A 115,343-nucleotide genomic window follows, 5' to 3' on the forward strand; every position below is an offset into this window, starting at 1 on the left:
GCTCGACAAATTGCTGTCCGATAGCGGCACCGGCCTCAATGGCGCGTTGACCAAGTTTTTCGCCTCGGTGCAGAACGTCAACGCCAAGCCGGGTGATGATGCTTCGCGCCAACTGCTGCTCAGTGATGCCCAAGCCTTGAGCGCACGCTTCAACTCGGTTTCCAGCCAGTTGAATGCGCAGAACTCGGACATCAACGGCAACCTGACGAGCATGGCTGATCAGGTCAACAAACTGGCGAACACTGTCGCTCAGTTGAACCAGAAAATCTCCGAAATTTCCAACTCCGGTGGCCAGCCCAACGAGCTGCTCGATGCGCGTAACGAGACCATTCGCCAACTGTCGACCTTCACCGGTGCGCAGGTCGTCGAGCGTGGCGGCAACATGGATATATATCTGGGCAACGGTCAGCCGCTGGTGATGGGCAGCACGGTCAGCAAGCTGGAAGTCACGCCAAGCAAGACCGACCCATCGCGTATGGCCCTGCAGCTCAATAACGGCTCCAGCACTGTCGACATCACCTCGGGCATCACAGGTGGCGAGATCGGTGGCCTGCTGCGTTATCGCAGCACCGTGCTCGACCCAGCGATGAACGAGCTGGGCCGCGTGGCACTGGTCGTTGCCGATCAGATGAACACGATTCAGGCGCAAGGCATCGACAAGAACGGTGACTTTGGCGGCAGCCTGTTCACCAGCATCAATACTGCGGCGAACATGTCTGCGCGCAGCACCGCCACTATCGGCAACAGTGCAGGTTCCGGCAAATTCGATGTGAGCATCGAGGACACCGGCAAGCTGACCATCAACGATTACAAAGTGACTTTCACCAGCGCCACGGACTACACCGTGCAGCGTCTGCCGGAAGGCACCGCCATGGGCGCGTTCAGCACCACCACCAACCCGCCTCCGGTCATCGACGGCTTCTCGTTGAAACTCACTGGCGGCACGGCAGCGGCGGGTGACACGTTCAAGATCACCCCGACGCGCAGCGCGGCGGCCAGCATCAAGACCGAGATGACCGACTCCAAGCGCCTGGCCATCGCAGCTCCGTTGGGCGCCGCCATTGCCCCGGGCGGCAGCGGCACGCTGACCATTCCGGCCAGCGGTCAGCCGACCCTGACCACGAAGTTCGATATCTACGACGCCACCACCACCACGGCGATGCAGAACGGCATGAAGTACTCGACGCCGGTCAAAGTGGTGTTTGGCGATCCTTCGGCGGACGGCACCAGTCAGGGTTACCAGCTACTCGATGCCCAGGGCGGTGTGTTGAGCAGCGGCACCATCAAGCCGGGCCAGAACAACACCCTGAACCTGAGTATTCCGCTCAAGGACTCGACCGGCGCTGCGATCCCGCCAGCTCCGGCCACCCAGTACACCGTCAGTTTCGATATGACCGTCGCCGGCTCGCCAGGCAAAGGCTCGGCGATCAATGTCAGCCTCAGCCAGCCGGGCACACTGGACAACCGCAACGGCGGTGTACTGGCTGACCTGCAGACCAAGCAGACAGTGGACACCGGTTCGGCCAGCAAAGGTATTTCCCTGACCGACTCCTACGGCAAATTGGTCGAAGGTGTCGGCGCCAAAGCTGCCCAGGGCAAGCTCGACAGCGCGGCCACCGACGCCATTCTGGCCAACGCCAAGGGCGCGCGTGATTCGTTGTCCGGCGTCGACCTCGACGAAGAGACCGGCAACCTGGTCAAGTTTCAGCAGTACTACACCGCGTCCTCGCAGATCATCAAGGCTGCGCAGGAAATTTTCAGCACACTGATCAACAGTCTTTAAGGGAGTCGTAATCCATGCGCATTTCTACCGGCCAGTTTTACGAATCTTCGGCAGCCAACTATCAGAAAAACTTTGCCAACGTGGTCAAGAGCAGCGAAGAGGCTAGCAGCCTGATTCGCGTCAACACGGCGGCAGATGATCCGGTTGGCGCTTCGCGTCTGCTGCAATTGGGCCAACAGGCTTCGATGCTTGATCAGTACGAAGCCAACGCCACTACCATCAAAGGCACACTGGGTACCGCTGAAGCGGTGATGACCAGCATCAACAACGTGCTGCAGCGTGCCAAGGAATTGGCCGTGAGTGCCGGCAACGCCGGGTACACGGACGCCGACCGTCAGGCCACGGCGTCCGAGCTGGGTCAGATCGAAGAGCAACTGCTCAGCCTGATGAACAGCAAGGACGAGAACGGTAAATACATCTTCGCCGGCTCCAAGGGCGACACCGTACCGTTCACTCGCAATGACGATGGCACTTACGCCTACAACGGCGACCAGGTGACCCTCGATCTGGCGATCGGTGACAACATGAAGATGGCCACCAACACCACCGGTTGGGAAGCTTTCCAGCAAGCGGTCAACACCAGCCGCAGCCAGGTCACCATGACGGCGCCCGCGGTGAATGACAATCGCGTGGTTCTGTCCAACGGTCAGGTGTCGTCGAACGTCAGCTACAACAGCAAGTTCCGTAGCGGCGAGCCGTACACTGTTGATTTTGTCAGCGGCACCCAGCTCAAAATCACTGACTCGGCCGGTAATGATGTGACGGCCGAAGCCAGTCAGGGTGGCGCGTTCGATCCGAAAAGCACGGCCGGTCAGACGGTCAGCTTCCGGGGCGTGGACCTGACGCTGAACATCAACCTGCAATCGGGTGATGTACCGGGCACCGTGCTGCCGGGTCACACGTTCACACTGGCGGCCAAGCCTGACACCTTCACCGGCACCCGCAGCCCGGGCAACCCGTCGTCGGCCCAGATCACCGGCAGCAGCGTCACCAACTCGACAGACTACAAAGCCAGTTTCCCGACCGGTTCAGCGGTGATGAAATTCACCAGCGCGACCGCGTTCGATCTGTACGCTGCACCGTTGACCGCTGACAGCAAACCGGTGTCCAGCGGCACTGTGGTCGCAGGCGTGGCCACTGCTTCGGGTGTGAGTTTCAACATCAGCGGTACACCGGCTGCCAACGATCAGTTCAGCGTGGCCGTCAATACTCACGAAACCCAGAACATTCTGGACAGCGTGAGTCAGTTGAAAAACGTGCTGAACACGCCAACCAACGGCAATGCGCTGGCTATCCAGCAATTGCAGGCTGGTCTGGCCTCCGGTCTGGGCAACCTCGCCAGTGGCACCGATCAGTTATCCAGTGCGATCAGTTCGGTCGGTGGTCGTGGCTCGTCGCTGGTGACCCAGAGCGATACCAATCAGTCGCTGGTACTGGCCAACGCGCAGACACAATCGTCGATCCGCGACTCCGATCCGGCCGAGGTCATGACCCGTCTGACCCTGCAGCAAACCATGTTGCAAGCCTCGCAACTGGCCTTCAGCAAGATTGCGCAACTGGGCTTGTTCAACAAGATCTGAGTCTGTGCCTGTCGAGCTGCCAACCGTCTTTTCCTAAGCGGTTACGGGGTTCCTGCCTGAAGAGGGCAGGGACCCGCCGCTCGAGAGTTTCCCGCCGTGAATCAACACCCCCTCGTCAGTATCGTCATCCCCGCCTTCAACCCGCGCTTCTTCGATCAGGCGCTGATGAGTGCGCTCGCGCAGACGTATGAGCACCTCGAAATCGTCATTTGCGACGACTCGGACGATGAGCAGATTCGCCAGATTGTCGAGTCGTTCGCCGAGCCGGCTCATCCGATCCGCTATCTGCGTAACCCGCAGCGTCTGGGGTTTCAGAACAACGTGCTGCGTTGCGTCGAAGAGGCTCGTGGCGAGTTCGTCAAAGTGTTGTGCGATGACGATCGACTGTTCGCGCCGAGCATTGCCCTGCAGGCGCAGGTGCTGATTGATCACGCTGATGCCAATCTGGTGTTTGCCTTGCGCATGCTCAGCGACGCCGGCAATTTCCTCTTGCCGCCGCGCGTTGACAATTGCCGGTTCAGCCCGAACGACGCCTTGTTCAAGGGCGACGACATGCTGGCGATCTTCGAATCCACGCCGTTGAATTTTGTCGGCAACTTCAGTGCCGCGTTGATGCGTCGCGCCGACGTGCTGGAGTTACTGCCTGCGCTTGTTCAAGAGGGTGCAGGTTTTGTCGCCACGCTCGATTTCGCCTTGTTCGTGTGTCTGATGCGCCGCGGCAATATGGTCTCGCTCAACACCGTGCTGAGCACCGAGCGGTTGTACCCGGAGCGGCTGAGCCGTACGCCGGAAATGCTCAAGCGAGCGCGAGTGGAGTGGGAATGGCTGGCGCAAATGCTTGTTGCCCGTAGTGGCGAAGCCGCGCCGGCGGCTGGCTGGGTGCGCTATATCGATCTGGCCAACATCAATGATCAGCCCCACGCCTGGCAAGAGCTGTGCGTGACGCGCATTCTCGGTAACCGCAATACCGTGGTCAGCGGCCGGGTCGGCGCCGAAAGCGAAAGCTATGACGATTTCTATCGGGAGTGGCTATCGATCCGCTGCTTCTCGCCGGTCGAGCAACAGCAGATGCCGCAGCGCATCGCCAGTTGGTCGGCGCGGGCGCAGATTGTGCCGATTGTCATCGACCCTGACGGCGATATAGAAGCCTTGCAGGCCACGTTGCGCGCCATCGAGGCTCAGCTTTATGCACCGGCGGCGGTTGTGCTGCTTTCGGATGCGCAGTGCGATGTCGGCGAGCGAGTGCTGCAGTTGCCGTTTCAGGCCGACTGGGCTCAGCAACTCAACGCGGTGATCCCGCAACTGGAAGGTGCCGACTGGTTTTACCTGCTGCGTGCCGGCGACACCTTGCGCGAATCAGCGCTGTTGATTCTGGCCGAGCGCATCGCCGCAACGCCGGGCCTGTTGTGTGCCTACAGCGATGAGGGGGCGCTGATCGAAGGTGAATCAATCGAACCGGTATTCAAGCCGGACTTCAATCTCGATCTGATGCGCGCCTACCCTTATGTTGGACGCGCTCTGGCTTTCGAGCGTCAGCGCTATCTGGCTGTGGGTGGCTTCGATCCGGCCCATGGCGAACTCGCTCCGCATGACTTGTTGTGGCGCCTGGTGGAAGAAGCCGGCCCGCAGACCATCGAGCACATCGCCGAGATTCAGGTGGAGTCCAGCCTGACGTATGCCCAGTGGCTGTCGCTGCCGGAAGTGATCGATCACAACGCCGCGATGGTCGGCGCGCATTTGCAGCGCATCGGTGTGGATTACAGCATTCGTCATGAAGAGATGCCGCTGATCAACCGCGTCGACTATCACCACGCAGAAAATCCGCTGGTGTCGATCATCATTCAGGCCGGCGATTCGTTGCACGCCTTGCAGCGTTGCACCGAGAGCCTGATTGAGCATACCGCCTACAGTTGCTACGAAATTCTGCTGGTTGACACCGGCAGCACTGAGTCGGCGATGATCGAATGGCTGGCTGCCATGGCTCAGTTGGGCGCCTCGATGCTGCGGGTCGTGCAGTACGCCGGAGCCGACAATGTCGCCGCCCTCCGTAACTTCGCCGCCGATCAGGCGCGGGGCGAGTATTTACTGCTGCTCGACGCCGAGGCGGTGATCTATGAAAGCGACTGGCTCGACGAACTGCTTAACCAGGCCCGGCGTCCGGAGGTTGCCGTGGTCGGTGCCCGCCTGCTCAGCCCTGAAGGGGCGATTGTCAGTGCCGGTTTGATTCTGGGGCTGGCGGGGCCGGTCGGTTCGCCATTTGCCGGTGAGTCGGCAAGCTCTCGCGGCTACATGCAGCGTCTGCACGTGGTGCAGAACTGGAGCGCGGTCAGCAGTCAATGCCTGATGGTCCGCAAGCAAGTTTTCGACGCGCTCGGGCAGTTCGATGGCGAGACGTTCGCGCGCGGATTGAGCGACGTCGATCTGTGTCTGCGGGCAGGCAGCGATGGCTACCTAGTGGTCTGGACGCCTTATGCCAGTGTCGTGATTGCGCCGTTGACCGAGAATGCGCCGCTTGCCCTCTCTGAAAAAGAGGAAGAAGCGTTCCATCGCCAGTGGATGCCGAAAATCATCAAGGATCCGGCGTACAGTCCGTCGCTCAGTCTCGGCGTGTCGAGCTTCAGTCTGGAGCCGTCGTTGCGCAATAACTGGAATCCGTTCTGTTCCCGTCACTTGCCGTTGATTCTCGGGTTGCCGGTCAACAGTTCGGCTGTCGGTCATTACCGCGTGACCGGGCCGCTGGCCGAGCTTGAAGCCTCTGGCCGGGCGCTTGGCCGCTGGGCTTACGAGTCGCCTTCGACCGTCGAAATCGAGCGTCTGGCCCCGGATTCGATCATTCTGCAATGCCGCTACAGCGACGGTGCGGTCAGCGATATTCAGCGAATCAAGAAGTACTCCAGCGCGCTGCGAATCTTCGAACTCGACGACTACGTGATCAGTGCGCCAAAGAAAAACACCCACGCGCGCAATAAACCGGTCAACACCGAACAGATGCTGCGCGAAGGTATTGCGCTGTGTGATCGTGTGGTGGTTACCACCCAGGCACTTTCCGATGCGTTGTCGAGCATGCACAGCGATATTCGCATTGTGCCGAATATGCTTTCGCCGGAGCCGTGGGCGACCCTGACCAGTCACCGTCGTACCTCGAGCAAGCCGCGCGTGGGTTGGGGTGGCGGCACCAGCCACTCGGGGGATCTTGAGATCATTGCCGAGGTCGTTCGGGAACTGGCGAACGAAGTCGAGTGGGTATTCTTCGGCATGTGCCCGGACGAGTTGCGTCCCTACATTCATGAATTTCATTCGGCCATCAGCCTGCAGAGCTACCCGTTCAAACTGGCCAGTCTGAACCTCGACCTGGCACTGGCGCCGTTGGAATTCCATATTTTCAATGACTGTAAGAGCAACCTGCGTCTGCTGGAGTACGGTGCCTGCGGCTACCCGGTGATCTGCACCGACACCGAGGCCTATCGCGGGCACCTGCCATGCACAAAGGTCTACAGCAACAGCACCGCAGAATGGCTGCAGGCGATTCGCATGCACCTCGCCGACCCGGACGCCAGCTACCGCATGGGCGACGAACTGAAGGAAGCGGTGCACCGTGATTTCATGTTACGCGGTGACAACCTCAATCATTGGTTGTGGGGCTGGTTGCCGGATTGATCTGAATTCGGCGGGCACAAAAAACGCAGGTGACCTCACGGTTGCCTGCGTTTTTTTTTGTCTTGCTCTCAGCCTTTAATGGCACTGGTCGATAAATTTCAAATGTGTGCCCACTCAAGCGAGGAGTGCCTCGCCCCAGGGACAGGGTTCAACAACAACGCAAGGAAGAAACACATGGCAGTGATAAATGGAACGGGTGAAGCAGACTACCTCATCGGTACTCCTGACAATGACGAACTCTACGGGCTGGAGTCCGGGGATTTGCTCTATGGGGGGGAAGGGGCTGATCTGCTGAATGGCGGTGAGGGCTTTGACTGGGTCGATTACCGTGGTTCTGCCGCAGCGATCAGTATCGAGTTTCAGGATGGTTCGGTGATCGCCCATGGCGGTGAAGCTGAAGGCGATACGTTGATCGAAATTGAAGGCGTCATGGGCACTCAATTCGACGATACCTTCATTGGCAATATCGCTGGACTGACTCTGGATGGTCAGGACGGCGATGACATCTACATCATTGGCAGCGATGACGTGAAAATCGTTGAGGGAGTAGGTGGTGGATACGACGAGCTCCGCACGACGCTCAACAACATGCAGATGGACGCGTCCGTTGAAAAAATGACCTTCACCGGCACCGGCGATTTCACCGGTTATGGAAATGCCGGTGACAACCTGATCATTGGTGGTGCCGGCAATGACCTGCTGTTCGGGGGAAACGGCGCGGATCACTTTGTTGGTGGTGAGGGTTTTGACACGGTCAGCTACGCCGACAGTAGTGAAGGCGTGTTCATTGATATGGCGCAAGGCTGGATGTCTACCGGTTTCGCCAACGGTGATACGTTCACCGGAATCGAAGCCATTCAGGGTTCATGCTTTGACGATGTACTGTTTGGCAAGGAAGCCGGGCAAGCGTTCGATGGTGGCGATGGCTACGACGTTCTGAACTATTCCGTTTCATTGGAGGCTGTCAGTGTTGAGCTGCGCATCGGTGGTCTGGTCAGCAATGTGGAAAAAATCGTCGGCTCCCTGCTGGACGACCATTTCACGATCGACACCGGTGGCGTAACGGTTGACGGTAGTCAGGGCAATGATGTCTACATCATCAACAGTACCGGTGTGACCATTTCCGAAATAGAGAGTGGCGGTGTGGACGAGCTGTATACCAGTCTGTCAGTGATGACCATGGATCCGTTCATCGAGCGCATGACTTATACCGGCACGGGTGACTTCACCGGCCATGGCAATGCCGGTGACAACATGCTGACAGGCGGCGCCGGCAATGACGTGTTGTCGGGTGGCGCGGGCAGTGATGCCTTTTACGGTGGTGCGGGGATCGACATTGTCAGTTATGACGACAGTGATGCCGGGGTAAACATCAATCTGGCGTGGAGTTCACAAACCGGTATTGCCTCGGGTGACACGTTCTACGATATCGAAGGCCTGCGCGGCAGTCAGTTTGATGATTGGCTGGATGGGGATTCGAATGGCAATTATCTGGAGGGTGGTGCCGGTAACGATTTCATTCGCGGTGGCGAAGGGGCCGATCACATTTATGGCGGGTTGGCATCCGGTCTCGACGGCACGGCACCGCAGGGCGATACGCTTTGGGGGGGCGAGGGTGATGACGTTATCGTCAGCGCTGCCAACGACCTGGCTACTTTTGCCAGTGGCGATGAGGGAAATGACACTATCACGGTCAATCGGGGCAGTGCTGACGGCGGCGACGGCAATGATGTTCTGACCGGCACCGGCAGCTATTACACGTTGTCCGCAGGCAACGGCGATGACCTGCTGATCCTGAACCTCGTGGGCAGCCAGGGCACGGGTGGTCAGGCGCGTGGCGGTGAGGGTGATGACACCTATGTCGTGAACACCACGGGGTTGGTGACCATTCAGGAATATGGCAGCAGTCTTAACGACACGCTGGTGTTGAACACCATCGCCAATGCCAGCCAGTTGAGTGTCACTCGGGTGGGCAAGGACGCCTATTTGCACAGTGCCAATGATGGCAGTAGCGGCGTTCCAGCCAGTGGCGTGAAGCTGGAAAACTGGTACGCGCAGGGCAACACCATCGAGCATATCCAGACGGCCGACGGCATGATCTGCGATCTGCCGGCCACCGGTGACGCTTTCGCCCTATTTGGTTGATCCTTTGACGCCTTCAACTTGAGGCGCGCGATGAAGGGATGAGTCCACTGTTGGATTCGTCCCTTTTTTATGCCCGTCGCACTGCCGACGCAGCGTCCATCGAGCTGGCGCGTTTCCTGCAAGTCCCCCTCAAATCGCCATAAAACGAGCGCTCGCGGTCATTGACCCGCGCCCGGATTGGCAAAGGTTTAGCCAAAAGGCCTGCAACCGCTTGGCCGAGTCAGGTGAAGAACAAGAGGGGAGACGATGAAGGCAGTTATTTTGGCGGGTGGCCTCGGCACGCGCATCAGTGAAGAGTCGCACCTCAAGCCCAAACCGATGATCGAGATCGGCGGCAAGCCAATTCTCTGGCACATCATGAAGCAGTATTCCGCCCACGGAATTCACGACTTCGTGATCTGCCTTGGCTACAAGGGCTATGCGATCAAGGACTTCTTCGCCAACTACTTCCTGCACACCTCCGACGTCACCTTCAACATGCGCGAAAACCGCATGGACGTGCACCAGAACTACAGCGAGCCATGGAGCGTCACGCTGATCGACACCGGCGAGGAAACCATGACCGGTGGCCGTCTGCTGCGTGCCGCGCGTTATCTGAAGGATGAGGAGGCGTTCTGCTTCACCTACGGCGACGGCGTCTCCGACATCAACATCGCTCAGCTTGTGGATTACCACAAAGCTCACGGCCGTCTCGCGACCGTCACGGCGGTGCAGCCGCCGGGTCGCTACGGTGCCCTTGAACGTCAAGGCGATCAGGTGCTTGGCTTCACCGAAAAACCTCGTGGCGACGGCGGCTGGATCAACGGCGGCTTCTTCGTGCTCTCCCCCAAAGTGATGCCGTACATCAGCGGTGACGAGACGACCTGGGAAGCCGAACCTTTGGCCCGTCTGGCCGAGGACGAACAATTGAAAGCCTTCGAGCACGAAGGTTTCTGGCATCCAATGGACACCCTGCGCGACAAGAACCATCTCGAAGCGCTGTGGCTGAGCGGGGAGGCCCCATGGAAGCAATGGGCCTGAGTGCTGATTTCTGGCGTGGCAAGCGTGTGCTGGTCACCGGCCACACCGGTTTCAAAGGCAGCTGGCTGACCCTGTGGCTGCAAAGCCTTGGCGCGCAAGTCAGCGGATTTTCCCTCGATCCATCGACCGAACCAAGCCTGTTCGAACTGGCGCGGGTCCACGAAGGCATCAACGACCAACGCGGCGATCTGCGTGATCTCGGCGCCTTGCTGGAGATCATCGCTGACACCGAGCCTGAAATCGTCCTGCATCTGGCGGCCCAGCCGCTGGTGCGTGAAGGTTATCGTGATCCGCTCGGCACTTACTCCAGCAACGTTATGGGCACGCTGAACCTGCTTGAGGCGATCCGTCAGGTCGGTTGCGTGCGCGCCTGCGTGCTGGTGACCACCGACAAGGTCTACGCCAACAAGGAATGGCTGTGGCCATACCGCGAGGACGAAGCCCTCGGTGGTCACGATCCTTACAGCAGCAGCAAGGCTTGCTGTGAATTGCTGGCGCAGTCTTATGCGGCGTCGTTCTTCCCGGCTGAAAAGTACGCCGAACACGGTCTGGCCCTGGCCACGGCGCGTGCCGGCAACGTTTTGGGCGGCGGTGATTTCGCCCCGGAACGACTGATTCCCGACGTACTCAAGGCCTGGACGGCAGACGAGCCGGTGACCCTGCGCTACCCGCAAGCCGTGCGCCCATGGCAGCACGCGCTGGAGCCATTGGCTGGGTATCTGCAACTCGCCGCAGGCCTCTACGAACAAGGCCCGGAATACGCCGGTGCGTGGAACTTTGGCCCGAGCGAAGCGGATATGTGCAGCGTCGGCGAAGTGGTCGAATTGCTCGCCAGTGGCTGGCCACAGGCGCGTGGCCTGCGCATCGAACCGAGCGAACTGCATGAGGCCGGTCTGCTGCGTCTGGACAGCAGCCGCGCACGTCAACTGCTTGCCTGGCAACCACGCTGGACCTTGCAGCAATGCCTGGCCCAGACCCTCGACTGGCATTTGGCGTGGCAGAACGGCGACGACATGCGCGCCGTCACTCTAGGCCAACTGAATCTATACCGAGGCGCGCTGTGAGCGAGTTCTCCTTACACGCATTGCCGCTGTCCGGACTGTTCAGTGTCCAGCACAAACGCTTCGAAGATCAGCGCGGGCACTTCGCTCGACTGTTCTGCGAAGGCAGTTTGAGTGCGTTTGGCAGCGAATTTCACATCCGCCAGATCAACCATTCCTGCACCCGCGAGAAGGGCAGTGTGCGCGGTCTGCATTATCAAAACGCGAATGCGCCGGAAGCCAAACTGATCACCTGCCTGCGCGGTGAAGTGTGGGATGTGGCGGTGGATTTGCGTCCCGATTCCGAAACCTTTCTGCACTGGCACGCCGAGCACCTGAAGGCCGGTGACGGTCGCAGCCTGTTGATCCCGGCCGGGTTCGCCCACGGTTTCCAGACGCTGACCGAAGATGCTGAGTTGCTCTACCTGCACAGCGCCGATTACGCGCCGGAGCACGAGGGCGGTCTGTCGGTGAACGATCCACGGCTGGCGATTGCCTGGCCGTTGCCTGTCAATAATTTGTCAGTGCGTGATTCCAGCCATCCCGCGCTCGATCAACACTTTGCTGGAGTGCGTCTATGAACTGCCGTGGGTGCGCCGCACCGTTGAGTCTGCCGCTGATCGACCTCGGCACCTCGCCACCGTCCAACGCCTACGTGCATGCCGATCGCCTGGAACAAGCCGAGCAATGGGTGCCGTTAAAGGTCGCCGTGTGCGAGCAATGCTGGCTGGTGCAGACCGAGGACTACACCCGCGCCGACAGCCTGTTCGACGCCGAATACGCCTACTTCAGTTCGTTTTCAAGCACCTGGCTGGCGCATGCCGAGCGCTATGTGGCCGAGATGGTCGAACGCTTTGACCTGAGCACTGAAAGCCGTGTGGTTGAAGTCGCCGCCAACGACGGTTACCTGTTGCAGTACGTCGCCGGTCGCGGCATCCCGTGCCTGGGCGTCGAACCGACTCGCAGCACCGCGCAGGCAGCGCGGGAAAAAGGTCTGGATATTCGTGAGCTGTTCTTCGGTCGCGACACGGCCGCGCAGCTGAAAAAAGAGGGCTGGGGCGCCGACCTGATGGCGGCCAACAACGTGCTCGCGCATGTGCCGGACATCAATGATTTTCTGGGCGGTTTCGCGGCACTCCTCAAGCCGACCGGCGTAGCCACTTTTGAATTCCCGCAACTGCTGACGCTGATGGCAGGCGCGCAGTTCGACACGCTTTATCACGAGCACTATTCCTACCTGTCGCTGACCGCCGTGCAGACCCTGTGCGAGCGCAATGGTCTGGAAGTGTTCGACGTCAGCCAGTTGAACACTCACGGTGGCTCGCTGCGGGTGTTCGTGCAGCGCAAGGACGGCGAGCGCCGCGCGGTACAGCCGGCCGTGCAGCAACAGTTGCAGGCTGAACTCGATGCGGGTGTGAAAACTGCCGCGTACTACACGACCCTCGCGCCGGCTGCCGAACGCATCAAGCATGAACTGCTGCGCTTCCTGTTGCAGGCCAAGGCCGATGGCAAGCGTGTGGTTGGCTACGGTGCAGCGGCCAAGGGCAACACCTTGCTCAATTACGCCGGGGTCAAACCCGACCTGCTGGCGTGGGTGGCCGATGCCAACCCGCACAAGCAGGGCAAGTTCATGCCGGGCAGTCGCATCCCGATTGTCGCGCCGGCGCAGATCGACATCGAGAAACCGGACTATGTGCTGGTGCTGCCATGGAACCTGCTGCACGAAGTCAGTCAGCAATTGGCGCAGGTGCGTCAATGGGACGGCCGCTTCGTGATCGCCGTGCCTGAGTTGAGCGTGCTGTGAAAGTGCTGGTGACGGGAGCCACGGGCTTCGTCGGCCGGCATTTGGTCGCGGCATTGCTGGCGCGCGGCTGCGCAGTGCGAGCTGTGGCGCGCAATGCAGAAACCGCGCAGGGCATGCCGTGGATCAACGACGTCGAATTCGTCGCGGCGGATATTCACGCCGCCGATCTCGACGTCGTTGCATTGACCGAGGATGTCGATGCGCTGGCGCATCTGGCCTGGCCGGGGTTGCCGAACTATCGCGCGTTGTTTCATTTCGAGCACAACCTGATGGCCGATTATCGCTTTATCAAAAGCGCGGTCGAGGCGGGCGTGAGGCAGGTTCTGGTGACCGGTACCTGCTTTGAATATGGGATGCAGAGCGGGCCGCTAAGCGAAAGTGCCGAGCCGCGCCCGAGCAATCCCTACGGGTTGGCCAAGCATACGTTGCACCTGTTTTTGCAGAATCTGCAGCAGGAACATCCGTTCACCTTGCAATGGGCGCGACTGTTCTATCTGCATGGCGAAGGGCAGAACCCCAACAGTCTGTTGGCCGCACTGGATCGAGCGATCGATGCGGGTGAACCATCGTTCAACATGTCTGCCGGCGAACAACTGCGCGACTTTCTGCCGATCAAGACCGCTGCCGATAACCTTGCCGCGATCCTGCATCAACCCGAATTTAACGGCGTGATCAATTGCGCCAGCGGTCAGCCAGTGTCGGTACGCGCGCTGGTCGAACAACGCCTGCGTGAGCGCGGCAAGTCCATCGAGCTGAACCTCGGCCACTACCCATACCCAACCCACGAACCGCTGGCGTTCTGGGCGGTGACCGAGCGTTTGCAACAGTTATTGGGAGAGCCGCAATGAGGCACGAGTTGTACCGCGTCACCAATTTGCCGGTGCTGCAGAACCGCACCTTCGCCGATCCCGAGTCGGCGCAGGCCTCGGCCAGTGCCGACATGCTGCTGGTGCAGGATGAGCGCAGCGGCTTGATCTTCAACGCCGCGTTCGACGCCGACAAACTCAGCTACGACGCCGACTATCAAAACGAGCAGGCGCATTCCGGCCAGTTCCAGAAGCACCTGAGCGACGTTGAAGGGATCATCGCCAAACACTTCAAGGGTCAGGAACTGATCGAAGTTGGCTGTGGCAAAGGCTACTTCCTTGAGTTGCTCAAGGGCCTCGGCTACTCGATCACCGGCATCGATCCGGCTTATGAAGGCGAAAATGCCGACGTGATCAAGGCACCGTTCACTCGCGGTCTTGGCCTGGCGGCGGACGCTATCGTGCTGCGTCATGTGCTTGAACACATCGAGGACCCGCTGAGCTTCCTGTCGGTGATCGCCGAAGCCAATCAGGGCGGGCAGATCTACATCGAAGTGCCGTGCTTCGACTGGATCCTCGAGCACAAAGCCTGGTTCGACCTGTTCTACGAACACGTCAATTATTTCCGCCTCGATGACCTGCGCCGGATGTTCGGCACCGTGCACGAGGCCGGTCACCTGTTCGGTGGCCAATACCTGTACATCGTCGCCGACCTTTCAACGCTGCGCCTGACCCCGGAACAACCGGTGCCACGCCTGACGCTGCCTGACGGTTTCACCGCCAGCCTCGAGCGCGCGGTGCAGATCATTCAGGCCGCCCCCGAGCAGGGATCGGCGATCTGGGGCGCCTCGTCCAAAGGCGTGATCTATTCGCTGGCCCTGCAACGTGCGGGAGTGGCGGTGGATCGTGTGGTGGATATCAACCCGGCCAAGCAGGGTCGTTATCTGCCGTTGAGCGGCGCTCGCGTGTCCTCGCCGCAAGAGGCCATGGACGCCTTGCCCGAAGGCGCCAACCTGTTTGTGATGAACTCCAATTACCTCGAAGAAATCAAGCGGATGACCGGTGGACGCTACGTCTATCACGCCGTCGATAGCGCTTCGTTCCAGTGACCATTGAGATTTTGACCATGACCGACAACAGCATTAACCAAGCCTTTGAAGCCGAATGCCGCGAGCAGATCGCCCAGCAAGGTGACGACCAGAAACTCACTGGCCTGGCCCGTGATTTCTTCAACGAATCGGCCAAACACAAGTACAGCTACCACTTCTCGTGGATGGGTCGCCCGATCATTCAGTTGCCGCAAGACATGATGGCGATGCAGGAGATCATCTGGCAGGTCAAACCGGATCTGGTTATCGAGTGCGGCATCGCCCACGGCGGTTCGATCATCTACTACGCCTCCCTGCTGGAGCTGCAAGGCCACGGCGAAGTGCTGGGCATCGACCTCGATATTCGCCCGCACAACCGTGAAGCGATCGAAAGCCATCCGATGGCCAAGCGCATCAAGATGATCGAAGGTTCGAGCATCGACGCGGCCATCGCCGCTCAGGTGCAAGCCGCAGCCGCCGGCAAGAAAGTCATTCTGGTGCTCGACTCCAACCACACCCACGATCACGTGCTCGAAGAGCTGCGTCTGTACGCTCCCCTGGTGTCGGTCGACAGCTACTGCGTGGTCATGGACACCGTGGTTGAAGACATGCCGGCCGATTTCTTCCCGGACCGTCCATGGGGCCCGGGCGATAACCCGAAAACCGCCGTATGGAAATACCTGGAAGAGAACAAGGATTTCGAGATTGACCAGCAGCTGCAAAACAAACTGCTGATCACCGTGGCGCCGGACGGTTATCTGCGTCGCGTTCGTTAATCAAAAACAGTTTCAGGCATCAGGCGTCTGGCCGGTTGTGGGGATAGGAAAAATGCAGGTTCAAAGCAGCACTCAAACCAACACGACACCGCTGAACGAGCTGTTCACGGTGGTGGTGATCACCCACAACCGCAATGCGTTTCTGCGTCGTACATTGCAGTACTACAGCAGCTACGCGGCCAAGGTGCTGGTGCTGGATTCGACGGTGCAGGGCGATGATCGCATCGCTGTCGATTTTCCGTCGGTGGACTATCGTCATTTGCCGCAGTACTCCTACAAAGGCCTGCAGGAAAAGCTCAGTTGGGGCGTGCAGCAGGTGACTACGCCGTACATGGTGTTTGCGGCCGACGATGATTTCCTGATCCATGACGCACTGACGGCCTCGGTGGATTTCCTCCAGGCCAATCCTGACTACGGCCTGTGCCACGGCTACGGGTTCATGTACCTGACCCGTGCCAGCGAAGTGACCTATTACCGTCGCGACAAGCTTATTCAGGAAGACTATGACTCGGCACAGCCGGAAACCCGTGTCATGGAATTCATGGGGCAGTTCCTGCCGCCGTTCTATGCGGTGACCCGAACCGATCTGCTCAAGCAGTGGTATAGCTTGCTGCCGGCGGGCACCAGTTTCGAATGGCAGGAAATCGGTCACACGTTTTATCTGTTGGCGTGCGCCAAGGCGCGGGTTCTGCCGATTGCTTTTGCGGTGCGCGAAGCCAACTACGGCAGCTCTGATCACAACACCAACGTGTTGACGGTCCTGAGTTGGCAAGACGCGAAAACCGTAGCCGAGCGCGAGCGCTTTGCCGAGTTTTTGGCGTCGATCCCTACCGCTTTCAGTGGTCAGGATCCGGCCGCGATCAAGCAGATTGCCCTGAACAGTTTTGCCGAAATGGCTGACTGCCTGCTCAAGGGGCGTTCGCTGTCCGGTGCAGCGATTTTCCGCTCGGCGTGGATTGAGCCGGGTCAGGAGCCGGTGCGCTCATTCGCGCCCGAGCAATTTGTCGAGATGCCGTTCTACAACAAGCCGGTTTTCGACTTGTTGACCGAGTACGAATTCCTGCTGCACGCCATGCCTGCCGGGCGCCTGCAATTGCAGGAGCTGGAAGGTGTGTTGCTGCGTCAGCACGAATTGATGCGTGTTCATCCCAATGACGATGAACGGACGATTCGCGCGCGTCTGTGGGAAGCGCTGACCCTGAACATGTTCAATCGCGAGGTAGTCGAACGCCTGGCCGAGTCCATGCTTGCCAGTGAAGAGCCTGAAGAAGGGGTGAAGCTACAAGCCTGGCTGGAGCGTTTGAATTCGGTACCGGGGCAACAGGAGCGCAAGCTTTTCGAAAACATGCCGACCGGGCGGCTGCTGCAATGGCTCGAAGCGCGCAATCCCGAGCCTGCACAACTGCCGGCAATCACCCGGCACCTGAACAGCCATGCCGGCGGTCCGCAAATGGGCATTCTCCTGCTGGATCTGGACGCCGACATGGTCAAGCTGCAGACGACCTTCGACAGCCTGGTTGGCGGCCATTGCAAAGCGTTCAAACTGGTTGTGCTCACCACCGGGGAGTTGCCGGCGACCACGACCGTGCGCGATAACGTGCATTTCGTCAAAGTGACCACGACCAACTACGTCGAGCGGATCAATCAACTGCTGCCTCAGCTCGGTAGCGACTGGATCATGCTCGCCGAGGCGGGGGTCCAGTTCACTGCCAGCGGTCTGCTGCGTGCAAGCCTTGAGCTACTGGGGGCCGAAGGAGTGCGCGCCGTGGCGATGGATGAAATCCAGCGTCAGCCGGGCGGTGCGCTGGCGGATGTGTTCCGTCCGGGGGTCAACTTCGACCTGCTACAAACCGTGCCGTCGATGATGGCGCGACACTGGTTGTTCCAGCGCGATGTGTTGGTTCAGGCCAAAGGCTTCGCCGCCGAGTACAGCGATGCGCTGGAGTTCGACCTTTTGCTGCGCTTGATCGAAGACGGCGGGCTGGCTGGCCTTGCTCATCTGGCGGAGCCGTTGCTGATCTGCGACGCACCACCTGCTAAAGAAAACGCTCATGAGCGTCAGACCCTGACACGTCATCTCGCCAAGCGCGGATACCGCGGCCAAGTGGGTTCGACGTTGCCGCAAACCTGGCAAATCGACTATCAGCACAGCGAACGGCCGCTGGTGTCGATCATTCTGCGCAGTGAGGACAACCTCGAAGCGTTGCAGTCGGCGCTGGTCAGCCTGCTGCAACGAACCCGCTATCAGCGCCACGAAATCCTCATTGTCGACAACCATAGCCAGTCTGCGGAACTGGCTGAATGGCTGGGCAATCTGGAGGGCAAGGGTGAGCGAGTTCGGGTGCTGCGCAGCAGCGAGCGGTTGAGCGAATCGGCGTTGTACAACCTCGCAGGCGCTGAAGCCAAAGGTGAATACCTGGTGCTGTTTTCCGCGCACGCCGAAGTGGTCAATGCCAACTGGCTTGATGCACTGCTCAATCAGGCGCAACGGCCCGAAGTCGGGATCGTCGGAGCGAAACTGCAGGATGCACGTGGCGTCACCACTCAGGGTGGCTTGATTCTGGGGCTCAACGATCTGCTTGGCGCGGCGTACGTCGGTGAGAAAAAAGACGCTCCGGGCTACCTGTTCGGCCATCAGGTCGAACAGAACTATTCGGCGGTGTCCGGCGCCTGTCTGATGATTCGCAAAGCACTGTTCGAAGCACTCGGTGGTCTGGATGAAGAACATTTCGACACGGCGTTCGCCGACATTGATCTGTGTCTGAAAGCAGCCGATGCCGGTTACCTGACGGTCTGGTGCCCACAAGCGCAAATCCAGCATCCGGGCGTGCTCCCCGAAGCGCCGCAACTGGCTGCCGCGCTACGTGACAAGTGGCAGGCTCGCTTCGCTCAAGACACGGCTTACAACCAGAACCTTTCCCTGACCGGCAAGGGCTTTACTCTCGGCGCAGCGTCCAGTGTTAACTGGGCGCAGTTGCTCGCCTGACGCCTCGTGCACAGGAAACAGGACTCTAGACATGTTCAACGGTAAATCGATTTTCATCTCCGGCGGCACTGGCTCGTTCGGGCGTAATTTCATTCGTCGCCTGTTGGAGCAATACCAACCCAAGCGCGTGGTGGTGTTCTCCCGCGATGAGCTCAAACAGTACGAAATGCAGCAGACGTTCAACGCGCCGTGCATGCGCTATTTCCTTGGCGATGTGCGCGACGCCGATCGTTTGCGTCAGGCCATGCGCGGCATCGATTACGTGGTTCACGCCGCCGCGCTCAAACAAGTGCCGGCAGCGGAATACAACCCGACCGAGTGCATTCGTACCAACGTCAACGGCGCTGAAAACATCATCGCCGCCGCCATCGATAACGGCGTGAAGAAAGTTGTCGCACTGTCCACCGACAAGGCTGCCAGCCCGATCAACCTGTACGGCGCGACCAAGTTGCTGTCGGACAAACTGTTTGTCGCCGCCAATAACATTGCCGGCGAGCAGCAGACCCGGTTTGCCGTGGTGCGTTATGGCAACGTGGCCGGTTCGCGCGGTTCGGTAGTGCCGTTCTTCAGCAAGCTGATCGCTGACGGGGCCACCGAACTGCCGATCACCGACGAGCGCATGACGCGTTTCTGGATCACCCTCGATCACGGTGTGCAGTTCGTGCTCGACAGCTTTGCACGCATGCACGGCGGTGAAGTGTTTGTGCCGAAGATCCCGTCGATCCGCGTTGTCGATCTGGCCCGGGGCATGGCCGAGCATCTGCCGCACAAAAACGTCGGCATCCGTCCGGGAGAAAAACTCCATGAGCTGATGGTGCCGCTGGACGATGCGCGGATGACCCTTGAATTCGAGGATCACTACACCATCCAGCCATCGATTCGCTTCACCAGCGTCGATGTCGATTTCGCGGTCGACAAGCTCGGCGAGCGCGGTCAGCCGGTGGGTGAGGACTTCGAATACCGCTCCGACACCAACCCGCAGTTCCTCTCGGTGGGACAGATCGCCGACCTGCACGCGAAGCTCTCGGCATGATTCCCTACGGCCGCCAGAGCCTCGATCAGGCTGACATCGATGCGGTGGTCGAGGTATTGCAGTCGGATTGGCTGACCCAGGGTCCTACCATCGAGCGTTTCGAGCAGGCGATGGCCGAACGTTGTCAGGCGAATTATGCGGTGGCGGTGTGCAACGCCACCGCAGCGCTGCACATTGCCTGTCTGGCGGCCGGGCTTGGCCCGGGCGACCGCCTGTGGACGACGCCGAACACCTTTCTGGCGTCGGCCAACTGCGGTCGTTATTGCGGCGCCGACGTTGATTTTGTCGATATCGATCCGCTGACCTGGAACCTCGATGCTTTCGCGCTGGCAGCGAAGCTGGATCAGGCCGAGCAGGACGGCACACTGCCAAAAGTACTGGTGGCGGTGGCGTTTTCCGGTCAGAGCTGCGACATGCGCAAGATCGGCGAGTTGGCCGAGCGCTACAACTTCACCGTCATCGAAGACGCCTCCCATGCAGTGGGCGCCAGCTATGCCGGGCGGCCGGTCGGGTGCGGCGAATTCGCCGCGATGACCGTGTTCAGCTTCCACCCGGTGAAGATCATCACCAGTGCCGAGGGCGGCATGGTCTTGACCAATCGCCCGGAACTGGCCGAGCGCTTGCAACGCCTGCGCAGCCACGGCATGACCCGCGATCCGCAGCAGATGACTGAAGCCAGCCACGGCCCGTGGTATTACCAGCAAGTGGAACTGGGCTTCAATTATCGGATCACCGACTTGCAAGCCGCGCTCGGTTTGTCGCAACTGAACAAACTGGACGGTTTCATCGCCCGTCGACGCGAGCTGGCGGCACGTTACGCGAATTTGCTGACATATTTGCCCGTGACCTTGCCGAGCGCCCAACCGCTCGCTGAATCAGCTTGGCATCTGTACGTGATCCGCTTGCAGACTGATCGGATCAATCTCAGCCACCGCCAGGTCTTCGAAGGCTTGCGCGCGGCCGGAGTCGGGGTGAATCTGCACTATATTCCACTGCATTTGCAGCCGTACTATCGCGACCTGGGTTTCGCCGAGGGAAACTTCCCCGAAGCCGAGCGCTATTACGCCGAAGCGATCAGCCTGCCGCTGTTTCCTTTGCTGAGCGATCAGCAGCAGGACTATGTGGTCGAGCAATTGCGACGGTTGACTGAGTGAACACCGCTGTGGCGGTGGATGGGAAATGGCAATGCGCAATCTGAGTGAACAGGAACAATTCTGGCTGGGTGACTTCGGCAACGAGTACGTTGCGCGCAACGTCGGGCAATCGCTGGTGGCGGCCAATCTGGCGTTGTTTGCCAAGGCGCTGGCAAGAACGGGGCGGATCGACAGCCTGTTGGAACTCGGTACCAATGTCGGGAACAACTTGCAGGCACTGCATCAACTGTTGCCGCAATGCGAGTTGTCCGGCGTCGAGATCAACGCCAATGCCTGTGCACAGGCCAAAGCACTGGACATCGCAAAGATCTGGCACGGTTCGCTGTTCGACTTTCCCTACGAGCGCTCCTACGATCTGACGCTGAGCAAAGGCGTGTTGATTCATCTTGCCCCGGAACTGTTGCCGAAGGCCTACGCGCAGCTGTACGAGCTCAGCCAGCGCTATATCCTGATCGCGGAGTACTACAATCCGGCGCCGGTGGAAGTGTCCTATCGCGGCAACAGCGGCAAACTGTTCAAACGCGATTTCGCCGGTGAAATGCTCGATCGCTACGCTGATCTGCACCTGCTGGATTACGGCTTCGTGTATCACCGTGACCGGCAATTTCCTGCTGACGACGTCACCTGGTTCCTTCTGGAAAAACGCCCTTGAGCAACGTTGCAATCATCCCGGCCCGCGGGGGCAGCAAACGCATCCCGCGCAAGAATCTTGCGCCGTTCGATGGCGTGCCGATGATTGTCCGTTCGATTCGCACGGTGCTGGACTCGGGATTGTTCGACGAGGTTGTAATCAGTACTGACGACGAAGAAATCGCCGAGCTCGCGCGGGCTCATGGCGCCACGGTGCCATTTTTGCGTCCTGCGCATCTGGCCGATGATTTCACCGGCACGGCAGCGGTGATCGTGCATGCCTTGCAGCAACTGCCAGCGTTTGATTACGCCTGTTGCGTCTATGCCACGGCGCCGTTGTTGCAGGCGCGGTTTCTGCGTGAAGGCTTCGAATTGCTGGAGCAGCAGTGCGACAAGTCCTTCGCGTTTTCTGTTTGCAGCTTTGGTTTTCCCGTGCAGCGCGCGTTGACGCTGGACGGGCAGGGTGCGCTGACGGCGTTGTATCCGGAGTTTCGTAATACCCGCTCGCAGGATCTGCCTGAAGCATTCCAGGATGCCGGTCAGTTCTACTGGGGCCGATGCGAGGCATGGCTGCGCGGTGAGGTCTTGTATTCGCCAGCCAGTCTGCCGGTAATCCTGCCTCGGCATCTGGTGCAGGACATCGACACCGTCGAAGACTGGAAACGCGCCGAATACCTGTACGCCGCGCTCAAGGCAGGCGGAGAGCTTTCATGAGAGTGTTGATCCGTGCGGACGCGTCGCCGACCATCGGCAGTGGTCACATTGCCCGTTGCCTGACGCTGGCCCGGGTATTGCGCAAGCAGGGCAGTCACGTCGCATTTGCCTGCCGGCGCTTGCCGGGGCATCGGCTTGATGCGTTGCAGGCAGAGGGTTTCGAGACGTTCGCATTACCCGAACGCTATGCCGAAGAAGATCCACAGCAGGCCATCGAATCGATGCTGCCGTGGCAAGCGGACATTGAGGCACTGGATGTATTGCTCGACGGCCATGAAGGGTTCGACTGGATCATTGCCGACCACTATGGCCTCGATCATCACTGGCAAACGGCGGCCCGGCGTTGGGCGTCACGGATTGCAGCAGTGGATGATCTGGCCACTCGGCGCTATAGCGTTGACCTGCTGCTCAATCAGAACCTCTCCGGCCTGAGCGAGAATTACGCGCCGCTGTTGCCTGACGGTTGTCGCACGTTGCTTGGTCCGCGCTTTGCCATGCTGCGCGAGGAGTTCATTTGCCCAGCCGTCGAGATCAAGTCCAAGGCCCGCCGGGTATTGGTGAATTTCGGCGGTTTCGACGCGGCGATGCAGACTCATCACGCGATGCTGGCGCTGGCGGAATTTCCCGAGCTCGAAGTGGATTTCGTCGCCGGCGCCGACAACCCGGCATGGGCACAGATGCAGGCCCTGGCCGAGACACGGCCAAATTGGCGATTGCACAGTTTTGTCAGCGATTTCCATCAACGTATGACCGAGGCCGATCTGTTTATCGGCGCCGGCGGTGGCACCAGTTGGGAGCGCGCGGCACTGGGGCTGCCAACGATCTGCATAGCCGTGTCGAATAATCAGCAGGCCAACGGCGAAGTCATGGCGGCGGCGGGCGCGCATGTGTTCATGGGCGCCCGCGAGCAGGTCAGTGTCGAGCAATTGCGCCAAGCCATCGGCTTGGTCGTCGACAATGTTTATCTGCGCCAAAGCCTGGCCGAACGTTCGCGGCAATTGGTCGACGGGCGCGGCGCGCTGCGGGTTGCGGCGGCATTGGCGGGCGCGGTGCTCAAGGTGCGCCCGGCCACGCTGGACGACGCGCAGTTGTTGTTTGACGGACGCAATGCCGAGGCGGTACGCCGCTGGTCACTGGACGCTGGCGTTATCGACTGGAAGCAACATCTGGACTGGCTGACTGCGAGCTTGCGTAACCCTCAGCGGCTGCTGTTGGTCGCTGAAGGCGATGACGGCCCGGTCGGCGTTCTGCGCTATGACTTGCGTGGTTTTGACGCGGAGGTCTCGCTGTATTTGCTGCAAGGGCGTTTTGGTCTCGGCTGGGGCGGTGCACTGTTGGCGCGGGGCGAAGCGTTCGCCGCTGCACATTGGCCGCAGATGAGCGCGATCACCGCTCAAGTGTTGCCGGCCAACCAAGCCTCACTGAATGTTTTTCGCGACGCCGGGTTCACTCAAAGTGCCTGCGCGTTCACCCGTGTTTTGAAGGATCACCGCAAATGAGCAGTTTCAAGATTGGCAATCGCCTGATCGGTGTCGACGCGCCGCCGTTCATCATTGCCGAGATGAGCGGCAACCATAACCAGTCGCTGGACGTTGCTCTGCAAATCGTCGAGGCGGCGGCCAAGGCCGGGGCGCATGCGCTGAAACTGCAAACCTATACGGCCCAGACCATGACACTGGACCTGGCAGAGGGTGAGTTCTTTATCAAGGATCCGGGCAGCCTGTGGGCGGGCACTTCGCTCTACGATTTGTATGAAAAGGCCCATACGCCGTGGGAGTGGCATGCGCCGATCTTTGCCCGCGCGAAAGAACTCGGGATGCTCGCGTTCTCGACGCCGTTCGATGACAGCGCGGTGGATTTTCTCGAAAGCCTCGATGTGCCGGCCTACAAGATTGCCAGTTTCGAAAATACCGATCTGCCGTTGATCCGTCGCGTCGCCGCCACTGGCAAACCGCTGATTATTTCTACCGGCATGGCCAGCATCGCAGAGCTCGATGAAACCGTGCGCGCTGCCCGTGAGGCCGGCTGCAAGGATCTGGTGTTGCTCAAGTGCACCAGCACTTATCCGGCGACACCGCTTAACAGCAACGTGCGCACGATCCCGCATCTGCGTGAGCTGTTTGGATGCGAGGTCGGGCTGTCTGACCACTCGATGGGCGTCGGCGTGTCGGTTGCTGCTGTGGCGCTCGGTGCAACGGTGGTGGAAAAACACTTCACCCTCGACCGTTCGGCAGGTGGGGTGGATGCCAGTTTTTCGCTGGAACCTGCGGAAATGGCCAGTCTGGTGCTCGAGACCGAGCGTGCCTGGCAGGCCATGGGCCAAGTGCAATACGGCCCCACCGAGGCCGAGCGCAAGTCGCTGGTCTACCGCCGTTCGCTGTACGTCACCGCCGACATGGCGGCGGGCGAGGCCTTCACCGCTGCCAATCTGCGTGCCATCCGCCCCGGTCTCGGTCTGCCGCCCAAGCACACCGATGCGGTTCTCGGGCGCCACGCTCGCGCCCCGATCAAGCGCGGTACGCCGCTGGATTGGTCGTTGGTCGAATAACCCGATCTACAACCGATTCGGCAAAATAGCGTGACCTGCGAGTCATAACGCGCATCTTCACTGTATTGTATTGATCGGGGAGATGGCGCCTGGCCCTTTATCGGTTCCAGTGATAGCCCTTTGCGCTCCCCCTCTGGTTGCCCGTTGTGGCAGCCATTTTCTGTTTGTCGGCGCCCCTCGAATCCTTGCGAGCGGTGGTTTTGGGCTGTTTTTTATTGGGAAGCCGTAATGATTGGCATAAAAAGCATTGCGAGCTACGTTCCTGTAGCCGGCGTGGACAATTACGCACAAGGTGCAAAATTCGAGAAGGATGAAGAGTTCATCCTTGGCAAGATCGGCTCGGCATTCCTGCCGCGCAAAGACGCTGAACAAGAAACCTCCGATCTGTGTGTGGAAGCGGCCAATGCGCTGTTTGCCAGCAACCCTGAGCTGAAACGTGAGTCGATCGACGCGCTGATCGTCGTCACTCAGAACGGTGACGAAGAAGGCCTGCCGCATACTGCCGCGATCGTGCAGGACAAACTCGGTCTGCCGACCAATGTCGCGGCGTTCGATATTTCCTTGGGCTGCTCCGGTTACGTCTACGGCATCTATGCGATCAAGGGCTTCATGGAAGCCGCAGGCCTGAAGAACGGCTTGCTGATCACCGCTGACCCTTATTCGAAGATCGTCGACCCGGAAGATCGCAACACCACCATGCTCTTCGGCGATGCCGCCACCGCCACCTGGATGGGCGAAGATCCGACCTGGGCGTTGGGTAAAGCCAAGTTCGGCACTGACGGCTCCGGCGCTCCGCACCTTAAGGTCAGCAATGGTGTGTTCTTCATGAACGGTCGTCAGGTGTTCAACTTCGCGCTGCTCAAAGTCCCGGCGCATCTGCATGAATTGCTCGACGATTCCGGCCTCAAGGCTGACGACATCGATGCGTTCTGCATTCACCAGGGCAGTGCGGCGATTGTCGATGCGGTGGCGCGGCGCTTCGAAGGCGAGCCGGAGAAGTTCATCAAGGACATGGTCGAGACCGGTAATACGGTGTCGTCGAGTGTTCCGTTGCTGCTTGAAAAACACGTGCTCGATTCTGACTGGAGTCGCGTTGCGATCAGTGGTTTCGGCGTTGGTTTGTCCTGGGGGTCGGCGATTATCTATCGTCCCTGAGTCACCTGTTTTTCTATAAAACGCGGCACAAAAAAGCGCTCAAGGTGTAACCTTGAGCGCTATTTTTTTGCCCGGATGTCAGGCGAGGCGCCATGAGCGAGTATTTTCAATCCAATACCCAGATCATCGAAAAGCGCTGGCCTGCGGTGGCTGCGCGTTTGCTGAGCGAAGACCCGAGCTCGTTGCAGGCCGATCTGGTGGAAGGACTGGGCTCGACCTTGAGCGTCAATGGCATTCAGTTGACCAGTCGGCATGACCGTATGCGTGAAGCGCAGGTGCAGGCTGCAAGCCTGGCAGCCGACAGCCCGGTGTTACACGTCTATGGTGCCGGGTTGGGCGATCTGCAACACGAGCTGCTGCTACGTCCGGCACTCGCGCAATTGCACGTGCACATTCTCAATGGCGCCGTGTTTTCGCTGGTGCTGCAACTGCTTGATCAAGCACCGTGGCTCGGCGATTCACGCGTCCAGTTGCACTACGCCGGTGATCGCGAGGAAATCTGCCTGCCTTTCTTTGCCTTGCCGTCCGAGCTGGTGCTGGCAGACGACTACAACGCGAAAATCCGCGACCGACTGATCAGCGAGACGCACCTTACGTTCAATAATCGCGAGTTCGATCCGCACGCTGCGCACATTGTCGAACGCTTGCATGCCAGTCAGACGCTGATGCACGTCGATGCGGATGTCGCCGACCTGTTCGGCACGTGCGCGGGCATGCCGGTGTTTGTGATTGCGACAGGGCCGAGCCTGGAAATGCACTTCCAGCGATTGCGGACGATCCGCGAGCAACAGCCACGGCCGCTGTTTATCTGTGTCGACACCGCGTATAGACCGTTGCTTGAACAGGGGATTCGCCCCGACATCGTGGTTACGATCGATCAGCGCATTGCCGAGCGTCACTTGCCGCCGGCCGGTACGAGCGCCATTCGTCTGGTGTATATGCCCATGGTTGATCCGTCAGTGTTGAGTGCCTGGCAAGGCCCGCGTTATTCGGCCTATTCACCCAGCCCGATCTACCAGGCCTTGCGCCAGCAATTTCCCAGAGGTGAATTGCATGGGGGCGGTAGCGTGATCCACCCTGCAGTGGATCTGGCGGTGAAAATGGGTGCCGGGGAAATCACCCTGTTCGGTGCCGACTTTGCTTTCCCGGGCGACAAGACCCATGCCGGCTGGAATGACGGTGAACTGGGACCACAACTCGGTGCGGCGAAACACTGGGTGCTCGATGGCCACGGCCAACGCATCAAAACCCAACTCAACTTCCGTAGCTATCTGTGCGAACTGGAGCGCTTTATCGCCGGGCATCCTCAGGTGCGCTTTTACAACAGCAGTCGGGCCGGGGCGATCATTGCCGGGACCGCCTTTCATCCGGAGTTGGCGCTATGAGTGCAATGTTTGTCGAGCAGGCACAGCAGTGTGCGACGTTGTTCCGGCTGGGGCGTGACGTTGAGGCAGGGTTGGCGATGATTGATCTGGCCGCTGCGCTGCAACCATCCTTCGATCAAGCGGGTGCGGATAATCAACACCAATGGCTGCAGGTTCTCAGTCTGATGCTGGAATGTCAGGAGGCGCAAAACTGGCTGGCACTGGCGGATTACCTCGAATACGAATTGACTCAACTGATCACGGACAGTCTGTCCGTTTAGACAATTTCTCCCCACTCGTCGGTTCTGGCTCCCGATCTTGAGCTTCCGGCGTATTCCTGACGCCATTTTTTCGTTTGTCGACGGCCGCCAAGTCCTTGATTTACGAGGGGTGGCCGTCTGATGGCAATTTTTTTCGAAAATCCCCTAAAGCAAGTCCCAATCCCGACGATAACTATTACGAAGGTTCTCTAGGCCATACCCGGCGGTTGCCAGGGCCGGAAGCCGCAGTACCCAACCAACGAGGAATTCGTCATGGCTTTAACAGTAAACACTAACGTCACATCGTTGAACGTTCAGAAAAACCTGAACCGTGCTTCCGACGCTCTGTCGACTTCGATGACTCGCCTGTCTTCCGGCCTGAAAATCAACAGCGCTAAAGACGACGCCGCCGGCCTGCAAATCGCTACCCGTATGACTTCGCAGATCCGTGGTCAGACCATGGCGATCAAAAACGCCAACGACGGTATCTCGATCGCTCAGACCGCTGAAGGCGCGATGCAAGAATCGACCAACATTCTGCAGCGTATGCGTGAACTGGCTGTTCAAGCACGAAACGACTCGAACGGCACCGACGACCGTGCTGCTCTGAACAAAGAATTCGCGACCATGTCGGACGAGCTGACTCGTATCGCCAAGTCGACCAACCTGAACGGCAAAAACCTGATCGACGGTACTGCTGGCACCATGACCTTCCAGGTTGGTTCCAACACTGGCGCTACCAACCAGATCACCATCACTCTGAACAGCGGCTTCGACGCTGCAACTCTGAGCGTTGGTTCGGCTACTATCGCTGTTACCGGTACCGACAGCACCACTGCTGAAGCAAGCACCAAAGCTGCAATCGACGCGATCGACAAAGCTCTGAAAACCATCAACACCAGCCGTGCGGACCTCGGTGCTGCTCAGAACCGTCTGACCAGCACTATCTCCAACCTGCAAAACATCAACGAAAACGCCAGTGCTGCACTGGGTCGCGTACAAGATACCGACTTCGCTGCTGAAACTGCACAGCTGACCAAGCAACAAACTCTGCAACAAGCTTCGACCGCAGTTCTGGCTCAGGCCAACCAACTGCCATCCGCTGTACTGAAACTGCTTCAGTAATAGCTGATGAGTTTTGGCGGGGGAGTGCGCTTGTCGCGCTCTCTCGCTTTTTACTTTTTTAAGAGGTGATGGACATGGATATGAGCGCCAAGCTGAACTTGTCTTATCCTGCGGCCAAGCAGGCGACGACTGTTGCCGACAAGCCTGCGGAGAAGCCTCGCCCGGTGGTTGCCCCGGTAGCTATCGTCAAGGATGAACGCAAAAGCGATCAGACCGAGCAGGAAAAACTGAAGATGGCCGTTCAGGAAATCGAAAAGTTTGTGCAGTCGGTCAAGCGCAATCTGGAGTTCTCGATCGATGAGCCTTCAGGCAAAGTAGTGGTCAAAGTGATTGCCAGCGAATCCGGTGAGGTGATCCGTCAGATCCCCAACGAAGAAGTGCTGAAACTGGCAAACAGTTTGAATGATGCAAGCAGCCTGTTGTTCAGCGCTAAAGTCTGACAGCTGGCACGAATTTTGTTGCTATGTTCTTTTGGGCGTTGTAGTGGTCAAAAGACCGGCGACACACTGAAGGGAGTTCCACATGGCAAGTCCAATTCTACCGGGCACGGGTTTAGGCTCCGGCCTTGATACCGGTGCTATCGTCAAAGCTCTGGTAAACGCTGACAAAGCGGCCAAGCAAGGTCAAATCGACCGTGGGACTGCGACCAACACCTCAAGCATTTCCGGTATTGGTACCTTGAAGTCGTTGATGACGGCTTTCACCCAGACCTTGACGGATCTGGGCAGTCTCTCCAATCCGCAGTTTCCGGGTTTTGCTGCGACCTCTTCTGATCCAAAGATCCTCGGCGCCACTGCCGGCAACACGGCGGTCAATGGTAACTACGTTGTGACCGTCGGCAAGCTTGCCACCTCCTCGAAGGTTGCCAGTGCCGCTTTTGCAGGTGGCAACACCAGCCCGATTACGGCTGGCACGCTGACCATCAAGCAGGGTACTGGCACATACAGCCTCGACATCAAGGCTGGGGCGACACTGCAATCGGTGCGCGACTCGATCAACGGTGACGACAAGCTCAAGAGCGCAGGTATCAGTGCCAACATCGTCACTGACTCCTTTGGTTCGCGTCTGGTACTGGGTTCTACTACCACGGGTGCGGGTTCCGACATTTCCGTCAGCGGAATTTCCGAGCTGGCTATCAATGGCAGTACCGTGATTGGCACCAGCGGCTCGCCGATGACGGCGACTTCCGCGGGTTCCATTGGTGCTCTGGCGATCGATGCCCAATTCACCATCGACGGCATGGCCCTGACCAGCAAAAGCAATACCGTCGACAAGGCTGTTTCCGGCCTGACCTTGAATCTGGTAGCGACCGGCACCTCCACCGTCACCGTCGCCAGCAACAACGATGGTCTGAAGGCTTCCATTCAGAAGTTCGTCGATGCCTACAATGCTCTGGCCAACGGCATCACTGCGCTGACCAAGCCTTCCCTGGACGATGATGGCAAGCCAACCGTTGCGGCGGCTCTGACTGGCGACGCCTTGCCGCGTTCGATCCTGTCGGCCATCCGTGAGCCGCTGTCGCAAACCGGTTCGGGCGACAAGCTGACCGTTTTGGCGCAACTGGGCATTACCACCGATCAGAAAACCGGCGCGCTCACTTTTGACAGCACCAAGTTCACCGCGGCCATGAATGACAAGAAGCTGGGTGGCGAAGTCCAGAAGATGTTCGTCGGCGAGCTGGGTTCTGACAACGGTTTGCTCAAGCGCATGCAAAAAGCGATTACGCCGTTCTCCACTACTGGCGGGATTCTGGATCAGCGCACCACCAGTCTGAACAAGACCAAGACCAAACTGACCAATGATCAGGCTGCGCTCGATCGTCGTATCGAAACCCTGACCGCTGTACTGACCAAAAAGTACAACGACATGGACACCCTTGTCGGCAAGCTGAAGGCCACCGCCAGCAACATCACTTCGATGTTCGAGGCGTTGACCGCTCAACAGAAAGGCTAAGGCCTGAAACGCCAAAAGCCCGGCAGCGTTTTTCTACGCTCCGGGCTTTTTGTATTTCAATCTAAAGTTTTTTGACGCATCGTCGATACCCTTGATATGCGTCCCATAGAAATTTGATGAGGTAGAACATGAATCCGATGTTAGCCCTTCGCCAATACCAGAAGATTGGCGCTCAGGCGCAGACTTCCGAAGCCAGTCCGCACCGTCTGGTACAGATGCTGATGGAAGGTGGTCTGGATCGTATTGCCCAGGCCAAAGGTGCCATGGAGCGCAAGGACATCCCGAACAAGGGTATCCTGATCGGCAAAGCCATCGGCATTATCGGTGGTCTGCTTGAAGGGCTTGATCTGGATAATCGGTCGGAGCAGGTTGGCGAGTTGGCCAATCTCTATGAATACATGATGAAGCGTCTGACCGAAGCCAACGCCAAGACCGATCCAAAGATCCTCGACGAAGTCGCTGACCTGCTGCGCACGGTCAAGGACGGCTGGGATGCCATCGGCACGCCGGCTCCACAGTTTTAAGGAGATCACCATGAGTCTTGTATTGCAGCGAATCGAAGAAACCCGCGAGGCTCTGGTCGGTGCTCTGGCCGAGCGCAACTGGGAAGCTATTGGCGAGCTGGATCTGGCTTGCCGTTCCTGCATGGAAGACGTCTTGAGTGAAGCTTCAGTGGACGAGGCCGCGTTGCGCGATAACCTTGAGGAATTGCTCGGGGTTTACAAAAAGCTGCTCGAGGCGGCGACGGGGGAGCGGCAGGCGATAGCCAACGAGATGTCGCAGATCACCCAAGCGCAGAACGCGGCAAAGGTTTACCATCTGTTTGGTTAATTAACCCCCAGTTAATCCAGATATGTGCGCCATAAATTTGACTGTGCACGGTTTTTTGACTTAACTAGTGGCTGATTTCAGATTTCAGGCGTCTACAGGCACATGGTGTCCTGCAAGCGTCTCGCTTGCCCCATTTTTCGGGCATTGAGTTGACTAGGGAAGTTGCTATTGCATGTGGCGTGAAACCAAAATTCTGCTGATCGATGACGATAGCGTCCGCCGCCGCGACCTGGCGGTGATCTTAAATTTTCTCGGCGAAGAAAATTTACCCTGCGGAAGCCATGACTGGCAGCAGGCAGTCGGCTCTTTGTCATCTAGTCGTGAGGTCATTTGCGTACTGATCGGGACGGTCAATGCTCCTGGTGCGCTTTTGGGCTTGTTAAAGACACTCTCAACCTGGGATGAGTTCCTTCCGGTTTTGCTGATGGGCGATAATTCTTCCGTTGACTTGCCTGAAGACCAGCGTCGCCGAGTGCTTTCGACCCTCGAAATGCCACCCAGCTACAGCAAATTGCTCGACTCCCTGCACCGTGCCCAGGTCTATCGCGAGATGTATGACCAGGCCCGCGAGCGCGGCCGTCATCGTGAACCCAACCTGTTCCGCAGCCTCGTAGGCACCAGCCGGGCGATCCAGCACGTGCGCCAGATGATGCAGCAAGTGGCCGACACAGACGCCAGCGTGCTGATCCTCGGCGAGTCCGGCACCGGCAAGGAAGTGGTTGCGCGCAACCTGCATTACCACTCCAAGCGCCGCGACGCGCCGTTCGTGCCGGTGAACTGCGGGGCGATCCCGGCAGAGCTGCTCGAGAGCGAGCTGTTCGGCCACGAGAAGGGCGCCTTCACCGGCGCGATTACCAGTCGTGCCGGGCGTTTCGAACTGGCCAACGGCGGTACGTTGTTCCTCGACGAAATCGGCGACATGCCGCTGCCGATGCAGGTCAAACTGCTGCGCGTGCTGCAAGAACGCACCTTCGAGCGTGTGGGCAGCAACAAGACCCAAAGCGTCGACGTGCGCATCATCGCCGCGACCCACAAGAACCTCGAAAGCATGATCGAGATCGGCACCTTCCGCGAAGATCTCTACTATCGCCTGAACGTGTTCCCGATCGAGATGGCGCCGCTGCGTGAGCGCGTCGAAGACATCCCGCTGCTGATGAACGAACTGATCTCGCGCATGGAACACGAAAAGCGCGGTTCGATCCGTTTCAACTCGGCGGCAATCATGTCGCTGTGCCGTCACGGCTGGCCGGGCAACGTCCGCGAGCTGGCCAACCTGGTGGAGCGCATGGCGATCATGCATCCGTACGGGGTGATCGGCGTGGTCGAGCTACCGAAGAAATTCCGCTACGTCGACGATGAAGACGAGCAGTTGGTCGATAGCCTGCGCAGTGATCTGGAAGAGCGCGTGGCAATCAATGGTCATACGCCGGACTTCACCGCCAACGCCATGCTTCCGCCGGAAGGCCTGGATCTGAAGGACTACCTCGGTGGTCTGGAGCAGGGCCTGATTCAGCAGGCGCTGGACGATGCCAATGGCATCGTGGCGCGTGCGGCCGAGCGCTTGCGCATTCGCCGTACCACGCTGGTGGAGAAGATGCGCAAGTACGGCATGAGCCGGCGCGATGGTGATGAACAGGCGGATGATTGACGCCTGTTTTTCAACCTCTTCATTTATAAGCAGTTTTTTTTAGGCACGGGTATTGCTACATCCCTCGCAACGTTCCGTTTAACTGACGGTCAGCCAGCGAGAGAGCACAATGCCCCAAGTCGCCCAGATGTCTTCTGCCTCCAGTCCCGAGGGGCAGCCGTCCTCCGTAGAGCAGGTCAGCCGACAGGGTCTTGAGCAGGCATTCGCGCTGTTCAGCCAGATGTCCAGTCAGTTGACTGACTCCTATAGCATGCTTGAAGCGCGGGTGACTGAGCTCAAGGGTGAGCTGGCGGTGGTCAGTGCTCAGCGCATGCAGGAACTGGCGGAAAAAGAGCGTCTGGCCAACCGTCTGCAAAACCTCCTTGATCTGTTGCCCGGTGGCGTCATCGTGATTGATGGTCACGGCATTGTGGTCGAAGCCAACCCGGCGGCCATCGAGTTGCTCGGGTTGCCACTGGAGGGCGAGCTGTGGCGCCATGTCATCGCGCGCTGCTTCGCCCCGCGTGAAGACGACGGTCACGAAATCTCTCTGAAGAACGGTCGGCGTCTGTCGATTGCCACCCGCTCGCTGGATGCCGAGCCGGGGCAATTGGTGCTGCTCAACGACCTGACCGAAACCCGTCATCTACAGGATCAACTGGCGCGCCACGAACGCTTGTCTTCGTTGGGGCGGATGGTCGCCTCGCTGGCTCATCAGATCCGCACCCCGTTATCCGCTGCGTTGCTCTACGCCAGTCATTTGACTGAGCAGGAACTGCCGGTCGCCACTCAGCAGCGGTTCGCTGGCCGCCTCAAGGAGCGCCTGCATGAGTTGGAGCATCAGGTGCGCGACATGCTGGTTTTTGCCCGCGGTGAATTGCCACTGACCGACCGCCTAACGCCTAACGCCTTGATGCAGTCGCTGCAAGCGGCCGCATTGACCCATGTGCAGGATTTGCCCATCCGCTGGCAGTGCGACAGTCACGTCGGTGAGTTGCTGTGCAATCGTGACACGCTGGTCGGCGCTCTTTTGAACCTGATCGAAAACGCCATTCAGGCCAGCGCCGGCGATGTGCGCCTGAAAGTGCATTGCTACACCCGCGATAACACGCTGCGTTTGTGCGTCAGCGATACCGGTAGCGGGATTGAGCCGGCGGTGCTGGCGCGACTCGGCGAGCCATTTTTCACCACTAAAGTCACTGGCACGGGCCTGGGCCTGACCGTGGTCAAGGCTGTCGCTCGTGCGCATCAGGGAGAATTGCAGCTGCGTTCGCGAGTCGGGCGCGGTACGTGCGCGCAGGTGATCCTGCCGCTGTTTTCCGCTGCACAGGGAGCAGAGTGAAAGACATGGGCATCAAGGTTTTGCTGGTCGAGGATGACCGTTCGTTGCGCGAAGCGCTGGCCGATACGCTGCTGTTGGCGGGCCACGATTATCACGCGGTCGGCAGCGCTGAAGAGGCGTTGACGGCGGTGGCGCGCGAAGCGTTCAGTCTGGTGGTCAGCGACGTCAATATGCCTGGTATGGACGGTCACCAATTGCTTGCGCTGCTGCGTGCCCGTCAGCCGCAGTTGCCGGTGCTGCTGATGACTGCGCATGGCGCCGTCGAGCGAGCCGTCGATGCGATGCGCCAGGGAGCCGCGGACTATCTGGTCAAACCGTTCGAACCCAAGGCGCTGCTCGATCTGGTGTCTCGACATGCTCTCGGCAGTCTTGGTGCCAGTGACGCCGAAGGCCCGATTGCGGTCGAGCCGGCCAGTGCTCAATTGCTTGAGCTGGCGGCGCGGGTCGCACGCAGTGATTCCACCGTTCTGATCTCGGGCGAGTCCGGTACCGGCAAAGAAGTGCTGGCGCGCTATATCCACCAGCAATCCCATCGTGCCAATCAGCCGTTTATCGCGATCAACTGTGCAGCGATCCCGGACAACATGCTCGAGGCGACGCTGTTCGGTCACGAAAAGGGCTCGTTCACCGGCGCCATCGCGGCGCAGGCAGGCAAATTTGAACAGGCCGATGGTGGCACTATCCTGCTCGACGAAATTTCCGAAATGCCCCTTGGTCTGCAAGCCAAACTGCTGCGTGTGCTGCAAGAGCGCGAAGTCGAGCGGGTCGGTGCGCGCAAGCCGATCACCCTGGATATCCGTGTGGTCGCGACCACCAACCGCGATCTCGCCGGCGAAGTGGCAGCGGGTCGCTTCCGTGAAGATCTTTTCTACCGTCTGTCAGTTTTCCCGCTGGCGTGGCGTCCACTTCGCGAACGTACTGCCGATATCTTGCCGCTGGCTGAGCGGTTGCTGGCCAAACACGTCAATAAAATGAAGCATGCCGCGGCGAAACTCTCGCCTGAGGCGCAAGCCTGCCTGACCGGTTATCCATGGCCGGGCAATGTGCGTGAACTGGATAACGCGATTCAGCGTGCGCTGATTTTGCAGCAGGGCGGCTTGATCCAGCCGCAGGATTTCTGTCTGGCGGGCTACGTGACGTTCGCTGCATTGCCAGTCAAGTCGCCGACGCCTGCGGTGAATCGTGAGGTCGAAATCGACGCTGATTCGGCCGGCGCATTGGGCGACGACCTGCGCCGCCGGGAGTTTCAGATGATCATCGACACCCTGCGCAGCGAGCGTGGTCGACGCAAGGAAGCGGCTGAAAAACTCGGAATCAGCCCGCGCACCCTGCGTTACAAACTGGCGCAAATGCGCGATGCGGGCATGGACGTCGAAGGCTATTTGTTCGCCACCTGATTGCCGGTGCAATGCTTGAAAACGCTTTTCTGAAAAGGCTGCCCATGAGCTGGCACCCTTGTTGCTAATACCTGTGTACCCGCCGAGTGAGTGTCAAAAAATTGCGGGCCGCCCAAGAGAGTAGACCATGAGCCAAGGTATTGAATTCAATCGGTTGATGATGGACATGAAGGCCATGCAAATGGATGCCATGTCTGCGCCGAAATCGACTGCCGCTATCCCTGAACTGGCGGGCAGCAGCTTTTCCGACATGCTCGGTCAGGCGATCAATAAAGTCAGCGATACCCAGCAGGCGTCGGCTCAATTGGCCAATGCATTCGAAGTGGGCAAGAGCGGCGTCGATCTGACGGACGTGATGATTTCCTCACAGAAAGCCAGCGTGTCGTTTCAGGCTCTGACCCAGGTGCGCAACAAACTGGTTCAGGCTTATCAAGACATCATGCAGATGCCGGTATAAGGACGAGATTGAGTCATGGCAGAAGCAGTCGCCGATAACGTTCCGGCCAAGGCCACCCCGATAGACGGCAAACCGCCGCTGTTCGGCCTGTCCTTCCTGGAAAACCTCTCCGAGATGACCGTGCTGCGTCAGGTGGGCCTGTTGGTCGGCCTGGCTGCGAGCGTGGCGATTGGCTTTGCCGTGGTGCTGTGGTCGCAGCAGCCGGATTACCGTCCGTTGTACGGCAGCCTGGCCGGCATGGACGCCAAGCAGGTCATGGATACCCTGGCCTCCGCCGACATTCCTTACACCGTTGAACCGAACTCCGGCGCCTTGCTGGTCAAGGCCGATGACCTGTCCCGTGCGCGCCTCAAGCTCGCGGCCGCTGGTGTCACTCCCAGCGACGGTAACATCGGTTTTGAAATCCTCGACAAGGAACAAGGTCTGGGCACCAGCCAGTTCATGGAAGCGACCCGTTATCGTCGCGGCCTCGAAGGTGAACTGGCGCGCACCATTTCCAGCCTGAACAACGTCAAGGGTGCCCGCGTGCATCTGGCGATTCCGAAGAGCTCGGTGTTCGTGCGCGATGAACGCAAGCCAAGCGCTTCGGTGCTGGTCGAGTTGTACTCCGGACGTTCGCTGGAGCCGGGTCAAGTGGTTGCCATCATTAACCTGGTGGCGACTTCTGTTCCTGAGCTGAGCAAATCGCAGATCACCGTCGTCGACCAGAAGGGCAACCTGCTCTCTGATCAGGCGGAAAACTCTGAAATGACCATGGCCGGCAAGCAGTTCGATTACAGCCGCCGCATGGAAAGCATGCTCACTCAGCGTGTGCACAATATTCTGCAACCGGTACTGGGTAATGATCGCTACAAGGCTGAAGTCTCGGCCGATGTCGATTTCAGTGCCGTCGAGTCCACTGCCGAGCAGTTCAACCCGGATCAACCGGCGTTGCGCAGCGAGCAGTCGGTCAACGAACAACGTACCGCCAGCAATGGCCCGCAAGGCGTGCCGGGGGCTCTGAGCAACCAGCCGCCATCGCCAGCCTCGGCACCGCAAACCACCGGTGGTGCTCAAGCCGCCGCCGGCATGATCCAGCCAGGTCAGCCATTGGTTGACGCCAATGGCCAGCAGATCATGGACCCGGCCACCGGTCAGCCGATGCTCGCGCCGTACCCGGCCGACAAGCGTCAACAATCCACCAAGAACTTCGAACTCGATCGTTCCATCAGCCACACCAAGCAGCAGCAGGGTCGCCTGAATCGTCTGTCGGTGTCGGTGGTGGTTGATGATCAGGTCAAGGTCAACGCGGCTAATGGTGAAACCACCCGTGCGCCGTGGACCGCCGACGAATTGGCGCGCTTCACTCGTTTGGTGCAGGACGCCGTCGGTTTCGACGCCAGCCGTGGCGACAGCGTCAGCGTGATCAACATGCCGTTCTCCGCCGAGCGCGGTGAAGTGATTGCCGATATTCCGTTCTACTCCCAGCCATGGTTCTGGGACATCGTCAAACAGGTGCTGGGTGTGTTGTTCATCCTGGTGCTGGTGTTTGGTGTGCTGCGTCCGGTGCTCAACAACATCACCGGCGGTGGCAAAGGCAAGGAGCTGGCCGGTCTGGGCAGCGACGTGGAACTCGGTGGCATGGGCGGCCTGGACGGCGAACTTTCCAACGACCGCGTGAGCCTCGGTGGTCCGCAGAGCATTCTGTTGCCGAGCCCGAGCGAGGGTTATGACGCGCAGCTGAATGCAATCAAGAGTCTGGTGGCAGAAGACCCGGGTCGTGTGGCTCAGGTCGTGAAAGAGTGGATTAACGCAGATGAGTGATAACCGAGCCGCCGTCGCCAAACTGACCCGGGTTGATAAAGCCGCAATTCTGCTGCTGTCCCTGGGGTCTACCGATGCTGCGCAAGTGCTGCGTCACATGGGCCCGAAAGAGGTTCAGCGTGTAGGTGTGGCGATGGCGCAGATGGGCAACGTCCATCGCGAGCAGGTCGAACAGGTCATGAGCGAGTTCGTCGACATCGTCGGCGACCAGACCAGCCTGGGCGTCGGTTCCGATGACTACGTGCGCAAGATGCTCACCCAGGCCCTGGGTGAAGACAAGGCCAACGGCCTGATCGACCGCATCCTGCTCGGTGGCAACACCAGCGGCCTCGACAGCCTGAAATGGATGGAGCCGCGCGCCGTTGCCGACGTGATCCGTTATGAACACCCGCAGATTCAGGCCATCGTGGTTGCCTACCTCGACCCGGATCAGGCCGGTGAAGTGCTCGGCAACTTTGACCACAAGGTGCGTCTGGACATTATCCTGCGCGTCTCGTCGTTGAACACCGTGCAGCCGGCGGCATTGAAAGAGCTCAACCAGATTCTCGAGAAGCAGTTCTCCGGCAACTCGAATGCCTCGCGCACCACCTTGGGTGGCATCAAGCGTGCGGCAGACATCATGAACTTCCTCGACAGCTCGATCGAAGGCCAGCTCATGGACTCGATCCGCGAAGTCGACGAAGACCTGTCCGGTCAGATCGAAGACCTCATGTTCGTGTTCAACAACCTGGCCGATGTCGACGACCGCGGTATTCAGGCGCTGTTGCGCGAAGTGTCTTCCGACGTGTTGGTACTGGCCCTCAAGGGTTCGGACGAAGGCGTCAAAGAGAAGATCTTCAAGAACATGTCCAAACGTGCCGCCGAACTGTTGCGCGACGACCTCGAGGCCAAGGGCCCGGTACGGGTCAGCGACGTGGAAACCGCACAGAAAGAAATCCTCACCATTGCCCGTCGCATGGCCGAAGCCGGCGAGATCGTGCTCGGTGGCAAGGGCGGCGAGGAAATGATCTAAGCCCATGGATAAGCACGATGACGATGTGACGGATCTGATCCGTGCCCGCGATGTCCGTGGTTTCGAATCCTGGGCGTTGCCCAGCTTCGATCCGCCGAAACCGGAACCCGAGCCGGAACCGGAGCCTGAACCGCCGGAAATGGAAGAAGTGCCGCTGGAAGAAGTCCAGCCACTGACCCTGGAAGAACTCGAAAGCATCCGTCAGGAGGCTTACAACGAGGGCTTCGCCGTCGGCGAAAAAGAAGGTTTTCACAGTGCCACGCTCAAGGTGCGTCAAGAAGCCGAAGTGGCCCTGGCGGCGAAACTCGCCAGCCTTGAGCAGTTGATGGGTCATCTGTTCGAACCCATCGCCGAGCAAGATACCCAGATCGAAAAATCGCTGGTTGACCTCGTGCAACACATCACCAAACAGGTGATCAAGCGCGAGTTGGCCATCGACTCCAGTCAGATCGAACACGTCATGCGCGACGCCCTCAAGCTGTTGCCGCTGGGCGTCGACAATGTGCGTTTGTACGTCAATCCACAGGACTTCGAACAGGCCAAAGCCCTGCGCGAACGTCATGAGGAAACCTGGCGCATCGTCGAAGACGAGTCGCTGATGCCGGGCGGTTGCCGGGTTGAAACTGCGCACAGCCGCATCGACGCGAGCATTGAAACCCGCGTCACTCAGGTCATGGACAAGCTGTTCGATCAGTTGCACGAACAGGCCCTGCACCCGGCTGCAGCGGATCTGAGCCTGGATATCCCCGAAGAATCCAAATCGGCGGCCATCCCTGACGAGCCGCTCGCGGACGAACCCGATGCGCCTTGAACGCACCAGTTTCGCCAAGCGCCTCAGCACGTATGCCGAAGCCACTGAAATGGCTGGCGCGCCGATTCTCGAAGGTCGCCTGCTGCGCATGGTCGGCCTCACTCTCGAAGCCGAAGGCCTGCGCGCAGCCATGGGCACGCGCTGCCTGGTGATCAACGACGACAGCTATCACCCCTCGCAGGTGGAAGCGGAAGTCATGGGCTTCTCGGGCAGTAAAGTCTTTCTGATGCCGGTCGGCAGCGTCGCCGGTATTGCCCCGGGCGCCCGCGTGGTGCCGTTGGCCGACACCGGTCGCCTGCCGATGGGCATGAGCATGCTCGGTCGTGTACTCGATGGCGCCGGTCGCGCGCTGGACGGCAAGGGCGGCATGAAAGCCGAAGACTGGGTACCGATGGACGGCCCGACAATCAACCCGCTCAACCGTGATCCGATCAGCGTGCCGCTGGACGTCGGCATCCGTTGCATCAACGGTTTGTTGACGGTCGGGCGTGGCCAGCGTCTCGGTCTGTTCGCCGGTACCGGTGTCGGTAAATCCGTGTTGCTGGGCATGATGACTCGCTTTACCGAGGCCGACATTATCGTCGTGGGTCTGATCGGTGAGCGGGGTCGAGAAGTCAAGGAATTCATCGAGCACATCCTCGGTGAAGAAGGCTTGAAGCGTTCCGTCGTCGTTGCCTCGCCGGCGGACGATGCGCCGCTGATGCGTCTGCGCGCGGCGATGTACTGCACGCGCATCGCCGAGTATTTTCGCGACAAGGGCAAGAACGTCCTGTTGCTGATGGATTCGCTGACCCGTTTCGCCCAGGCCCAGCGGGAAATCGCTTTGGCCATCGGCGAACCACCGGCGACCAAGGGTTATCCGCCGTCGGTGTTCGCCAAACTGCCGAAACTGGTGGAGCGCGCCGGTAATGCCGAGAAGGGCGGCGGTTCGATCACCGCGTTCTACACCGTGCTGTCCGAGGGTGACGATCAGCAGGACCCGATCGCCGACTCGGCGCGGGGCGTGCTTGACGGTCACATCGTGCTGTCGCGGCGTCTGGCCGAGGAAGGGCACTATCCGGCCATCGATATCGAAGCGTCGATCAGCCGGGTGATGCCGGCCGTGGTGGGCATCAAGCACATGAACCATGCGCAGATGTTCAAGCAGTACTGGTCGCGCTATCAGCAGAGTCGCGACCTGATCAGCGTCGGTGCTTATGTGGCCGGTGGTGACCGGGAAACCGACACCGCGATCCAGCTGCAACCGACGATGTCGATGTACCTGCGTCAGGGCTTGAACGACAACATCAACATGGGCGCCAGTGCAAATCAGCTGGCCTCGATCTTTGCTCCGGCTCCTGGCGGCTAACTCGCCATGGCCCAGAGTCGAGCCGCGCGTCTGGTGCCGGTGGTGGACATGGCCGAGAAGGCCGAAAAAGCCGCCGTACAACGCCTCGGGTATTTCCAGGGGCAGGTCAAAGTGGCCGAAAGCAAACTCGCTGACTTGCACGCCTTTCGTCTGGATTATTCGCAGCAGTGGATCGTGCGCGGCAGCACCGGCGTCAGCGGGCAATGGCTGCTCGGCTTTCAGGGCTTTCTGGCGCAACTCGACACCGCCGTCGATCAGCAACGCCAAAGCCTGGTCTGGCACCAGAACAACCTGGACAAGGCGCGGGAGGCCTGGCAGCAAGCGTTCGCTCGTGTCGAGGGGTTGCGCAAACTGGTCCAGCGTTATCGCGACGAGGCACAGCGCCTCGAAGACAAGCGCGAGCAGAAATTACTGGATGAGTTGTCTCAGCGTTTGCCTCGACACGATCCGTATTGATCTGGCTTCCAACCTTGCCCCAACCCTGTCCAAGTGCTAAACCTTGTACACGTTCGCCAATGACAAGGAAGCCAGTCAATGTCAGTCGTTACAGAAGTCTCTTCGGGTGGGAAAAAACTGACTATCTCGGTCAAGGGCCGATTCGATTTCGCCAAGCATCAGGAGTTTCGGCAGTCCTACGAGGGTGTAAAGCCGAAGCCCGAGTCTTTTGAAGTGAATTTGAAAGACGCCACTTACCTCGACAGTTCCGCGCTCGGCATGCTGTTGTTGTTGCGTGACCATGCGGGCGGCGAAAAAGCCGAAATCACCTTGACCCACGCGAATGCCGACGTACGCAAGATACTTGCGATCTCGAACTTCGAACAAATCTTCGACGTGGCATAAACGCAATGCAGGCTGATGCCGAGCCGCTGACGATCCTGATCGCCGAAGACAGCGCCGCCGACCGGCTGCTGCTCTCAACCATTGTCCGTCGTCAGGGCCATGAAGTTCTGACGGCGGCCAATGGTGCCGAGGCCGTCGACGTCTTCCGCCGCCAGCAACCCCACCTTGTCCTGATGGACGCGATGATGCCGGTGATGGACGGCTTCGAAGCGGCACAGCAGATCAAGTCGCTGGCAGGGGAAACGCTGGTGCCGATCATCTTCCTTACCTCGCTCACTGAAAGCGAGGCGCTGGCCCGTTGTCTGGAGGCCGGTGGCGACGACTTTCTGGCGAAGCCCTACAACCAAGTGATCCTTGCCGCCAAAATCAAGGCGATGGATCGCTTGCGCCGCTTGCAGGCGACCGTGCTGCAGCAGCGCGATCTGATCGCCAAACACCACGATTACCTGCTGAACGAACAACGCGTCGCCAAAGCCGTGTTCGACAAGGTCGCACATTCCGGCTGTCTGAGCGCGCCGAATATTCGCTATCTGCAATCGCCCTATGCGCTGTTCAACGGTGATCTGCTGCTGGCGGCGTACACGCCGGCGGGGGACATGCATGTACTGCTCGGCGATTTCACCGGTCATGGCTTGCCGGCTGCGGTCGGGGCGATGCCGCTGGCCGAAGTGTTCTACAGCATGACGGCCAAGGGCTACGGTCTGGCCGAAACGCTGCGCGAGATGAACGCCAAGCTCAAGCGCATCTTGCCGGTGGACATGTTTTGCTGCGCAACCCTGTTGTGCCTGAGTTCCCAAAGACGTTCGGTCGAGGTGTGGAATGGCGGCATGCCTGACGGCTATCTGCATCGGATCGCCAGCGGTGAGCGCGTACCGTTGGCGGCGCGGCATCTGCCGTTGGGTGTGTTGAGTCCGCAGGCATTCGATGACTGTACCCAGGTCTACTCGATGGCCGTCGGTGATCGGGTCTTTCTGTTGTCCGACGGAGTGATCGACACCAGCAATGCCAGTGATCAATTGTTCGGCGTTGAACGCTTGCAGCGGGTGTTTGCCGCCAATCGCGAGCCGGATTGCCTGTTCGAGGACATCGAGCAGGCGCTGCGCAATTTTCGTGGCGAAGCGCGCGATGATGTGAGCATGGTCGAGGTGAGCCTGCTGGAACCGACGCAGGTCAATCCGACAGTCCCGGTCTATTCTGACAGCGGCCAGTCGTGCCCGCTGGACTGGTCGGTGAGCTTTGAGTTTCGTGGTGCTACGCTCAAGCGTTTCAATCCGTTGCCGTACTTGTTGCAGTTGCTCCAGGAGGTGCATGGGTTGCGTGCGCAAAGCGGCGCGTTGTACAGCGTGCTCGCCGAGTTGTATTCCAATGCGCTGGAGCACGGCGTGTTGGGGCTCGACTCCAGCCTCAAGCGCGATGCTGTGGGATTCGCCCGCTACTATGAGCAGCGCAACACCCGTCTGGAGGCCTTGCAGGACGGCTATGTGCGCGTACATTTGCAGGTAAAGCCACAAGGCGAGGGCGGCTGTCTGGTCATTCGAGTCGACGACAGCGGCAAAGGCTTCGACGTGGCGCGGGTGATGGAGCGGCCACTGGACGGTGTCCGTTTGTCGGGGCGTGGGGTCAGTCTGGTTCGGCAATTGGGGCGTAACGCCAGTTGGTCGGACGAAGGTCGCAGTGCCCACGTAGAGTTTTTCTGGGAGGTTGAGGCATAATTCGCGCAATTCTTGATCAAGGAGTGAGCAAGTGACTGACGAACATGTAGATCGCGAAACGCTGAGCGCATTGCGCGACGTCATGGAGGATAGTTATCCGGAATTGCTGGATACCTTTCTGACGGATTCCAAAACGCGCTTGGGCGAACTTAAAAATACCGTCGATGCAAAGGCGTTGTCCGACGTTGCCCACAGTTTCAAAGGCAGCGCCAGCAACATGGGAGCCATTCGACTGGCTGAGTTGTGCCATGAACTCGAAGCCCAGGCCAGGCATAAAAGTCCGTCGGAAATTGCCCTGATGGTCGCCGACATCTGCGGCGAGTTTGAGCAGGTTCGTCCTGTCTACGAAGACGAGCAACAGCACTCCCACACCCACTGATTCGCGCCGTCCGGCGCTTTTCTCAGTCGCCGGGCAAAACTGGCCCGGCACTTGCAATTAACTTCGCCAACTGTACCTACGATCCCAGTGCAGCGGAGACCGTTTCATGCCTGCGACCCCTAACATTCTTCTTCAGACCGCCGCTCAGGCCAAGGCGCAAGCCGCCTCGACCAAAACGTCGGCAATGGCCGCAGACGCCGGGGACAAGGCCTCAAGCTTCGCTCAGGTGTTTGCCGATCAAGGGCCGGGCAAGTCTGCGGTGACGGCAGACAGTCCCTTGAAATCGGCGCGCGACAAGGTCGCCGACAACAGCGCCAAGAAAGATGTCGGCAAGGATCAACCGGCCAATACGCAGCCAGCAGTTGCCGATAGCGGCAATGCCTTGCCTGCCGACAAGCCGGCATCGACCGACGACAAGACCGCCGCCAGCGACGATACCGCTGAAACGGCAGAGACCCCGGTGGCCGATGCCGCTCCGGTCGACCCGACGCTGGAACCGGCGTTGGCAGAAGTCGTTCAGCCGGTGGTGACCACGCCGGTCGTGGCGGCCCCGGTTGTCGAAACGGCTGCCGAGCCAAAAACCGAAACTCCCGCGCTGGCCCTGTTGCCGAGTGTGACCAAGGAGCCTGCGGCCACGACCGACAGCGATTTCGATCCTGCGGCCGATCCCCTCGATGCTTTGCCTGCCGTGCGCATGGCCATGGAGCAGGGTGGCCACATTTCTGCCGCCAGTCAGGCTCAGCCCAAAGCTTCACCCGCCCAGACCCAGGCCGATGGCGAATTGACCTCGGCACAGAACTTCGCTGCTGGCATGGCGAGCATGCTCGACGTGCAGGCCGACAAGGACAGCACCAGTCAGGGTGGCGAGAAAGCTTTCAGCGGATTGATCGATGACGGTCTGAAAGACTTGAAATCCGCCACCAGTGACACCCGCGTTGATGACTTCGCCAACCGTCTGGCGGCGCTGACTCAAGCCGCGACGCCGAAGACCGCGAACGCTGTGCCGGTGAATCAGCCGATCGCCATGAATCAAAGCGGCTGGACAGAGGAAGTGGTCAACCGCGTCATGTATCTGTCGAGTACCAGTCTGAAAGCGGCTGACATTCAGTTGCAGCCGGCCGAGTTGGGGCGTCTGGATATTCGTGTGAACATGGTTCCGGACCAGCAGACTCAGGTGACGTTCATGAGCGCGCATCCAAGCGTGCGTGAAGCGCTCGACGGCCAGATGCATCGCCTGCGTGACATGTTTACCCAGCAAGGCATGGGGCAGGTCGACGTCAATGTCTCTGACCAGAACCGTGGCTGGCAGGGTCAGCAAGGGCAGGAGCAGGCGCAGCAGGGGCAGGGTGGACGCACCAGCGCTGCGGGTGGTCGACTGGATTCGACGGATGAAGAGTTGGAGCCTGTCAGCGTGGCTGAAGCTGCCGCGCAGACCACCAGCGTGATCGGCACCAGCGCCGTCGACTATTACGCCTGATCAAACGCATAACCCTTGTGGGAGCGAGCCTGCTCGCGATAGCGGTGTAACAGTCGACATAAATGTTGAATGTTAAATCGTATTCGCGAGCAGGCTCGCTCCCACACTGTTTTGTGATGCTCTCCCAATGTGCCCCGACACTTCTGGCATAACACTTGCTCTTGCCTTGCCGTGCGACTGTGAAAACCCGAATAGTGACGGATTATTGGCATGGCGAAGAGCGAAACAGCAGCAGTAAAAGACCCCGCGACCAAAGGCAAACTCAAGCTGATCATCGTGATCGTGCTGGCGTTGCTGTTGGCCATTGGCGCATCCGTGGGGGCGACCTGGTTCTTCATGCACAGTGCCCAGAGCAAGCCTGCCGAGGCCGCCGATGCTGCGCCGGTCGGCAAGCAGCCGGCAATTTTCGAACCGATGGCACCGGCATTCGTTGCCAACTACAACCAGAACGGCCGTCAGCGCTACATGCAGGTGAGCATCACCATGCTGGCGCGTAATCAGGCTGATCTGGAAGCGCTCAAAGTGCACATGCCGGTGATCCGCAACAACCTGGTGATGCTCTTCTCCGGTCAGGATTTCGCCACCTTGGCGACCCCGGTCGGGCAAGAGATGTTGCGCCAGAAGGCTACAGCGAGCGTGCAGGAAGTGGCGCAGAAAGAGCTGGGCAAAGTGGTGATCGAACAGTTGCTTTTCACTAATTTCGTACTGCAGTAGGAACACGACATGGCCGTGCAGGATCTGCTGTCCCAGGATGAAATCGACGCGCTGTTGCATGGCGTCGACGATGGTCTGGTACAGACCGATAACGCTGCCGAACCCGGCAGTGTCAAAAGCTACGACCTGACCAGCCAGGATCGCATCGTCCGTGGACGCATGCCGACTCTGGAAATGATCAACGAGCGTTTTGCCCGTTACACCCGCATCAGCATGTTCAACATGCTGCGCCGCTCGGCGGACGTTGCCGTCGGTGGCGTACAGGTAATGAAGTTCGGCGAATACGTACACTCGCTGTACGTGCCGACCAGTCTCAACCTGGTCAAGATCAAACCGTTGCGCGGCACCGCGCTGTTCATCCTCGACGCCAAACTGGTGTTCAAGCTGGTGGACAACTTCTTCGGCGGCGACGGCCGTCACGCCAAGATCGAAGGGCGTGAGTTCACCCCGACCGAACTTCGCGTAGTGCGCATGGTGCTGGAGCAGGCCTTCGTCGATTTGAAGGAAGCCTGGCAGGCGATCATGGAAGTCAATTTCGAGTACATCAACTCGGAAGTGAACCCGGCCATGGCCAACATCGTCGGCCCGAGCGAAGCCATTGTCGTGTCGACATTCCACATCGAACTCGATGGCGGTGGCGGCGATCTGCACGTGACCATGCCGTACTCGATGATCGAGCCGGTGCGCGAAATGCTCGACGCCGGTTTCCAGTCGGACCTCGACGATCAGGACGAGCGCTGGGTCAATGCCCTGCGTCAGGACGTGCTCGATGTCGACGTACCGATCGGCGCCACCGTGGCCCGCCGCCAGTTGAAACTGCGCGACATCCTGCACATGCAGCCGGGGGATGTGATCCCGGTCGAGATGCCGGAAGACATGATCATGCGCGCCAACGGCGTGCCGGCCTTCAAGGTCAAGATGGGCTCGCACAAAGGCAACCTCGCGTTGCAGGTGATCGAGCCGATCGAGCGTCGCTGAAGCGGCGCTCTTACCCACCACACATTTAGCTGAATTGTTGCCCGCCGAGGACAAATGATGAACGACGATATGAACGCCCAGGACGATCAGGCACTGGCCGATGAATGGGCTGCGGCCCTGGAAGAGACCGGTGACGGCCAGGCCGACATCGATGCGCTGCTGGCGGCCGACGCCGGTGCGTCGGGCTCCAACCGTCTGCCGATGGAAGAGTTCGGCAGCGTGCCGAAGAACAACGATCCGGTGACGCTGGACGGCCCGAACCTGGACGTGATCCTCGACATCCCGGTGTCCATCTCGATGGAAGTGGGCAGTACCGACATCAACATCCGCAACCTGCTGCAACTGAACCAGGGTTCGGTGATCGAGCTTGATCGCCTGGCCGGTGAGCCGCTGGACGTGCTGGTCAACGGCACGCTGATCGCTCACGGCGAAGTAGTAGTGGTCAACGAGAAGTTCGGCATCCGCCTGACCGACGTGATCAGCCCAAGCGAACGCATCAAGAAGCTGCGCTGAGTGAAAAGGTTTCTCTGGGTGCTGCTGGCGTTGCCTTTGGGCGTGCTGGCCGCCGAGCCGGTTGCCAGCGCCGCCGCGCCTGCCGCTACCGCGCCAATGGTCAGCAGCGGCGTGGCCGGGCAATTGACGCAGCTGGTGCTGGGCCTGCTGGTGGTGTTGGGCTTGATCTTCTTCCTCGCCTGGTTACTGCGCCGTGTGCAACAGGCAGGGCCGGCGGGCAAGGGGCAGGTGATCGAGCTGATCGGTTCCCGCGCGCTCGGTCCGCGTGACCGGTTGATGCTGGTTCAGGTCGGCAACGAGCAGATTCTGCTTGGCTTGAGCCCCGGCACCATCACCGCGCTGCATGTGCTGAAGGAACCGGTGCAAGTGCCGAGCACTACCGAGAAAGCGACCCCGGAATTTGCCCAGCATCTGCTGAAAATTCTCGGCAAGGATCAGAAGGATAAGAAGTAATGGGTGCGCTTCGCATCGTCTTGACGCTGGCCCTGTTGCTGGCTGCACCGCTGGCATTCGCCGCCGATCCGTTGTCGATCCCGGCGATCACGCTGGGCACCAACGCCGATGGCGCGCAGGAGTATTCGGTCAGTCTGCAGATTCTGCTGATCATGACTGCGCTGAGTTTCATCCCGGCGTTCGTCATGCTGATGACCAGTTTTACCCGGATCATCATTGTCTTCTCGATCCTGCGTCAGGCCCTTGGCTTGCAGCAGACACCGTCGAACCAGATCCTCACCGGTATGGCGCTGTTTCTGACCCTGTTCATCATGGCGCCGGTGTTCGATCGGGTGAACAACGATGCCTTGCAGCCGTATCTGGCGGAAAAACTCACCGCTCAGCAAGCGGTGGAAAAGGCGCAGGTGCCGATCAAGGACTTCATGCTCGCCCAGACTCGCTCCAGCGATCTTGAGCTGTTCATGCGCCTGTCCAAGCGTACCGACATCGCCACGCCCGATCAGGCGCCGCTGACAATTCTGGTGCCGGCGTTTGTGACCTCTGAGCTCAAAACCGCCTTCCAGATCGGTTTCATGATCTTCATTCCGTTCCTGATCATCGACCTGGTCGTGGCCAGTGTGCTGATGGCCATGGGTATGATGATGCTCTCGCCGCTGATCATTTCCCTGCCGTTCAAGATCATGCTGTTCGTGCTGGTGGATGGCTGGGCCCTGATCATCGGTACGCTGGCCAGCAGTTTTGGAGGTGTCTCGCCATGACGCCGGAAGTCGCGGTCGACATCTTTCGCGAAGCGCTGTGGCTGACGACCATGATGGTTGCGGTGCTGGTGATTCCGAGTCTGCTGGTCGGTCTGCTGGTGGCGATGTTCCAGGCCGCGACGCAGATCAACGAACAGACCCTGAGCTTCCTCCCGCGTCTGCTGGTGATGCTGGTTACCCTGATCGTCGCCGGCCCGTGGCTGGTGCAGACCTTCATGGAATACATCATTCAGCTGTATCACAACATTCCGATGGTCATCGGCTAAGCCATGCAATCGCTGCTTCAGCTGACCGACACCCAGATCAGTACCTGGGTGGCGACGTTCATGTTGCCGCTGTTTCGTGTGGGCGCGGTGCTGATGGTCATGCCGGTGTTCGGCACGACGCTGGTGCCCACGCGTATCCGTCTGTATTTCGCGTTGGCGATCACTGTGGTGATTGCGCCCAATCTGCCTCCGATGCCACCGGTCAATGCGCTGGATCTGAGCGGGCTGCTGCTGATTGGCGAGCAGATCCTGATTGGCGCGGTACTGGGGTTCTCCTTGCAGCTGTTCTTTCAGGCGTTCGTGGTGGCGGGGCAGATTGTCGCGATCCAGATGGGTATGGGCTTTGCCTCGATGGTCGACCCTACCAACGGTGTGTCGGTGGCGGTGATCGGGCAGTTCTTCACCATGCTGGTGACCTTGCTGTTCTTGTCGATGAACGGCCATCTGGTGGTGTTCGAAGTCCTCACGGAAAGCTTCACCACGTTGCCCGTTGGCAGCGGCTTCATGACGACACACTATTGGGAGCTCGCCGGCAAACTCGGCTGGGTGCTCGGCGCAGCATTATTGCTGGTGCTGCCGGCGATCACGGCGTTGCTGGTGGTCAACATCGCCTTTGGTGTGATGACCCGCGCGGCGCCGCAGTTGAACATCTTCTCCATCGGTTTTCCGCTGACCCTGGTGCTCGGCCTCTTCATCGTCTGGGTCGGCCTGGCGGACATTCTCAATCAGTATCAACCGCTGGCCACCGAGGCCTTGCAGTTTTTACGCGAACTGGCACAGGCGCGCTGAGTCATGGCTGAGAGCGAAAGCGGTCAGGACAAAACAGAAGACCCCACGGAGAAGCGCAAAAAGGACTCCCGCGAAAAGGGTGAGGTCGCGCGCTCCAAAGAGCTCAACACCCTGGCCGTGATGCTGGCCGGTGCCGGTGCTCTGCTGGTGTTTGGCGGCATGCTGGCGCAGGACTTGATGGATCTGATGCGCTTGAACTTCTCGCTGCCGCGCGAAGTGATCATGGATCAGCGCTCCATGGGCACTTTTCTGATGCATTCCGGCAAGCTCGCGCTGGTGGCGATTCAGCCGATCATGATTACCCTGTTGCTGGCCGCGCTGTTGGGGCCGATTGCCCTGGGCGGTTGGTTGTTTTCCGCCGGCACCATGGCACCCAAATTCAGCCGGATGAACCCCGGCGCGGGCCTCAAGCGCATGTTTTCGATGAAAGCCATCGTCGAGTTGCTGAAGGCGTTGGCCAAGTTTTTCATCGTGCTGGCCGTGGCGCTGGTGGTGTTGTCTGCGGACGTCGACGACTTGTTGCGTATCGCCCATGAGCCGCTGGATCAGGCCATCATTCACAGCGTGTTGCTGGTGGGTTGGAGCACTTTGTGGATGGCCTGCGGGTTGATCCTGATCGCAGCGGTCGACGTCCCGGTGCAGATCTGGGAGAGCATGAAAAAGCTCAAAATGACCAAGCAGGAAGTGCGTGACGAGCACAAGGATCAAGAGGGGCGGCCGGAGGTCAAACAGCGCATCCGCCAGACTCAGCGCGAAATGTCCCAGCGACGGATGATGGCGGCGATTCCCGATGCCGACGTGATCATCACCAACCCGACCCACTACGCGGTGGCACTCAAATACGACGCCGAGAAGGGTGGTGCGCCATTGCTGCTGGCCAAAGGTAGCGATTTCCTGGCGTTGAAGATTCGCGAAATCGCCGCGGCCAACAACGTCATGCTCCTCGAGTCGCCAGCGCTGGCGCGTTCGATCTACTACTCCACCGAACTTGATGAGGAAATCCCCGGCGGGCTGTACTTGGCGGTTGCCCAGGTCTTGGCCTACGTCTATCAGATCCGCCAACATCGCGCCGGCAAGGGCAAGCGCCCGGACCCGCTCAAGGATGATTTGCCGATCCCGCCGGATCTGCGCCGCGATTCCTGATGCCGTTTGTCTGAAACCTGTGCATACCTGTCAACTCTGACAGGTGCGTTCGTTTTGTCTTTGCAGTTTTATGCAGGTTATACCGCGCACTTGGCGCGAGTACTCGGCACGCGCAAGGGAGCAAGACAATGAAAGGTACTTTCAGTAGCTATGACCCAAAAACCGGCAAGGGCATCATTACGCCTAAGCGCTCCGGGACTTCTTTTGCGGCCGCTACGGGCTTCTTTTTGTCGGACACAGGTTACGAGTTCAACATTCCAAAGACCGATCCAAATCGAGACAAGATCAAAGTGGGCGATCCTGTGGAATTCGACGAGCCGAAAACGGCGCGAGGAAAAGCCACAAATCTGCGTCTGGGTCCGGATCGCCCTCTGAAGTAGTCCGCGGCTGATTTCTGACGTCTTCCGTCTGTCTGAAAAGCCTGCATACCTGTTAGTTCTGACAGTAGACGCCGACCTCCGGTAGCGCTCCCATGTGTTTGGGAATAATCCCACAGCGCAGAGGGTGCACTCATGACACAGCGAATCTACAAAAAGCTTGAAGGAATGACACTGAAATATGTGTCAGGGCGGCTCGAACAGCGTCCCGAGGAGCGGGCCATTCGTTACACGGTGTCCTTCGATATGGATCTGGACTTCACCCACTTCGTGCAAATGGCCAATGTTTATAGTCCGGGTTACCTGGATAGTCCGGTCAACGCGATTAGGCCTGAGCTGGACGGCCTGGCTTATCACTACTCCTACAACTACCTGTTTTCCTCGGCGGGCAATATTCGCGATAACGAGGCGTTGTTCAAACTGTTCACCTCGCCAGACAACTACATGGATGATTGGGCCACCAGTAATGATCTGGAAGTGCGCTATGGCAAGCCAGCTTTTGCCATTATCGGGCGCACACTGCGAATCACCGCGCACCAGGATTTCCGGGTGCTGGTTGGTTCACGTCAGATTGAAATCGAGGATTTGCCGATCATTCGTTTTCAATGGGCTCTCAATCTGCTGGAAGGCCATGCTGAGGCGCCGGGGGTGACGGCGCCAATAACCAAGGTCGTGCTCATGTACGCACATGAGGATCTGGTTGAGGCTGAAGGTCTGCAAATGTTCAGGGGGACGCGATACATCAATAGCCGGCAACTCAGCTTCGGTAATATTGCTCCCAGCCAGATTCTGACGGCGCAGTAACAAGCGCTTGAAGCAACAGATCGCAGTCTGCGGCAACTCCTACAGCTGAGATGAACCCCTGTATGAGCTGCCGAAGGCTGCGATCTGTTGATCTTGCAACCCGCGAGAATTGATCGTTCCCACGCAGAGCGTGGGAACGATCTTCAGGTCTGTGTCAGCGGGCTAGTTCGGCAACTCCAGATTATCCAGCACCCGATTCACCGCCAGTTCCCCGAGCATGATCAGTTGCGCAATGCCCAGCAGCGTCCGGCGTTGCGAGGCGGGTATGAGATGGGCGAAGTCATTGGCGATGGTTCTTGCTGAGGCGAGTGTTTCGCAAGCGTTGGCCAGTAGTTCCTCGTTTTTGAAGTCCGCGGTGACGGCGTACATCGCACGGGTTTTACGTGGCGGCGGCGTGGAGCCGGGCGGGCAGAGATAGTGATCGAGCGCGCGGTCGGCGGCTTCGTGGAGCTTTTTCGAATCGAGGGATTCGTACGGCGAGGTGGGGTCGATTTCGGGCGGGTTGGGTGTTGGTTTGATCATGGTGAAGCTCCTACAGGTGAGGCCACCAAAACCCGTCGCTAAACAGGAAAAGGTGGCGGCTGGACGCAGGTTAGCGAACCGGGTGTAGGCGCCCGGCAGACCCGAAGGTCTCCCGCGCACAGCCGCCATGACATCAATTGCAGGAAGAGTGCCTGCAATGGAGTTTGGAGCGCTGGTGCGCCTACATAGATCCGAGTCGCTAAACCCGATCGCTGATTCGTCAGCGACCGGACCACGATAGAGACCCGGCACAAAGCGCACAAGCCGGCGGATTCTGGCGTAGCTGTAGGCAATGGCGCAAGGATGTGTAGCCTGATTACGTGTCTTGGCGTGTCTTTTAAACATTGGTGTTTAAAAGCAAAAGATCGCAGCCTTCGGCAGCTCCTACAGGGATCGCATTCGGTGCGATCTTTTTTTGCCCGCGCAAAAGTTGGAAGGCTTCTTGCAATAGCCGCCGTGAGCCCGCTCTGGGCGTCAAAAGTTTGCTTTAAAGGAACGGGGAAAACCGGTGGATCGCTCTCAGTTATTCAACACTGCTCGCACTAATGTTGCCGACCTCAGTCGAGGCAATCTGGGCGTGCCGTTGTTGCTGCTGGTCATGTTGGCAATGATGATGTTGCCGATCCCGCCGTTCCTGCTGGACGTGTTTTTTACCTTCAACATTGCTCTGTCTATCGTCGTCCTGCTGGTCTGCGTCTACGCGCTGCGGCCGCTGGATTTTGCGGTGTTCCCGACCATTCTGCTGGTCGCGACATTGCTGAGGCTGGCGTTGAACGTGGCGTCGACGCGGGTGGTGATGCTCCACGGGCAGGACGGCCACGCCGCCGCCGGTAAGGTGATCCAGGCCTTCGGTGAAGTGGTGATCGGCGGTAACTACGTGGTCGGTATCGTGGTCTTCGCGATCCTGATGATCATCAACTTCGTCGTGGTGACCAAGGGTGCCGGGCGTATTTCCGAGGTGAGCGCGCGTTTCACCCTCGATGCGATGCCTGGCAAACAAATGGCCATCGACGCCGACCTCAACGCCGGTCTGATCGACCAGAACCAAGCCAAGTCGCGCCGTCAGGAAGTCGCCCAAGAGGCCGAGTTCTACGGTTCGATGGACGGTGCCAGCAAATTCGTTCGCGGTGACGCCATCGCCGGTTTGCTGATTCTGTTCATCAACCTCATCGGCGGCATGGCTGTCGGTATCTTCCAGCACAACATGACCTTCGCCGACGCCGGCAAGGTTTACGCCTTGCTGACCATTGGTGACGGTTTGGTGGCGCAATTGCCATCACTGTTGTTATCAACAGCCGCGGCGATCATGGTGACCCGAGCTTCCGGCTCGGAAGACATGGGCAAACAGATCAACCGTCAGATGTTCGCCTCGCCGAAAGCGCTGGCGGTGGCTGCTGGTTTGATGGCGGTCATGGGCCTGGTGCCGGGCATGCCGCACTTCTCGTTCCTGAGCATGGCTGCACTGGCCGCCGGTGGCGCGTATCTGTTCTGGAAGAAGCAAAACGTCGTCAAGGTGCAGGCGCTGCAAGAGGTCAAGCGTCAGCAGGAACTGCTGCCGTCGCCGGCCCGCGCCATGGAAACCAAGGAGCTTGGCTGGGACGACGTGACCCCGATCGACATGATCGGCCTGGAAGTCGGTTATCGCCTGATTCCGCTGGTGGACCGCAATCAGGGCGGACAATTGCTGGCGCGGATCAAGGGCGTGCGCAAGAAGCTCTCGCAGGATCTGGGCTTCCTGATGCCCACTGTGCACATTCGTGACAACCTCGATCTGGCGCCGAGCGCCTATCGCCTGACCCTGATGGGCGTGATCCTTGCTGAAGCCGAGATCTACCCGGATCGCGAACTGGCGATCAACCCGGGCCAGGTCTACGGCACGCTCAACGGCATCAACGCCAAAGATCCGGCTTTCGGTCTGGAAGCGGTGTGGATCGAAATCAGCCAACGGGCGCAGGCGCAATCCCTCGGTTACACCGTGGTTGATGCGAGCACCGTGGTCGCGACCCACTTGAACCAGATTTTGTACAAGCATTCCAGTGAGCTGATCGGCCACGAGGAAGTGCAGCAACTCATGCAATTGCTGGCCAAAAGCTCGCCGAAACTGGCCGAAGAGCTGGTGCCGGGTGTGGTCTCGCTGTCGCAACTGCTCAAAGTGTTGCAGGCGCTGCTGGCCGAACACGTGCCGGTACGCGATATCCGCAGCATTGCCGAAGCTATCGCTAACAACGCCGCGAAGAGTCAAGATACCGCCGCGCTGGTGGCCGCCGTGCGGGTCGGCGTATCGCGCGCCATCGTCCAAAGCATTGTAGGCACTGAGTCCGAGCTGCCTGTGATCACATTGGAACCAAGGTTGGAACAAATATTGCTCAATAGTCTGCAGAAGGCAGGACAAGGCTCGGAAGAGGGCGTTCTGCTGGAGCCAAGCATGGCCGAGAAGCTGCAACGGTCGCTCATCGAAGCGGCGCAGCGTCAGGAAATGCAAGGTCAGCCGGTGATCCTGTTGGTAGCAGGCCCGATTCGCGCGATGCTTTCGCGCTTCGGTCGCCTCGCAGTTCCGGGGCTGCATGTGCTGGCCTACCAGGAAATCCCGGACAACAAGCAAGTGACGATCGTTGCGACAGTAGGGCCCAACGGCTGAGGTAGTGGTTTATGCAAGTTAAGCGTTTTTTCGCCGCCGATATGCGTCAGGCCATGAAGCTGGTTCGTGATGAGCTGGGCGCTGATGCCGCCATCATTGGCAACCGCCGCATTGCCGGCGGCGTCGAGCTGACGGCGGCGCTGGATTACAAACTGTCGGCGCTGGCGCCACGGGTTCCGAACATGGAGCTCGAGGATGAACTGCGCAAGACCCAGTCGCGCATCGTCACTGCACAAGCCGAACTGAGCCTGCGTGGCGAAGCCGACGGCAATAGCAATCGCCAGATCTTTGCCGGGCTGCCGTTGACCGCTGGCCTGCCGCTGACTGCCGCCGAACCGTTGAGCGAGCCGACTTACGCTGCGCCAGCGCGTCCAGCCCCGGCACCTGCGCAATCGTCTGGCGGTGTTGATCCGCGTGCACTGGATTCGATGCGTTTTGAATTGAACAGCCTGCGCGAGCTGATGGAAGTCCAGCTCGGCACCCTGGCCTGGAATCAGCTGCAAGGCAGCCGTCCGGCGCAAGCCAACCTGTATCGCCGTCTGCAACGGATCGGTCTGTCCGGCCCGTTGTCGCGCGACTTGCTGGCGATGATCACTGATATCGAAGAACCTCGTCAGGCCTGGCGCATGTTGCTGGCGCACCTGGCGCGGATGATTGCCGTACCGGAAGTCGAGCCGCTGGAAGAGGGCGGTGTGATTGCGATGGTCGGCCCTGCCGGCATGGGCAAGACCACCACGCTGGCCAAGCTTGCTGCGCGCTATGTGCTCAAATACGGCGCGCAGAACGTCGCGCTGGTGAGCATGGACAGTTTCCGCATCGGCGCTCAGGAACAACTGAAGACCCTGGGCCGGATTCTCAACGTGCCGGTAACCCACGTCGATCCGGGCCAGTCGCTGGTCCAGGCGCTGGATCCGCTGCTGCGCAAACGCGTGGTGCTGATCGATACCGCCGGCCTGCAAGCCAGCGATCCGGCACTGCGCATGCAGCTCGAAAGCCTGGCCGGTCGTGGCATTCGTTCAAAAAATTATCTGGTCTTGGCAACCACCAGCCAGAAACAGGTTCTAACCGCCGCTTATCACAGTTACAAGCGTTGTGGGCTCGCCGGGTGCATCCTGACTAAACTGGATGAAACGGCCAGCCTTGGCGAAGTGTTGAGCCTGGCGATCAGTCATGAATTGCCGGTCGCGTACCTGACCGATGGCCCACGGATTCCGGATGATTTGCATCTGCCACGCCGTCATCAACTGGTCAGCCGCGCCGTCAGCGTGCAAATGCAGGAAGAACCCAGCGAAGAAGCCATGGCTGACATGTTCGCTGATATCTATCACAGCCCGACCAAGCAGGTAGGCTGAGGTATTCATGAACAGTTTTTGTACCTACATCGATGGTCTGCCACGCATTGTTCCGGTTGTGAACGCGCAGCCAGTAATGTGGCCTCCGTCTATGCAAGACAAGGTAAAGAAATAACATGGGCAGCATGCATCCCGTACAGGTGATCGCGGTGACCGGCGGCAAAGGTGGCGTCGGCAAGACTAACGTGTCAGTGAACTTGTCTCTGGCGCTGGCAGAGCTTGGCCGTCGGGTCATGCTGCTGGACGCCGATCTGGGGCTGGCGAACGTCGACGTTCTGCTGGGCCTGACGCCCAAACGCACGCTGGCCGACGTGATCGAAGGCCGCTGCGAGCTGCGCGACGTTTTGTTGCAAGGCCCGGGCGGGATCCGCATCGTGCCCGCTGCGTCCGGCACCCAGAGCATGGTTCACCTCAGCCCGGCGCAACATGCCGGTCTGATTCAGGCCTTCAGTGACATCGGCGACAATCTCGACGTTTTGGTGATCGACACCGCTGCGGGTATTGGTGACTCGGTAGTCAGTTTTGTTCGCGCCGCGCAAGAAGTGTTGCTGGTGGTCTGCGACGAGCCGACCTCGATCACTGACGCTTACGCCCTGATCAAGTTGCTCAATCGCGATTACGGCATGAACCGCTTCCGCGTCCTGGCCAACATGGCCCAGAGCCCGCAAGAAGGTCGCAACCTGTTCGCCAAGTTGACCAAGGTCACGGATCGCTTTCTTGACGTGGCCCTACAATACGTCGGCGCCGTGCCTTACGACGAAAGCGTGCGCAAGGCGGTGCAGAAGCAGCGTGCGGTCTATGAAGCCTTCCCGCGTTCCAAGTGCGCGCTGGCGTTCAAGGCGATCGCTCAGAAGGTCGACACCTGGCCGCTGCCTGCCAACCCGCGCGGCCACCTTGAGTTTTTCGTCGAACGCCTCGTGCAGCAAACGGCAGGGCCTGTGCTATGACCGCCAGCGGTATGAATTACTACAAGAAGTCGGCACGTGACGCGCAGTACGAGTTGATCGAGCGTTACGCGCCACTGGTAAAACGCATTGCCTATCACCTGCTGGCGCGATTGCCGGCGAGTGTGCAGGTCGAGGATCTGATCCAGGCCGGGATGATCGGTCTGCTCGAAGTCTCGACCAAATATGACGCCAGCAAAGGCGCCAGTTTCGAAACGTACGCGGGCATTCGAATCCGCGGCGCGATGCTCGACGAAGTGCGCAAAGGGGACTGGGCGCCACGCTCGGTTCACCGCAACACCCGTATGGTCAGTGACGCGATTCGCGCAATTGAAGCTAAAACCGGCCGTGATGCTAAAGATCACGAGGTTGCGGCCGAACTCCAATTGAGTCTCGACGATTACTACGGGATTTTGAATGACACCCTGGGCAGCCGCTTGTTCAGTTTCGACGACCTGTTGCAGGACGGCGAACACGAAGGGCTGCACGAGGATGGCGCCAGTGCTCATCTTGAGCCGTCACGCGATCTGGAAGATGAACGCTTCCAGGCAGCGCTGGCGGACGCGATTGCCAATTTGCCGGAGCGTGAGCGACTGGTGTTGGCGCTGTACTACGACGAAGAGCTGAACCTCAAGGAGATCGGTGAAGTCCTTGGCGTCAGTGAATCGCGGGTCAGCCAGTTACACAGCCAGTGCGCGGCCCGTTTGCGGGGGCGTTTGGGGGAGTGGCGAGCGCGCTGAAGGCAGTGTGGGGACACTGCGAACGAGGCTGGTGCGGTGATAAACGGCACCGGTCTTGCTCTGTTGTGCTCCAGACAGTCTTCGAGTGCTGCGCCGATTGATTGAAGTGGCGCGTCCAGGTGCTGGGCGCGTTTAAGACTGCTTGGAGGTCGAATTGAACAAAGACATGAAAATCCTCATCGTTGATGACTTCTCAACGATGCGGCGGATCATCAAGAACCTGCTGCGGGATCTTGGGTTCACCAACACCGTAGAGGCCGACGATGGCATTACCGCCATTCCGGTACTCAACAGCGGCAGCATCGACTTTCTGGTAACGGACTGGAACATGCCGGGCATGACCGGTATCGACCTGCTGCGTCACGTGCGTGCCGATGAAAAACTCAAGCACCTGCCAGTGCTGATGGTGACCGCTGAAGCCAAGCGCGAGCAAATCATCGAGGCCGCTCAGGCCGGTGTGAATGGCTACGTGGTCAAACCTTTCACGGCTCAGGCGTTGAAAGACAAAATCGAGAAGATTTTCGAACGCATCGGCTGATGACGCGCGGGGGAGCTATGGAGCATAACGAATCTTCACAGGGCGATTTCGAATCGACCCTGAAAAAACACGCGGTCGAACTGGTCGAGAGCCTTGAAAAAGGCAGGTTCGGCGACGCTGTGCAACTGATCCATGAGCTCAATCAGACCCGTGACCGCGGCCTGTATCAGGAAGTGGGCAAGCTCACACGCGAACTGCACAGTGCGATCGTCAACTTCCAGATCGATCCGCACATGCCGCAGGCCGAGGAAGTGTCGCAAATCACCGACGCCACCGAACGCCTGGGCTATGTGGTCAAGCTGACAGAAGCCGCGGCCAACCGCACCATGGATCTGGTGGAAAGCGCCACGCCGGTGGTCAATGGTCTGGCTGAAGAAGCCCAGGCCTTGAGTACCGATTGGGGGCGTTTCATGCGTCGTGAAGTCGGGGCTGAAGAGTTCCGCGAACTGGCGCGCCGGGTCGACGGTTTTCTGTCGCGCAGCAGCACGGACAACCGTGCGGTGTCGAGCAATCTGAACGACATCCTGCTGGCTCAGGATTATCAGGACCTTACCGGTCAAGTGATCAAGCGTGTGACCCAACTGGTCACCGAAGTCGAAAGCAATTTGCTCAAACTCGTCCTCATGGCCAGTCAGGTGGACCGCTTTGCGGGCATCGAACATGACCGTGCGGCGATGCTTGCAGAAAAAGATCCACAAAAACATCTCTCGCAGGGTGAAGGTCCGCAGATTCATGCCGATAAACGAGAAGACGTTGTGTCCGGTCAGGACGATGTGGACGATTTGTTATCCAGCCTTGGATTCTAGAGTTTTTGAATTTTAGGTTTTTTGGGTTTTTAGACCTGTAGGAGCACCCCATTAATGAGCTTCGGCGCCGATGAAGAGATCCTTCAGGATTTCCTGGTTGAGGCCGGCGAGATTCTTGAGCAACTGTCCGAACAACTGGTCGAGCTGGAAAGCCGTCCGGATGACGCAGATCTGCTCAACGCAATTTTTCGCGGTTTTCACACTGTAAAAGGGGGCGCCGGCTTCCTTCAGCTCAACGAGCTGGTGGAGTGCTGTCACATCGCCGAAAACGTGTTCGACATCCTGCGCAAGGGTGAGCGTCGCGTTGATGCAGAACTGATGGACGTTGTCCTCGAAGCACTGGACGCGGTGAACAGCATGTTCAGCGAAGTCCGTGAACGTGCCCCGATCACCGCTGCGACTCCGCAACTGCTGGCTGCACTGGCACGTCTGGCCGAGCCGCAAACGGCGGATGAAGCCCCGGCTTCGCCAGTGGCCGAGATGATCGAGGAACTGGTCGTCGAGGGCGATTCTGGTGACATCACCGATAACGAATTTGAACAGCTGCTGGACTCGCTGAACGCCGTCAAGGCCGAAGCCGAGGCCCCGGCCGCTGCTGCACCTGCGCAAACTGCCGATGCGGCAGCCAGCGATGAAATCACCGATGCCGAGTTCGAGTCGTTGCTCGATCAACTGCACGGCAAAGGTCAGTTTGCAGCCGACGCGGTCACGCCAGCAGCGGCCAAACCTGCGGCACCTGCGGCGGGCGACAGTTCGGACATCACCGACGACGAATTCGAAGCACTGCTCGATCAGTTGCACGGCAAAGGCAACTTCGCCGTTGAAGCGCTGGAGTCGGCAATTGCTTCGGCACCTGCTGCGCCTGCCGCTCCGGTGGCTGCCGCTGCCGGCAGTGATCTGATCAGCGATCACGAGTTCGAATCGCTGCTCGACGAATTGCACGGCAAAGGCAAGTTCACTGAAGTTGGCGCCGCTGCTGCAGGCTCCGCTTCGACAGTCGCCACGCCTGCCGCGAAGGCACCGGTCGCTGCTGCGCCGAAACCTGCCGCCAAGCCTGAGCCAAAAGCTGAAGCGCCAAAACCTGCGGCCGCTGCTGCACCGGCTCCGGCCCGTGCTCCGGCTGCACCGCCACCGGAAAAACCGGCGAGCGAAGCCGAGACCACCGTGCGGGTCGACACTGCACGTCTCGACGAAATCATGAACATGGTCGGCGAGTTGGTGCTGGTGCGTAACCGTCTGGTGCGCCTGGGTCTGAACAGCGGCGACGAAGCCATGCAAAAGGCCGTGTCGAACCTCGACGTGGTCACGGCTGACTTGCAGACCGCGGTGATGAAGACGCGGATGCAGCCGATCAAGAAAGTCTTCGGGCGCTTCCCGCGTCTGGTTCGCGACCTCGCGCGTCAGCTCAAGAAAGAGATCAACCTGGAACTGGTCGGCGAAGAAACCGACCTCGACAAAAACCTTGTCGAGGCTCTGGCCGACCCGCTGGTCCACTTGGTGCGCAACGCCGTCGACCACGGTATCGAGTCGCCGGAAGAACGTGAAGCATCGGGCAAGGCCCGTGGTGGTCGCGTGGTACTGGCAGCCGAGCAGGAAGGCGACCACATCCTGCTGTCGATCTCCGATGACGGCAAAGGCATGGACCCGAACGTCCTGCGTGCGATCGCGGTAAAACGCGGCGTGATGGACAAGGACGCGGCCGATCGCCTGAGCGACACCGAGTGCTACAACCTGATTTTCGCTCCGGGCTTCTCGACCAAGACCGAGATCTCCGACGTGTCCGGCCGCGGTGTCGGCATGGACGTGGTGAAGACCAAGATTTCCCAGCTCAATGGTTCGATCAACATCTACTCGACCAAGGGCCAGGGCTCGAAGATCGTCATCAAGGTGCCGCTGACCTTGGCGATCATGCCAACCCTGATGGTGATGCTCGGCAATCAGGCGTTCGCGTTCCCGCTGGTCAACGTCAACGAAATCTTCCACCTCGATCTGTCGACCACCAACGTCGTGGACGGTCAGGAAGTGGTGATCGTGCGGGACAAGGCATTGCCATTGTTCTACCTCAAGCGCTGGCTGGTCAGCTCCGCCGCTCACGAAGAGCAGCGCGAGGGCCATGTGGTGATCCTTTCGGTGGGCACGCAGCGGATCGGCTTCGTCGTCGATCAACTGGTTGGCCAGGAAGAAGTGGTCATCAAGCCATTGGGCAAAATGCTGCAAGGGACTCCGGGCATGTCCGGCGCCACCATCACCGGTGACGGCCGCATTGCACTGATTCTCGATGTTCCAAGCATGCTCAAGCGTTACGCCGCACGGCGTATTTGAATCCGGGGCGGCGGGGCGACGACGCCCCGCTGCACCTAATGGAGTGTTTATGGCAGTCAAAGTCCTGGTGGTGGACGATTCGGGTTTTTTCCGCCGCCGCGTCTCGGAAATTCTTTCAGCGGATCCGAGCATCCAGGTTGTCGGCACGGCAACCAACGGTAAAGAGGCGATCGATCAGGCCATGGCCCTCAAGCCGGACGTGATCACCATGGACTACGAGATGCCAATGATGGACGGCATCACGGCAGTGCGGCACATCATGCAGCGCTGCCCGACCCCGGTGTTGATGTTCTCCTCGCTGACCCACGAAGGCGCCCGGGTAACCCTGGATGCGCTGGACGCCGGCGCGGTGGATTTCCTGCCGAAGAATTTCGAAGACATCTCCCGTAACCCGGAGAAGGTCAAGCAACTACTGTGCGAGAAGGTTCACAGCATCTCGCGCAGTAACCGTCGTTTCAGCGCTTACAGCGCGCCAGCCCCGACCGCAGCGCCTGCACCTGCGGCAGCTCCGGCTGCGTCGAGTTACAGCAGCCACAGCACTGCTGCTCCGGCACGTCCGGCACCCGCGCCTGTTCCTGCTCGCGCATCGGCTGCCAGCGCTTCGTCGCCGGCACCGAAACGCAAGGCCTACAAACTGGTTGCCATCGGCACGTCGACTGGCGGCCCGGTTGCCCTGCAACGAGTATTGACTCAGTTGCCGGCGAACTTCCCGGCACCGATCGTGCTGATCCAGCACATGCCAGCGGCGTTCACCAAGGCTTTCGCCGAGCGTCTGGACAAGCTCTGCCGCATCAGCGTCAAGGAAGCCGAGGATGGCGACATCCTGCGTCCGGGCCTGGCGCTGCTGGCTCCGGGTGGCAAGCAGATGATGATCGACGGCCGTGGTGCGGTGAAAATCCTCCCGGGCGATGAGCGTCTGAACTACAAGCCGTGCGTGGACATTACTTTCGGTTCCGCCGCGAAATCCTACGGTGACAAAGTTCTGGCGGTCGTACTGACCGGCATGGGCGCCGACGGCCGCGAAGGCGCGCGTCTGCTCAAGCAGGGCGGTAGCTCGGTGTGGGCGCAAGATGAGGCAAGCTGCGTGATCTATGGCATGCCGATGGCCATCGTCAAAGCCGACCTCGCTGATGCGGTGTACGGTCTGGACGATATCGGCAAGCACATCGTCGAGGCCTGTATCTGATGGATGTTCTAAGCCTTATCGGCATCATCATGGCGTTCGTCGCCATCATCGGCGGCAACTACCTTGAAGGTGGTCACCTCGGTGCGCTGGCCAACGGCCCGGCGGCGCTGATCGTAGTGGGCGGCACCATCGGTGCTGCGCTGTTGCAATCACCGATGAGCGCGTTCAAACGCGCCATGCAGATCCTCGCCTGGATCTTCTTTCCGCCGCGTGTGGATCTGGCCGGCGGCATCGACCGCGTGGTCAACTGGAGTCTCACCGCACGCAAGGAAGGCCTGCTGGGTCTGGAAGGGGTGGCCGATGCCGAACCCGACAGCTACTCGCGCAAAGGTCTGCAACTGCTGGTCGACGGCGCCGAGCCGGAAGCGATCCGCAGCATCCTTGAAGTGGATTTCTACACCCAGGAAGCCCGCGACATCGAAGCGGCCAAGGTCTTTGAAAGCATGGGCGGCTACGCGCCGACCATCGGCATCATCGGCGCGGTGATGGGCCTGATCCACGTGATGGGCAACCTTGCCGACCCGACGCAACTGGGTAGCGGCATCGCCGTGGCATTCGTCGCGACCATTTACGGCGTGGCCAGTGCCAACCTGATCCTGCTACCGGTGGCGGCCAAGTTGAAGTCAATCGCGTTGCGGCAGTCGCGTTATCGCGAAATGTTGTTGGAAGGCATTCTGTCGATCGCCGAAGGTGAAAACCCACGCTCCATCGAGTTGAAGCTGCAAGGCTTCATGGACTAAGGGAATAACCTCATGGCTCGTCGCAGACATCAGGAAGAACACGTCAACCACGAGCGCTGGCTCGTTTCCTACGCGGACTTCATTACCTTGCTGTTCGCGTTCTTCGTGGTGATGTACTCGATTTCGTCGATCAACGAAGGCAAGTACAAGGAAATTTCCGAAGCGCTGGTCGGGGTCTTCAAGGATTCCGACCGCGCGCTCAAACCGATCCCGATTGGCGACGAACGACCGAAGACCGTGACCCCGGCCAAGCCGCTGGTCAAGGACGCCGAGCAGATCGACGCCGGTATCGCCGGTGCCAGCGATCCGCTGAAAAGCATTGCCGACGATATCAGCGCGGCGTTCGGCGACCTGATCAGCTCCAACCAGATGACCGTGCGCGGCAACGAGTTGTGGGTCGAGATCGAACTCAACTCCAGCCTGTTGTTCGGCAGCGGCGATGCCATGCCGAGCGACATTGCGTTCAACATCATCGACAAGGTTGCGGCGATCCTCAAGCCGTTCGACAACCCGATCCACGTCGAAGGTTTTACCGACGATCAACCGATCCGCACCGCGCAGTACCCGACCAACTGGGAGCTGTCCTCGGCGCGCTCGGCAAGCATCGTGCGCATGCTGGCGATGCAGGGTGTGAATCCCGGCCGTCTGGCTTCGGTGGGTTACGGTGAGTTCCAGCCAGTGGCCAACAATGCCACCGCCGAAGGTCGCGGGAAAAACCGTCGTGTGGTGTTGGTGGTGTCGCGCAATCTCGATGTACGCCGCAGCCTCACAGGCACCGGAACCGCCAACGCGCAACCGGATGCCGCACTGAAGCGCGCTGGCACACAAACTGCACCGACCCCGGTCAAGACGCCGGGACGCGAGAGTGCCGTCAATTCTCCGTCGCCCGCATTAATACGCTGAGCCATGTCTCGGTCGAGCATCTCGGCCGGGAGGAAAGAAACGAATGAGAGTCTGGGCAGTCGCCAATCAAAAGGGTGGTGTTGGTAAAACCACATCTTCCATCGCTTTAGCCGGTTTGCTGGCAGAGGCGGGCAAGCGCGTGGTTGTGGTCGATCTCGACCCGCACGGCTCGATGACCAGCTATTTCGGTTACGACCCCGACAGCCTGGAACACAGCAACTACGACCTGTTTCTGCACAAGGGCACCGTGCCGCAAGGCCTCCCGGGGCAACTGTTGCTGTCGACCAGTGATGAACGCATTTCCCTGTTGCCGTCCAGCACCGCGCTGGCCACCCTCGAGCGTCAGTCGCCGGGGCAGAGTGGTCTGGGCCTGGTGATCGCCAAGAGTCTGGCGCAGCTGTGGCAGGACTTCGATTACGCCGTTATCGACAGCCCGCCGTTGCTTGGCGTGCTGATGGTCAACGCCCTCGCGGCGAGTCAGCAACTGGTGATCCCGGTGCAGACCGAACACCTGGCCGTCAAAGGCCTGGAGCGCATGGTCAACACCCTGGCGATGATCAACCGCTCGCGCAAACAGGCGCTGCCTTTCAGCATTGTGCCGACGTTGTTCGACCGCCGTACTCAGGCATCGCTGGGCACCTTGCGTGTGTTGCGCGACAAATTCCCGGACGAGATCTGGCAGGGTTACATCCCGGTCGATACTCGTCTGCGCGACGCCAGCCGCGCCGGTGTCACGCCTTCGCAATTCGACGGCAAGAGCCGTGGTGTGCTGGCTTACCGTGCGCTGCTCAAACATCTGTTGGCGCAACAACTTGTTCCGCAGGTGGCTTGAAATGATTTTGACCTCTGTAGGAGCTGCCGCAGGCTGCGATCTTTTGATCTGGCTTGGCGGTGCTCCTGAAAAGATCAAAAGATCGCAGCGTTCCGCAGCTCCTACAGGGAGTTGTGTATGAATCGGCCGCTGAAATCGACGTCGAAGCCGCAGTTGGCGTTGCAGTCTTATCTGGACAGTTTGTTGGAGGAGATTCCCGACGAATTGCCGGCGCAGATTGCGGCAAAGCCTGAGGTGATTGAAAGCGCTGAAGCGCTGGATGAATTCCAGGCTGCCGTGCTGGAAGAGCAGGCGCGTGATGCACAGAAAGCCGCCAAACCTGTCACGCCGGTTGCCGCGCCTGCGATGGCGCCAGTTGCCAAAGCGCCGGTGGCGTTGATCGAAGAAGCCGAACCGGTTCGCGCATCGGTCTCGACATTGGCACCGCTGCTGCAAACTCAGTTGCTGAAGACCACACCGGAACCGGCAGTGGTCGAGCCTGCGCCAGTCGTGCCCGCACCCGTCGAACAGACGCTGGTGCCGCCACTGGTGGAAGTGCATCTGCCGCCGAGCAACACGCCGCCGCCGGTGGAAACCGACGGCCGTCCGGCCTGGGCCTCCGAAGCGTTCGAATGTTTGCTATTCGACGTTGCCGGTCTGACCCTTGCGGTGCCGCTGGTGTGCCTCGGCTCGATCTATTCACTGGCCGGTCACGAGCTGACACCGCTGTTCGGTCAGCCGGAATGGTTCCTCGGGATTCTGCCGAGCCAGGCCGGCAACCTGAAGGTGTTGGACACCGCGCGTTGGGTCATGCCGGATCGTTATCGTGATGACTTCCGTCAGGGTTTGCAGTACGTGATTTCGGTACAAGGTTACGAGTGGGGCCTGGCGGTGCATCAGGTCAGCCGTTCGTTGCGTCTTGATCCGAATGAAATCAAATGGAGAAGTCACCGGGGTCAGCGGCCATGGCTCGCCGGCACCGTGATTGAGCACATGTGTGCATTGCTGGACGTTTCCGCACTGGCCGAGTTGATCGCCAGCGGTGGGGCAAAGCACTTGGGCGGCAGCAAGCCGCTACATAAACCGACATAGCAGCCGACATAACAATCAGGCGACGGCATTGTTGAATGCCGCCACACAGAACACACACCGCTCAGTGCGGTTTTTTCGAGGGGTCAGGGTATGAGTAGTCAGGCGACGAATGCAAAAGGTTCTGAAGATCCGATCCTGCAATGGGTGACCTTCAAGCTGGACAACGAAACCTACGGCATCAACGTGATGCGCGTTCAGGAAGTGCTGCGCTACACCGAAATCGCTCCGGTGCCGGGCGCGCCAAGCTACGTGCTGGGCATCATCAACCTGCGCGGTAACGTGGTCACGGTAATCGACACCCGTCAGCGCTTCGGCCTGATGAATGCCGAGATCAGCGACAACACCCGTATCGTCATCATCGAAGCCGACAAGCAAGTGGTCGGGATCATGGTCGACAGCGTGGCGGAAGTGGTTTACCTGCGTCAGTCGGAAATCGAAACCGCACCGAACGTCGGTAACGAAGAGTCGGCCAAGTTCATTCAAGGCGTGTGCAACAAGAACAACGAACTGCTGATCCTGGTCGAACTGGACAAGATGATGAGCGAAGAAGAATGGTCGGATCTGGAGAACATCTGATTGATTCTCGAGGTTGCGGTCATTGTCCTGTTCCTCTTCTGGGCAGGCACGCTGGCGATGTTTCTGGCGTACATCAAGGCGCAGCGGGTCATCGCTGCGCAACAGGCTCAGAGCGATGCGCTGCGTGATCAGCGCATCAAGGACCTGGCCAAGCGCGTTGACGACTACCAGAACGGCAATGTGCACATGGGCGAGGCCCTGCACGAGCTGCGCGCGGTAGTCGGTCCGTTGCCGGACAAAATTGTTCAGCTGGAACAGCGCGACCCGTCGAGCCTGTCGTTCGCCCAGGCGGCGAAACTGGTGGGCATGGGCGCGAGCGTTGATGAACTGACTCAGTCCTGCGGGTTGACCCAGGCTGAGGCGGAGTTGATGCGCAAGTTGCACAAGAGCTGATTTTTGCGCTCAAGCTCAAAGCGCTATTCGCGAGCAGGCTCGCTCCCACATTCGATCGCATTCCTCCAGTAGGAGCGCGGCCAAATGTGGGAGCGAGCCTGCTCGCGAAAGCGCCTTTGAAACCTCAGTAATCATCCCCGCGATCGGTGACGTCCTTCTCGATCATCGGCGCATCCGGATCCTGCCCCTCCGGGAATTTGCCCTTCAGATTCCACGCAAACGCGATGATCTCGGCGATGGTGCGGTACAGCTCCTCGGGAATGCTGTCGCCCAACTCCATCCGCGCCAACAGCCGCACCAGTTCAGCATTTTCATAGATCGGCACTTCGCAGTCGCGAGCGATCCGCAGGATTTCTTCGGCCAGTTCTTCGTCGCCCTTGGCGGTGAGGGTCGGGGCGTGGTTGCCGTCGTACTTGAGGGCGATGGCCTGGCGTGGAGCAGTAGTGTCATTCATGCGGTTTCGTCGACCCAGCGGTGTTCGAGGCGGGTTTGGTTGCCTTGCGGCGGGGTGCCGAGGTGGCAGTCGAGATCGCCGACATTCAAGCCGCGATCCAGCAGACGCTGACGCAGCGCGGCCAGATTGTTTTCGATCAGGTCGGCGGTGTACGGTCGTTCGGCCCACAGCTGACTCGACAGGCTGCCGGCGATCAACTGCGCCTGAATCTGCATCGGCCCGAGCGGCTCCATGTCGAACGCCAGATCGACGCGCCACAGTTGTTGCTTCGGTTCGCGTTCGTCGCGGCGCTCGTCGGGTTGGGGGTCTTTCTGCGGCGCTTCTTCGCGCTGGAACTTGACCTGCAATGGCACGATGTCCTGCAAGTTACGCATGGGGATTTCCAGTTGCCAAGTGCTGAGCAGGCGGCCGTCATCGGTGACGCCGGTCTGTTCCAAGCTCGACAGTTGATGGCTTTGCAAGCGCGATACCGCAGCGGCGGCGAGGCGCAGCAATTGCTCCAGATCGCCTTCGCCTTCCAGGCTTTGCAGCAAGCGGTGGGGCAGGGGGAAGCTGCTCGGCACGGGTTTCGCGCTGACCTGGCCGAGGGTGCCGAGCGCGTTGCGCACGAAGCTCGGCAGCGCCTGCGCCAGGGTGTTGGCGGCGATGATGGCGTTGAAACTGGTGCTGCTCGGCAGGCCCGGGGTCAGTTGTGCGATCAGCTTGAGCAGATCGGCTTTCATGTCCGGGGCCAGCGAAGGGTTTTGTCCGGTGAGCAGTTTGGCTTCGAGGAAGGCGCCGCTGTTGGCCAGCGCCAGGGCGACACCTTTGGCAGTGCTCATCTGCTGCACGTCTGGCAGGCTGGCGAGCAGTTTGTCGACCACGGCGCGCAAATCCGCCGATGTCTGATCGGTGGCTGGCGGCAGGCTTTGCAGCGCATTCAACAAACCGTTCAGCGACGCCTGGCGACTCTGCTGGCCGACCAGTTGCTGACTCACCGCCAATTGTTCCTGACGGTTGCTCAAGGGCACGAACTTGAGGGTTTGCGAATCCTGCACCAGCGCCGAGAGCAAAGTCCCGATGCGCAACGGCTGCGGGCTGTCGATCGTCAATGTGCTCCCGCTCAACGCTGTGTTGAGCAAACTGACCATCGAACGAAAAACCGTCGCTTGCCCCGGCGTCTGTGGCAAAGCTTGCGAAGTCACGACTTTGCCTTGCAGCAACGTGCCCACCGGCAATTGCGCAGTATCGATGCGGGTGAGGGTGGCGACGCTGCTGGCAATCGCCTGTTGTACGGTAATCGCCAGATTGCCCGCTGACGGTTGAGTGATTGCCAGACTGGTGCCTTGCGCCAGCGGTAGATTGCTGGTCGCTTGCACGGTGGTCTGGCGGCCGCTGTCCAGTGTCACCTTCAGCAACAATTGAAAGGTCTGATCTGCCTGTTTAAGCGACAACACCTCAGCCTTGGCGCTTTGCCCGGCACCGATCAAGCCTTCGACTGGCGTCAGCAGCTTGAGCAGTTCGCCGACCTGCGGGCGAGCGGTCGCCGGGGTGGTTGGCGGGAGCGGGAGGATGTTCATTTCGCCTGTCATACGCGGACACAACCTGAGGAAATTGCACTCTTGAGAGTAAGGCACGGCATGTATAATGCCGCCCGTCTTGCGCTTCGTTCAAAAAAACATAGCAATTGGTTGACGCAGCTCTCTAGATCGAGCCGTCAATGCATCTATGCTGCATCTCTTTAACGGCCGCGCCAGAGCCGACTTGAACCGTATAAGGCCCGTGATCCCTTGACCAGTCCTGTCCTGCAAACCGTTGCCCTCGCGTGTGAGCGAGACCTGCGACTGCTCTTCGAAAATCTCGAATTGAGACTGGCCAGTGGCGATATGGTGCAGATCAGCGGTCCCAACGGCAGCGGTAAAACCAGCCTTTTGCGATTGTTGTCCGGTTTGATGCAACCGACCAGCGGCCAGGTGTTGCTCAACGGCCAGCCCTTGACCGAACAGCCCGGCGAACTGGCGCGTAACCTCTTGTGGATTGGCCATGCCGCCGGGATCAAGGATCTGCTGACCCCGGAAGAAAATCTGTCCTGGCTCTGCGCCCTGCATCAACCCGCCGAACGCGAGGCGATCTGGCAGGCACTGGCAGCCGTAGGATTGCGCGGATTCGAAGATGTTCCCTGCCACACGCTTTCCGCCGGCCAGCAACGCCGCGTGGCGCTGGCGCGGTTGTATCTGGACAGCCCGCCGCTGTGGATTCTCGATGAGCCGTTTACCGCCCTCGACAAGCAGGGCGTGGCGCAACTGGAAGAACACCTGGCCGGGCACTGCGAGCGCGGCGGCCTCGTCGTCCTGACCACCCATCACACCCTGAGCCGGATGCCGGCCGGTTATCGCGACATCGATCTGGGGAACTGGGCAGTATGAGTGTGTTCGGCCTGCTGGTTGCCCGTGAGTCCCGACTGCTGTTTCGCCGCCCGGCGGAACTGGCCAATCCGCTGATTTTCTTTGCCATCGTCATCGCTTTGTTCCCGCTGGCCGTCGGCCCGGAAACTCAAGTCTTGCAAAACCTGTCCCCGGGGTTAGTCTGGGTGGCCGCACTTTTGTCGGTCCTGCTCTCGCTGGACGGGCTGTTTCGCAGTGATTTCGAAGACGGGTCCCTGGAACAGTGGGTCCTTTCGCCGCACCCGCTGCCTCTTCTGGTCTTGGCCAAGGTGCTGGCACACTGGCTTTTTTCCGGACTGGCACTGGTGTTGCTCTCGCCCTTGCTGGCGTTGATGCTTGGTTTGCCTGCCGCTTGTCTGCCGGTGTTGCTGCTTTCGTTGCTGCTGGGGACACCGGTGCTGAGCTTGCTCGGCGCGGTGGGCGCGGCACTGACGGTCGGTTTGAAACGTGGCGGCCTGTTGCTGGCGCTGCTGATTTTGCCGTTGTACATCCCGGTGTTGATCCTTGGCAGTGGCGCCTTGCAGGCGGCGTTGCAAGGCATGCCGGCGACCGGGTATCTGCTGTGGCTTGGTAGCCTGACCGCCCTGGCGATCACCCTGACACCCTTTGCAATAGCGGCTGGCCTGAAGATCAGCGTCGGCGAATAATGAGGTCTGGTTAAAATTTAACCAGCAAAGACCCTGAGACCGCTCACACTGATGAGCGGCAACCGTGATGGAAACAGTATGAACTGGACCTGGTTTCACAAGCTCGGCTCGCCCAAGTGGTTCTACGGCATCAGTAGCAAGTTTTTGCCGTGGCTGAGCATCGCTGCGTTGCTGTTGATTGGCGTTGGCGTCGTCTGGGGCCTGGCCTTTGCGCCGCCGGACTATCAGCAAGGCAACAGCTTCCGCATCATCTATATTCACGTACCTGCCGCGATGCTCGCTCAGTCGATTTACGTGATGCTCGCGGTGTGCGGCGTGGTGGGTCTGGTTTGGAAGATGAAGCTGGCCGACGTGGCCCTGCAATGCGCCGCACCAATCGGCGCGTGGATGACCGCCGTGGCGCTGGTCACCGGGGCGATCTGGGGCAAGCCGACCTGGGGCTCGTGGTGGGTATGGGATGCGCGGCTGACCTCGATGCTGATTCTGCTGTTCCTGTATTTCGGCGTGATCGCGCTGGGCAACGCCATCAGCAACCGCGACAGCGCCGCCAAGGCTTGTGCGGTGCTGGCCATCGTCGGCGTGATCAACATCCCGATCATCAAATACTCGGTGGAGTGGTGGAACACCCTGCATCAGGGCGCGACCTTCACTCTCACCGAAAAACCGGCGATGCCCGCCGAAATGTGGCTGCCGCTGCTGCTGACGGTGTTGGGTTTCTACTGTTTCTTCGGTGCCGTGTTGTTGCTGCGCATGCGCCTTGAAGTGCTCAAGCGCGAAGCCCGCGCCAGTTGGGTCAAAGAAGAAGTGCAGAGCAGTCTGGAGGCCGCGCGATGAGTTTTGCTTCATTCGGCGACTTCCTCGCCATGGGCCATCATGGCCTGTATGTCTGGTCGGCCTACGGCATCTGTCTGGCGGTGCTGATCCTTAACGTGGCGGCGCCGATCGCGGCCCGCAAGCGCTATCTGCAACAAGAGGCGCGTCGTCTGCGCCGGGAGAATGGCAAGTGAATCCGCTGCGCAAGAAACGTCTGATCATCATTCTGGCTATTCTGGTCGGGGTCGGCGCTGCCGTTGGCCTGGCCTTGAGTGCCCTGCAGCAGAACATCAACCTGTTTTACACCCCGACCCAGATCGCCAACGGCGAAGCGCCGCAAGACACGCGGATTCGTGCCGGCGGCATGGTCGAGAAGGGCTCGCTGCAACGTTCCCCGGATTCGCTGGACGTCAAATTCGTCGTCACCGACTTCAACAAGGCTGTGACCATCACCTATCGCGGCATCCTCCCGGATCTGTTCCGCGAAGGGCAGGGGATCGTCGCGTTGGGCAAAATCAATGCTGACGGCGTGGTGGTGGCCGATGAAGTGCTGGCCAAGCACGACGAGAAGTACATGCCGCCGGAAGTGACCAAGGCGTTGAAAGACAGCGGCCAATCCGCTCCGACCCAAGCGAAGGAGGGTTGATCGATGACTTCCGCACTTTTTATTCCCGAGCTCGGCCATTTGGCGATGATTCTGGCGCTGTGCTTTGCGCTGGTACAGGCCGTGGTACCGTTGGTCGGTGCCTGGCGCGGTGACCGCTTCTGGATGAGTCTGGCCCAGCCAGCCGCGTGGGGGCAGTTTGCGTTTTTGCTGTTCGCGTTCGGCTGCCTGACCTACGCGTTCATGGCTGATGACTTCTCCGTCGCCTATGTGGCGAACAACTCCAATACCGCTCTGCCGTGGTTTTACAAATTCAGCGCAGTGTGGGGAGCCCACGAAGGTTCGCTGTTGCTGTGGGCGCTGATCCTCGGCGGCTGGACGTTCGCGGTGTCGGTATTTTCCCGGCAGTTGCCGCAAGTCATGCTCGCCCGCGTCCTGGCGGTGATGGGCATGATCAGCACCGGTTTCCTGCTGTTCCTGATCCTTACGTCCAACCCGTTCAAGCGCATCCTCCCGCAAATGCCCAGCAATGGCGCGGACTTGAATCCGTTGTTGCAAGACATCGGCCTGATCGTTCACCCGCCAATGCTGTACATGGGTTACGTCGGCTTTTCGGTGGCGTTCGCGTTCGCCATCGCCGCGTTGATGGGCGGTCGTCTCGATGCGGCGTGGGCCCGTTGGTCGCGGCCTTGGACGATTGTGGCGTGGGCCTTCCTCGGTATCGGCATTACCCTCGGCTCGTGGTGGGCTTATTACGAACTCGGCTGGGGTGGCTGGTGGTTCTGGGACCCGGTGGAAAACGCCTCGTTCATGCCTTGGCTGGTCGGCACCGCATTGATTCACTCGCTGGCGGTCACGGAAAAACGTGGCGTGTTCAAGAGCTGGACGGTGTTGCTGGCGATTGCCGCGTTTTCGCTCAGCCTGCTCGGTACGTTCCTGGTGCGTTCCGGTGTGCTGACCTCGGTACACGCGTTCGCCTCCGACCCGGAGCGCGGCGTGTTCATCCTGATCTTCCTGCTGTTCGTGGTCGGTGGCTCGCTGACGTTGTTCGCGTTGCGCGCGCCTGTGGTCAAGAGTCAGGTCGGCTTCAACCTGTGGTCGCGGGAAACCCTGCTGCTGGGCAACAATCTGGTATTGGTCGTGGCCGCGTCGATGATTCTGCTCGGCACCCTGTACCCGCTGATTCTCGATGCCCTGAGCGGCGCCAAGCTGTCGGTCGGCCCGCCGTACTTCAACGCGTTGTTCATTCCGTTGATGGCGTTGCTGATGCTGGTGATGGCGGTGGGTGTGGTCGTGCGCTGGAAAGACACGCCGGTTAAATGGCTGGCCAGCATGCTCACTCCGGTGTTGCTCGGCAGCGTCGCATTGGCAGTGGTGGCTGGCGTCGCTTACGGTGATTTCAACTGGGCCGTTATCGCCACTTTCCTGCTTGCTGCGTGGGTGTTGCTGGCCGGTGTGCGCGACATCTTCGACAAGACTCGTCACAAAGGCCTGATCAAAGGCCTGCCGACCCTGACCCGCAGTTATTGGGGCATGCAGATCGCCCACCTCGGCATCGCCGTTTGCGCGTTGGGTGTGGTGTTGTCGAGCCAGAACAGCGCCGAACGCGACCTGCGTCTGGCGCCGGGCGAGTCGATGAACCTGGCCGGTTATCAGTTTGTATTCGAAGGCGCCAAGCACTTCGAAGGGCCTAACTTCACGTCCGACAAGGGCACCATTCGGGTGATCCGCGACGGCAAGGAAATCAGTGTGCTGCACCCGGAAAAACGTCTGTACACCGTGCAGAACTCGGTGATGACCGAAGCCGGCATCGACGCCGGTTTCACCCGTGACCTCTACGTCGCCCTCGGCGAGCCGCTGGACAACGGCGCGTGGGCCGTGCGCGTACACGTCAAACCGTTCGTGCGCTGGATCTGGTTCGGCGGCTTGCTCACAGGTGCAGGCGGGCTGCTGGCCGCACTGGATCGGCGTTATCGGGTCAAGGTGAAATCCAAGGTGCGTGAAGCGCTGGGCATGACGGGAGCGGCTGCATGAGACGTTGGTTGATGCTGGTGCCACTGGCGATTTTCCTGCTGGTGGCGGTATTCCTTTATCGCGGTCTGTACCTCGATCCGGCGGAGCTGCCGTCGGCGATGATCAACAAGCCGTTCCCGGAGTTTTCGCTGCCAAACGTGCAGGGTGATAAAACCCTGACCAAAGCCGATATTCTCGGCAAACCGGCACTGGTCAACGTCTGGGGCACCTGGTGCATTTCCTGTCGGGTCGAGCATCCGGTGCTGAACAAGCTGGCCGAGCGCGGCGTGGTGATCTACGGGATCAACTACAAGGACGTCAACGCCGATGCCTTGAAGTGGCTGGCCGAATTCCACAATCCGTATCAGTTGGACATCCGGGACGACGAAGGCTCGCTGGGCCTGAACCTCGGCGTGTACGGTGCTCCGGAAACCTTCTTCATCGACGCCAAGGGCATCATCCGCGACAAATACGTCGGCGTGATTGACGAGCAGGTCTGGCGTGAAAAACTCGCGGCCAAGTATCAGGCGCTGGTCGATGAGGCCAAGCCATGAAGCGCTTTCTAGCCGCCGTGGTATTGGGTTTGAGTCTGGTCGGTGTGGCTCACGCCGCCATCGACACCTACGAGTTCGCCAAAGAAGGTGATCGCGAGCGTTTCCGCGAATTGACCAAGGAACTGCGCTGCCCCAAGTGCCAGAACCAGGACATCGCCGATTCCAACGCACCGATTGCGGCTGACCTGCGCAAAGAGATTTTCCGCATGCTTGGCGAGGGCAAGGACAATCAGCAGATCATCGACTTCATGGTCGACCGCTACGGTGATTTCGTCCGCTACAAACCCGCACTCAACGCCAAGACTGCACTGCTGTGGTTCGGCCCGGCCGGGCTGTTGCTCGGTGGTTTCGTGGTGATCGCGGTGATCGTTCGCCGACGTCGCGGCCAGCGCGCCGAGACCCCGCAAGCGCTGTCCATCGAAGAGCGTCAGCGCCTCGACCAACTGTTGGATAAAAACCAAGAATGATTGATTTCTGGCTTGCCGCAGGGCTGTTGCTTCTGGTCGCCCTGAGTTTTCTGCTGATCCCTGTTCTGCGTGAACGCCGCGCCCAGCGTGAAGAGGATCGTACTGCTCTCAACGTTGCGCTGTATCAGGAACGCGTTGCCGAGTTGCAGTCGCAACAGGCCGAAGGTGTGCTGGATGCCGCGCAAATGGACAGCGGCCGCGCTGAAGCCGCGCGTGAACTGCTCGCCGATACCGAAGGTGTGGCTGCGCCGCGCGTCTCGAAGCTGGGCAAACCGTTGCCGCTGCTGGCGGCAGTGCTGGTGCCGGTCTTGGGCCTGGGTCTGTATCTGCACTTCGGCGCTGCCGACAAGGTGGAACTGACTCGCGAATTCGCCCAGGCACCGCAGTCGATGGAAGAGATGACCCAGCGTCTGGAGCGTGCCGTTGCTGCGCAACCGGATTCGGCTGAAGGCCTGTACTTCCTCGGTCGCACCTACATGGCTCAAGAGCGTCCGGCGGACGCGGCGAAGATGTTCGAACGCGCCGCCAACCTTGCCGGCCGTCAGCCGGAGCTGCTCGGCCAGTGGGCGCAGGCGCAGTATTTTGCTGATGGCAAAAAGTGGTCGGACAAAATCCAGGCCCTGACCGATGAAGCGCTGAAGGCTGATCCGAAGGAAGTCACCAGCCTCGGCCTGCTCGGCATCGCCGCGTTCGAAGGCGAGCGTTATCAGGAAGCCATCGATTACTGGAACCGTCTGCTGGCGCAATTGCCGCCGCAGGACAATTCCCGTGCCGCGTTGCAAGGCGGAATCGAGCGAGCCGCAGAACGCCTGCAAGCCAGCGGCGGCAAGGTCGCCCAGGCAACAGCGCCAAAAGCAGCTTTGTTGAAAGTCAGCGTCGATCTGGCCAGCGAACTCAAAGGCAAAGTGCAACCGGGTGACAGCGTGTTCATCTTCGCCCGCGCCACGTCCGGGCCACCGGTACCGCTGGCAGCCAAGCGCCTGACCGTGGCGGATCTGCCGGTGACCGTCGAACTGGGCGATGCCGACGCCATGATGCCGCAGTTGAAACTGTCGAACTTTCCTGAAGTCCAATTGGTTGCGCGCATCTCCCGTGCCGGTCAGCCGACCGCAGGGGAGTGGGTCGGTCGCAGCGGCCCTCTGGCCAGCAGCACCACCGCGCTGCAAAAATTGACCATCGACAGCCCGGACAAGTAACCGGGCAACACAGGAAAGCACCCCCATGCACACCCTCGCCCGAATCACGGTTCTCACATTGGCCCTGGGCCTGAGCGCATGTGCGGTGCAACCACCGGGACGGAGCACTAACCTGCCGCCGATCCCACCATCGCAGCCGAGCCCGACCCCGTCGACCTCGCCAACACCGGGCAAGAGCATCCCCGCCAAACCGGCAAAACCCGTCCCACGCACCTCGGCCAGTTTCGCCCCACCACCGGGCGGCAACAGCCATTGGGATCAGAAACTTGGCGTCTATGTCCTCGACGACCAGTCCAACACTTTCTACCGACAGCGCACCTACTTCCGCTGGAACAATGGCTGGAGCCGCTCCGTCAGCCCCAACGGCCCATGGGAAGACACCGACATCCAGGGCGTACCACAGGGGTTGGGCAAGCGGTTCGGGCAGTGAGTGAAAACGGCGATCTTCGGATCGCCGTTTTGCTGTCTATGGCTGCAATAAATCACACTCTGTAAAACAACCGGGCGTCGCTCTTTGGATTTCTGTACTTGAGTAAAGATAACTCTAGGGTTATTTTTTTGAGCCGAAGCAAGGAGGCGGTTGGTGCAGAGCAGACTATTGATGAAGGAGCTGGAGGAAGCAGGCTGGACGCTGGATCGTGTCACCGGCAGTCATCACATCTTCAAGCACCGTTACAACCCGTACACGATTGCCGTCCCTCGTCCGAAAAAGGATTTGCCGTTGGAGACGGTCAAAAGCATCAGGAGGCGTGCGGGGTTGTACAACCCGCCAGCCAGTTATGAAGGAGATCCATAATGCAATATCCAATCTGCATCGAGTGGGGCGATGAGAACACCGCCATCGGTATTCAGATCCCCGATATTCCCGGCGCCGTGACGGCGGGGGATAGCTTTGAAGATGCCTACAAGGCTGCGGTTGAGATCGCACACATCATGCTCCAGGAGATTGCGGCGGACGGAGAGTCGATTCCGATGCCGACCTCTGCGGCGGCGCATCGCAATAATCCGGAGTTCGCCGGGATGGGCTGGGGCATGCTGGAGCTGGATATCTCGCCGTACCTGGGCAAGACCGAAAAGGTCAACGTGACACTGCCTGGCTATGTGATTCAGCGAATCGACCGCTATGTGCGCGAGCACAATGTCAAAAGCCGCTCTTCCTTTCTGGCGGATGCGGCGATGGAGAAGTTGGTTCGGTATTGAAAACATCGCGGGCCAGTTGACCCGCGATGTTTTTACGTGTTAAGCAGTCGCCAGCGACCGCCCTTGCGATGCACTCAAAAACCGCAACAACGCCAACAACGGAAAAACACTGCCAACAATCACGATCCACAACCAGCCGCCATGCTCGAACACCGCGCTGGCCACCGAGGAGCCGAAGGCGCCGCCGATGAAGATGCTGGTCATGTACAACGCATTGAGGCGACCACGACTTTTCGCATCCAGCGAGTAGACCGCACGTTGGCCTAGCACCATGTTCATCTGCACGCAGAAGTCGAGTACCACGCCGGTCACGGCCAGGCCGATCACGCTGTAGGCCGGGTGGATGAACGCGGGCAGGAAGCTCAGGCTGGCGAACAGCATGGCCAGCAGCGAGGCGATGCGGGTGTGACCGGCGTCGGCCAGGCGTCCGCTGATCGGGGCGGCGATGGCACCGATGGCGCCGACGAGGGCGAAGATCGCGATCTCGCTTTGCGACAGGCCATGGTTGCGTGCCAACTCCAGCGGCACTGCGGTCCAGAACAGGCTGAACGTGGCGAACATGCAACCCTGATAAAACGCGCGCTGACGCAGCACCGGTTGCTGACGCAGGAGCGTCCACAGCGAACCGATCAATTGCCCGTAGGTGGCGCTGTGATCCGGTTGGCGCTTGGGCACGGTGAGTGCCAACACCACGCTGATCGCCGCCATCAACGCCGCAGCAATCATGAACATCGCCCGCCAGCCCAAGTGGTCGGCGACCACGCTCGACACCGGCCGCGCCAGCAGAATACCCAGCAGCAGGCCGCCCATGATCCCGCCGACGACGCGCCCGCGAGACTCTTCCGGCGCCAGATGCGCGGCCAGCGGAATCAGGATCTGAACCGACACCGAACTGAAACCCACCAGCAGCGAGATCAACAAAAACAGGTTGGGCTGATCAGTGAACGCCGCACCAAGCAGGCTGGCAATTGCCACCACGGTGGTGATGATCATCAACCGACGGTTTTCCAGCAGATCACCCAGCGGCACCAGGAAGAACAGACCCAGCGCGTAGCCGATCTGTGTCAGCGAGACGATGAAACTGGCCATGGTGTCAGTCAGACCGATGTCCGGCGCAATCAGGCCGATGATCGGTTGCGCATAGTAGATGTTGGCAACGATGGCGCCGCAGCAGAAAGCGAACAGCAGCACCATGCCTCGGGTCATTGCGTGAGTTGTGGCGGTCATAAGGTTTCTCGATCCAGCGAAAGTGAATGCGGTGAGGCTAAAGGATGGGGCGAACCGGCGGTAGAAACGTCAGATCGATATCAGTTATTCCATTGCGGAATGAGTGACGCTCGGGTGGTGTCGCCCATCGGCGAACCTTGCGTCCGACCGTTGAGCGTCGATGATACATTCACTTACATCTTGTTCGATAGCGTGCTTATGTTTGCATTGGCTGTTTCAACATCTATCACTGGAGGATTGCAATGTTTGGTCAGAGGCTTCGTCACACCGCGACCATCGCTTTGATTGGCCTGCTGGGCGCAACCACCGTGCAAGCCGCCGACCCGCCGGGGATGCGCATGGGCGTGCGCGGCGAGATTACCGGCGTCAGCGCAGACTCTTTGAAAGTCCACGTCAACAGCGGCGAGAACGTGGTGGTCCAGTTGACCGGTGACACCAAAGTCCGCGCCGTCACCCTCGCCAATATCGAAGACATCAAGCCCGGCAGCTACATCGGCTCGGCGGCGATACCGCAGGAAGATGGCACGCTCAAAGCGCTCGAAGTGCATGTGTTCCCGCCGGAGCTGGCGGGCAGCGGCGACGGTCACCGGCCCTTTGATCTGGCCAAGGGCAGCAGCATGACCAATGGCAGTGTCGGCGATCTGGTGGTGAGCAATGGCCGGGTGCTGACGGTGAACTACAAGGGCGGACAGCAGAAGATTGTGGTGCCGGAGGATGCGCCGATCGTCAACCTGACGCCGGGCGATAGAAGCTTGCTGAAGGTTGGGGTGAAGATTGTGACGTTCGTGACTCAAAGCCCGGACGGTACTTTGACCGCTCAATCGATTTCGGCGGGGAAGGATGGGGTGACGCCGCCAATGTAGTCATGGCTGTCTAATGCATCCAATAAGATCAACGTTTTTGCACATACCCCCAGTTTGGTGTAGTGGGCTGTGTGTTGTAGCACGAGTAAATGTGCGACTGGATCGTATAGTTATTTCCTTCTTCTGTAGCTCTAGGTTGTCGCGTAAGTAGGAAAAATCCAGCCTACGACGATTTGATTACAGATTTTTTCACTCTGTACTGGTCGGTTTTTTCGGACCATCCGCTCCAGTGGTTTTTGGGGTTGGCGAGGAAGCAAAAAAAAACTAGAGTGTGAGTCAATAATTTATTAGGGATGCCCTCAATGGCAGCAAAATCGGCTCCAGAGAAACGAATTAAAAAGTCTTCGTCTGAAAAAACGCGGAAGGTAGATGTTAAGGGGCCGGCTCTTGATTTGCCTGAGGGCGTTTCTCAAGAGATTGAACCTTCATGCTTATTGTTGGATCCCCATAACCTAAGGTTGTTGGAACGTCTGGGAGAGACTTATAAAGATCTGAACGTCAATCTTTTTGGGCAGCCTGCTATTCAAGAGAAACTTTTTGAAATTGTAAATCGCGAACCTCGCTTTGATATAGCTTCGTTGTCAGCCTCTATTGCCAATAATGGTTTCTTGAAACATGAAAGGTTGATTGTTGCCAAGTATGATGGCGATAAGTTTTTGGTTCTTGAAGGCAATCGACGTGTAACTGCTGTACGAAGGCTGATCAATGAATCTGGTGGTGGTTACGAAAAACTTCGCCCTCAGGTAAGAGAAACACTAAGGACACTCCCATGTTTTGTATTGGAAGGGCCAGTAATCGACGGTAGTGTCGAGCGACTGGAGGCATATAGACGTGCTTCTGAAATTTACATTGGCATGCGCCATTTAATGGGGGCGAAGAGTTGGGAGCCCGCGAGTCGTTATGAGTTTCAATCCAGACTTATTTTTGACGATGGCTGGAGCGTCGTTCAGGTTGCTGAGCGATTTGGACGAAAAAAAGCAGAAGTATTACGAGACCTGAAAGCGCATGTTCTATATAAGGATTTCGTGAGTTTTGAAAAGAGGATTCTGATAAAACACACTCTGACCTATAACGCATTTTCCGAAGCTGCGCGTGCACCTGCTATATCGAAATGGTTGGGGTGGTCAGAGCGTGATATGAGCTATCTCGATAAAGATAATGAGGAGATATTTTTTCATTACTTGTTGAATAAGCTTACTGATGCATCTGGTGAGACGGAGGATTTGGATGATAATAATGCCGTCGAAGTATCCGCAGAGTTAGCGGTTCGTCGCCTCCGTGAAATGTTAAAGCTGGAGGATAGTTCGGTTTTGGAGGCGCTAAGTGATCGGGACTTCCGATCAGCTGAGATTTTTTTTGAGGAGCGGAAAGAGGGGGAGCTTCCCAAAAAAATCGCAATGTTTACTCGTACTTTGAAGAGAACAACTACGGATGATTTGACCGAGTCTCCTGAGACGCAGCAGAAACTGGAGGAGTTGAAGGTTCAGGTGGTAAAGATGTTGGCAATAATTAATGCCTTGTCTGGAGTAAGTCATGGCGTTAACTGACGGGCAAATATTAAAAGTCATAGGTGCGGCAAAGAAAATTTCGATCGATGCTCCCGAGGTTTCAGTAGAGGACTTTTATGGGGTTAATCTTGGGTTAAATCAAATTCAGCTTGCTGCGGCGCTCCCTGATCCCGATCCAAATGGCGAGGTTGCGATTGCGACTGGGCATCTTTCACTCGCGCGTGAACAAATGTTGCGGGATCGCTGTGAGATTGCAGAATTTGTTGTTTATTCTGGTGCGAACGGTAAGAGCTTTATTTCCGGGTTGTGTACATATTTATCGAAAACAGGGATGCCGTCATCTTACCCAGCAGATTTTTTAGAGCGAGTAAAAAAACACAAAAAAATCCGAGCTGAGTTATTGAATATTGATAAAGGTCATAACCTTGAGCTGGTGGCGGCAGCCATTCTTTCTGGTGCATGTTCTGTTGGCGAGGCAACGAAAGGATCGGGTGATCAAGGTATAGATGCAATTGCCTGGAGTCACCTGATTGATATAGAAGAGTCTTTCTCCCTCGGTGCCGTCGGGGATGGGGCAGTACGGCCGGGCCAGAAAGTCATGGTTGTGGCTTCTTCAAAAGCCGCCATTGGCAGTAATCATGATGAGCCGAAAATTATTAGCCCGGCTCATATCCGAGAGTTGATCGGAGGATGGTTGATCCAGCGAAGTGAAAGTGGCAGCTGGCGCTCGTTCGGTATTCAAATGCTAACGCCGCTTCAATTGGTTCTCGTCACAACTTATCGCCTTAGCGCAGCATCAAAAGATGAGTGCCAAAAGCTGGGTGTTCAGGTATGGGGTATCGCAGAATTGATTTTCCTGATCTGTAGGCACGCCCCTGACTCTGTTTTTTTTCAGTCCGGAAAACCTGTCTTTTCTCCGACTAAATTTAGTGAGTGGTGGGGAGGAAAAGCGCATTCCCGCTTAAGTCCCGAGTCAGCTTGAAATGCAAGGCGACCTCTTCAGGTCGCCTTTTTCGTTGTCACTTAAGTCTTACTGCCCGCCATAAATCTGATCAAACACCCCACCATCATTGAAGTGAGTCTTCTGCACCGTGCGCCAGTCGCCAAAGGTTTTCTCCACCGAGAGGAAATCAACTTTCGGGAAGCGGTCGGTGTACTTCGCCAACACCGCCGGGTCACGCGGACGCAGGTAGTTGGCGGCAGCAATTTCCTGACCTTCCGGCGACCACAGGTATTTCAGATACTCATCAGCCGCTGCACGCGAACCTTTCTTGTCGACCACTTTATCGACCACCGACACCGGTGGCTCGGCTTCGGCGGAGACGCTTGGGTAGATCACTTCGAACTGATCACGACCAAATTCGCGGGCGATCATTTCTGCTTCGTTCTCGAAGGTCACCAGCACGTCGCCGATCTGGTTGGTCATGAACGTGGTGGTCGCGGCGCGGCCACCGGTATCCAGCACTGGCGCTTGCTTGAACAGCTTGCCGACGAAGTCTTTGGCCTTGTTCTCGTCACCGCCGTTTTTCAGCACGTAGCCCCAGGCCGAAAGGTAGGTGTAACGACCGTTGCCCGAGGTTTTCGGGTTCGGCACGATCACTTGCACGCCATCCTTGAGCAGGTCCGGCCAGTCTTTCAGAGCTTTCGGGTTGCCCTTGCGCACGATAAATACGGTGGCCGAGGTGAACGGCGCGCTGTTGTTCGGCAGGCGCGTGACCCAGTTGTCAGGAACCAGTTTGCCGTTGTCGGCGAGGGCATTGATGTCGGTCGCCATGTTCATGGTGATGACGTCAGCGGGCAGGCCATCGATCACGGAACGCGCTTGCTTGCTCGAACCGCCGAAGGACATCTGCACGGTGATGTTTTCGTTGTGCTCGGCTTGCCAGTGCTTCTGGAACGCAGTGTTGTAGTCCTTGTAGAAATCGCGCATCACGTCGTAGGAAACGTTCAGCAGAGTCGGTGCGGCTTGAGCCACGCTGCCGAAGGCAAGACCGGCGGCGAGAAGTGAGGCGCCAAAGAGTTTTTTCACTGCGCATTCCTTGTTCTGTGGGGTGTTGTGCCAAAAATGAGGCCATTTGCCAGCGACTATAACGGGGCACGCATAGTCGCTTAAAGATTAAAAAGCTCTGTGCTTATTCCATTTTCTTGAACAGCTGATTGCCACAGCGTGAGCAAAACGCAGCGCCGTGTTCGTGGCTGTTTTTCCTGCACACCGGGCAGTCGTGTTGCAGCTGTTCGCCGCGCATGGCATTGGCCAGTTCGGCGGTGAAAATCCCGGTCGGCACGGCGATGATCGAGTAACCGGTGATCATCACCAGCGACGAAATTACCTGACCCAGCGGTGTCTTCGGCACGATGTCGCCGAAGCCCACCGTGGTCAGGGTCACGATAGCCCAATAGATGCCTTTGGGAATGCTGGTGAACCCGTGTTCCGGGCCTTCGATCACGTACATCAACGTGCCGAACACCGTCACCAGGGTGCAGACGCTGACCAGAAACACCACGATCTTCTGCTTGCTGCCGCGCAGCGCCGACATCAAATAGTTGGCTTGCTTGAGGTACGGGCTGAGCTTGAGCACGCGGAAAATCCGCAGCATCCGAATAATTCGAATAATCAGCAGGTACTGCGCATCGCTGTAATACAGCGCAAGTATCCCGGGTACGATCGCCAGCAAATCCACCAGCCCATAAAAACTGAAGGCGTAACGCAGCGGCTTGGGCGAGCAATACAGACGCAGGATGTACTCACCGAGAAAGATGATCGTGAAGCCCCACTCGATGTACGCCAGCACATCGGCGTAGTTCTGGTGAATGCTGTCGATGCTGTCGAGCATCACGATCACCAGGCTGGCGAGGATGATCAACAGCAAAATGCCGTCGAAGCGCCGCCCGGCGAGGGTGTCGCTCTGGAAAATCATGACGTAAAGCCGTTCACGCCAACTGTTGCTGCTGTCCATGGATAACGCCCGAATCGAAGATCAGCGCAGCCTAGGTTGATTCTCCCCATGAGTGCAAGACGCGTCGTCGACCGTGGCTTTGCCGAGCATCTGAATGCCGGCATGGATCAGCCAGCAGGCGAGGATGAATGGCGCGGTCAATGTGGCCAGGCCGATGGCGGCGAACAGCGGCGTGACCAGTAGCGCCACAACAATGCCGAGCAACGGCAACCAGGGTTGTCGGCGCTGGGCACTGAAGGCGAGGGCGGCAAGTATGGCGTTGTAACTGCCGAGGCCGAGCAGTGCCGCGCTGGTTTCGTGGTGCAACAGGCTAGAACCGAGGCCGACGGCAGACGCCAGCAAAGCCCAGCCGAAAGCACGACGATCAGCGAACAGCAAACCAATGGCGATCAACGCGCCCGCCAGCGGATGACCGAGGAACATCACTTGGCCCAACCCTCTGAGTTCGGCGGCGAGCAGATTCAGCGTCGTCATCTCGATGTGAGCTGTCGGCGCGGACGGCTCGGCAAAGCACAGCAGCACCCAGCTCATGCCCACGAAGGGCGCGGTGTAGGCGGGCATCGATTGGCTGAGTCGCACGCGTTTGAGCCATTGCTGAGTGACCATCGCGCTCAAACCGCCAGCAGCGAGAATCAGTGGCGGCAGCATCGGCGACCACGGGAAATACAGGCTCAGCAACAGGCCGAGCAGGACACCGTTGTAGCTGAACAGCCCGGCCTGGCGATCAGCCTTGGCGTAGTTGCGCCGTTGCGCCGTGAGCAATCCGGCGACGGCACCGAGCAGCGCACCGGCGAATAGCACTGGCGCTGTCAGCAGGATCGCCAGCAGACACAGCAGGCCGCACAGCGGATGGCGCTGGAGGAATATCTGACTGAAACCGTTGAGCAAAGCCTCGGCCCAGTCGGGGCAGTGGGTGTTGAAAGAGTTGGCAGGCATGGCAGTTCTGAAAGTCGGTACTGATCGTTCCCACGTCGAGGCGTCGAACCGTCTGCGTGGGAATGCCTAAAAGGACGCTTTACGTCTGCTCTTGGGACGCAGAGCGTCCCGGGCTGCATTCCCACGCGGAGCGTGGGAACGATCATGGTGGGCGGTTAAATCAACGTCTCGATGCGCAGCGAGTTGGTAGACCCCGGCTGCCCAAACGGCACACCGGCAGTGATCAACAGCGTGTCACCGCGCTCGGCCATTCCTTGCGCCTGGGCGATTTCCAGCGCCGTCGAGCAAACTTCATCGACCTGCCGCAAACGATCATTGACCACTGAATGAATCCCCCACGCCACGCTCAGGCGGCGCGCGGTCTGCAGGTTCGGCGTCAGGTTAAGGATCGGCGCTTTCGGCCGCTCCCGCGCTGTGCGCAATGTCGAGGCGCCCGATTCGCTGTAGTTGACCAGCACCGCCACCGGCAGCACGTTGCTGATACGCCGGATCGCGCAGCTGATTGCATCGGAAACCGTTGCCTCAGCCTTTGGTCGGCTGACGTCGAGCTGCGTCTGATAATCCGGGCCGTTTTCCACCTGACGGATGATCTTGCTCATCATCTGCACGGCTTCCAGCGGGTATTCGCCGGATGCGGTTTCCGCCGAGAGCATCACAGCGTCAGCACCTTCGGCCACCGCGTTGGCGACGTCGGTGACTTCGGCGCGGGTCGGCGCCGGGGAGAAACGCATCGACTCAAGCATCTGAGTCGCCACCACCACCGGTTTGCCGAGTTCACGGCAAGTGGTGATGATGTTTTTCTGAATCTGCGGCACGCTCTCGGCCGGCACTTCGACGCCGAGGTCACCACGGGCCACCATGATCGCGTCGCTCAGTTCGGCGATTTCGCGCAGTTGCTCGACCGCCGACGGCTTCTCGATTTTCGCCATCAGAAAGGCTTTGTCGCCGATCAATTCGCGGGCTTCGAGAATGTCCTGCGGACGCTGCACAAACGACAGCGCCACCCAATCCACACCCAACTCCAGACCGAAGCTCAGGTCGCGGCGATCCTTGGCGGTCAGCGGGCTCAGCTCGAGCACCGCTTGCGGCACGTTCACGCCTTTACGGTCGGACAATTCACCGCCATTGAGCACGGTGGTGTCGATCGCGTCGGTGTATTTGGTGACCACACGCAGGCGTAGTTTGCCGTCGTCGAGCAGCAGGTCCATACCCGCTTCCAGCGCTGCGATGATCTCCGGATGCGGCAGGTTCACCCGACGTTCATCGCCCGGCGTGGCATCCAGATCGAGACGAAACGCCTGACCACGATGCAACTGCACCTTGCCGTCAGCGAACTTGCCGACGCGCAGTTTTGGCCCTTGCAGGTCCATCAGAATGCCAAGTGGATAATTGAGCTGGCGCTCGACTTCGCGGATCCACTGATAGCGCTTGGCGTGGTCGGCGTGGTCGCCGTGGCTGAAGTTGAGGCGGAAGATGTTGACCCCGGCCTCGACCAGCTCGCGGATGTCGTCGATGCCGTCGACCGCAGGCCCGAGGGTGGCGAGGATTTTGACCTTTTTATCAGGCGTCATGATTTGGAGTTCTCAAGGATCAGAATGGCGCGGAAGTCGTTGACGTTGGTGCGGGTCGGCTCGGTGACGATCAGCGCATCGAGCGCTGCGAAGTAGCCGTAGCCGTTGTTGTTATCCAGCTCGTCGCTGGCGCTCAAACCGAGGGCGGCGGCGCGCGCGTAGCTGTCCGGGGTCATGATTGCGCCGGCGTTGTCTTCCGAGCCGTCGATGCCGTCGGTGTCACCCGCCAACGCATAGACGCCGGGCTGGCCCTTGAGGCTGTCGGTCAGGCTGAGGAGGAATTCGGCGTTGCGTCCGCCACGGCCATTGCCGCGCACAGTCACCGTGGTTTCGCCGCCGGAGAGGATCACGCACGGCGCGGCCAGGGGCTGGCCATGGTTGATGATCTGGCGGGCGATGCCGGCGTGGACTTTCGCCACCTCGCGGGATTCACCTTCCAGGTCGCCGAGGATCAGCGTGCTGAAACCGGCCTGACGGCATTTTACCGCTGCGGCATCCAGCGATTGCTGAGGGCGGGCGATCAACTGGAAATGGCTGCGGGCAAGGCTCGGGTCGCCGGGTTTGACCGTTTCCGACTCAGGGCTTTGCAGCCAGTTGCGCACTGACGCGGGGATCTCGATGCCGTAACGCTTGATGATCGCCAGCGCTTCGGCGGATGTGCTTGGGTCGGCCACGGTAGGGCCGGAGGCGATGACCGTGGCGAGGTCGCCCGGTACATCGGAAATCGCGTAGGTATAAACAGTGGCCGGCCAGCAGGCTTTGCCCAGGCGGCCGCCCTTGATCGCCGAGAGGTGCTTGCGCACGCAGTTCATCTCGCCGATGGTCGCGCCGGATTTGAGCAGGGCTTTGTTGATCGATTGCTTGTCGGCGAGGGTGATGCCTTCGGCCGGCAGGGCCAGCAGGGCGGAACCGCCGCCGGACAGCAGGAAAATCACGCGGTCGTCTTCCGTCAGGTTGCTGACCAGTTCGAGCACGCGTTTGGCCACGGCCAGGCCAGCAGCGTCAGGCACTGGATGCGCAGCTTCGACCACTTCGATTTTTTCGCACGGGGCGCCATGACCGTAACGGGTCACCACCAGACCGGATACTTCACCCTGCCAGCAGCGCTCGACCACTTGCGCCATGGCGGCAGCGGCTTTGCCGGCGCCGATGACGATCACCCGACCGGTGCGATCGGCAGGCAGATGGGCTTCGAGGACTTGCTGCGGATGGGCCGCGTCAATGGCTGTGGCAAACAGCTCGCGCAGCAGTTGTTGCGGATCGACCGACATGGCGGGCTCCCGGAATTCTTGTTATTCGAAAGGGCAACTCGGAACCCTTGTGGGAGCGAGCCTGCTCGCGAAGGCGGTGTGTCAGCCAACATGGATGTTGAATGTGCAACCGTTTTCGCGAGCAGGCTCGCTCCCACAGGGTTTTGTGCAGGCTTTATTTTTTGTCGCGAATCGAGAAGTTGGCCATGTGCTCCAGACCCTTGATCAGCGCCGAGTGGTCCCAGTTGCTGCCACCGATGGCCGCGCAGGTGCTGAACACTTGCTGGGCGTTGGCGGTGTTCGGCAGGTTGATGTTCAGCTCCTTGGCGCCTTGCAGGGCCAGGTTCAGGTCCTTCTGGTGCAGGCTGATGCGGAAGCCTGGATCGAAGGTGCCTTTGATCATGCGCTCGCCGTGTACTTCGAGGATCTTCGAGGAGGCGAAACCACCCATCAGTGCTTCACGCACCTTGGCCGGATCAGCACCGTTTTTGGAGGCGAACAGCAGGGCTTCAGCGACTGCCTGAATGTTCAGCGCAACGATGATCTGGTTCGCCACTTTCGCGGTCTGGCCGTCGCCATTGCCGCCGACCAGCGTGATGTTCTTGCCCATGGCCTGGAACAGTGGCAACGCGCGTTCGAAGGCATCGGTATCGCCACCGACCATGATGCTCAGGGTCGCGGCTTTGGCGCCGACTTCACCGCCGGACACCGGCGCGTCGAGGTACTGCGCGCCTTTCTCGTTGATCTTGGCGGCGAACGCTTTGGTGGCGGTCGGTGAGATCGAACTCATGTCGATCACGACTTTGCCTTTGCCGATACCTGCCGCAACGCCGTCGGCGCGGAACAGCACGTCATCGACCTGCGGGGTGTCCGGAACCATGACGATGATGAATTCGGCTTCCTGCGCGACTTCGCGCGGGTTGGCCAAAGCGACGGCGCCAGCGGCAACCAGGTCGGCCGGGGCCGCGTCGTGGTGCGCCGACAGGAACAGGCTGTGACCGGCTTTCTGCAGGTTTGCCGCCATTGGGTGGCCCATGATGCCGGTGCCGATAAATCCGATTTTAGCCATGAGAAATCCTCTTTTTATTCTGATGCTGCAATGCAGTCTTGGAGGCGCAGCAGATTCATTGTGGGAGCTGGCTTGCCAGCGATGGCGGTGGGTCAGGCACATGTTGGTTGTGTTTGCTGCCGCCATCGCGGGCAAGCCCGCTCCCACAGGGTTTTGTATTGTTAGTTCAGATTGCGTTATGGGTTTTCAGCCAGCCGAGGCCTGCTTCAGTGGTGGTCAGCGGCTTGTACTCGCAACCGACCCAACCCTGATAACCGATGCGGTCGAGGTGTTCGAACAGAAAGCGGTAGTTGATTTCACCGGTACCCGGTTCGTTGCGCCCCGGGTTGTCCGCGAGCTGCACATGGTTGATCTCGCCCAGGTGCGATTGCAGGGTGCGGGCCAGATCGCCTTCCATGATTTGCATGTGATAGATGTCGTATTGCAGGAACAGATTGGCGCTGCCGACCTGCTCGCGAATCGACAGGGCTTGCGCCGTGTTGTTCAGGTAGAAACCCGGGATGTCGCGGGTGTTGATCGCTTCCATCACCAGTTTGATGCCGACGGCTTGCAGCTTGTCGGCGGCGTACTTGAGGTTGGCGACGAAGGTCTTTTCCACGGTGGCATCGTCGACACCTTGCGGACGAATGCCGGCCAGGCAGTTGACCTGGGTGTTGCCCAGCACTTGTGCGTAGGCAATCGCCAGATCGACACCGGCGCGAAACTCTTCAACCCGATCCGGCAAGCAGGCAATTCCGCGCTCGCCCTTGGCCCAGTCACCGGCCGGCAGGTTGAACAGCACTTGGGTCAGGCCGTTGGCGTCGAGCCTGGCTTTGATTTCGGCGGAGCTGAAGTCGTACGGGAACAGATATTCCACGCCACTGAAACCGGCCTTGGCGGCGGCGTCGAAACGGGCAAGGAAATCCTGTTCGGTGAACAGCATGGACAGGTTGGCTGCGAAACGCGGCATGGTGGTCTCCTCGTGCAGATTAAATACAGATGGCCCGGCTAAACGCGATCAGTCCCCTCTCCTGGGGGAGAGGGTTAGGGTGAGGGGGAATCTGAAGTCTGATCCCGATAATGCGAGCACCGCAAAACCTTTCCCTCACCCCAGCCCTCTCCCGGGGGGAGAGGGAGCTAATTACGTTCAATCGAGCAGCGAAATCGCCGTTGGCGCATCGTTGCCGACCAGCGCCAGGTCTTCGAACTCGTTGACGGCGTTGATCTCGGTCCCCATGGAGATGTTGGTCACACGCTCCAGAATGATCTCGACGATCACCGGCACTTTGAACTCTTCGATCATCTGTTCGGCCTTGCGCAGGGCAGGGGCGATTTCCGACGGTTCGAACACACGCAGTGCCTTGCAGCCGAGGCCTTCGGCAACTGCGACGTGGTCAACCCCGTAACCGTTGAGTTCCGGCGCGTTCAGGTTATCGAAGGACAACTGCACGCAGTAGTCCATTTCGAACCCGCGCTGGGCCTGACGAATCAGCCCCAGGTACGAGTTGTTCACCACGACGTGGATGTAAGGCAGTTTGAACTGAGCGCCGACCGCCAGTTCTTCGATCATGAACTGGAAATCATAGTCCCCCGACAGGGCCACGACTTTGCGGCTCGGATCGGCCTTGACCACGCCCAGCGCTGCCGGAATGGTCCAGCCCAGAGGGCCTGCCTGACCGCAGTTGATCCAGTGACGCGGTTTGTAAACGTGCAGGAACTGCGCGCCGGCAATCTGCGACAGACCAATGGTGCTGACGTAGCAGGTGTCTTTGCCGAATACTTGGTTCATCTCTTCATACACGCGCTGCGGTTTGACCGGCACATTGTCGAAGTGGGTCTTGCGGTGCAGGCTGGCTTTGCGTTGCTGGCAATCCTGCAACCAGGCACTGCGATTTTTCAGCTTGCCGGCGGCTTGCCACTCACGCGCCACTTCGATGAACACTGTCAGCGCGGCAGCGGCGTCGGACACGATGCCCAGGTCCGGCGTGAATACACGGCCGATCTGTGTGCCTTCGATATCGACGTGAATGAACTTGCGACCTTCGGTGTATACGTCCACCGAACCGGTGTGACGGTTGGCCCAGCGGTTGCCGATACCCAGCACCACGTCGGATTTGAGCATCGTCGCGTTGCCGTAGCGGTGCGAAGTCTGCAGGCCGACCATGCCGACCATCAACGGGTGATCGTCCGGGATGGTGCCCCAGCCCATCAGGGTCGGGATGACCGGGATGCCGGTGAGTTCGGCGAACTCGACCAGCAGGTCGCTGGCGTCGGCGTTGATGATACCGCCACCGGCCACCAGCAATGGACGCTCGGCCTGATCAAGCAGGGCCAAAGCCTTCTCGACTTGAACGCGGGTAGCGGTCGGTTTGGCCAGCGGCAATGGCTGGTAGGCGTCGATATCGAATTCGATTTCGGCCATCTGCACGTCGAACGGCAGGTCGATCAGCACAGGGCCTGGACGGCCGGAGCGCATCTCGAAGAATGCTTTCTGGAACGCGTAGGGCACCTGGCCCGGCTCCAGAACAGTGGTCGCCCACTTGGTGACTGGCTTGACGATGCTGGTGATGTCGACCGCCTGGAAGTCTTCCTTGTGCATACGGGCGCGGGGTGCCTGGCCGGTAATGCAAAGGATTGGAATCGAGTCGGCCGAGGCGCTGTAGAGCCCGGTGACCATATCGGTACCGGCAGGGCCGGAAGTCCCGATGCACACGCCGATGTTGCCGGCCTTGGTGCGGGTGTAGCCCTCGGCCATGTGCGAGGCGCCTTCAACGTGGCGAGCGAGGACGTGATCGATGCCACCGACTTTCTGCAAGGCGGAGTACAGCGGGTTGATGGCAGCGCCCGGAATGCCAAAAGCGGTATCAACCCCTTCACGGCGCATCACCAGAACGGCGGCTTCGATTGCTCTCATTTTGCTCATGGTTTTGTGCCTCTTTACGTTTTGTAATTGTATACAAGTGGCTTTGCGCAGAGTGTATTCACGGCGGACGGCGCAGGTCAATCCATTTTCTCAAGCGGCTGTTTCATTTGTCGGAAGCCATTTCTGCTGTGGCTTTTCGTCGCATGTGGCGCTTTTCGATAATTATTGTATACAAAAAAATAACTCATTGTGTTCTATTTGTTGCATCGGACTGCGGCACAAACGCGCAGTCTCACGACTTTCCCAATAACAAAATGAGGACAGCACCATGAGCGCTTTAACCTTGAAAGTCGCAGTCAACCTGGTCAACGAAGCTATCAGCGCAGGGCGGGCCATCTCCGCAGCGCCGCTGACCATCGCGGTACTCGATACCGGCGGCCACCTGATCACCCTGCAACGCGAAGACGGCGCCAGTCTGCTACGCCCGCAAATCGCCATAGGCAAGGCCTGGGGCGCCATCGCCTTGGGCAAGGGTTCACGTCTGCTGGCACTGGACGCCCAACAACGCCCGGCCTTCATCGCCGCTCTCAACAGCATGGGGCAGGGTAGCGTCGTGCCGGCACCGGGCGGTGTGTTGATCCGCGATCAGGCGGGGAATGTGCTGGGGGCGATCGGGATTAGCGGCGATCTGTCGGATATTGATGAGCAGGTGGCGATCAAAGCGGTGGAAGCGCTGGATCTGAAGGCGGATGCGGGGGTGGCTGCTTGATTGGTGATGACTGATTAACCGCTATCGCGAGCAGGCTCACTCCTACAGGGTTTGTGGTCGGATACAAAATGTCTGAACACTCAAACCCCCTGTAGGAGTGAGCCTGCTCGCGATTGCAATCTCCTGGACACATCCGGCCAACAGTTTGCTCCACCTACCTGAATCCACAGAACTAGTCTTCCTCTGACATTGTCATGGGAGGCAAAGGAATGCCGGATCTACCTGCTGCACACCGATTACGAGCCGGGCGCTATGCCGAAGCCAATCGTATCTACCTGTTGACCACAAACACACTGAACAGGGCACCGGTTTTCAAGGAATTTGCCTTGGGCAGGCTGGTCGTCGATCAATTTCGAAATGCGCAGAATCTCGGCTTGGCAAACTCACTGGCGTGGGTGGTCATGCCGGATCATTTTCATTGGTTGATTGAATTGCAGCAGGGCTCTTTGAGCGAACTGATGCAGAAGATCAAATCGATGAGTACCAAAGCGGTCAAGCAGCGTACCGGGCGAAATATCAGTCTCTGGCAGAGAGGGTTTCATGATCGGGCGCTACGGCGGGAAGAGGATCTGATGAAGATGGCGAGATATATCGTGGCCAATCCATTGCGGGCAGGATTGGTTGAGAAGCTTGGCGACTATCCGTTGTGGGATGCGATTTGGATTTGAGCTGAAACCGAGTCGCCTCAATCGCGAGCAGGCTCACTCCTACAGGGGAACGCATTCCAAATGTAGGAGTGAGCCTGCTCGCGATCGCGTCACCGCGGTCTATCAGTCCGGCTCACACCCTTTAAGCACCAACCGAATTATCGTCTGCGCCGCGGCTTCATAATCCGCTTCATCCAGCTTGTCCTTGCCGGTGACCGCAGAAATCTGCCAGTCGAAGTCGGCGTAGGTCTGGGTTGCGGCCCAGATGCTGAACATCAGGTGGTTGGGGTCGATCGGGGCAATCTGGCCGCGGTCGATCCAAGTCTGGATGCAGTCGATGTTGTGCTTGGCCTGAGCGTTGAGTTGCTCGACCAGATCAGCGCTCAGGTGCGGGGCGCCGTGCATGATTTCGCTGGCGAACACCTTGGAGGCGAAGGGCAGGTCGCGGGAGATGCGGATCTTCGAGCGGATGTAGCCGCTGAGCACTTCGCTCGGCACGCCGTCCGGGTTGAACGGAGTCGAGGCCTGCAGGATCGGCACGATGATGCTTTCCAGCACCTCGCGGTAGAGGTTTTCCTTGGACTTGAAGTAGTAGTAGACGTTGGGCTTGGGCAGTCCTGCCTTTGCGGCGATGTCGCTGGTTTTGGTCGCAGCGAAGCCCTTGTCGGCAAACTCCTCACTGGCGGCACGCAGGATCAGTTCTTTGTTGCGCTCGCGGATTGTGCTCATAAACCCGGTGGTTCCTTGCCTGTTCTGGCGGTTGCGCATGGTAGCACCGGCCTCGCGCAGCGCTCAACAATGCCCCGTGTGGCCTGCAGTCGCGGTATGCTGCACGGCATTATTAACATAAGGAAACAAGATTCATGGCAGGAAGCAGTTTGCTGGTGCTGATCGACGACATCGCCACCGTTCTGGACGACGTTGCGTTGATGACCAAAATGGCCGCCAAGAAGACCGCTGGCGTGCTCGGCGACGACTTGGCGCTGAATGCCCAGCAAGTCTCGGGTGTGCGGGCCGAGCGGGAGATTCCCGTGGTCTGGGCGGTGGCCAAGGGCTCGTTCGTCAACAAACTGATCCTGGTGCCGTCGGCGCTGGCGATCAGTGCGTTCGTGCCGTGGCTGGTGACGCCGCTGTTGATGGTCGGTGGTGCGTACTTGTGCTTCGAGGGTTTCGAGAAACTCGCGCACAAGTTTCTGCACAGCAAGGCTGAAGATGATGCCGAGCACGCGCAACTGACCGAGGCCGTGGCCGATCCGGCAACCGATCTGGTGGCGTACGAGAAGGACAAGATCAAAGGTGCGATCCGCACTGACTTCATCCTCTCGGCAGAAATCATCGCGATCACCCTCGGCACCGTGGCTGGGGCTTCGTTGACGCAGCAGGTGATCGTGCTGTCCGGCATCGCCATCGTGATGACTGTGGGTGTTTACGGTCTGGTGGCCGGCATCGTCAAGCTCGACGACCTCGGTCTGTGGCTGACGCAGAAGCCTGGGCAGGTCGCCAAAAAAATCGGTAGCGGCATCCTGGTCGCGGCACCCTACATGATGAAAACGCTGTCGGTGGTTGGCACCGCTGCGATGTTCCTGGTCGGCGGCGGCATTCTGACCCACGGTGTACCGGTGGTAGGCCACTGGATTGAGGGTGTTGGCGCGGCGGCCGGTGCTGCCGGGTTTGCGGTGCCGATGTTGCTCAATGGCGTGGCGGGGATCATCGCTGGCGCGGTGGTGTTGGCGGTTGTTTCTGTTGTCGGAAAAATCTGGAAAGCGATCAAAGGTTGAACGCATAACCTCTGTGGTAGCGTTGTTCTGTCATTAAAAAAGGCCATTCGATTTGCATCGAATGGCCTTTTTTTGTGCCTGCCGGTTTTACTCGGCAATCTGCAACTTGCGCGACTCGGTGTACACGTAACGCACTTTCTCGTACTCGAACGGTGAGTTCAGCTGACCATAGCGGAAGCTGGTCTGGTAGCGCTTGTCGACGGCGCGTAGAGCCCAGATTTCCGGGTGGTTGGAACTGACTTCCGAGACATTGAGGAAGTTGATCGCCGATTCGGCGCTGTAGTCCACAGCCAGGCCTGCGGTGTCACGCAGGTTCGACGGGCCGAGGATCGGCAGGACGAAATAGGCGCCGCCCGGAACACCGTAGAAGCCCAGAGTCTGACCGAAGTCTTCGCTCTGGCGCGGCAGCCCCATGGCGGTCGCCGGGTCCCACAGGCCGGCGATGCCGATGGTGGTGTTGAGCAACAGGCGTGCGGTGGTTTCCATCGAACGCTGGCCCTTGAACTGCAAGAGGCTGTTCATCAGGTTCGGTACGTCACCCAGGTTGTTGAAGAAGTTGCTCACGCCGGTGCGCAAGAAGCTTGGCGTGATGTAACGGTAGCCATCGACCACCGGCAGGAACACCCATTGGTCGAAGCGGTAGTTGAAGTGGTAAACGCGACGGTTCCACTCTTCCAGTGGGTCATACACGTTCAGTGCGTTGAGCGTCGAGCGCTCGAATTCGCGCTGATCCAGCTCCGGGTTGAACTTGAGTTTGGACAGCGGTTCCTTGAAGCCGTCACTGTCGACCACCACCGGTGCATTGGCTTTGCTGTTGTCGGCCTGGGCCACGCCTGCACAGAGTAACGCTGCAATCAGCAGGAGATATTTAGCCACGGAAGAACTCCAGCATGGCGTCGCTGTTGACGCGGTAGTTAAGGTTGCCGCAATGGCCGCCCAGTGGGTAAACGGTCAGACGATCACCGAAGGTTTTGCGCAGGAAGCCGAGGTCGCCCGGGCCGAGTATCACGTCGTCGGCGTTGTGCATTACGGCGATTTTCGGGCTGTCGTGCAGGTAATCCTTCAGTGCATACAGGCTGACCTGATCGATCAGTTGCAGCAGGCTGCCGCCGTCGGTGCGCGCGCGCCACATCGGAATCACTTGCTCGGTCAGGTAGCAATCGAAGTCGCATTGCAGTGCACGTTTGAGGAACGGCGTGAGGCTGGTGCCCTGGGTGATCGGGAATTTCGGCGGGGTGATCAGGCCGCGACGGTTGATCAGGTCAGAAGTAAACGCAATATCGGCTGCCGAGAAGCGGAACGAGGTGCCGATCAGCATCGCCATCTGCTCGTTGCTCAGATGCTGCTTGGACTGCTGGAAGTCGTAGAGCAGGGCGTCGTTGAGGTCGATATAACCTTTCTGCTGGAAGTATCGGGTCAACTTGGTCAGCACCAATTCATAGAACGTGGTGCTGTTGTTGATACCTTTAACTTCGGTCTGCACCAGCTTGTCGAGGTTGGTGATCGAGGTATAGAGGTTGACCGGCGGGTTGAGCAGCAGGACTTTCTTGAAGTTGAAGCTGCGGCGGGTTTCGTCCAGATGCGCGACGAACGCGGCATCGAGAGCACCAAGGCTATAACCGGTGAGGTAATACTCGGTGACCGGCAGTTTCGGGTTTTGCGCCCGCACGGCCTGCATCACCCGATACATGTCTTCAGCGTCTTCCTTGGTCACGCCCGGAGTGGCGAAGCGCGAGGCTGCACTGATGAAGTCGAAGCTGGTCGGCGACGACAACTGTACGACGTGGTAGCCAGCCTTGTAGTAGAGCTTTTTCAGGTATTCGTTGAGCGTGCTGTCATAACGCGCCCCGGTGCCGGCGATCAGGAAGATCAGCGGTGCTGGCTTGTCCTGCTCGGCGATGCGGTAGGTGAGCTTTTTCACCGGCCAGAAGTTGTCCGGAAGAATGAACTCGCGTTCCGGACGCAAGGTGACGCTGCGGTCCGACTGATTGATGTCGTCGTCCAGCGGCAGTTCCGGGCGCAAGTCCGGCGGAGTCGTGGCGATGGTCGCCTCGAACGGGTTGGTCAGGGGATAGCCATAACTGGCGGCGTCGATATCCACCGCCAGTGCGGACGCACTCAAAATAAGGCCGCTGAACAGCGCGGCGAAGCGCAAGGAACGGAGCATGACTAGATCCCTTAGAGGAAGGTGCCGAATGAAGTTCGCAGGCTATGACCACCGGGGTTGCGCCAAAGTGCCATGCCGCGGCACCAAACAGGCAGAATTCGGAGTAATAGTAGCTGGACGATACACTTTGCATCGCCTGGATGAAAAGTTAACTGTTGTTAGTGCTTGCGTCTGACAGGCCGAAGATTAAGCTGGCCGCCGATTTTCGTTGATTGGAGAGTTTCATGTCCCGCCGTTTGCCCGTGATTCTGCTGCTCGTTTTGTTGCCGTTATGGCTGGCTGCCAGTTATGGCGCGCGTTATGGCTTTATGGAAGACGGGCAGTGGGTCGGCATCTGTGTGGATGAGGCCAGCCGTTGGGAGTGTCAGGTACGCTCGAACCTCGGGCTGATGATTCACTTCAAAGTGTTGGGTTGGACGGCGCTGGGTGCGGCGCTGATCGGTTTTGTCTTGCCCGGGCGGGCAGGGTGGTGGCTGGCGGTGCTGGCGCTGGTCTTCGGGTTGCCGGCGCTGGCGTTGTACAACACGACACTGGCGGTGTTTGCGGTGGTGATTGCCGGGTTGCGCCTTGTCCGGGAGTCTCGCAGCGCCTGAAAGTCAGTCATCGCGGGCAAGCCCGCTCCCACAGGGATCTGGAGAAACACAACTTTTGTGTATGACCCCAAAACCTGTGGGAGCTGGCTTGCCAGCGATGAGGCAGGTACAGGCGCTGAAGGTCAGCGGATGCGAACCCGCAAGCAGCGCCAAAGTGCAGCAGCCATCAACAAACTCACCAGTGCCCAACCCCAGGCCTGCTGATTCAGCAATCCTTCTTCATACAACTGCGGCGCGATGCCGGCCCCGATGATAAAGGTCAGTAGCGCAATCTCCCGACGCGGCACGCTAACCGGGCGGCACAGGTAAACCAGCGCCGGCAGGATGAACGCCATGCTCGCAAAGCTGCGATAACGCGCATCGAATACCATCTCCAGCATCATCACCGCCGCCGCGAACCCTGCCGCCGCAACCAGCCAACCGGCGCGACGTTCCAGCAGATTGAACGCCCGTTCACGCCAACCCGTGCGGGTGCTCAAGGTCAGCGCGGCATGCGCCAACACCAACAGATTCAACGCCGTCAGCAGCCCGACCCACAGCCATTCACTGGCAAATCGTGTGGTCACGCGGGCCAGATCGCCCCACGCACCGATTGAACAAGCGGCGAGGGCGCCCAACAGCGGAAGCACCAGTGCTGATCGCGTCGTGCGAACCCGACCGCCGAGGATCAATGTGCCGAGGAAAATCAAACCGCCGACGGCCAGCCACTGCTTCCAGTACGGCACGTTGGTCACGGGGCCTGCGAGCACACCCTTGTCTTGGCGATCGGCATCGAACAGCCCCCAATAACCGCCGACCGCGCCTTCGCTCGCACGTTTCCATGGTTGATCAAATGCTTCGATGAGGTTGTAACGCCAGCCTTCCTTCTCGGCCATCGCGACAAAGCCACGGATAAACTTGGCTTCGTTTTCTCTGCTCGGCACGGCAGTCTTGCGCTGGCGGCCTTCGCTCGGCCAACCCGTTTCGCCGATCATTATTTCTTTTGGCGCAAACATGCTGCCAAAACTGCGACGAATCGCGGCCACTTGCGACAAGGCCACGTCAACGTTCCATGGATGGTCTTCCCAGTACGGCAGCAAGTGGATCGTTATGAAGTCCACGGCGGGAGCGATTTCTGGATGCCTTTGCCAGAACTCCCATACATCGGCGTAAGTCACCGGCTGTTTAACGTGACTTTTGACCTTGTTTATCAGCTTCACTAATTGCCCGCCGGTAACCTCTTTACGCAGCAGCGCTTCGTTGCCAACGATTACTGCCGTGACCACGTCCGGGTTGGCGTTGGCCGAGGCGATCAGCAGGTCGACTTCCTTCTCGGTGTCCACCGGGTTGCTGTTGACCCAGGCGCCGATCATCAATTTCAGGCCATGTTTACGTGCCAGATCCGGCAGCGCTTCGAGGCCGGTCATGGAGTAAGTGCGGATGCATTCAAAGCGCGTCGCCAACAGGGCGAGGTCGGCGTCCATGCGCTCCGGGCGCAGCTTGAACGGCACGTCGAACGGCGACTGGTCCTTGTCGAATGGGGTATAGGAGGCGCATTGCAACTTGTGCGTCGGGGTGGCAGCGTCCGGCAAAATCAATGGCTTACCGAGGCCATACCAGAAGCCGCCAAGGGCAAACAGCCCGAGCAGGCAGGCGAAGACATAAGGAAGAAAAGCAAAGCGGGAAGTCGCGGACATGGTCAGGCCGAGTGGCTGCAAAGCGACGCATGTTACCTGCAATTAACCGGGGGTTGGTGGCCTGCATGGTTTTGACATGCAAAGTTCGGGCGGATTATTTGGCGTCATTTATATAGACGCGGTTAATGGCCTTCTGATGTCGTTTCTCGTTGCCTTGAGGTCGCTGACAGAGCAGGTCGCCTTCGGCGTCAGGTTGATGATCGAAGCCGTCAGTACTCCACTGATGTCCGGACGAGTTTGCGGTGAGGCGTGATGGGGGCGCTGTGCACCATAACAATACGTTGACGCCGCCCGTCATCCGTCGGGCGCAGCATTTCGGGGAAGTAACGATGAAGATGCGACGACTTTTAGGCGCAGGTGCCGCTCTGGCGCTTGCGATGAGCTCCACTTTCGCCAGCGCTGAAAAACAGACCCTGAACATCGGTTACGTTGACGGCTGGTCCGACAGCGTCGCGACCACCCACGTGGCGGCCGAAGTGATCAAGCAGAAACTCGGCTACGACGTGAAACTGCAAGCCGTCGCCACCGGGATCATGTGGCAGGGTGTCGCCACCGGCAAACTCGACGCCATGCTGTCGGCCTGGCTGCCAGTGACCCACGGCGAATACTGGACGAAGAACAAGGATCAGGTCGTCGATTACGGCCCGAACTTCAAGGATGCGAAAATCGGCCTGATCGTCCCGGAATATGTAAAAGCCAAGTCGATCGAAGACCTGAAAACCGACGACACCTTCAAAAATCGCATAGTCGGCATCGACGCCGGTTCAGGCGTGATGCTCAAGACCGATCAGGCGATCAAGGATTACGGCCTCGATAAGTACACCCTCAAAGCCAGCTCCGGCGCCGGCATGATTGCCGAGTTGACCCGTGCAGAGAAGAAAAACGAATCCATCGCCGTCACCGGTTGGGTGCCGCACTGGATGTTCGCCAAGTGGAAGCTGCGCTTCCTCGACGACCCTAAAGGCGTTTACGGCGCTGCTGAAACCGTGAACAGCATCGGCAGCAAGGGCCTGGATGCGAAGGCACCAGAAGTGGCCAAGTTCCTGAAGAACTTCCAGTGGGCTTCGAAAGACGAAATCGGTGAAGTGATGCTCGCGATTCAGGACGGTGCCAAGCCTGATGCAGCCGCCAAGGATTGGATGGCCAAACACCCGGATCGCGTGGCTGACTGGACTAAATAACCAACACACCGCAGCTCCTCTGTAGGAGTGAGCCTGCTCGGGATAGCAGTCTGTCAGTTAACAGAAATGTCGACTGACATGGCGCTATCGCGAGCAGGCTCACTCCTACAGTTTTTTGTGTGTGCTTAAGAATGGCGAATACGTCATGGCGTTCTACTACTAAGGTCGTCTGGAACCTGTCCCGCAGCCGCATACATTAGCTACGTTCCAACAATAATCTGTGCTGCGAGGATAAAAACAATGAACGACAGCATTTACCTCTCGATTCAAAACAGTCCCCGATTCAAGGAGCTGGTGCGAAAAAGGGAAAAGTTCGCCTGGATACTCTCGGCGATCATGCTCGGGCTCTACTCCGGATTCATCCTTCTGATCGCCTACGGGCCACACGTGCTGGGTGCGAAGCTCAGTCCTGAATCCTCGATTACCTGGGGCATTCCTATCGGTGTCGGCCTGATTATCTCGGCCTTCATCCTCACTGCTATCTACGTGCGCCGCGCCAATGGCGAGTTTGACGACCTGAACAATGCGATTCTCAAGGAGGCTCAGCAATGATCCGGCGTCTACTTTCTCTATTGAGCGTTGCAGCGTTCGCGCCTTGTGCCTTTGCCGCTGACGCCTTGACGGGCGCAGTGGCCAAGCAGCCACTGAACATTCCAGCCATCCTGATGTTCGTGGCGTTCGTTGGCGCGACCTTGTACATCACCTACTGGGCCTCGAAGAAAAACAACTCGGCGGCCGACTACTATGCGGCGGGCGGCAAGATCACCGGTTTCCAGAATGGTCTGGCGATCGCCGGTGACTACATGTCGGCGGCGTCCTTCCTGGGGATTTCCGCGCTGGTGTTCACCTCCGGCTACGATGGCCTGATCTACTCGATCGGCTTCCTGGTGGGCTGGCCGATCATTCTGTTCCTGATCGCCGAACGTCTGCGTAACCTGGGTAAATACACCTTTGCCGACGTGGCGTCCTACCGCCTCGGGCAAACCCAGATTCGCACCCTGTCTGCCTGCGGTTCGCTGGTGGTGGTGGCGTTCTACCTGATCGCGCAAATGGTTGGTGCCGGCAAGTTGATCCAACTGTTGTTCGGTCTGGACTACCACGTGGCGGTGATTCTGGTCGGTGTGCTGATGTGCATGTACGTGTTGTTCGGCGGCATGCTGGCGACCACTTGGGTGCAGATCATCAAGGCTGTGCTGTTGCTGTCCGGTGCCTCGTTCATGGCGCTGATGGTGATGAAGCACGTCAACTTCGACTTCAACATGCTGTTCTCCGAGGCGATCAAGGTTCACCCTAAAGGTGAAGCGATCATGAGCCCTGGCGGCTTGGTGAAAGATCCGATTTCGGCGTTCTCCCTCGGTCTGGCGCTGATGTTCGGTACTGCTGGCCTGCCGCATATTCTGATGCGCTTCTTCACCGTGAGCGACGCTAAAGAAGCTCGTAAGAGCGTGCTGTACGCAACCGGTTTCATTGGCTACTTCTACATTCTGACCTTCATCATCGGCTTCGGCGCGATCCTGCTGGTCAGCACCAACCCGGCCTTCAAAGATGCTGCTGGCGCGCTGTTGGGCGGCAACAACATGGCGGCGGTGCACTTGGCCAACGCAGTCGGCGGGAGCATCTTCCTCGGCTTCATCTCGGCTGTGGCGTTCGCGACCATTCTGGCGGTTGTCGCGGGTCTGACCCTGGCCGGTGCTTCGGCGGTGTCTCACGACCTGTATGCCAGCGTGATCAAGAAGGGCAAGGCGAACGAGAAGGATGAGATCCGCGTTTCGAAGATCACCACCATTGCCTTGGCAGTGCTGGCGATTGGTCTGGGTATTCTGTTCGAAAGCCAGAACATCGCGTTCATGGTTGGCCTGGCGTTCTCCATCGCGGCGAGCTGTAACTTCCCGGTCCTGCTGCTTTCGATGTACTGGAAGAAGCTGACCACCCGCGGCGCGATGATTGGCGGTTGGCTGGGGCTGATCAGTGCTGTGGGCCTGATGGTGCTTGGCCCGACCATCTGGGTGCAGATTCTGCATCACGAGAAGGCGATCTTTCCTTACGAGTATCCTGCGTTGTTCTCGATGATCATAGCGTTTGTGGGGATCTGGTTCTTCTCGATCACTGACAAGTCGGCGGCTGCGGACAAGGAGCGGGCGCTGTTCTTCCCGCAGTTTGTGCGTTCGCAGACGGGATTGGGGGCGAGTGGGGCGGTTTCGCATTGATGGTTTGATGGTTTTCGATAGTTAGCAACGCTGTACTGAATGCCCTGGTCGAGAGATTGGGGCATTTTTATTGGGCGGTTATCGGACTGCGGCTGTTTGTTGCCTTTTTGTTGCGTTTATATCCGTTGCTGCGGTAACGGCTTCTTAGGGTTTCGCCCTTACGGCGACTCACTTTTTTGACAAACGCCTCAAAAAAGTAAGCAAAAAAAGGCTTGCCCCAGCGTTCGGCCCTCGCAGGCTCGGGTTCCTTCGCTCCGGGATTCATCCGGGCGCATCGCCTCCGGTTTGCTTCGCTGCACCTCCTCTCGATGCATTTGGCTTCGCCAAACGGTCGCTGCGCTCCCGCCCCCGGATAAATCCCTCCACTCAGCCTGCCGAAGGGGCCGGTGGATCAAGATCAAAAGCTGCACTCGAGCTAACGCTCATTGTGTTGGGTGGTGGAAAAGCGTGCGGTCGACTTCTGATTTTCTGTGGGAGCGAGCCTGCTCGCGATGGCGGCCTGACAGTCGACCAATCTCTAGCAGGTGCACCCCACCCAATTGTAGGAGCTGCCGAAGGCTGCGATCTTTTGATCTGTTTTGGCTTTGGCTTTGGCTTTGGCTTGGCTCTTGATGTTGCTTTTGCTCTTTTGCCCCCATCGGCAGGCCGAGTGAAGGTGTTCATCAGGGGGGTAGGCGCGAAGCGCCGTGCGGCGAAGCCGCATTCATCGAGAGGAGGTGCAGCGAAGCAAACCGTAGGCGATGCCCCCTGATGGACACCGTAGCGAGGGAACACTGAGCCTCAGCGAAGTGCCGAACGCCGGGGCAAAGCCTTTTGGGTTACCTTTTCGCTGGGCCGGCATTCCGGCGTTTGGAAAAGGTGACTCGCTGTAAGAGCGAAACCGCCAGCAGCAGCTACTCAAAAAACGGATATACACCTGATTCCAAAAAACCAGTCGGCCCACAGGCCGATGCGGCCCAATAAACAAAAACGGCCCCTATATAAATAGAGGCCGTTCCCGCTACAACTCAAGACGTTATCGCAAGACAACTCTTATTTGCGGTCTTCCAGCTTGGTAATGTCACGCGACTCGTAGCCGGTGTACAGCTGGCGCGGACGGCCGATCTTGTACGGGCTGGAGAGCATTTCTTTCCAGTGGGAGATCCAACCGACAGTACGTGCCAGCGCGAAGATCACGGTGAACATGCTGGTCGGAATGCCGATCGCCTTGAGGATGATCCCCGAGTAGAAGTCGACGTTCGGGTACAGCGAGCGTTCGATGAAGTACGGGTCGGTCAGGGCGATCTCTTCCAGGCGCATGGCCAGTTCGAGTTGCGGATCGTTGTTGATGCCCAGTTCCTTCAGTACTTCGTCGCAGGTCTGCTTCATTACAGTCGCGCGAGGATCGCGGTTCTTGTAAACGCGGTGACCGAAGCCCATCAGTTTGAACGGATCGTTCTTGTCCTTGGCCTTGGCGATGAACTTGTCGATGTTCGAAACATCGCCGATTTCATCAAGCATGGTCAGAACGGCTTCGTTCGCACCGCCGTGGGCAGGGCCCCACAGTGCGGCGATACCGGCGGCGATACAGGCGAACGGGTTGGCACCCGAAGAGCCTGCCAGGCGCACGGTGGAAGTCGATGCGTTCTGCTCGTGGTCGGCGTGGAGGATGAAGATCCGGTCCATGGCCTTGGCGAGCACCGGGCTGATCGGTTTGATCTCGCACGGGGTGTTGAACATCATGTGCAGGAAGTTTTCCGCGTACGTCAGGTCGTTACGCGGGTACATCATGGGTTGGCCCATGGAGTACTTGTAAACCATCGCTGCCAGGGTCGGCATCTTGGCAACCAGGCGGATCGCGGAAATTTCGCGATGCTGCGGGTTATTGATGTCCAGGGAGTCGTGGTAGAAGGCCGAGAGGGCGCCGACTACGCCGCACATGACGGCCATCGGGTGGGCGTCGCGACGGAAACCGTTGAAGAAGGTTTTCAGCTGCTCGTGAACCATGGTGTGGTTCTTGACGGTGCTGACGAACTGGGCCTTCTGTTCTGCTGTCGGCAGTTCGCCGTTGAGCAGCAGGTAGCAGGTTTCCAGGTAGTCTGACTTTTCAGCCAGTTGTTCGATCGGGTAGCCGCGGTGCAACAGAATGCCGTTGTCGCCGTCGATATAGGTAATCTTCGATTCGCACGAGGCGGTCGACATGAAACCAGGGTCGAAAGTGAAGCGGCCCGTGGCCGTCAGGCCCCGAACATCGATTACATCGGGACCAACGGTGCCGGTTAAAATGGGCAGCTCGACGGGGGCTGCGCCCTCGATGATCAACTGCGCTTTTTTGTCAGCCATGTGGCCTCCTATTTATGCTTAACCATCAGACAGACCCCCCACGCAGGGCCCGCACCACTATAGTGAGATAAATTCGAATGTCAATTTGCCTAAAGTCTTGCTCCAGAAGGCTTTAAGCGCACTTTTTCCTCGAAATTGCCTGCCATTTACGCCTTTTATTCAACTTGTGCAATCAGCTATTGGGGGTAGGTGATTGCGTTGTCATTAGTAGCCTAACTGTCTATACTCGGCCACCGACCGCCAAGGGCTTTTGGGCCTGCTTTATTGGGGGTCGCATCCCTGGGTGGTGGTTACCTGACCAGTGCACTCCCCAACAACTTTGCCCTGATTGTTAGGGGCTCTTCAGTGTGAAAAAAAAGCCGTGAAAAGCCAACGACCTGTAAACCTAGACCTAAGGACCATCAAACTCCCCATCACCGGCGTTACGTCGTTTCTTCACCGTGTTTCCGGCATCATCCTCTTCCTGGGTATCGGCTTCATGCTTTATGCATTGGGCAAGTCTCTGGGTTCCGAGGAAGGTTTTGCCGAAGTGAAGGCATGCTTGACCAGCCCGCTGGCCAAGTTCGTAGCATGGGGCCTCCTGTCCGCTCTGCTGTATCACCTGGTAGCCGGTGTGCGCCACTTGATCATGGATATGGGCATCGGTGAGACGCTGGAAGGCGGCCGCCTGGGCTCGAAAATTATCATCGCCGTTTCGGTGGTGTTGATCGTTCTGGCAGGAGTTTGGATATGGTAACCAGCGTTACGAACCTTTCGCGTTCGGGCCTCTATGACTGGATGGCGCAACGTGTGTCTGCGGTTGTTCTCGCGGCTTATTTCATTTTCCTGATCGGATACCTTGCAGCGAATCCGGGCATTGGCTACGACCAGTGGCACGGCCTGTTCGCCCACAACGGGATGCGTATCTTCAGTCTGCTGGCCCTTGTTGCTCTCGGCGCTCACGCCTGGGTCGGCATGTGGACCATCGCGACCGACTACCTGACGCCAATGGCGCTGGGCAAGTCCGCGACCGCAGTACGTTTCCTTTTCCAGGCAGTATGCGGCGTTGCGATGTTCGCTTACTTCGTCTGGGGTGTGCAGATTCTCTGGGGTATCTGAGTCATGGCTAACATTCCAACGATTTCTTTCGACGCCATCATCATTGGTGGTGGCGGTGCCGGCATGCGCGCTGCGCTGCAACTGGCGCAGGGCGGTCACAAGACTGCCGTGATCACCAAGGTTTTCCCGACCCGTTCGCACACTGTATCCGCCCAGGGCGGCATCACCTGTGCAATCGCGTCCGCTGACCCGAACGATGACTGGCGCTGGCACATGTACGATACCGTCAAGGGCTCCGACTACATCGGTGACCAGGACGCTATCGAATACATGTGTCAGGAAGGCCCGGCTGCCGTTTTCGAGCTGGACCACATGGGTCTGCCGTTCTCGCGTACCGAGCAAGGCCGTATCTACCAGCGTCCGTTCGGCGGTCAGTCCAAGGACTACGGCAAGGGCGGTCAGGCTGCACGTACTTGCGCCGCTTCCGACCGTACCGGTCACGCACTGCTGCACACTCTGTATCAGGGCAACCTGAAGGCTGGTACCACGTTCCTGAACGAGTACTACGCTGTCGACCTGGTGAAAAACCAGGAAGGCGATTTCGTCGGTGTGATCGCGATCTGCATCGAAACTGGCGAAACCTCCTACATCCGCGCAAAAGCCACCGTATTGGCTACCGGCGGTGCAGGCCGTATCTACGCGTCCACCACCAACGCCCTGATCAACACCGGTGACGGCGTCGGCATGGCTCTGCGTGCTGGCGTGCCGGTACAAGACATCGAAATGTGGCAGTTCCACCCGACCGGCATCGCCGGTGCTGGTGTACTGGTTACAGAAGGTTGCCGTGGTGAGGGTGGTTACCTGATCAACAAGCACGGCGAGCGTTTCATGGAGCGTTATGCTCCGAACGCCAAAGACCTTGCCGGTCGTGACGTGGTTGCTCGCTCGATGGTTAAAGAAATCATCGCCGGCAACGGTTGCGGTCCGAATGGCGACCACGTAATGCTCAAACTCGACCACTTGGGCGAGGAAGTGCTGCACAGCCGTCTGCCAGGCATCTGCGAACTGTCGAAGACTTTCGCGCACGTTGACCCGGTGGTTGCGCCGGTTCCGGTTGTTCCGACTTGCCACTATATGATGGGCGGCGTTGCCACCAACATTCATGGTCAGGCGATCACCCAGAACGCCGACGGAGTGGATCAGATCATTCCTGGTCTGTTCGCTGTAGGTGAAGTGGCTTGCGTATCGGTTCACGGCGCCAACCGTCTGGGCGGCAACTCGTTGCTCGACCTGGTGGTATTCGGCCGCGCTGCCGGCCTGCACCTGGAAAAGGCACTGACCGACGGCATCGAATACGACGACGCTACCGAAGCCGATATCGAAGCTGCCCTGTCGCGCCTGAACTCGCTGAACAGCCGCACTGATGGCGAAGACGTAGCAACCCTGCGTCGTGAGCTGCAAAGCTGCATGCAGAACTACTTCGGTGTGTTCCGTACCGGCGAATACATGCAGAAAGGTATCGCTCAACTGGCCGATCTGCGTCAGCGTATCGCTAACGTGAAGATCAACGATAAGTCGCAGGCTTTCAACACTGCACGTATCGAAGCGCTGGAACTGCAAAACCTGCTGGAAGTGGCTGAAGCGACTGCCATTGCTGCCGAAGTACGTAAAGAGTCCCGCGGTGCGCACGCCCGTGAAGACTTCGAAGACCGTGACGACGAAAACTGGCTGTGCCACACCCTGTACTTCCCGGGTGACAAGCGCGTCACCAAGCGTGCCGTTAACTTCTCGCCGAAGACTGTTCCGACTTTCGAACCGAAAGTCCGGACTTATTAAGGGTGACCGCCATGTTGCAAGTCAGTGTTTATCGCTACAACCCTGATCAGGACGCTGCGCCGTTCATGCAGGAATTCCAGGTCGATACCGGTGGTAAAGACCTGATGGTGCTGGACGTGCTGGCCCTCATCAAAGAGCAGGACGAAGGTTTCTCCTATCGTCGCTCTTGCCGTGAAGGTGTCTGCGGCTCCGACGGCATGAACATCAACGGCAAGAACGGTCTGGCCTGCATCACGCCACTGTCCGCCGTTGTAAAAGGTAACAAGTTGATCGTTCGTCCTCTGCCAGGTTTGCCGGTTATCCGTGACCTGGTCGTCGATATGAGCATCTTCTACAAGCAATACGAGAAGGTGAAGCCTTACCTGCAGAACGACACGCCGGCTCCGGCCATCGAGCGTCTGCAGTCGCCAGAAGAGCGTGAAAAGCTCGACGGTCTGTACGAGTGCATCCTGTGCGCTTGCTGCTCGACCTCTTGCCCGTCCTTCTGGTGGAACCCGGACAAGTTCCTGGGTCCAGCCGCTCTGCTGCAAGCCTATCGCTTCCTGGCAGACAGCCGTGACACCAAGACCAACGAGCGTCTGGCTTCGCTCGATGACCCGTTCAGCGTATTCCGCTGCCGGGGCATCATGAACTGCGTCAACGTATGTCCGAAAGGCCTGAACCCGACTAAGGCCATCGGTCACATCCGTAACATGCTGCTTTCGAGCGGCGTGTGATTCAGCTGCTGTAACCGCTGTACCGTAGAGGCTGTGGCGCGGGCTTCAACCCGCGTCATGGCTATAACCAGAGCAGTAGTCACAAGCTGCAGCTCTTATTTTGAAGAAATGAGACAAGCAGGGGCATCCGGGCTGGTACCCGGACTATCAGTGTGATCCTAAGTGGCTTGTTTTAGTCGCTGCATTCGGACTTCTGCAAGTTTGCTCGGTGTCGACACCGATGGTGTTCCCCTAACCGAGGGTGACCAAGCATGCAAGAAAGCGTGATGCAGCGCATGTGGAACAGCGCCTACCTTTCAGGTGGAAACGCTGCCTATGTGGAAGAGCTTTATGAGCTCTACCTGCACGACCCTAACGCTGTGCCAGAAGAGTGGCGCACCTACTTTCAGAAGTTGCCTGCCGACGGCAACTCTGCCACTGATGTTTCGCACTCGACGATTCGCGATCATTTCGTGCTGCTGGCAAAGAACCAGCGTCGCGCTCAACCGGTTTCCGCCGGGAGCGTGAGCAGTGAGCACGAGAAGAAGCAAGTTGAAGTGCTGCGATTGATCCAGGCCTACCGTATGCGTGGCCACCAGGCAGCCCAGCTTGACCCGCTGGGACTGTGGCAGCGTCCTGCACCTGCAGACCTGTCGATCAATCATTACGGCTTGACCAATGCCGATCTTGATACGACCTTCCGTGCCGGCGACCTGTTCATCGGCAAAGAGGAAGCGAGCCTACGCGAAATTCACGAAGCGTTGCAGCAGACATATTGCCGCACCATCGGCGCTGAATTTACGCATATCACCGATTCCGAGCAGCGCCAGTGGTTCCAGCAGCGTCTGGAAAGCGTGCGTGGTCGTCCGACGTACTCCGCCGACATCAAGAGCCACCTGCTTGAGCGCGTGACTGCCGGTGAAGGTCTGGAAAAATACCTGGGCACCAAATACCCGGGCACCAAGCGTTTCGGTCTGGAAGGCGGCGAGAGCCTGATTCCGATGCTCGACGAACTGATCCAGCGTTCCGGTTCCTACGGTACCAAGGAAGTCGTCATCGGCATGGCCCACCGTGGTCGTCTGAACGTTCTGGTCAATACCTTCGGCAAGAACCCGCGTGAGCTGTTCGACGAGTTCGAAGGCAAGAAGAAGGTCGAGCTGGGTTCCGGTGACGTTAAATACCACCAGGGCTTCTCCTCCAACGTGATGACCGCCGGCGGTGAAGTTCACCTGGCCATGGCGTTCAACCCGTCCCACCTGGAAATCGTTTCCCCGGTGGTCGAAGGTTCGGTTCGCGCCCGTCAGGATCGTCGTAACGATTCGACCGGTGAGAAGGTTCTGCCGATCTCCATCCACGGTGACGCGGCATTCGCCGGTCAAGGCGTGGTCATGGAAACCTTCCAGATGTCCCAGACCCGCGGTTTCAAGACCGGCGGTACTGTGCACATCGTGATCAACAACCAGGTTGGTTTCACCATCAGCAACCCGCTGGACTCGCGTTCCACCGAGTACGCCACCGACGTTGCCAAGATGATCCAGGCGCCGATCCTCCATGTGAATGGTGATGATCCGGAAGCCGTGTTGTTCGTGACCCAGTTGGCCATCGACTACCGCATGCAATTCAAGCGTGACGTGGTAATCGATCTGGTCTGCTACCGTCGTCGCGGCCACAACGAGGCCGACGAGCCAAGCGGCACCCAGCCTCTGATGTATCAGCAGATCACCAAGCAGCGCACCACCCGTGAGCTGTACGCTGATCGTCTGACTCAGGACGGTACGCTTGATGCAGAGCGTGTTCAGGCGAAAGTCGACGAATACCGCAACGCGCTGGACAACGGTCTGCACGTAGTGAAAAGCCTGGTCAAAGAGCCGAACAAAGAGTTGTTCGTGGACTGGCGTCCGTATCTGGGCCACGCCTGGACTGCGCGTCACGACACTCGTTTCGATCTGAAAACCCTGCAGGAACTGTCCGCCAAGCTGCTGGAAATTCCGGATGGCTTCGTGGTTCAGCGCCAGGTTGCGAAGATCTACGAAGACCGTCAGAAGATGCAAGCCGGCGGCCTGCCGATCAACTGGGGTTACGCTGAAACCATGGCGTACGCGACCCTGGCGTTCGAAGGTCACCCGATTCGCATGACCGGTCAGGACATCGGCCGCGGTACGTTCTCGCACCGTCACGCTGTTCTGCACAACCAGAAAGACGCTGGCACTTACGTTCCGCTGCAGCACCTGTACGACGGTCAGCCACGCTTTGACCTGTACGACTCGTTCCTGTCGGAAGAGGCCGTTTTGGCGTTCGAATACGGCTACTCGACCACCACGCCGGATGCGCTGGTGATCTGGGAAGCCCAGTTCGGCGACTTCGCCAACGGTGCTCAAGTGGTTATCGACCAGTTCATCACCAGTGGCGAGCACAAGTGGGGCCGTCTGTGCGGTCTGACCATGCTGCTGCCACACGGTTACGAAGGTCAGGGTCCTGAGCACTCCTCGGCACGTCTGGAGCGTTACCTGCAGCTGTGCGCCGAGCACAACATTCAGGTAGCCGTACCGACCACGCCGGCGCAGATCTACCACTTGCTGCGTCGTCAGGTGATTCGCCCGCTGCGCAAACCATTGGTCGTGCTGACGCCGAAGTCGCTGCTGCGCCACAAGCTGGCCATCTCGACTCTGGAAGACCTGGCCGAAGGTTCGTTCCAGACCGTTATCCCGGAAATCGATGCTCAAGACCCACAAAAGGTCGAGCGTGTTGTTCTGTGTAGCGGCAAGGTCTACTACGACCTGCTGGAAAAGCGTCGTGCCGAAGGTCGTGACGATATCGCTGTCGTGCGTATCGAGCAGCTGTACCCATTCCCTGAGGACGACTTGATTGAAGTCCTGGCTCCGTACACCAACCTCAAACATATCGTTTGGTGTCAGGAAGAGCCGATGAACCAGGGCGCCTGGTACTGCAGCCAGCACCACATGCGCCGCATCGTTGGCAAACACGACAAATCTCTCGTACTTGAGTACGCGGGCCGTGATGCCTCCGCTGCACCTGCTTGTGGTTACGCATCGATGCACGCCGAGCAGCAGGAAAAACTGTTGCAAGACGCGTTTACCGTTTAATGCCTTCGCGCACTTGAAACCGAATTTAAGGAACTACAGATAATGGCTATCGAGATCAAAGCCCCCACTTTCCCGGAATCGGTTGCCGATGGCACCGTTGCCACCTGGCACAAAAAACCGGGCGACGCTGTCAAGCGCGACGATCTGATCGTTGACATCGAAACCGACAAAGTCGTACTGGAAGTGCTGGCTACTGCTGATGGCGTGCTGGGCGCAATCGTCAAGAACGAAGGCGACACCGTTCTGTCCGACGAAGTTCTGGGCTCCATCGAAGCGGGCGGTGCTGCTGCCGCTGCTCCAGCCGCTGCTGCTCCGGCCGCTGCTGCCGCCGCACCTGCTGCTGCCGAAGGCGAAGACGATCCTGTCGCTGCTCCGGCTGCTCGCAAGCTGGCTGAAGAGAACGGCATCAACATCGCTTCCGTTGCCGGCACCGGCAAGGGTGGTCGTGTGACCAAGGAAGACGTGGTTGCAGCTGTTGCTGCCAAGAAAGCCGCTCCGGCTGCCGCGCCTGCCAAGGCTGCTGCTCCTTCGGCTGCCGCTCCTGTGTTCGCCGCTGGCGACCGCATCGAGAAGCGCGTACCGATGACCCGCGTTCGCGCCACTGTGGCCAAGCGTCTGGTTGAAGCGCAATCGAACATGGCGATGCTGACGACTTTCAACGAAGTAGACATGACCGAAGTCATGGCCCTGCGTTCGAAGTACAAGGATCTGTTCGAGAAGTCCCATAACGGCGTGCGCCTGGGCTTCATGTCGTTCTTCGTCAAAGCAGCTACCGAAGCGCTGAAACGCTTCCCGGCTGTCAACGCGTCGATCGACGGTGGCGACATCGTTTACCACGGCTATGCGGATATCGGCGTTGCCGTTTCCAGCGATCGTGGCCTGGTAGTACCGGTTCTGCGTAACGCCGAGCTGATGAGCCTGGCTGAAATCGAAGGCGGCATCGCCACTTTCGGCAAGAAAGCCCGTGACGGCAAACTGTCGATGGACGAGATGACCGGTGGTACCTTCACCATCACCAACGGTGGTACCTTCGGTTCGATGATGTCGACCCCGATCGTCAACCCGCCGCAGGCAGCGATTCTGGGCATGCACAACATCATCCAGCGTCCTATGGCCATCAACGGTCAGGTCGTTATCCGTCCGATGATGTACTTGGCACTGTCCTACGATCACCGTCTGATCGATGGCAAAGAAGCTGTGACCTTCCTGGTGACCATCAAGAACCTGCTGGAAGATCCGGCTCGTCTGTTGCTGGATATCTGATAGAAGCAGTCGCGGGTTTCAAGTTTCAAGCTGCAGGAAAGGGCAGCTTGGCTTGGAGCGCGCGGCTTGAAGCTTTTCGCTAAAGAGGAATTTTTGAATGTCGCAGAAATTTGACGTAGTAGTGATCGGTGCTGGCCCTGGCGGCTACGTAGCAGCCATCAAGGCCGCGCAGCTGGGTCTGACCACTGCCTGCATCGAGAAGTACACCGACGCCGAAGGCAAGCAAGCCCTGGGCGGTACCTGCCTGAACGTCGGCTGCATTCCTTCCAAGGCGCTGCTGGACAGCTCCTGGAAATACAAGGAAGCGAAAGAAAGCTTCAACGTTCACGGTATCTCGACCGGCGAAGTCAAAATGGACGTCGCGGCGATGATTGGCCGCAAGGCTGGCATCGTCAAGAACCTGACCGGCGGCGTTGCCACCCTGTTCAAGGCCAACGGCGTTACTTCGATTCAGGGCCACGGCAAACTGCTGGCTGGCAAGAAAGTCGAAGTCACCAAGCCAGACGGTTCGGTTGAAGTCATCGAAGCTGAAAACGTCATCCTGGCTCCAGGTTCGCGTCCTATCGACATTCCACCGGCTCCGGTTGATCAGAAAGTCATCGTCGATTCGACTGGCGCACTGGAATTCCAAGCCGTACCTAAGCGTCTGGGCGTGATTGGCGCTGGCGTGATCGGTCTGGAACTGGGTTCGGTGTGGTCGCGTCTGGGTTCTGAAGTAGTTGTTCTGGAAGCTCTGGACACTTTCCTGATGGCAGCGGACACCGCTGTTTCCAAGGAAGCGCTGAAAACCCTGACCAAACAGGGTCTGGACATCAAGCTGGGCGCTCGCGTCACCGGTTCGAAAGTGAACGGCGACGAAGTCGTTGTCAGCTACACCGATGCCAACGGCGAACAGACCATCACTTTCGACAAGCTGATCGTAGCCGTTGGTCGCCGTCCGGTGACCACTGATCTGCTGGCTGCCGATAGCGGCGTGACCCTGGACGAGCGCGGTTTCGTGCACGTTGACGATCACTGCGCCACCACCGTACCGGGCGTTTTCGCCATCGGTGACGTGGTTCGCGGCATGATGCTGGCTCACAAGGCTTCGGAAGAGGGCATCATGGTTGTCGAGCGCATCAAGGGCCACAAAGCCCAGATGAACTATGACCTGATCCCTTCGGTTATTTATACTCACCCGGAAATCGCGTGGGTTGGCAAAACCGAGCAGGCCTTGAAAGCTGAAGGCGTTGAAGTTAACGTCGGCACCTTCCCGTTCGCCGCTTCCGGCCGTGCCATGGCCGCCAACGATACCGGTGGTTTCGTCAAGGTCATCGCTGATGCCAAGACTGACCGCGTATTGGGCGTGCACGTGATTGGCCCGAGCGCTGCAGAGCTGGTTCAGCAGGGCGCGATCGGTATGGAATTCGGCACCAGCGCTGAAGACCTGGGCATGATGGTTTTCTCCCATCCGACCCT

109 protein-coding genes (2 of these 109 cut by a window edge) are annotated in these 115,343 nt (G+C 59.1%); 92 read left to right on the forward strand and 17 right to left on the reverse strand.

Translation table 11 applies throughout. The features are described from left to right. From flgK to IAI51_RS04495, 49 genes are all read left to right on the forward strand, one after another. A protein-coding gene (gene flgK, locus IAI51_RS04255; protein ID WP_187677351.1) for a flagellar hook-associated protein FlgK crosses the window boundary here: on the forward strand, nt 1-1,783 show its 3' portion. It extends 278 nt beyond the left edge of the window; only the last 1,783 of its 2,061 coding nucleotides appear in the window; its start codon lies off the left edge, out of view; it ends in the stop codon at nt 1,781-1,783. 14 nt (nt 1,784-1,797) lie between these two features. Then, nucleotides 1,798-3,363 (forward strand): flagellar hook-associated protein 3, encoded by a 1,566-nt coding sequence (locus tag IAI51_RS04260; RefSeq protein ID WP_187677352.1) that lies wholly within the window; start codon nt 1,798-1,800, stop codon nt 3,361-3,363. Nucleotides 3,364-3,459: 96 nt separating this feature from the next. After that, complete coding sequence (locus tag IAI51_RS04265; RefSeq protein ID WP_187677353.1) at nt 3,460-7,020, forward strand: glycosyltransferase; 3,561 nt, start codon at nt 3,460-3,462, stop codon at nt 7,018-7,020. A gap of 174 nt (nt 7,021-7,194) precedes the next feature. Next, nucleotides 7,195-9,165 carry a calcium-binding protein gene (locus tag IAI51_RS04270; RefSeq protein ID WP_187677354.1) on the forward strand — a complete coding sequence of 657 codons (1,971 nt, stop codon included), beginning with the start codon at nt 7,195-7,197 and terminating at the stop codon, nt 9,163-9,165. Between the two features lie 246 nt (nt 9,166-9,411). After that, nucleotides 9,412-10,185 carry a glucose-1-phosphate cytidylyltransferase gene (gene rfbF / locus IAI51_RS04275; RefSeq protein WP_187677355.1) on the forward strand — a complete coding sequence of 258 codons (774 nt, stop codon included), beginning with the start codon at nt 9,412-9,414 and terminating at the stop codon, nt 10,183-10,185. Further along, nucleotides 10,167-11,249, forward strand: coding sequence for a CDP-glucose 4,6-dehydratase (gene rfbG, locus IAI51_RS04280; protein WP_187677356.1), 1,083 nt, complete (start codon nt 10,167-10,169; stop codon nt 11,247-11,249). Before rfbF ends, rfbG begins: the two co-directional genes overlap by 19 nt. Further along, nucleotides 11,246-11,806, forward strand: coding sequence for a dTDP-4-dehydrorhamnose 3,5-epimerase family protein (locus IAI51_RS04285; RefSeq protein ID WP_187677357.1), 561 nt, complete (start codon nt 11,246-11,248; stop codon nt 11,804-11,806). Before rfbG ends, IAI51_RS04285 begins: the two co-directional genes overlap by 4 nt. Then, nucleotides 11,803-13,029 (forward strand): class I SAM-dependent methyltransferase, encoded by a 1,227-nt coding sequence (locus IAI51_RS04290; RefSeq protein WP_187677358.1) that lies wholly within the window; start codon nt 11,803-11,805, stop codon nt 13,027-13,029. Before IAI51_RS04285 ends, IAI51_RS04290 begins: the two co-directional genes overlap by 4 nt. Then, nucleotides 13,026-13,877: an NAD-dependent epimerase/dehydratase family protein gene (locus tag IAI51_RS04295; RefSeq protein WP_187677359.1), complete on the forward strand. Its 852-nt coding sequence runs from the start codon at nt 13,026-13,028 to the stop codon at nt 13,875-13,877. The genes IAI51_RS04290 and IAI51_RS04295 overlap by 4 nt, the downstream gene beginning before the upstream one ends. Then, entirely contained in the window at nt 13,874-14,944 is a 1,071-nt protein-coding gene (locus tag IAI51_RS04300; RefSeq protein ID WP_187677360.1) for a class I SAM-dependent methyltransferase, read from the forward strand. Before IAI51_RS04295 ends, IAI51_RS04300 begins: the two co-directional genes overlap by 4 nt. Before the next feature lie 17 nt (nt 14,945-14,961). Beyond that, a complete protein-coding gene (locus tag IAI51_RS04305) occupies nt 14,962-15,699 on the forward strand; it encodes a cephalosporin hydroxylase family protein (RefSeq protein ID WP_187677361.1) in 738 nt (245 codons plus the stop codon). A gap of 52 nt (nt 15,700-15,751) precedes the next feature. Beyond that, nucleotides 15,752-18,685: a TIGR00180 family glycosyltransferase gene (locus IAI51_RS04310; RefSeq protein WP_187677362.1), complete on the forward strand. Its 2,934-nt coding sequence runs from the start codon at nt 15,752-15,754 to the stop codon at nt 18,683-18,685. Between the two features lie 31 nt (nt 18,686-18,716). After that, nucleotides 18,717-19,718: a UDP-N-acetylglucosamine 4,6-dehydratase (inverting) gene (gene pseB / locus IAI51_RS04315; protein WP_187677363.1), complete on the forward strand. Its 1,002-nt coding sequence runs from the start codon at nt 18,717-18,719 to the stop codon at nt 19,716-19,718. Then, complete coding sequence (gene pseC / locus IAI51_RS04320; RefSeq protein ID WP_187677364.1) at nt 19,715-20,872, forward strand: UDP-4-amino-4,6-dideoxy-N-acetyl-beta-L-altrosamine transaminase; 1,158 nt, start codon at nt 19,715-19,717, stop codon at nt 20,870-20,872. Before pseB ends, pseC begins: the two co-directional genes overlap by 4 nt. A gap of 31 nt (nt 20,873-20,903) precedes the next feature. Further along, nucleotides 20,904-21,524 (forward strand): pseudaminic acid biosynthesis-associated methylase, encoded by a 621-nt coding sequence (locus tag IAI51_RS04325; RefSeq protein ID WP_187677365.1) that lies wholly within the window; start codon nt 20,904-20,906, stop codon nt 21,522-21,524. Next, the gene (gene pseF / locus IAI51_RS04330; protein ID WP_187677366.1) at nt 21,521-22,216 is read left to right on the forward strand and encodes a pseudaminic acid cytidylyltransferase; all 696 of its coding nucleotides are present in this window, start codon (nt 21,521-21,523) and stop codon (nt 22,214-22,216) included. The genes IAI51_RS04325 and pseF overlap by 4 nt, the downstream gene beginning before the upstream one ends. Continuing rightward, nucleotides 22,213-23,715: a UDP-2,4-diacetamido-2,4,6-trideoxy-beta-L-altropyranose hydrolase gene (gene pseG, locus IAI51_RS04335; RefSeq protein WP_187677367.1), complete on the forward strand. Its 1,503-nt coding sequence runs from the start codon at nt 22,213-22,215 to the stop codon at nt 23,713-23,715. Before pseF ends, pseG begins: the two co-directional genes overlap by 4 nt. Further along, entirely contained in the window at nt 23,712-24,764 is a 1,053-nt protein-coding gene (pseI, locus tag IAI51_RS04340; RefSeq protein ID WP_187677368.1) for a pseudaminic acid synthase, read from the forward strand. Before pseG ends, pseI begins: the two co-directional genes overlap by 4 nt. 228 nt (nt 24,765-24,992) lie before the next feature. Next, a complete protein-coding gene (locus tag IAI51_RS04345) occupies nt 24,993-25,919 on the forward strand; it encodes a ketoacyl-ACP synthase III (protein WP_123465729.1) in 927 nt (308 codons plus the stop codon). Nucleotides 25,920-26,011: 92 nt separating this feature from the next. Continuing rightward, on the forward strand, nt 26,012-27,304 hold the full coding sequence (locus IAI51_RS04350; protein WP_187677369.1) for a motility associated factor glycosyltransferase family protein: 1,293 nt from the start codon (nt 26,012-26,014) through the stop codon (nt 27,302-27,304). Next, nucleotides 27,301-27,564, forward strand: a complete 264-nt coding sequence (locus IAI51_RS04355; RefSeq protein WP_187677370.1) for a hypothetical protein — start codon at nt 27,301-27,303, stop codon at nt 27,562-27,564. The genes IAI51_RS04350 and IAI51_RS04355 overlap by 4 nt, the downstream gene beginning before the upstream one ends. A 252-nt stretch (nt 27,565-27,816) precedes the next feature. After that, complete coding sequence (locus IAI51_RS04360; RefSeq protein ID WP_123465735.1) at nt 27,817-28,668, forward strand: flagellin domain-containing protein; 852 nt, start codon at nt 27,817-27,819, stop codon at nt 28,666-28,668. Between the two features lie 74 nt (nt 28,669-28,742). Continuing rightward, nucleotides 28,743-29,108 (forward strand): flagellar protein FlaG, encoded by a 366-nt coding sequence (locus IAI51_RS04365; RefSeq protein ID WP_187677371.1) that lies wholly within the window; start codon nt 28,743-28,745, stop codon nt 29,106-29,108. An 82-nt stretch (nt 29,109-29,190) separates the two neighbouring features. Continuing rightward, nucleotides 29,191-30,621 (forward strand): flagellar filament capping protein FliD, encoded by a 1,431-nt coding sequence (gene fliD, locus IAI51_RS04370; RefSeq protein WP_187677372.1) that lies wholly within the window; start codon nt 29,191-29,193, stop codon nt 30,619-30,621. Between the two features lie 128 nt (nt 30,622-30,749). Then, nucleotides 30,750-31,145: a flagellar export chaperone FliS gene (gene fliS / locus IAI51_RS04375; RefSeq protein WP_187677373.1), complete on the forward strand. Its 396-nt coding sequence runs from the start codon at nt 30,750-30,752 to the stop codon at nt 31,143-31,145. Between the two features lie 10 nt (nt 31,146-31,155). Continuing rightward, the gene (locus IAI51_RS04380) at nt 31,156-31,452 is read left to right on the forward strand and encodes a flagellar protein FliT (protein WP_187677374.1); all 297 of its coding nucleotides are present in this window, start codon (nt 31,156-31,158) and stop codon (nt 31,450-31,452) included. A gap of 172 nt (nt 31,453-31,624) precedes the next feature. Further along, a complete protein-coding gene (locus IAI51_RS04385) occupies nt 31,625-33,100 on the forward strand; it encodes a sigma-54 dependent transcriptional regulator (RefSeq protein WP_187677375.1) in 1,476 nt (491 codons plus the stop codon). Nucleotides 33,101-33,209: 109 nt separating this feature from the next. Further along, complete coding sequence (locus IAI51_RS04390; protein ID WP_401272009.1) at nt 33,210-34,421, forward strand: sensor histidine kinase; 1,212 nt, start codon at nt 33,210-33,212, stop codon at nt 34,419-34,421. A 5-nt stretch (nt 34,422-34,426) separates the two neighbouring features. After that, nucleotides 34,427-35,818, forward strand: coding sequence for a sigma-54-dependent transcriptional regulator (locus IAI51_RS04395; protein ID WP_187677376.1), 1,392 nt, complete (start codon nt 34,427-34,429; stop codon nt 35,816-35,818). A gap of 127 nt (nt 35,819-35,945) precedes the next feature. Beyond that, the gene (gene fliE, locus IAI51_RS04400; protein ID WP_187677377.1) at nt 35,946-36,275 is read left to right on the forward strand and encodes a flagellar hook-basal body complex protein FliE; all 330 of its coding nucleotides are present in this window, start codon (nt 35,946-35,948) and stop codon (nt 36,273-36,275) included. Nucleotides 36,276-36,290: 15 nt separating this feature from the next. Further along, nucleotides 36,291-38,078 carry a flagellar basal-body MS-ring/collar protein FliF gene (gene fliF, locus IAI51_RS04405; RefSeq protein WP_187677378.1) on the forward strand — a complete coding sequence of 596 codons (1,788 nt, stop codon included), beginning with the start codon at nt 36,291-36,293 and terminating at the stop codon, nt 38,076-38,078. Further along, a complete protein-coding gene (gene fliG, locus IAI51_RS04410) occupies nt 38,071-39,090 on the forward strand; it encodes a flagellar motor switch protein FliG (protein WP_095191139.1) in 1,020 nt (339 codons plus the stop codon). Before fliF ends, fliG begins: the two co-directional genes overlap by 8 nt. Before the next feature lie 4 nt (nt 39,091-39,094). After that, the gene (gene fliH / locus IAI51_RS04415; protein WP_187677379.1) at nt 39,095-39,901 is read left to right on the forward strand and encodes a flagellar assembly protein FliH; all 807 of its coding nucleotides are present in this window, start codon (nt 39,095-39,097) and stop codon (nt 39,899-39,901) included. After that, entirely contained in the window at nt 39,891-41,249 is a 1,359-nt protein-coding gene (gene fliI, locus IAI51_RS04420; RefSeq protein ID WP_187677380.1) for a flagellar protein export ATPase FliI, read from the forward strand. Before fliH ends, fliI begins: the two co-directional genes overlap by 11 nt. 6 nt (nt 41,250-41,255) lie before the next feature. Next, a complete protein-coding gene (fliJ, locus tag IAI51_RS04425; RefSeq protein ID WP_187677381.1) occupies nt 41,256-41,705 on the forward strand; it encodes a flagellar export protein FliJ in 450 nt (149 codons plus the stop codon). A 78-nt stretch (nt 41,706-41,783) separates the two neighbouring features. Further along, nucleotides 41,784-42,089 carry an STAS domain-containing protein gene (locus IAI51_RS04430; RefSeq protein ID WP_187677382.1) on the forward strand — a complete coding sequence of 102 codons (306 nt, stop codon included), beginning with the start codon at nt 41,784-41,786 and terminating at the stop codon, nt 42,087-42,089. 5 nt (nt 42,090-42,094) lie between these two features. Then, on the forward strand, nt 42,095-43,801 hold the full coding sequence (locus IAI51_RS04435; RefSeq protein WP_187677383.1) for a fused response regulator/phosphatase: 1,707 nt from the start codon (nt 42,095-42,097) through the stop codon (nt 43,799-43,801). 31 nt (nt 43,802-43,832) lie between these two features. After that, nucleotides 43,833-44,180, forward strand: coding sequence for an Hpt domain-containing protein (locus tag IAI51_RS04440; protein ID WP_187677384.1), 348 nt, complete (start codon nt 43,833-43,835; stop codon nt 44,178-44,180). A gap of 106 nt (nt 44,181-44,286) precedes the next feature. Next, entirely contained in the window at nt 44,287-45,657 is a 1,371-nt protein-coding gene (locus tag IAI51_RS04445; protein WP_187677385.1) for a flagellar hook-length control protein FliK, read from the forward strand. Between the two features lie 210 nt (nt 45,658-45,867). Next, entirely contained in the window at nt 45,868-46,371 is a 504-nt protein-coding gene (gene fliL / locus IAI51_RS04450; protein WP_007920033.1) for a flagellar basal body-associated protein FliL, read from the forward strand. Nucleotides 46,372-46,380: 9 nt separating this feature from the next. Then, the gene (fliM, locus tag IAI51_RS04455) at nt 46,381-47,349 is read left to right on the forward strand and encodes a flagellar motor switch protein FliM (RefSeq protein ID WP_003222890.1); all 969 of its coding nucleotides are present in this window, start codon (nt 46,381-46,383) and stop codon (nt 47,347-47,349) included. Between the two features lie 57 nt (nt 47,350-47,406). Continuing rightward, nucleotides 47,407-47,862, forward strand: coding sequence for a flagellar motor switch protein FliN (gene fliN / locus IAI51_RS04460; RefSeq protein ID WP_123533702.1), 456 nt, complete (start codon nt 47,407-47,409; stop codon nt 47,860-47,862). Then, the gene (fliO, locus tag IAI51_RS04465) at nt 47,863-48,315 is read left to right on the forward strand and encodes a flagellar biosynthetic protein FliO (protein ID WP_187677386.1); all 453 of its coding nucleotides are present in this window, start codon (nt 47,863-47,865) and stop codon (nt 48,313-48,315) included. It abuts the gene before it with no gap. Then, a complete protein-coding gene (fliP, locus tag IAI51_RS04470) occupies nt 48,315-49,073 on the forward strand; it encodes a flagellar type III secretion system pore protein FliP (RefSeq protein ID WP_123465773.1) in 759 nt (252 codons plus the stop codon). Before fliO ends, fliP begins: the two co-directional genes overlap by 1 nt. Next, the gene (gene fliQ / locus IAI51_RS04475) at nt 49,070-49,339 is read left to right on the forward strand and encodes a flagellar biosynthesis protein FliQ (protein WP_008077662.1); all 270 of its coding nucleotides are present in this window, start codon (nt 49,070-49,072) and stop codon (nt 49,337-49,339) included. Before fliP ends, fliQ begins: the two co-directional genes overlap by 4 nt. Nucleotides 49,340-49,342: 3 nt before the next feature. After that, the gene (fliR, locus tag IAI51_RS04480) at nt 49,343-50,128 is read left to right on the forward strand and encodes a flagellar biosynthetic protein FliR (protein WP_187677387.1); all 786 of its coding nucleotides are present in this window, start codon (nt 49,343-49,345) and stop codon (nt 50,126-50,128) included. Between the two features lie 3 nt (nt 50,129-50,131). After that, a complete protein-coding gene (flhB, locus tag IAI51_RS04485) occupies nt 50,132-51,271 on the forward strand; it encodes a flagellar biosynthesis protein FlhB (protein ID WP_187677388.1) in 1,140 nt (379 codons plus the stop codon). A gap of 128 nt (nt 51,272-51,399) precedes the next feature. Further along, nucleotides 51,400-51,651 carry a hypothetical protein gene (locus IAI51_RS04490; protein ID WP_187677389.1) on the forward strand — a complete coding sequence of 84 codons (252 nt, stop codon included), beginning with the start codon at nt 51,400-51,402 and terminating at the stop codon, nt 51,649-51,651. Nucleotides 51,652-51,783: 132 nt separating this feature from the next. Beyond that, a complete protein-coding gene (locus IAI51_RS04495) occupies nt 51,784-52,452 on the forward strand; it encodes a hypothetical protein (protein ID WP_187677390.1) in 669 nt (222 codons plus the stop codon). A gap of 162 nt (nt 52,453-52,614) precedes the next feature. On the opposite strand, the gene IAI51_RS04500 is transcribed toward IAI51_RS04495, so the two are convergent. Further along, nucleotides 52,615-52,974, reverse strand: coding sequence for a DUF6124 family protein (locus IAI51_RS04500; protein ID WP_187677391.1), 360 nt, complete (start codon nt 52,972-52,974; stop codon nt 52,615-52,617). 508 nt (nt 52,975-53,482) lie between these two features. Between IAI51_RS04500 and flhA the strand changes: the two genes are divergently transcribed. From flhA to IAI51_RS04570, 14 genes are all read left to right on the forward strand, one after another. Continuing rightward, nucleotides 53,483-55,612, forward strand: coding sequence for a flagellar biosynthesis protein FlhA (flhA, locus tag IAI51_RS04505; RefSeq protein ID WP_187677392.1), 2,130 nt, complete (start codon nt 53,483-53,485; stop codon nt 55,610-55,612). 11 nt (nt 55,613-55,623) lie between these two features. Next, nucleotides 55,624-56,964 (forward strand): flagellar biosynthesis protein FlhF, encoded by a 1,341-nt coding sequence (gene flhF, locus IAI51_RS04510; RefSeq protein WP_008077677.1) that lies wholly within the window; start codon nt 55,624-55,626, stop codon nt 56,962-56,964. Between the two features lie 116 nt (nt 56,965-57,080). Then, nucleotides 57,081-57,911: a flagellar synthesis regulator FleN gene (fleN, locus tag IAI51_RS04515; protein ID WP_003222917.1), complete on the forward strand. Its 831-nt coding sequence runs from the start codon at nt 57,081-57,083 to the stop codon at nt 57,909-57,911. Beyond that, nucleotides 57,908-58,648 carry an RNA polymerase sigma factor FliA gene (fliA, locus tag IAI51_RS04520; RefSeq protein WP_003222919.1) on the forward strand — a complete coding sequence of 247 codons (741 nt, stop codon included), beginning with the start codon at nt 57,908-57,910 and terminating at the stop codon, nt 58,646-58,648. Before fleN ends, fliA begins: the two co-directional genes overlap by 4 nt. A 166-nt stretch (nt 58,649-58,814) precedes the next feature. Further along, on the forward strand, nt 58,815-59,186 hold the full coding sequence (locus IAI51_RS04525) for a chemotaxis response regulator CheY (RefSeq protein WP_008072643.1): 372 nt from the start codon (nt 58,815-58,817) through the stop codon (nt 59,184-59,186). Between the two features lie 17 nt (nt 59,187-59,203). Further along, entirely contained in the window at nt 59,204-59,992 is a 789-nt protein-coding gene (locus IAI51_RS04530; RefSeq protein WP_027613919.1) for a protein phosphatase CheZ, read from the forward strand. 54 nt (nt 59,993-60,046) lie between these two features. Continuing rightward, nucleotides 60,047-62,314, forward strand: a complete 2,268-nt coding sequence (locus IAI51_RS04535) for a chemotaxis protein CheA (protein WP_187677393.1) — start codon at nt 60,047-60,049, stop codon at nt 62,312-62,314. 49 nt (nt 62,315-62,363) lie between these two features. Then, nucleotides 62,364-63,500, forward strand: a complete 1,137-nt coding sequence (locus IAI51_RS04540) for a chemotaxis response regulator protein-glutamate methylesterase (protein ID WP_187677394.1) — start codon at nt 62,364-62,366, stop codon at nt 63,498-63,500. Further along, nucleotides 63,500-64,240 (forward strand): flagellar motor protein, encoded by a 741-nt coding sequence (locus tag IAI51_RS04545; protein ID WP_187677395.1) that lies wholly within the window; start codon nt 63,500-63,502, stop codon nt 64,238-64,240. Before IAI51_RS04540 ends, IAI51_RS04545 begins: the two co-directional genes overlap by 1 nt. 12 nt (nt 64,241-64,252) lie before the next feature. Then, nucleotides 64,253-65,143: a flagellar motor protein MotD gene (gene motD, locus IAI51_RS04550; protein ID WP_187677396.1), complete on the forward strand. Its 891-nt coding sequence runs from the start codon at nt 64,253-64,255 to the stop codon at nt 65,141-65,143. Nucleotides 65,144-65,186: 43 nt separating this feature from the next. Further along, entirely contained in the window at nt 65,187-65,975 is a 789-nt protein-coding gene (locus IAI51_RS04555; protein ID WP_187677397.1) for a ParA family protein, read from the forward strand. A 117-nt stretch (nt 65,976-66,092) separates the two neighbouring features. After that, nucleotides 66,093-67,046 (forward strand): CheW domain-containing protein, encoded by a 954-nt coding sequence (locus IAI51_RS04560; protein WP_187677398.1) that lies wholly within the window; start codon nt 66,093-66,095, stop codon nt 67,044-67,046. Nucleotides 67,047-67,136: 90 nt separating this feature from the next. Next, nucleotides 67,137-67,622: a chemotaxis protein CheW gene (locus IAI51_RS04565; RefSeq protein WP_010456928.1), complete on the forward strand. Its 486-nt coding sequence runs from the start codon at nt 67,137-67,139 to the stop codon at nt 67,620-67,622. Beyond that, the gene (locus IAI51_RS04570) at nt 67,623-68,015 is read left to right on the forward strand and encodes a DUF2802 domain-containing protein (protein ID WP_187677399.1); all 393 of its coding nucleotides are present in this window, start codon (nt 67,623-67,625) and stop codon (nt 68,013-68,015) included. Nucleotides 68,016-68,139: 124 nt separating this feature from the next. Here the strand turns inward: IAI51_RS04570 and IAI51_RS04575 are convergent, their stop codons facing one another. Further along, on the reverse strand, nt 68,140-68,469 hold the full coding sequence (locus IAI51_RS04575; RefSeq protein WP_187677400.1) for an EscU/YscU/HrcU family type III secretion system export apparatus switch protein: 330 nt from the start codon (nt 68,467-68,469) through the stop codon (nt 68,140-68,142). Then, nucleotides 68,466-70,040 carry a flagellar hook-length control protein FliK gene (locus IAI51_RS04580; RefSeq protein ID WP_187677401.1) on the reverse strand — a complete coding sequence of 525 codons (1,575 nt, stop codon included), beginning with the start codon at nt 70,038-70,040 and terminating at the stop codon, nt 68,466-68,468. The genes IAI51_RS04575 and IAI51_RS04580 overlap by 4 nt, the downstream gene beginning before the upstream one ends. Nucleotides 70,041-70,238: 198 nt before the next feature. Here IAI51_RS04580 and ccmA point away from each other — a divergent pair, with 198 nt between their 5' ends. The 12 genes from ccmA (at nt 70,239) to IAI51_RS04640 (ending at nt 78,386) form a co-directional block, all read left to right on the forward strand. Further along, on the forward strand, nt 70,239-70,874 hold the full coding sequence (gene ccmA, locus IAI51_RS04585; RefSeq protein WP_187677402.1) for a cytochrome c biogenesis heme-transporting ATPase CcmA: 636 nt from the start codon (nt 70,239-70,241) through the stop codon (nt 70,872-70,874). Further along, nucleotides 70,871-71,539: a heme exporter protein CcmB gene (gene ccmB / locus IAI51_RS04590; protein WP_085710502.1), complete on the forward strand. Its 669-nt coding sequence runs from the start codon at nt 70,871-70,873 to the stop codon at nt 71,537-71,539. The genes ccmA and ccmB overlap by 4 nt, the downstream gene beginning before the upstream one ends. A 78-nt stretch (nt 71,540-71,617) precedes the next feature. Then, nucleotides 71,618-72,373, forward strand: a complete 756-nt coding sequence (locus IAI51_RS04595; protein WP_187677403.1) for a heme ABC transporter permease — start codon at nt 71,618-71,620, stop codon at nt 72,371-72,373. Beyond that, nucleotides 72,370-72,546, forward strand: coding sequence for a heme exporter protein CcmD (gene ccmD, locus IAI51_RS04600; RefSeq protein WP_011333085.1), 177 nt, complete (start codon nt 72,370-72,372; stop codon nt 72,544-72,546). Before IAI51_RS04595 ends, ccmD begins: the two co-directional genes overlap by 4 nt. Continuing rightward, nucleotides 72,543-72,998: a cytochrome c maturation protein CcmE gene (gene ccmE / locus IAI51_RS04605; protein ID WP_187677404.1), complete on the forward strand. Its 456-nt coding sequence runs from the start codon at nt 72,543-72,545 to the stop codon at nt 72,996-72,998. The genes ccmD and ccmE overlap by 4 nt, the downstream gene beginning before the upstream one ends. Nucleotides 72,999-73,001: 3 nt before the next feature. Beyond that, nucleotides 73,002-74,990 carry a heme lyase CcmF/NrfE family subunit gene (locus tag IAI51_RS04610; RefSeq protein WP_187677405.1) on the forward strand — a complete coding sequence of 663 codons (1,989 nt, stop codon included), beginning with the start codon at nt 73,002-73,004 and terminating at the stop codon, nt 74,988-74,990. After that, nucleotides 74,987-75,523, forward strand: coding sequence for a DsbE family thiol:disulfide interchange protein (locus IAI51_RS04615; RefSeq protein ID WP_187677406.1), 537 nt, complete (start codon nt 74,987-74,989; stop codon nt 75,521-75,523). The genes IAI51_RS04610 and IAI51_RS04615 overlap by 4 nt, the downstream gene beginning before the upstream one ends. Then, nucleotides 75,520-75,990 carry a cytochrome c-type biogenesis protein gene (locus tag IAI51_RS04620; protein WP_095190679.1) on the forward strand — a complete coding sequence of 157 codons (471 nt, stop codon included), beginning with the start codon at nt 75,520-75,522 and terminating at the stop codon, nt 75,988-75,990. The genes IAI51_RS04615 and IAI51_RS04620 overlap by 4 nt, the downstream gene beginning before the upstream one ends. Next, complete coding sequence (gene ccmI / locus IAI51_RS04625) at nt 75,987-77,186, forward strand: c-type cytochrome biogenesis protein CcmI (RefSeq protein ID WP_187677407.1); 1,200 nt, start codon at nt 75,987-75,989, stop codon at nt 77,184-77,186. Before IAI51_RS04620 ends, ccmI begins: the two co-directional genes overlap by 4 nt. A gap of 25 nt (nt 77,187-77,211) precedes the next feature. Next, on the forward strand, nt 77,212-77,616 hold the full coding sequence (locus IAI51_RS04630; protein ID WP_187677408.1) for a hypothetical protein: 405 nt from the start codon (nt 77,212-77,214) through the stop codon (nt 77,614-77,616). A 153-nt stretch (nt 77,617-77,769) separates the two neighbouring features. Beyond that, nucleotides 77,770-77,982, forward strand: a complete 213-nt coding sequence (locus tag IAI51_RS04635) for a type II toxin-antitoxin system HicA family toxin (RefSeq protein WP_187677409.1) — start codon at nt 77,770-77,772, stop codon at nt 77,980-77,982. Then, entirely contained in the window at nt 77,982-78,386 is a 405-nt protein-coding gene (locus IAI51_RS04640) for a type II toxin-antitoxin system HicB family antitoxin (protein ID WP_187677410.1), read from the forward strand. Before IAI51_RS04635 ends, IAI51_RS04640 begins: the two co-directional genes overlap by 1 nt. 39 nt (nt 78,387-78,425) lie before the next feature. Here the strand turns inward: IAI51_RS04640 and IAI51_RS04645 are convergent, their stop codons facing one another. Further along, nucleotides 78,426-79,613, reverse strand: coding sequence for an MFS transporter (locus IAI51_RS04645; RefSeq protein WP_187677411.1), 1,188 nt, complete (start codon nt 79,611-79,613; stop codon nt 78,426-78,428). Nucleotides 79,614-79,855: 242 nt separating this feature from the next. Between IAI51_RS04645 and IAI51_RS04650 the strand changes: the two genes are divergently transcribed. The 3 genes from IAI51_RS04650 to IAI51_RS04660 all read left to right on the forward strand — a co-directional run bounded on the left by IAI51_RS04650 (nt 79,856) and on the right by IAI51_RS04660 (nt 82,966). After that, nucleotides 79,856-80,476, forward strand: a complete 621-nt coding sequence (locus IAI51_RS04650) for a DUF5666 domain-containing protein (RefSeq protein ID WP_187677412.1) — start codon at nt 79,856-79,858, stop codon at nt 80,474-80,476. Between the two features lie 302 nt (nt 80,477-80,778). After that, nucleotides 80,779-82,023 (forward strand): hypothetical protein, encoded by a 1,245-nt coding sequence (locus tag IAI51_RS04655; RefSeq protein ID WP_187677413.1) that lies wholly within the window; start codon nt 80,779-80,781, stop codon nt 82,021-82,023. Beyond that, nucleotides 82,010-82,966 (forward strand): hypothetical protein, encoded by a 957-nt coding sequence (locus IAI51_RS04660; protein WP_187677414.1) that lies wholly within the window; start codon nt 82,010-82,012, stop codon nt 82,964-82,966. Before IAI51_RS04655 ends, IAI51_RS04660 begins: the two co-directional genes overlap by 14 nt. A gap of 48 nt (nt 82,967-83,014) precedes the next feature. Here the strand turns inward: IAI51_RS04660 and IAI51_RS04665 are convergent, their stop codons facing one another. The 8 genes from IAI51_RS04665 to gcl all read right to left on the reverse strand — a co-directional run bounded on the left by IAI51_RS04665 (nt 83,015) and on the right by gcl (nt 92,669). Next, nucleotides 83,015-84,013 carry a sulfate ABC transporter substrate-binding protein gene (locus IAI51_RS04665; RefSeq protein WP_187677415.1) on the reverse strand — a complete coding sequence of 333 codons (999 nt, stop codon included), beginning with the start codon at nt 84,011-84,013 and terminating at the stop codon, nt 83,015-83,017. 103 nt (nt 84,014-84,116) lie between these two features. Then, a complete protein-coding gene (locus IAI51_RS04670; RefSeq protein ID WP_187677416.1) occupies nt 84,117-84,941 on the reverse strand; it encodes an ion transporter in 825 nt (274 codons plus the stop codon). Between the two features lie 21 nt (nt 84,942-84,962). Next, nucleotides 84,963-85,877: an urea transporter gene (locus IAI51_RS04675; protein WP_187677417.1), complete on the reverse strand. Its 915-nt coding sequence runs from the start codon at nt 85,875-85,877 to the stop codon at nt 84,963-84,965. A 155-nt stretch (nt 85,878-86,032) separates the two neighbouring features. Next, the gene (gene pyk, locus IAI51_RS04680) at nt 86,033-87,448 is read right to left on the reverse strand and encodes a pyruvate kinase (RefSeq protein ID WP_187677418.1); all 1,416 of its coding nucleotides are present in this window, start codon (nt 87,446-87,448) and stop codon (nt 86,033-86,035) included. After that, nucleotides 87,445-88,719 (reverse strand): glycerate kinase, encoded by a 1,275-nt coding sequence (locus IAI51_RS04685; RefSeq protein ID WP_187677419.1) that lies wholly within the window; start codon nt 88,717-88,719, stop codon nt 87,445-87,447. Before IAI51_RS04685 ends, pyk begins: the two co-directional genes overlap by 4 nt. Nucleotides 88,720-88,873: 154 nt before the next feature. After that, nucleotides 88,874-89,767, reverse strand: coding sequence for a 2-hydroxy-3-oxopropionate reductase (locus IAI51_RS04690; RefSeq protein WP_187677420.1), 894 nt, complete (start codon nt 89,765-89,767; stop codon nt 88,874-88,876). Nucleotides 89,768-89,933: 166 nt separating this feature from the next. After that, nucleotides 89,934-90,716 carry a hydroxypyruvate isomerase gene (gene hyi, locus IAI51_RS04695; protein ID WP_130932386.1) on the reverse strand — a complete coding sequence of 261 codons (783 nt, stop codon included), beginning with the start codon at nt 90,714-90,716 and terminating at the stop codon, nt 89,934-89,936. A gap of 177 nt (nt 90,717-90,893) precedes the next feature. Further along, a complete protein-coding gene (gene gcl / locus IAI51_RS04700) occupies nt 90,894-92,669 on the reverse strand; it encodes a glyoxylate carboligase (RefSeq protein ID WP_007919935.1) in 1,776 nt (591 codons plus the stop codon). A gap of 268 nt (nt 92,670-92,937) precedes the next feature. Between gcl and IAI51_RS04705 the strand changes: the two genes are divergently transcribed. Further along, complete coding sequence (locus IAI51_RS04705; protein ID WP_187677421.1) at nt 92,938-93,378, forward strand: GlcG/HbpS family heme-binding protein; 441 nt, start codon at nt 92,938-92,940, stop codon at nt 93,376-93,378. A gap of 209 nt (nt 93,379-93,587) precedes the next feature. Further along, nucleotides 93,588-94,046: an REP-associated tyrosine transposase gene (locus IAI51_RS04710; protein ID WP_187677422.1), complete on the forward strand. Its 459-nt coding sequence runs from the start codon at nt 93,588-93,590 to the stop codon at nt 94,044-94,046. A gap of 102 nt (nt 94,047-94,148) precedes the next feature. Here IAI51_RS04710 and IAI51_RS04715 read toward each other — a convergent pair whose 3' ends face one another. After that, complete coding sequence (locus IAI51_RS04715) at nt 94,149-94,754, reverse strand: TetR/AcrR family transcriptional regulator (RefSeq protein ID WP_187677423.1); 606 nt, start codon at nt 94,752-94,754, stop codon at nt 94,149-94,151. A gap of 134 nt (nt 94,755-94,888) precedes the next feature. Between IAI51_RS04715 and IAI51_RS04720 the strand changes: the two genes are divergently transcribed. Further along, a complete protein-coding gene (locus tag IAI51_RS04720) occupies nt 94,889-95,803 on the forward strand; it encodes a DUF808 domain-containing protein (protein WP_187677424.1) in 915 nt (304 codons plus the stop codon). Between the two features lie 87 nt (nt 95,804-95,890). On the opposite strand, the gene IAI51_RS04725 is transcribed toward IAI51_RS04720, so the two are convergent. Both IAI51_RS04725 and IAI51_RS04730 read right to left on the reverse strand, forming a co-directional pair. After that, entirely contained in the window at nt 95,891-96,679 is a 789-nt protein-coding gene (locus tag IAI51_RS04725) for a VacJ family lipoprotein (RefSeq protein ID WP_187677425.1), read from the reverse strand. After that, complete coding sequence (locus IAI51_RS04730) at nt 96,672-97,970, reverse strand: serine/threonine protein kinase (RefSeq protein WP_187677426.1); 1,299 nt, start codon at nt 97,968-97,970, stop codon at nt 96,672-96,674. The genes IAI51_RS04725 and IAI51_RS04730 overlap by 8 nt, the downstream gene beginning before the upstream one ends. A gap of 224 nt (nt 97,971-98,194) precedes the next feature. Here IAI51_RS04730 and IAI51_RS04735 point away from each other — a divergent pair, with 224 nt between their 5' ends. After that, complete coding sequence (locus IAI51_RS04735; protein WP_187677427.1) at nt 98,195-98,563, forward strand: hypothetical protein; 369 nt, start codon at nt 98,195-98,197, stop codon at nt 98,561-98,563. A 122-nt stretch (nt 98,564-98,685) separates the two neighbouring features. On the opposite strand, the gene IAI51_RS04740 is transcribed toward IAI51_RS04735, so the two are convergent. Next, a complete protein-coding gene (locus IAI51_RS04740; protein WP_187677428.1) occupies nt 98,686-100,281 on the reverse strand; it encodes a glycosyl hydrolase family 17 protein in 1,596 nt (531 codons plus the stop codon). Nucleotides 100,282-100,568: 287 nt separating this feature from the next. Between IAI51_RS04740 and IAI51_RS04745 the strand changes: the two genes are divergently transcribed. From IAI51_RS04745 to IAI51_RS04755, 3 genes are all read left to right on the forward strand, one after another. Beyond that, nucleotides 100,569-101,420, forward strand: a complete 852-nt coding sequence (locus tag IAI51_RS04745) for a glycine betaine ABC transporter substrate-binding protein (RefSeq protein ID WP_187677429.1) — start codon at nt 100,569-100,571, stop codon at nt 101,418-101,420. Nucleotides 101,421-101,660: 240 nt separating this feature from the next. Beyond that, on the forward strand, nt 101,661-101,972 hold the full coding sequence (locus IAI51_RS04750; protein WP_187677430.1) for a DUF485 domain-containing protein: 312 nt from the start codon (nt 101,661-101,663) through the stop codon (nt 101,970-101,972). Beyond that, on the forward strand, nt 101,969-103,627 hold the full coding sequence (locus tag IAI51_RS04755) for a cation acetate symporter (RefSeq protein ID WP_187677431.1): 1,659 nt from the start codon (nt 101,969-101,971) through the stop codon (nt 103,625-103,627). The genes IAI51_RS04750 and IAI51_RS04755 overlap by 4 nt, the downstream gene beginning before the upstream one ends. A 1,032-nt stretch (nt 103,628-104,659) precedes the next feature. Here IAI51_RS04755 and gltA read toward each other — a convergent pair. Further along, nucleotides 104,660-105,949 (reverse strand): citrate synthase, encoded by a 1,290-nt coding sequence (gene gltA, locus IAI51_RS04760; protein ID WP_003222994.1) that lies wholly within the window; start codon nt 105,947-105,949, stop codon nt 104,660-104,662. A 361-nt stretch (nt 105,950-106,310) separates the two neighbouring features. On the opposite strand from gltA, the gene sdhC reads away from it, so the two are divergent. The 7 genes from sdhC to lpdA form a co-directional block, all read left to right on the forward strand. Next, entirely contained in the window at nt 106,311-106,685 is a 375-nt protein-coding gene (gene sdhC, locus IAI51_RS04765; RefSeq protein ID WP_034156251.1) for a succinate dehydrogenase, cytochrome b556 subunit, read from the forward strand. Continuing rightward, the gene (gene sdhD / locus IAI51_RS04770) at nt 106,679-107,047 is read left to right on the forward strand and encodes a succinate dehydrogenase, hydrophobic membrane anchor protein (RefSeq protein ID WP_007977503.1); all 369 of its coding nucleotides are present in this window, start codon (nt 106,679-106,681) and stop codon (nt 107,045-107,047) included. Before sdhC ends, sdhD begins: the two co-directional genes overlap by 7 nt. A gap of 3 nt (nt 107,048-107,050) precedes the next feature. Beyond that, nucleotides 107,051-108,823 carry a succinate dehydrogenase flavoprotein subunit gene (gene sdhA / locus IAI51_RS04775; RefSeq protein ID WP_187677432.1) on the forward strand — a complete coding sequence of 591 codons (1,773 nt, stop codon included), beginning with the start codon at nt 107,051-107,053 and terminating at the stop codon, nt 108,821-108,823. 11 nt (nt 108,824-108,834) lie between these two features. Next, the gene (locus IAI51_RS04780; RefSeq protein ID WP_038364054.1) at nt 108,835-109,539 is read left to right on the forward strand and encodes a succinate dehydrogenase iron-sulfur subunit; all 705 of its coding nucleotides are present in this window, start codon (nt 108,835-108,837) and stop codon (nt 109,537-109,539) included. A 251-nt stretch (nt 109,540-109,790) separates the two neighbouring features. Next, entirely contained in the window at nt 109,791-112,622 is a 2,832-nt protein-coding gene (locus IAI51_RS04785) for a 2-oxoglutarate dehydrogenase E1 component (RefSeq protein ID WP_187677433.1), read from the forward strand. A 42-nt stretch (nt 112,623-112,664) separates the two neighbouring features. After that, on the forward strand, nt 112,665-113,885 hold the full coding sequence (gene odhB, locus IAI51_RS04790) for a 2-oxoglutarate dehydrogenase complex dihydrolipoyllysine-residue succinyltransferase (RefSeq protein WP_187677434.1): 1,221 nt from the start codon (nt 112,665-112,667) through the stop codon (nt 113,883-113,885). A gap of 97 nt (nt 113,886-113,982) precedes the next feature. Then, nucleotides 113,983-115,343: the 5' portion of a dihydrolipoyl dehydrogenase gene (lpdA, locus tag IAI51_RS04795; RefSeq protein WP_187677435.1), read on the forward strand. Its footprint extends 76 nt past the window's final position; 1,361 of the gene's 1,437 nt are visible here — the first part of the coding sequence; its start codon is at nt 113,983-113,985; the stop codon falls past the right edge of the window.

Origin of the sequence: Pseudomonas sp. N40(2020), from assembly GCF_014472415.1 — a bacterium.
Lineage (GTDB): Bacteria > Pseudomonadota > Gammaproteobacteria > Pseudomonadales > Pseudomonadaceae > Aquipseudomonas.

Coding starts and splice junctions, on each gene's coding strand:
- IAI51_RS04260 (WP_187677352.1), top strand. CDS start 1,798: ATGCGCATTTCTACCGGCCAGTTTTACGAATCTTCGGCAGCCAACTAT.
- IAI51_RS04270 (WP_187677354.1), top strand. CDS start 7,195: ATGGCAGTGATAAATGGAACGGGTGAAGCAGACTACCTCATCGGTACT.
- rfbF (WP_187677355.1), top strand. CDS start 9,412: ATGAAGGCAGTTATTTTGGCGGGTGGCCTCGGCACGCGCATCAGTGAA.
- rfbG (WP_187677356.1), top strand. CDS start 10,167: ATGGAAGCAATGGGCCTGAGTGCTGATTTCTGGCGTGGCAAGCGTGTG.
- IAI51_RS04290 (WP_187677358.1), top strand. CDS start 11,803: ATGAACTGCCGTGGGTGCGCCGCACCGTTGAGTCTGCCGCTGATCGAC.
- IAI51_RS04300 (WP_187677360.1), top strand. CDS start 13,874: ATGAGGCACGAGTTGTACCGCGTCACCAATTTGCCGGTGCTGCAGAAC.
- IAI51_RS04305 (WP_187677361.1), top strand. CDS start 14,962: ATGACCGACAACAGCATTAACCAAGCCTTTGAAGCCGAATGCCGCGAG.
- IAI51_RS04310 (WP_187677362.1), top strand. CDS start 15,752: ATGCAGGTTCAAAGCAGCACTCAAACCAACACGACACCGCTGAACGAG.
- pseB (WP_187677363.1), top strand. CDS start 18,717: ATGTTCAACGGTAAATCGATTTTCATCTCCGGCGGCACTGGCTCGTTC.
- pseC (WP_187677364.1), top strand. CDS start 19,715: ATGATTCCCTACGGCCGCCAGAGCCTCGATCAGGCTGACATCGATGCG.
- IAI51_RS04325 (WP_187677365.1), top strand. CDS start 20,904: ATGCGCAATCTGAGTGAACAGGAACAATTCTGGCTGGGTGACTTCGGC.
- pseG (WP_187677367.1), top strand. CDS start 22,213: ATGAGAGTGTTGATCCGTGCGGACGCGTCGCCGACCATCGGCAGTGGT.
- pseI (WP_187677368.1), top strand. CDS start 23,712: ATGAGCAGTTTCAAGATTGGCAATCGCCTGATCGGTGTCGACGCGCCG.
- IAI51_RS04345 (WP_123465729.1), top strand. CDS start 24,993: ATGATTGGCATAAAAAGCATTGCGAGCTACGTTCCTGTAGCCGGCGTG.
- IAI51_RS04350 (WP_187677369.1), top strand. CDS start 26,012: ATGAGCGAGTATTTTCAATCCAATACCCAGATCATCGAAAAGCGCTGG.
- IAI51_RS04355 (WP_187677370.1), top strand. CDS start 27,301: ATGAGTGCAATGTTTGTCGAGCAGGCACAGCAGTGTGCGACGTTGTTC.
- IAI51_RS04360 (WP_123465735.1), top strand. CDS start 27,817: ATGGCTTTAACAGTAAACACTAACGTCACATCGTTGAACGTTCAGAAA.
- IAI51_RS04365 (WP_187677371.1), top strand. CDS start 28,743: ATGGATATGAGCGCCAAGCTGAACTTGTCTTATCCTGCGGCCAAGCAG.
- fliD (WP_187677372.1), top strand. CDS start 29,191: ATGGCAAGTCCAATTCTACCGGGCACGGGTTTAGGCTCCGGCCTTGAT.
- fliS (WP_187677373.1), top strand. CDS start 30,750: ATGAATCCGATGTTAGCCCTTCGCCAATACCAGAAGATTGGCGCTCAG.
- IAI51_RS04380 (WP_187677374.1), top strand. CDS start 31,156: ATGAGTCTTGTATTGCAGCGAATCGAAGAAACCCGCGAGGCTCTGGTC.
- IAI51_RS04385 (WP_187677375.1), top strand. CDS start 31,625: ATGTGGCGTGAAACCAAAATTCTGCTGATCGATGACGATAGCGTCCGC.
- IAI51_RS04390 (WP_401272009.1), top strand. CDS start 33,210: ATGCCCCAAGTCGCCCAGATGTCTTCTGCCTCCAGTCCCGAGGGGCAG.
- IAI51_RS04395 (WP_187677376.1), top strand. CDS start 34,427: ATGGGCATCAAGGTTTTGCTGGTCGAGGATGACCGTTCGTTGCGCGAA.
- fliE (WP_187677377.1), top strand. CDS start 35,946: ATGAGCCAAGGTATTGAATTCAATCGGTTGATGATGGACATGAAGGCC.
- fliF (WP_187677378.1), top strand. CDS start 36,291: ATGGCAGAAGCAGTCGCCGATAACGTTCCGGCCAAGGCCACCCCGATA.
- fliG (WP_095191139.1), top strand. CDS start 38,071: ATGAGTGATAACCGAGCCGCCGTCGCCAAACTGACCCGGGTTGATAAA.
- fliH (WP_187677379.1), top strand. CDS start 39,095: ATGGATAAGCACGATGACGATGTGACGGATCTGATCCGTGCCCGCGAT.
- fliI (WP_187677380.1), top strand. CDS start 39,891: ATGCGCCTTGAACGCACCAGTTTCGCCAAGCGCCTCAGCACGTATGCC.
- fliJ (WP_187677381.1), top strand. CDS start 41,256: ATGGCCCAGAGTCGAGCCGCGCGTCTGGTGCCGGTGGTGGACATGGCC.
- IAI51_RS04430 (WP_187677382.1), top strand. CDS start 41,784: ATGTCAGTCGTTACAGAAGTCTCTTCGGGTGGGAAAAAACTGACTATC.
- IAI51_RS04435 (WP_187677383.1), top strand. CDS start 42,095: ATGCAGGCTGATGCCGAGCCGCTGACGATCCTGATCGCCGAAGACAGC.
- IAI51_RS04445 (WP_187677385.1), top strand. CDS start 44,287: ATGCCTGCGACCCCTAACATTCTTCTTCAGACCGCCGCTCAGGCCAAG.
- fliL (WP_007920033.1), top strand. CDS start 45,868: ATGGCGAAGAGCGAAACAGCAGCAGTAAAAGACCCCGCGACCAAAGGC.
- fliM (WP_003222890.1), top strand. CDS start 46,381: ATGGCCGTGCAGGATCTGCTGTCCCAGGATGAAATCGACGCGCTGTTG.
- fliN (WP_123533702.1), top strand. CDS start 47,407: ATGAACGACGATATGAACGCCCAGGACGATCAGGCACTGGCCGATGAA.
- fliP (WP_123465773.1), top strand. CDS start 48,315: ATGGGTGCGCTTCGCATCGTCTTGACGCTGGCCCTGTTGCTGGCTGCA.
- fliQ (WP_008077662.1), top strand. CDS start 49,070: ATGACGCCGGAAGTCGCGGTCGACATCTTTCGCGAAGCGCTGTGGCTG.
- fliR (WP_187677387.1), top strand. CDS start 49,343: ATGCAATCGCTGCTTCAGCTGACCGACACCCAGATCAGTACCTGGGTG.
- flhB (WP_187677388.1), top strand. CDS start 50,132: ATGGCTGAGAGCGAAAGCGGTCAGGACAAAACAGAAGACCCCACGGAG.
- IAI51_RS04490 (WP_187677389.1), top strand. CDS start 51,400: ATGAAAGGTACTTTCAGTAGCTATGACCCAAAAACCGGCAAGGGCATC.
- IAI51_RS04495 (WP_187677390.1), top strand. CDS start 51,784: ATGACACAGCGAATCTACAAAAAGCTTGAAGGAATGACACTGAAATAT.
- IAI51_RS04500 (WP_187677391.1), bottom strand. CDS start 52,974: ATGATCAAACCAACACCCAACCCGCCCGAAATCGACCCCACCTCGCCG.
- flhF (WP_008077677.1), top strand. CDS start 55,624: ATGCAAGTTAAGCGTTTTTTCGCCGCCGATATGCGTCAGGCCATGAAG.
- fleN (WP_003222917.1), top strand. CDS start 57,081: ATGGGCAGCATGCATCCCGTACAGGTGATCGCGGTGACCGGCGGCAAA.
- fliA (WP_003222919.1), top strand. CDS start 57,908: ATGACCGCCAGCGGTATGAATTACTACAAGAAGTCGGCACGTGACGCG.
- IAI51_RS04525 (WP_008072643.1), top strand. CDS start 58,815: ATGAAAATCCTCATCGTTGATGACTTCTCAACGATGCGGCGGATCATC.
- IAI51_RS04530 (WP_027613919.1), top strand. CDS start 59,204: ATGGAGCATAACGAATCTTCACAGGGCGATTTCGAATCGACCCTGAAA.
- IAI51_RS04535 (WP_187677393.1), top strand. CDS start 60,047: ATGAGCTTCGGCGCCGATGAAGAGATCCTTCAGGATTTCCTGGTTGAG.
- IAI51_RS04540 (WP_187677394.1), top strand. CDS start 62,364: ATGGCAGTCAAAGTCCTGGTGGTGGACGATTCGGGTTTTTTCCGCCGC.
- IAI51_RS04545 (WP_187677395.1), top strand. CDS start 63,500: ATGGATGTTCTAAGCCTTATCGGCATCATCATGGCGTTCGTCGCCATC.
- motD (WP_187677396.1), top strand. CDS start 64,253: ATGGCTCGTCGCAGACATCAGGAAGAACACGTCAACCACGAGCGCTGG.
- IAI51_RS04555 (WP_187677397.1), top strand. CDS start 65,187: ATGAGAGTCTGGGCAGTCGCCAATCAAAAGGGTGGTGTTGGTAAAACC.
- IAI51_RS04560 (WP_187677398.1), top strand. CDS start 66,093: ATGAATCGGCCGCTGAAATCGACGTCGAAGCCGCAGTTGGCGTTGCAG.
- IAI51_RS04565 (WP_010456928.1), top strand. CDS start 67,137: ATGAGTAGTCAGGCGACGAATGCAAAAGGTTCTGAAGATCCGATCCTG.
- IAI51_RS04575 (WP_187677400.1), bottom strand. CDS start 68,469: ATGAATGACACTACTGCTCCACGCCAGGCCATCGCCCTCAAGTACGAC.
- IAI51_RS04580 (WP_187677401.1), bottom strand. CDS start 70,040: ATGACAGGCGAAATGAACATCCTCCCGCTCCCGCCAACCACCCCGGCG.
- ccmB (WP_085710502.1), top strand. CDS start 70,871: ATGAGTGTGTTCGGCCTGCTGGTTGCCCGTGAGTCCCGACTGCTGTTT.
- IAI51_RS04595 (WP_187677403.1), top strand. CDS start 71,618: ATGAACTGGACCTGGTTTCACAAGCTCGGCTCGCCCAAGTGGTTCTAC.
- ccmD (WP_011333085.1), top strand. CDS start 72,370: ATGAGTTTTGCTTCATTCGGCGACTTCCTCGCCATGGGCCATCATGGC.
- IAI51_RS04610 (WP_187677405.1), top strand. CDS start 73,002: ATGACTTCCGCACTTTTTATTCCCGAGCTCGGCCATTTGGCGATGATT.
- IAI51_RS04615 (WP_187677406.1), top strand. CDS start 74,987: ATGAGACGTTGGTTGATGCTGGTGCCACTGGCGATTTTCCTGCTGGTG.
- IAI51_RS04620 (WP_095190679.1), top strand. CDS start 75,520: ATGAAGCGCTTTCTAGCCGCCGTGGTATTGGGTTTGAGTCTGGTCGGT.
- ccmI (WP_187677407.1), top strand. CDS start 75,987: ATGATTGATTTCTGGCTTGCCGCAGGGCTGTTGCTTCTGGTCGCCCTG.
- IAI51_RS04630 (WP_187677408.1), top strand. CDS start 77,212: ATGCACACCCTCGCCCGAATCACGGTTCTCACATTGGCCCTGGGCCTG.
- IAI51_RS04640 (WP_187677410.1), top strand. CDS start 77,982: ATGCAATATCCAATCTGCATCGAGTGGGGCGATGAGAACACCGCCATC.
- IAI51_RS04645 (WP_187677411.1), bottom strand. CDS start 79,613: ATGACCGCCACAACTCACGCAATGACCCGAGGCATGGTGCTGCTGTTC.
- IAI51_RS04650 (WP_187677412.1), top strand. CDS start 79,856: ATGTTTGGTCAGAGGCTTCGTCACACCGCGACCATCGCTTTGATTGGC.
- IAI51_RS04655 (WP_187677413.1), top strand. CDS start 80,779: ATGGCAGCAAAATCGGCTCCAGAGAAACGAATTAAAAAGTCTTCGTCT.
- IAI51_RS04660 (WP_187677414.1), top strand. CDS start 82,010: ATGGCGTTAACTGACGGGCAAATATTAAAAGTCATAGGTGCGGCAAAG.
- IAI51_RS04670 (WP_187677416.1), bottom strand. CDS start 84,941: ATGGACAGCAGCAACAGTTGGCGTGAACGGCTTTACGTCATGATTTTC.
- IAI51_RS04675 (WP_187677417.1), bottom strand. CDS start 85,877: ATGCCTGCCAACTCTTTCAACACCCACTGCCCCGACTGGGCCGAGGCT.
- pyk (WP_187677418.1), bottom strand. CDS start 87,448: ATGACGCCTGATAAAAAGGTCAAAATCCTCGCCACCCTCGGGCCTGCG.
- IAI51_RS04685 (WP_187677419.1), bottom strand. CDS start 88,719: ATGTCGGTCGATCCGCAACAACTGCTGCGCGAGCTGTTTGCCACAGCC.
- IAI51_RS04690 (WP_187677420.1), bottom strand. CDS start 89,767: ATGGCTAAAATCGGATTTATCGGCACCGGCATCATGGGCCACCCAATG.
- hyi (WP_130932386.1), bottom strand. CDS start 90,716: ATGCCGCGTTTCGCAGCCAACCTGTCCATGCTGTTCACCGAACAGGAT.
- gcl (WP_007919935.1), bottom strand. CDS start 92,669: ATGAGCAAAATGAGAGCAATCGAAGCCGCCGTTCTGGTGATGCGCCGT.
- IAI51_RS04705 (WP_187677421.1), top strand. CDS start 92,938: ATGAGCGCTTTAACCTTGAAAGTCGCAGTCAACCTGGTCAACGAAGCT.
- IAI51_RS04710 (WP_187677422.1), top strand. CDS start 93,588: ATGCCGGATCTACCTGCTGCACACCGATTACGAGCCGGGCGCTATGCC.
- IAI51_RS04715 (WP_187677423.1), bottom strand. CDS start 94,754: ATGAGCACAATCCGCGAGCGCAACAAAGAACTGATCCTGCGTGCCGCC.
- IAI51_RS04720 (WP_187677424.1), top strand. CDS start 94,889: ATGGCAGGAAGCAGTTTGCTGGTGCTGATCGACGACATCGCCACCGTT.
- IAI51_RS04730 (WP_187677426.1), bottom strand. CDS start 97,970: ATGCTCCGTTCCTTGCGCTTCGCCGCGCTGTTCAGCGGCCTTATTTTG.
- IAI51_RS04735 (WP_187677427.1), top strand. CDS start 98,195: ATGTCCCGCCGTTTGCCCGTGATTCTGCTGCTCGTTTTGTTGCCGTTA.
- IAI51_RS04745 (WP_187677429.1), top strand. CDS start 100,569: ATGAAGATGCGACGACTTTTAGGCGCAGGTGCCGCTCTGGCGCTTGCG.
- IAI51_RS04750 (WP_187677430.1), top strand. CDS start 101,661: ATGAACGACAGCATTTACCTCTCGATTCAAAACAGTCCCCGATTCAAG.
- IAI51_RS04755 (WP_187677431.1), top strand. CDS start 101,969: ATGATCCGGCGTCTACTTTCTCTATTGAGCGTTGCAGCGTTCGCGCCT.
- gltA (WP_003222994.1), bottom strand. CDS start 105,949: ATGGCTGACAAAAAAGCGCAGTTGATCATCGAGGGCGCAGCCCCCGTC.
- sdhD (WP_007977503.1), top strand. CDS start 106,679: ATGGTAACCAGCGTTACGAACCTTTCGCGTTCGGGCCTCTATGACTGG.
- sdhA (WP_187677432.1), top strand. CDS start 107,051: ATGGCTAACATTCCAACGATTTCTTTCGACGCCATCATCATTGGTGGT.
- IAI51_RS04780 (WP_038364054.1), top strand. CDS start 108,835: ATGTTGCAAGTCAGTGTTTATCGCTACAACCCTGATCAGGACGCTGCG.
- IAI51_RS04785 (WP_187677433.1), top strand. CDS start 109,791: ATGCAAGAAAGCGTGATGCAGCGCATGTGGAACAGCGCCTACCTTTCA.
- odhB (WP_187677434.1), top strand. CDS start 112,665: ATGGCTATCGAGATCAAAGCCCCCACTTTCCCGGAATCGGTTGCCGAT.